Genomic DNA, 114,487 nt, shown 5'->3' on the forward strand with positions numbered 1-114,487 from the left:
TCGCGCAGGCCGATGGCCTGGTAGCCGCGGCTGGCAAACAGCGTGCTGGCCGCCTCCAGCAGGCGATCCCGGGCTTGCGGGGCAGGTACGGGCGAGAGGCTGGAGGCGGGCATGGCGGGACCTTTCGGCGAATTGATGTTTGACCAAATGTAAGACAACAGGCATCTTACGTAAAGACTCAATCGCGGAGGTGTTGTGTGGATAATCAAACGGTGGTGATCGTAGGTGGCGCCTCGGGTCTGGGCCTGGAAACAGCTCGGCTGATGGCCAAGCGTGGCGCCGGCAAGATCGGCCTGATCGACCGAAATGAGCAGTTGTTGGTACAAGCAGCCGAAGCGTTGCGCGGGCAGGGTGTAGAGGTGGCCATCGCGGTCGGCGACATCGCCCGCAAGGACACCGCCCATGCCGCCTTCGCCGAAATTGTCGAAGCCCTGGGCCGGGTCCATTGCCTGGTCAACAGCGCGGCGATCTACCCGCGCCAGGACATCTTCGAGATCAGCGACGAAGAGTGGGACCTGGAGAACGCCGTCAACATCAAAGGCACCTACCACATGATGGTCGCCGCGGTGCGCCACATGCAGCAGTACGTGGCAGCGCCCGCAGTAACCGGGCGTATCGTCAACGTCACCTCCGTGGATGCCTTCAAGGCTCACCCCCAGAATGCCCATTACGCGGCAACCAAGGCCGCGGTCGTCAGCCTGACCAAATCGTTCGCCCAGGCCTGTGCCAAGGACCAGATCCTGGTCAACTCGGTGGCCCCGGCCGGCTTTGCCACCGAACGCGCCAAGCAACTGGGCTTCCTGGGCGAGCTGGCAGCTGCCAACCCGCTGGGCCGCGCTGCGGAGCCGGCAGAAATCGCCGAATGGATCGTGATGATGGGCAGCAGCCGCAACAGCTACGCCACCGGCGAAAACGTGATCGTCAGCGGAGGCTACATCTATGCCTGAAGTCGCTTTCCCCGAGGGCTACCAGCGCGCGCTGGTGACCGGGGCCACCAGCGGTATCGGCAAGGCGATCGTGCTGGCGCTGCGCGATGCGGGCCTGCAGGTCATCGCTGTGGGGCGCAGCCCCGAAGCCTTGGCAGAACTTGCCCGTGAGCCGGGCGTGACAACCCTGCAGGCAGACGTGCGTGACTACCGTGCGTTGAGTACCGCGCTGGAGGGGCTGCCGGTGGACGTGCTGGTGAACAATGCTGGCATTCTCTCGACCCGTGCCGCCTTCCAGGACATCGACGAGGCCGAGATCGACAACATGCTCGACATCAACCTCAAGGCGCCGCTGCACCTGACGCGCCAGGTGTTGCCGGGTATGCTCGAGCGGGGCAGGGGGCATCTGTTTTTCATCGGCTCCAGCGCCGGCCGCGCGCCGCACCCAGGGGCCGCGGTGTATGGCGCTTCCAAGGCTGGCGTGAGCCTGTTCTGCGATGCCTTGCGCTGCGACCTGCTGGGCAGTGGCGTGCGGGTGACCGAGATTGCCCCGGGCCGAGTACAGACCCAGCTGTACAAGACGGCGATGGGCATGCAGGCGGCGGGCAGTGAGCTGTATGACGGTTATGAGTCGATCCAGCCGGAGGACATCGCCCAGTTGCTGCTGGCGGCATTGAAGATGCCACGGCAGGTGGATGTGTCGCGGCTTGAAGTGTTCCCTACCGCACAGGCGGTGGGGGGTGGGCGGATGGTCAAGACAGCGGGTTGACCTGGGTGGCCTCTTCGCAGGTGTGTGGGAGCGGGTTTACCCGCGAAGAGGCCCTCGAAATCATTACAGAATTCCAGCCACAGATGCTTGACCACCTGTAAGACAACATATAACTTACATGAAGACCGTTTCAGCAGGTCGAGACAACTACAAAGCATTGCAGGGGATATGACGATGACTGCGACATCATGCCGGGTCGGCGTGGACATAGGCGGGACCTTCACCGATATCGCGCTGGATGTGGACGGCGTGCTGCATTCGACCAAGATCCTGACCGACTACGAGCTGCCCGAGCGGGCCATCCTCACCGGCGTGCGCCAGGTGGTGGAGCAGGCTGGCCTGGCCCTTTCGGACATCGATCAGCTGATCCATGGCACCACCCTGGCCACCAACGCGCTGATCGAGCGCCGCGGTGCACGCACTGCCTTCATCACCACCGAAGGCTTGCGTGACACCCTGGAGATGCGCACCGAAAACCGCTTTGAGCAGTACGACATCAACATTGTCCTGCCGCCGCCACTGATCGACCGCGAACACCGCTATACCCTGCGTGAACGCCTGGACGTCAAAGGCCGGGTGCTGATCGCCCCCGAGCAGGCCGAGATCGACGCGCTGGTCGAGCGCATCGCCGAAGGTGATTACCAGAGCGTGGCCATCGGCTTCATCCACAGTTATGTCAACGGCGCCCACGAGCGTCAGCTGCGCGACGCGCTGCAGGCACGTCTGCCGCAGCTGTCAATCTCGATTTCCAGCGAAGTCTCACCGCAGATGCGCGAGTTCGAGCGCTTCAACACCGTGTGTGCCAACGCCTACGTCAAGCCGTTGATCAAGTCCTACCTCGACCGCCTGGTGGTGACCCTCAAGCAAGAGGGCGCCGATTGCCCGGTGTTCATGATCCACTCCGGTGGCGGCATCATCTCGGTGCAAAGCGCTGCCGAGTTCCCGGTGCGCCTGGTGGAGTCGGGGCCAGCCGGTGGTGCGATTTTCGCCGCTGATATCGCGCGCCGTTACCAATTGCAAAACGTGCTGTCGTTCGACATGGGCGGCACCACGGCGAAGATTTGCCTGATCGAGGAGCAGGTGCCGAAAACCGCCAAGACCTTCGAAGTGGCCCGCACCTATCGCTTCAAGAAGGGCAGTGGCATGCCGATCTCCATCCCGGTGGTGGAAATGGTCGAGATCGGCGCTGGCGGCGGTTCGATCGCCAGCATCGACAGCATGCGCCAGATTCGCGTCGGCCCGCACAGCGCCGCTTCCGAACCCGGCCCGGCCTGCTACGGCCGTGGTGGCCTGGAGCCGACCATTACCGACGCCAACCTGCTGCTCGGCCGCCTGGATGCCGACAACTTCGCAGGTGGCGCCCTGCGCCTGTCTAGCGACAGCGCCGCCAATGCCATGGCCCGGGTGATTGGCCAACCACTGGGCATCGCGGCTGACACGGCCGCCTTCGGCGTGTGTGAAGTGGTCGACGAAAACATGGCCAACGCCGGCCGCGTACACGCCGTGGAAAGCGGCAAAGACATTGCCGACTACACCATGATTACCTTCGGCGGCGGCGGCCCGCTGCATGCAGCGCGGCTGTGCGAGAAGATGGGCGTGTCACGCTTCATCGTCCCGGCCGGTGCGGGGGTGGGCTCGGCCATCGGCTTCCTGCGGGCACCGTTCGGCTACGAAGCTGTGCGCAGTGCGTTCGTGCGCTTGTCCGAATTCGATGCCGCGCGTGTCAACGATTTGATCGCAGAAATGAAAGCCGAGTCGCTGGGCTTCCTGCGCCAGGGCATGCCCGAGGGGGAGCCGGAGATGGATTGCACCGCGTTCATGCGTTATGTCGGCCAGGGTTGGGAAATCCCCGTTGCGCTCCCGTTCAAGCCCTTCAGCAATGCCGATACCGCGCAGTTCAAACGCCTCTTCGAAGACGCCTACACGCGCTTCTTCGGTCGCCCGATCGAGGGGCCAGACATCGAGATCGTCAGCTGGTCGGTCAAGGCCAGTTCGCCCCTGCCGCCGGTGCAGCAAGTGGAAGAGGTCAAGGCCTCCTACCGCGCCCAAGAGCAGGCCAAGCGCCCAGTGTTCGATGTGGCTGCCGGTGGTTTCGTCGAGGCCGGCATTCACCCGCGCGAAGCGCTGCAGGTGGGTGCCCGCGTCGACGGCCCGGCGATCATCGTCGAGCGCGAAACCTCGACCTTCGTCACCTCCAACTTCACCGCCACGGTCCAGCCAGACGGCTGCCTGCTGGTCGTGCGCCGCTAACGCCTGATTCGGAAGCCAGAACCATGAGCGATACGTTGATCGACATTCAAATGCAGGTGATGTGGAACCGCCTGGTCTCGGTGGTCGAAGAGCAGGCGCTGACGTTGATCCGCACCGCCTTCTCCACCAGTGTGCGCGAGGCGGGCGACCTGTCTGCCGGCGTCTTCGACCGCGCCGGCAACATGCTGGCCCAGGCGGTCACCGGTACGCCGGGCCACGTCAATACCATGGCCGAGGCAGTGGCGCACTTCATCAATGACATTGGTGAGGGCAACATCTTCGAAGGTGACGTCTATGTGACCAACGACCCGTGGAAGGGCACGGGCCACCTGCACGACATCACCATCGTTTCGCCGTCCTTCTACAAGGGCAGGCTGATCGGCTACTTCGCCAGCACTGCCCATGTGGTGGATATCGGTGGCCGAGGCTTCGGCCCGGATGCACGCGAGGTGTATGAAGAAGGCCTGTTCATCCCGATCATGAAGCTGTTCGAGCGTGGCAAGGTCAACCGCGACCTGATCAACATCCTGCGCAACAACGTGCGCGAGAACGACCGCGTCGTGGGTGACTTCTACGCCTTGTCGGCATGCAACGAAACCGGCCACAAGCGCCTGCTCGACATGCTCGACGAGTTCCAGCTGGATGACCTGGAGCACATTGGCGGTTTCATTCTGGAACACAGCCGCCGCGCCACGCTGGAATGCTTCAAATCGCTGCCCTACGGCACCTACAGCAACAGCATGACCTTGGACGGCTATGACGTGCCGGTGACCCTGGCGGTGACCCTCACCGTTGGCCCCGATGGCATCAAGAGCGACTTCACCGGCACCTCGGGCATGAGCCAGTTCGGCATCAACGTGCCCCTGGGCTACGCCAAGGCCTATGCCTGCTATGGGCTCAAATGCATCGTTGCGCCGGAGATCCCCAATAACACGGCCTCGCTGGCGCCGTTCGAGGTCACTGCGCCCGAGGGTTGCATCCTCAATGCCAAGCACCCGGCGCCGGTGTCGGTGCGTCACGTACTGGGCCACTTCGTACCAGACTTGGTGCTAGGGGCGCTGCACAAGTGCCTGCCGGGCAAGGTCCCGGCAGAAGGCGCCAGTGCGCTGTGGAACCTGCACTTGAGCGTGCGCCCGCTGGAGAGCAACCCAAGTGGGCGCAACGCCGAGATGCTGATGTTCAACAGCGGTGGCATGGGCGCGCGCTCGGCGATGGATGGGCTGAGCGCCACGGCATTCCCCAGCGGCGTGCACACCATGCCAGTGGAGGCCACCGAGCATGCTGGCCCCGTGGTGGTCTGGCGCAAAGAGCTGCGTGAGGGCTCGGGTGGCGCGGGTCAGCTGCGCGGCGGCCTGGGCCAGGAAATTGAAGTGTCGGCGGCTGAGGGTTACAGCTTCCGCTTCAGCGCCATGTTCGACCGCATTCAGCATGCTGCCCGCGGCCTTGAAGGTGGGCAGGCCGGTGCCGAAGGCTACGTCGGCCTGGATGACGGCACCCTGCTGCGCGGCAAGGGCCAGCAGTTCGTCCCCGCAGAGCGCCGCCTGGTGCTGCGCCTGCCCGGGGGCGGCGGCTATGGCGACCCGCGTCAGCGCGACCGCCAGCAGGTCGAGCGGGACGTGCGCTTTGGCTACATCAGCGCCGAACAGGCGCGTGACGACTACGGCTTCGATGCCGCACAGGAGCGCTAGACCATGGATGTGCAAAGCAGCCGCGTACGCGCGGTAAAAAGCTCGCCGAGCATGGCCGTGTCGGTATTGGCCAAACAGATGCTGGCCCAGGGCGAGCCGGTGATCAACCTGAGCCTCGGCGAGCCGGACTACAACGTCCCGGGCCATGTCATCGAGGCCGCGCACCAGGCGATGCTGGCCGGCAACAACCACTACACCGGGCCCAACGGCCTGGAGGTGCTGCGCCAGGCCATCGTCGACAAGTTCGCCCGGGAAAACGACCTGGCCTATGGCCTGGATGAGATCTGCGTCGGCAACGGCGCCAAACAGCTGCTGTTCAATGCCTTCCTGGCCACCCTTGAGCCGGGTGACGAAGTGATCACCCCGGCGCCGTACTGGGTGTCGTACACCGACATGGCGATGCTCAACGGCGGCGTACCCAAGGTCATCCCATGCGATGCGGCGCAGGGCTTCAAGCTCAAGCCTGAGCAGCTGGAGGCGGCCATCAGCCCGCGCACCCGCTGGCTGATGCTGAATTCGCCGAACAACCCGAGCGGGGCGATCTTTACCCGTGAGGAGTTCGCTGCGCTGGGCGAGGTACTGGACCGTCACCCCCATGTGCTGGTGATCTCCGATGAGATCTACGAGCACATCGTCCTCGGCGACCAGCCCTTCGTGTCCTTTGTCACGGCGTGCCCGCAACTGCGCGAGCGCACCTTGCTGATCAACGGGGTGTCCAAGGCCTATGCCATGACCGGCTACCGCCTGGGCTACGCGGCAGGCTCCAAAGACTTGGTCGTGGCGATGAACAAGACCCAGTCGCAGACTACAACCTGCCCGTCGAGTATTTCTCAGTTGGCAGCGGTGGCGGCCCTCAATGGCCCGCAGGACTTCGTCCGCGAGGCCAACCGCGAGTACCAGGCGCGGGGTGCGCTGGTGGTGCGCGGGCTGGCCGACATCAAGGGGCTTAGCCTGCAAATGCCGCAAGGGGCGTTCTATGCCTTTCCCAATGTCGCGGCGTTCATGGGCAAGCGCACGCCAGATGGTCAGGTGATCGCCAACGATGCCGACCTGTCGGCCTACTTGCTGCGGGTCGGCAAGGTGGCCACCGTGCCAGGCTCGGCCTTCGGCCTGGAACCCTACATACGCCTGTCGTTCGCCACGTCGCGGCAGGAACTGGAACAAGCCCTGGGGCAATTGCGCGACGCGTTCGCGGCCTTGTCCTGAGCCCTTGCAGACAAAGAGGTAATACATGAGCAAGCCATTCAAACGCCTGCTGATCACCGGCGCCGCCGGGCGCCTGGGCAGCGTGCTGCGCAAGCACCTGGCAGCCTTTGCCGATGAGTTGCGCCTGACCGATATCGCTGACCTGGGCCACGCGGCGCCGCACGAGCAACTGATCCGCTGCGACTTGGCCAACTTCAACGATGTGCTGCCGCTGACCGAAGGCGTCGATGCCATCGTGCATGCCGGTGGCGTGCCGCTCGAAGACACCTTCGACAAGATCCTCAACGGCAACATCGTCGGCACCTACAACATCTACGAAGCGGCCCGGCGCAATGGCGTGAGGCGGGTGGTATACACCAGCTCCAACCATGCCATCGGTTTCTACGACCGCACCGAGACCATCGACGCCACCGCCGCGCATCGCCCCGACAGCCTGTACGGCGTCAGCAAGTGCTTCGCCGAGGACCTGGGCCGCTATTACTGGGACAAGTTCGGCATCGAGTCGGTGAACCTGCGCATTGGCTCGTCGTTCCCCGAGCCTCTGGACCGACGCATGCTCGCCACCTGGCTGTCGTTCGACGACTTTGCCCAGCTTACCGAACGCTCGCTGCTGGCGCCGCGGGTCGGGCACATGATCGTCTACGGCATGTCGGCCAACCGCGAAAGCCTGTGGGACAACCGCCTGGCGTCGTCGCTTGGCTACGTGCCGAAGGACAGCGCCGACAGCTACCGCGACAAGGTGCTGGCCGAGCACCCGCCGCTCGACCCGAACGAGCCTGCAGCGCGCTACCACGGCGGCAACTTCGCTGGCGCCGGGCACTACGAAGACCCGAAATAACCTGTAGCGGCCTCATCGCCGGCAAGCCGGCTCCCACAGGGACGGCGCCGAGCCAGAACTGTGCGCTGTACTTGTGGGAGCCGGCTTGCCGGCGATGAGGCCAGTACAGGCAAACCTTCATGCCTTGATCTTCGCAACATCAGAAGAGAGCTTATTCCATGGCTTCTACCGCTAAACAACACAACTACGATGTGGTGATCGTCGGCGGCGCGGTCAACGGCAGTGCCACCGCCTACTTCCTGGCCAATAACCCGGACTTCAAGGGTTCGGTACTGGTTATCGAGCGCGACTGGACCTACAACAAGTCGGCCACCGCGCTGTCGAGCAGCTCGATCCGCCAGCAGTTTTCCAACCCGATCAACATCGAAATCTCCAAGTTCGGCGCCGAGTTCGTGCGCAACTTCCCCGAGGTGATGGCGGTGGATGGCGACCGTCCGGACCTCGCCTTCCACGAGAACGGCTACCTGTTCCTGGGCGACGACAAGGGCTATGAAGTGCTGCGCCGGTTGCACGACACCCAGGTCTCGCATGGCGCCGATGTGCATTTGCTCGACCCTGAGCAGCTCCAGCGCAAGTTCCCGTGGGTGAACATCGACAGCCTGGCCGGGGCCAGCTACGGCCAGAGTGGTGAAGGCTGGTTCGACAGCCTGGGCATGCTCAACGGCTTCCGGCGCAAGGCGCGCGCGATGGGCATCGAGTACATCGAGAACGAGGTGGTGGGCATCCAGCGCGAAGGCGATCGCATCACCGCGGTGCAACTGGCCAGTGGCGAGCGTATCGGTTGTGGCCTGCTGGTCAACTGCGCCGGCACCCGGGGCACCAAGGTGGCGCGCATGGCCGGCCTGGACATCCCGGTCGAGCCACGCCGTCGCTCGCTGTTCGTGTTCGACTGCCGCACCCCGCTGCAAGGCACCGTGCCGCTGACCATCGACCCGACCGGGGTGTTCTTCCGCCCCGAGGGCAAGTTCTACCTGGGCGGCACCTACCCGAAAAACGACCCGGAAGTGGACTTCGAAGACTTTGATGTACTGCACGAAGAGTTCGACGAAGAAGTCTGGCCGATCCTCGCCGAGCGCGTACCTGCCTTCGAGGGCATCAAGGTGGTCAACTTCTGGGCCGGTCACTACGACTTCTGCGTGCTCGACCATAACGCCATTGTCGGGCCGCACAACGAGGTCAGCAACTTCCTGTTCTGCAACGGCTTCAGTGGCCATGGCCTGCAACAGGCGCCGGCCATCGGCCGTGGGTTGTCCGAGCTGATCACCTATGGCAGCTACCGCTCGCTGGACCTGGGCGCGCTGTCCTACCAGCGGGTCATCGACAACAAGCCGTTTTTGGAAGACTCGGTCATCTGATTGCACTGCCTGAGGAGAACAACAATGAGTAACGCTGAAGTGAAGCGCAGTGGCGGTCAGGTACTGGTCGATGCCTTGCGGGTGAACGGCGTGGAGCGCGCCTTCTGTGTGCCGGGTGAAAGCTACCTGGCGGTGCTCGACGCCCTGCATGATGTGCAGGACGAAGTTGACCTGATCGTCTGCCGCCAGGAGGGTGGCGCGGCTTACATGGCCGAGGCCTACGGCAAGCTCACCGGCAAGCCGGGTATCTGCTTCGTTACCCGTGGCCCTGGTGCCACCAATGCCTCGGTCGGCGTGCACACCGCCTTCCAGGACTCTACGCCGATGCTGCTGTTCATTGGCCAGGTGGCCCGTGACCAGATTGAGCGCGAAGCCTTCCAGGAGGTGGATTACCGGCGCATGTTCGGCCAGATGGCCAAGTGGGTGGTGCAGATCGACGATGCGGCGCGCATCCCTGAACTGGTCAACCAGGCCTTCCAGCGCGCCATCAGCGGCCGCCCGGGGCCGGTGGTGATCGCGCTGCCGGAAGACATGCTCACCGATTTGGTGCAAGTTGCCGATGCACGCCCGGCGCAGCGTGTGGAGGCGGCCCCGGCGCCTGCTGCGCTGGATGAGCTGCAAGCCTTGTTGGCCAAGGCGAGTAAGCCTCTGGTCATCGCCGGCGGGGGCGGTTGGAACGATCAGGCCGTGGCTGACCTCAAGCGTTTCGTGCAGGCACAAAACCTGCCGCTGGCGGCGTCATTCCGCTGCCAGGACCTGTTCGACAACACCGACCCGCATTACGCCGGCGACCTCGGCCTGGCAGCCGGGCCGGTACTGGTCGATGCGGTGAAGCAATCGGACCTGCTGATCGTGGTCGGTGCACGGCTGGGTGAGATGACCACAGGTGGCTACGCCCTGGTCGATATCCCCACGCCCAAGCAGGCGTTGGTGCACGTGCATGCGAGCGCGGAGGAAATCGGCCGTGTCTATCAGCCGACCTTGGGGATCAATGCCGGCCCTGCCAGCTTCCTGAGCCAGGCTGCGGCGCTGCCAGCCGTGCAGCCGCACGCCTTCGGTGACTGGAGCGCCAGCCTCAACAGCGGCTATCGCGGCAACTTCGAGACGCCGCGCTCGCCCGGCGCTGTGCAGATGAGCGAAGTGGTTGCCTGGCTGAACAAGACCTTGCCAGCCGACAGCATCCTCACCTGCGGTGCTGGCAACTACACCGGTTGGGTGCACCGGGGCTACCAGCATCGGGTGTTCCGCACCTTGCTCGGGCCAACCAATGGCTCAATGGGCTATGGCGTGCCCGCAGCCGTGGCGGCCAAGCTGACCTACCCGCAGCGCACTGTGGTGGCGTTCGCGGGTGATGGTTGCTTCCTGATGAATGGCCAGGAGTTGGCCACGGCGGCGCATTACGATGCGCGGGTGATCACCGTGGTGGTCAACAACGGCATGTACGGCACCATCCGCATGCACCAGGAACGAACCTACCCCGGCCGCGTGAGTGGCACCGAGCTGCACAATCCGGACTTCGCTGCGTTGGCTCGCGCCTATGGCCTGCATGGCGAAACCGTCACCCGCACCGAAGATTTTGCGGGTGCCTTCGAGCGCTGCCAGGCATCGGGTAAACCGGCCCTGATCGAGGTGCAGGTCGACCCTGAAGCCTTGACCCCGCGCATGACCCTCAGCCAGATCCGCGACAAGGCCCTGCAGGCCAAGCGCTGATTTCGCCTCAGGTGGGGCGCCGTTCGGCCCCCACCTTTTTTCTTACTCGAACGAGCCAATCGACATGAAACTTGCCGATCACGATCTGCTGCGTGAAGTGTGCTACATCGACGGGAAATGGCAGGCGGCCGACAGCGGTCAGCGTATCGCCGTGACCAACCCGGCCAACGGCGAAGTGCTTGGCCATGTGCCGCGCATGGGCGTAGACGAAACTCGCCGCGCCATTGCCGCCGCTGAGCGTGCCTTGCCGGCCTGGCGGGCACTCACCGCCAAGGAGCGCGCTGCCCGGCTGCAGGCCTGGTTCCGCGAGATCCTCGCGCACCAAGAAGACCTGGCGCGCATCATGACCGCCGAGCAGGGCAAGCCGCTGGCCGAGTCCCGCGGCGAAATCGCATTTGCCGCCGCCTACGTCGAGTTCTATGCCGAGGAGGGCAAACGCATTTATGGCGATGTCATTCCGTCGCCCAGTGCTGATCGGCGGTTGATCGTGACCAAGGAGCCAATCGGTGTGTGCGCAGCGATCACACCGTGGAACTTCCCGGCCGCCATGATCACCCGCAAGGCGGCCCCGGCATTGGCGGCGGGTTGCACGCTGGTGCTCAAGCCGGCCTCGCAGACACCCTTCAGCGCCCTGGCGCTTTGCGTGCTGGCCGAGCGGGCGGGTATTCCCGCCGGTGTGTTCAGTGTGGTCACCGGCGACTCCGCCGCCATTGGTGGTGAGCTGACGGCCAGCCCGGTAGTGCGCAAGTTGTCGTTTACCGGTTCGACGCCGATTGGCATTCAGTTGCTGCAGCAGTCGGCAGCGACGGTGAAGAAAGTGACCCTGGAGCTGGGTGGCAACGCGCCTTTTATCGTGTTCGATGATGCTGACCTCGAAAAGGCGGTGGAGGGTGCGTTGATCGCCAAGTTTCGCAACAGCGGGCAGACCTGCGTGTGTGCCAACCGGTTCTACATCCAGGACGGGATTTACGCGCGTTTCGTCGAGCGCTTTGCCGAACGGGTGCGTGAGCTGGTGGTAGGGCAGGGTGATGCCCCAGGCACTCAGGTCGGGCCCATGATCGATGGGCGCGCCGCCCAGGGCGTCGAGCTACTGGTGGGCGATGCGGTGGAGGGCGGTGCGCGGGTGGTGACCGGTGGTCGGCGGCATGCGATGGGCGAGGCGTTCTTCGAGCCGACCTTGCTGGCGGATGTAACGCCCGACATGCGGGTGGCGCGTGAAGAGATTTTCGGGCCGGTGGCGCCGATTTTCCGCTTCAGCACTGAAGAGGAAGTGATCGCCCAGGCCAATGACACCGAGTTCGGCTTGGCTTGCTATGTGTATGCGCGGGATGTCGGGCGGGTGTGGCGGGTGTCCGAGGCGCTGGAGTATGGGATGGTTGGCGTGAACGTCGGGGTGGTGGCGACCGAAGTGGCGCCGTTTGGTGGGGTGAAGGCGTCGGGCTTGGGCAGGGAAGGTTCGCGGTACGGGATCGAGGATTACCTGGAGATCAAGTACGTGTGCCTGGGGCTTTGAGCTTTTAAATCACGGACAGGGTATCCCACTGTAGGAGCAGCCTTGTGCTGCGAAGAGGCCGGTAAAAGCAGCGAAGATCTGCTGTTTTGTCACGGGCCTCTTCGCAGCACAAGGCTGCTCCTACAGTGAAGCGTATTGCGTAAGGCAGGTCAGGCCTTGCTGTCGAGCAACCGCTGATACCGCGACAGGCTTTCTTCCAAGTGCTTGCGCAGCGCCGTGCGCGCACTGTTCACATCACCCATGCTGATCGCCGAAAGAATCGCGCCATGCTCGCGGCCGATCTTCTTGATATGCGCCTGGCGGTTCTTGCCGGTCACCTGGCCATGCTTGAGGTTGAGGTCAAGGATGATGTCTGGCCCCAGCGCTTCCAGCAGTTGGGTGAAGTGCGGGTTGTTGGTGGCGCGCGCGATGGCCAGGTGGAACTCGAAATCGGCCTTGGCTTCTTCCTCTTCCGTGGCCCCATCCAGCGAGTTGAAGCGGTCGAACGCTTCGGTGATCGCGGCCATGCTGGCCGGGCTGCGGCGTTCGGCAGCGCGGGCAACCGACTCGGTTTCAATCCCCAGGCGCAGCTCCAGAATCTGGGCGGCGGCGCGGACGTCATCGACCACGCTGTCGATGGCAAAGCCGATGCGCTTGACGTCTTGTTCGACCACGAACACGCCCACGCCCTGGCGCGCGATCAGGCGCCCGCCCAGGCGCAAGGAGGCCACGGCTTCGCGGACTACCGGGCGGCTGACGTTGAATTCCTTGCACAGCTCTTGCTCGGAGGGCAGCTTGGCCCCCGGGCCGTAGGTGCCATTGTCGATCCGGCTGGAAAGCTCCTGGATCACGGTTTCCGCCAGGTTGGCGCGACGCGTTCCTAACGACGCATTCATAAACAAGTTGCTCCTGAAACTGATTGGCTCATCACGGTGGTTCTCCGGCAGGTTGCGCGCAGCCCTCAAGCCTGTTGGGGCGGGATCCTTAGCCAACCCGCGGTGATGTTATGGGCATATGTTATCAAACATCTGACTAGGTAGCCTGAACGGGCGTTCCGGTCAGCTCGTATCGTTCGTCGTTGCGCAGCTTTTTTACCCGTTGCCGTAGCATACACCCATTGACAGTTGCCTGCTGACTGTTATCTTACAAGTGCGATGGCGTACCGGCCAAATCGCAAGCGGTAATCGATGTCGAGGTTCGTCCAATGACTACTGGGAGCTGAGCATGAATAACAACAAGGCAGGGCGTTCAACCCTTGCGACCGCGGTAACGTTGCTGATGGCCATGGGGACGGCAAACGCAGCAGACAGTGAAATTGTCAGGATCGGCTTCGCCGGCCCCCTGACCGGGCCATCGGCACACCAGGGACAGGACGTCGAACATGGTATCCAGATCGCGCTGGAAGAGGCCAACCAGCAGCAACTGAAGATCGGTGACAAGGTCGCGCAGTTCAAGCTGGTGTCCGAAGATGACGTGGCCGACCCACGCACCGGCACCGCAGTGGCCCAGCGCCTGGTGGACTCGAAGGTGGCAGTGGTGATCGGCCATTACAACTCTGGCACCAGCATCCCCGCCTCGAAGATTTACGCCGCCGCCGGCATCCCGCAGATCTCGCCCTCGGCCACCAACCCGGCACTGACCCGCCAAGGCATCCCTTCGGTGTTCCGTGTGGTCAACGATGATGCCACCCTGGGCCGCTATGCCGGCAACTACCTGGTGGGCAAGCTCGAGGCCAAGCGCATCGCCATCTTCGACGACCGCACGGCCTACGGCCAGGGCCTGGCCGACGAAGTGACCAAGGCGGTCAAGGCAGCAGGCGGCAACGTGGTGGTGCGTGAATACACCAACGACAAGTCCACCGATTTCAACGCCATCCTCACCACCGCCAAGGCGCAAAAAGCCGATGCGGTGTTTTTCGCGGCCCTCGACTACCAGGCCGCGCCCATGGCTAAGCAGATGAAAAACCTGGGCCTGAAGGCGCGCTTCATGAACATCGGCAACCTGCCCAACGATTCGTTCAAGCAGATGGCCGGCAGCGCCGCCGAAGGCACTTACGCCTGGAACTACGGCACGCCGCTGCTGGAAATGCCCAAGGGTGCGGCCTTCGAGCAAAAGCTTAAGGACAAGTTCGGGGTTGGCGTGGTGCAGTCCTCGCCAGCCGCCTACGACGCCACTTGGGCGGCCATCAGCGCGATGGTCAAGGCCGGCTCCGCCGACCCCAAAACCTACCTGCCGGTGCTCAAGCGCGAAAGCTATGACGGCGTGACCGGCACCATCGCCTTCGATGACCAGGGCAACCTCAAGAGCCCGGCAGCGACGGTGTTCCAGTTTGCCGACGGCGGCTGGAAGACCCTCTCGGTCGAGCGCGATTGACCGCCGCTGCGGTACACCCATAACAAGCAGGCCTGCGCCTGCGACATAACAAGAAGACTTTTCCCACCTGCCAGGCCAGTCGGTCGCGTGGCGCAGTATCGCTGCGCGCCGACGTCAACGCAGTTTCGAGGATTCAGCTCGTGGACGGTAATTTCGATATCTTGTTGCAACAGGTCCTCAACGGCCTGGTGCTGGGCAGCATCTACGCCCTGGTAGCCCTGGGCTACACCATGGTCTACGGCATCATCGGCCTGATCAACTTCGCCCACGGCGAAGTGGTGATGGTCGGTGCCATGGTGACCATTTCGGTACTGACGATGCTGGCGGGCGCAGGCTTCGCCCCCGGCATCATCACCTTGCTGCTGGCGATCATGGCCGCGGTGGTGGTGTGCATGCTGCTGGCCCAGGGCATGGAAAAGTACGCCTACCGACCCCTGCGCAAAGCGCCCCGGCTGACGCCGCTGATTCTCGCCATCGGCATTTCCATTGTCCTGCAGAACCTGGCGATGATGATCTGGGGGCGGGGTTACAAGACCTTCCCTGAGGTGGTTGAGACCCAGCCGATAGACGTGTTCGGCGCCACGGTCACCAACGTACAGCTGTCGATCATGCTGATTGCTGTGGTGATCATGCTCGGCCTCTGGCTGCTGGTGGACAAAACCCGCCTGGGCAAAGCCATGCGGGCCACCGCGCAAAACCAGGAAGTGGCTGGCCTGATGGGCATCAACATCAACCGGGTGATCAGTGCGACCTTCCTGATCGGTGCCAGCCTGGGTGCGATCGCCGGGGTCATGCGCGCAATCAACTACGGCCAGGCCGACGCCTACATGGGCTTGTTGCTGGGTCTCAAGGCCTTCTCGGCGGCGGTGCTTGGCGGTATTGGCAACCTGTTCGGCGCAATGGCCGGCGGCCTGTTGCTGGGGCTGATCGAGTCCCTGGCGGCAGGGTACACCGGGCAGATCACCGGCGGTTTCCTGGGGGCCAACTACCAGGACATCTTTGCCTTCGCGGTGCTGATCCTGGTGCTGTTGTTCCGCCCCAACGGGCTGCTTGGCGAACGCCAGGCCGACCGGGCGTAAGGAGGTGCACCCTATGAAAAACCTCAAGACGCAATACCTGCTGCTGATCCTCGGTTTCGTCGCCTTGCCGTTTTTGGTCGAAGCCATCCCGATGCTGGGCCCCACCTGGGTGCGCATCCTCGGCTTCGCCATGCTCTACGTGCTGCTGGCGCTGGGCCTGAACATCGTGATCGGCTATGCCGGCCTGCTCGACATGGGTTACATCGGCTTCTATGCCATCGGCGCCTACCTGTATGCCTTGCTGGCTTCACCGCACCTGCACATGGCCGGGCTCGTGGAGGGTGTGCTGGACTGGCCGCTGTGGATGATCATCCCGCTGGCGGCGGTTGCCGCTGCCATCTGCGGCGTGCTGATCGGCGCACCGGTGCTCAAGTTGCGCGGCGACTACCTGGCCATCGTTACCCTCGGCTTCGGCGAGATCATCCGCATCTTCATGAACAACCTGGATCAGCCGGTGAACCTCACCAACGGCCCCCAGGGCATCAGCAACATCGCACCGCTGCACGTGGACGGTGGCCCCTGGATGCATGCCGTGGGCGAGGCGCCGGCGCCCTTGCTGTCGCTGCAGCAGAGCTGGAGCCTGCTCGGCCTGAACGTCTCGCCGGTGGTCAGCTACTACCTGTTCTTCCTGTTCATCGTCATCCTTTGCATCGTGCTGTCCAAGCGCCTTGAAGTCTCGCGCATCGGCCGCGCCTGGATGGCCCTGCGCGAGGATGAAGTGGCGGCCGAAGCCATGGGCCTGAACAAGCGCAACCTGAAACTGTTGGCGTTCGCCATGGGGGCGACCTTTGGTGGTGTGTCCGGGGTGCTGTTCTCCAGTTACCAGGGCTTCGTCAGCCCTGAGTCGTTCACCCTGATGGAGTCGATCATGGTGCTGGCAATGGTGGTGCTGGGCGGCATGGGCTCGATTCGCGGCGTGGTGCTGGGGGCGTTGATCCTGTCGGTGATGCCTGAGCTGTTCCGCGATCTGGTCAACTGGGTTCAGCCCTGGGTCATGGACAACGTCACCTTCATCAGCCGCGACATCCTGCGCAACGTGCTGGATGCCTCGACCCTGCGCATGCTGGTATTTGGCTTGGCGCTGATCTTGGTGATGCGTTTTCGCCCCGAGGGCCTGTGGCCGTCTGACCGGCGCCGCGCCGAGCTGCACGATGACGACCCGGAGCCTGCGCCCGCGACTGACGTTTCCTTCGAACTCCCAGCCAAAGAGGTGGGCAAGGCATGAGCGACGTACTTCTCGAACTGCATCAGGTGAGCAAGTTCTTTGGCGGCCTGCAGGCGTTGCACGGCATCGACCTGAGCATCCGCCGGGGTGAGATCCGTGGTTTGTTAGGCCCCAATGGTGCCGGCAAGACCACGCTGTTCAACGTGCTCACCGGGCTGTACCGGGCCGAGCAGGGGCGGGTGATGTTCGATGGCAAGCCCTTGCGCATCAGCAAGCCGCATAAGGTGGTGGAGGCCGGTATCTCGCGGACGTTCCAGAACATCCGCCTGTTCCACAACATGACTGCCCTGGAGAACGTCATGATCGGCCGCCACGTGCGCACCCGCAGTGGGGTGTTCGGCGCCATCCTGCGGACCCCGGCCTGCGTGCGCGAAGAGCGTGAAATCCGCCAGGCTGCGCGGCACTGGTTGAATTACGTGGGCATTGCCCACCTGGCTGGTGAGCTGGCCAAGAGTTTGTCCTATGGTGACCAGCGCCGCCTGGAAATCGCCCGGGCCTTGGCCACTGAACCCAAGCTGATCGCCTTGGACGAACCGGCGGCGGGCATGAACGCGTCGGAAACCGAAGGCCTGCGCCAACTGATGTGCAAGATGCAGGCGGACGGCAAGACGGTGCTGTTGATCGAGCATGACGTGAAGTTAGTGATGGGCCTGTGCGATCACATCACCGTGCTGGAGTTCGGCCGCAAGATCGCCGATGGCCTGCCGGCCGATGTGCGCAAGGACCCACGGGTGATCGAGGCGTACCTCGGTGCGGAGGCAGTGGCATGAAGAACATCCTGCAAGTGAGCGACCTCAAGGTCAGCTATGGTGCGATACAGGCCATCAAGGGCATCGACCTGCGGGTGGGTGAGGGCGAGATGGTCGCCTTGATTGGCGCCAACGGTGCCGGCAAGACCACCACCCTGAAGACCCTGGCCGGCCTGTTGAAACCGACTGACGGCACGATCACTTTCGACGGTAAGGCCCATGCATCTATCAAAGGCCATGACCTGATCCGCGAAGGCCTTGCGCTGGTGCCGGAAGGGCGGGGTATTTTCCCCAAGCTGACCGTGCACGAAAACCTGGAGATGGGCGCCTTCACCCGACGCGACGGCAAGGACGCCATCGGTGCCGATATCGAGCGCATGTATGGGATTTTCCCGCGGCTGAAAGAGCGTGCGCACCAATTGGCTGGGACCATGTCGGGCGGCGAGCAGCAGATGCTGGCCATCTCCCGCGCGCTGATGGGGCGGCCCAAACTGTTGCTGCTGGACGAGCCGTCGATGGGGCTGGCGCCGATCATCGTGCAGAAGATCTTCGAGACCATCGTCGAGGTGGTCAAGGGGGGCGTTACGCTGTTGCTGGTGGAGCAGAATGCCCGGCTGGCGCTGCAGACCTGCCAGCGCGCCTATGTGATCGACGGCGGGCGCATCAGCCTTGAAGGCTGCGCCAAAGAGCTGCTGCATGACGACCAGGTGAAGAAGGCTTACCTAGGGGAATGATTGCCTGACGTTAGACGGGTTGCGAGTGCATGTCGGAGGGGGGAGGGCAGACAGGTGCCTGTCTTGGGGTATGCGGTGGGGCATCTATCGAGCGCCGCCCGCGCGGCGCATCGCGAGCAACGCTCGCTCCTACGTTTGTTTTTGGCCAGTAACGCCTGTGACAGGCGTGCGCGACCGCTTTGTTTGTTCGGCGCGATATTGAGCCATACGCCAAGGCGGTCGCGCGCGCTTGCCCCAGGAATAACTGGCCCGAAACAAACGTAGGAGCGAGCGTTGCTCGCGATGCGCCGCGCGGGCGGCGCTCGATCTCATAGGCGCTGCAAATCCCATGGCGAACCCCTAGCAACCCATCGCCACATCCACCCCTAACTGTGCGGCACTGCCTTGGTCGCCGCATTGCCCGCATATTCAGGCTTCAAGTGCCCCTGCTCATCCAGCAGGTACGCATCCATCACCTCGCGCACCACCGGCCCCGCCACACGCCCGCCCGCTTCGCCGTTCTCGATCATCACCGCCACCACCACGCTTGGGTGATCGGCCGGTGCGAAGCCGACGAACAGGGCGTTGTCGCGATGCCGTTCCAGGGTCTTGTTGCGGTTGTAACGCTCGCCTTGCTTGATCGCCACCACCTGCGCCGTACCGCTCTTGCCGGCGATGCGGTACTGGGCGCCGGCCGCTGAGGCGCGGGCGATGCCGCGGGGGTCGTGCATGACCATTTGCATGCCTTGGCTGACCTGGTCCCAGGCGCGTTTGTCATGCAGCACGATGTCGGGCATCGGGTTGGGGTCGACCGGGGTCTCGCCACCCACCGTCATGGCCAGGTGCGGACGGTGCCATACACCCTTGCTCGCCAGCAGACTGGTGGCCTGGGCCAATTGCAGCGGGGTGACCTGCATGTAGCCCTGGCCGATCCCCAGGATCAACGTCTCGCCCGGGAACCAGGCCTGGCGGCGCGTGGCGCGCTTCCATTCGGCGGAGGGCATCAGCCCGGACGCTTCCTCGAACATGTCCAGCGACACCTTCTGCCCCAGGCCGAATTCAGCCATGTAGTCGTGCAGGCGCTCGATCCCCAGCTTGTGCGCGAGGTCGTAGAAGTAGGTGTCGTTGGACCGCATGATGGCGGTGTACATGTCTACCCAGCCGTCACCGCTGCGGTTCCAGTTGCGGTATTTGTGTTCATAGTTGGGCAGCTCGTAGTAGCCCGGGTCGAACACCCGGCTGCCAGGGGTGATCACGCCACTGTCCAGGCCGGCGATGGCCACTTCCGGCTTGACCGTCGAGCCCGGCGCATACAAGCCGCGCAGCACGCGGTTAAACAGCGGCCGGTCAATGGAGTCGCGCAGGGCGGCGTACTGCTTGAAGCTGATGCCTTTGACGAACAGGTTGGGGTCGAAGCTTGGGTTGCTGACCATCGCCAGCACGTCGCCATTGGCTGGGTCCAGCACCACCACCGAACCACGGCGGTCGCCCAGGGCCTTTTCGGCCGCCAGTTGCAAGTGGCTGTCCAGGCTCAGGATGATGTCCTTGCCGGGGATCGGGGCCTTGTGGTTGAGCACGCGCATGACCCGGCCCTGGGCGTTGGTCTCAACTTCTTCGTAGCCCACCTGGCCGTGCAGTTGGCTTTCGTAGAAGTGCTCGATACCGGTCTTGCCGATCGATTGCGTGCCGCGATACTCGGTGCTGTCGAGGGTCTTGGCTTCTTTCTCGTTGATGCGCCCGACATAACCCACCGAATGGGCGAAATGCTCGGCCAGCGGGTATTCGCGGATGAACTGCGGCTCTACCTCAAGGCCGGGCAGGCGGAACTGGTTGACCGCAACCAGGGCGATCTGTTCTTCGTTGAGGCCGACCATCAGGGTGACCGGCTCGAAGGGTTTGCGGCCGCGGCGCAGGTCCTTGTCGAACTGCCGGCGGTCATCCTCCGAAAGGCTCAACACCTGCGCCAGGGTATCCAGCACCTTGGCCGAGTCGCCGGCCCGCTCACGGGTCATGGTCAGGTCGAAACTGGGCTTGTTGTCGGCCAGCACCACACCGTTGCGGTCGTAGATCAGCCCGCGCTCAGGGGCGATGGGCAGCACGTGCACGCGGTTGTTTTCCGACACGGCGCTCTGCTGGTCATGTTGCAGCACCTGCAGCACATAAAGGCGGCCCACGAGGACGGCGACCAGGGTGAAGACCAGGGTGGCGCAGGCGATCAGCCGGCGGTTGACCAGGTGCTTTTCCTTTTCGTGGTCCTTGAGGGGGATGGGTTGCGGCATGGGTGGCTCTGTGGGGTGGCGGTGTGGCCGGGCGGCGGCCCCGGGGCCGGCGATGCTACGCAACCCCTCCCTTTCGCTCAAGGCAGGCAGCCTTGGCCGGGGGCTGGCGATCAGCTGTTGGCCCCGGTATCAGGGTGTTGACGGCGAACATGAAGATTTGTTCATGCCTGCGCTCGGATGGCTGCGCAGAGGGGGCGTGGAAGGGTGTTTGTGGATCCACAAACAACTGCTGTGCGATAAGCGAACGAAATAATCATAAGGTAATAAATTAATAAGATATTGAAAAATAACGGATTATTGTATTAATTCGTTGTGCGATTACCGCATTGTGTCGTCGGATTGATGTTTAGCAAATCACACACGGTTGTCTGTGGATCCATTATCTGGTTGATTAGCGCCTGACGACGGCCAGCCCTCCGGCCGTGCGCGACGACAATTACAAGAAGGGTCCAGTCATGAATGGCTTATCTGGGGCACGGAACTGTCAACGTTCCTTCTGCTCTGCTTGCGTGTGCACGTCTGTCCTCCCGCCTGTGGCCCGCATCGGCCTGCAGGTGACCCTATGAACATCGATCTCAAGCAACGTCTGGACAATGACCCAATGGGCCGCTTCCAGTGCCTGGCCATCGGCATTTGCATCGTGCTGAACATGATCGATGGCTTTGACGTGCTGGTGATGGCCTTCACGGCCGCCTCGGTGTCTGCCGAGTGGGGCCTGAGTGGGGCGCAGGTGGGGCTGCTGCTCAGCGCCGGCCTGTTCGGTATGGCGGCAGGGTCACTGTTCATTGCGCCGTGGGCCGACCGCGTTGGCCGGCGCCCATTGATTCTGTTCTGTCTGGCGCTTTCCGGTGTCGGCATGTTGCTCTCGGCGTTGAGCCAGAGCCCGTTGCAACTGGCGCTGCTGCGCGGGCTGACCGGCCTTGGCATCGGCGGCATCCTGGCCAGCAGCAATGTGATCGCCAGTGAATATGCCAGCAAACGCTGGCGTGGCCTGGCGGTGAGCCTGCAGTCCACGGGGTATGCCCTGGGCGCGACCTTGGGCGGCTTGTTGGCGGTATGGCTGCTGGGCCACTGGGGCTGGCGTTCGGTGTTCCTGTTCGGCGGCATCGTCACGGTGCTGGTGATCCCGCTGGTACTGCTGTGGCTGCCGGAGTCGCTGGACTTTTTGTTGGCACGCCGCCCGGGGAATGCCTTGGCGCGGGTCAATCTGTTGGCCGACAAACTCGGGCAACCGGCACTGTCCCAGCTGCCGCCGCCCGCGCAAAGCGTGCCCGGTGCCGCCACAGGGTTCAGGCAGTTGCTGACCCCCGCCATGCGCCGCACCACGCTGGTGATCTGGTTGCTGTTCTTCCTGGTGATGTTCGGCTTCTACTTTGTCATGAGCTGGACCCCGAAGCTGCTGGTCGCCGCTGGCTTGTCGGCGCAGCAGGGCATTACCGGCGGGGTGCTGCTGAGCGTTGGCGGCATCCTTGGTGCGGCGCTGATTGGCGGTCTGTCGTCACGCTGGAAACTGAGCCGCGTGTTGGCGATGTTCATGCTGGTCACGGCCGGGCTGCTGGTGCTGTTCGTGGCCAGCGGGTCATCGGTCACCGCCGCGCTGGCGCTGGGCTTGCTGATCGGGCTGTTCGCCAACGGTTGCGTGGCTGGGCTGTATGCGCTGTCACCGGTGGTCTATGACGCGTCGGTGCGCGCCACCGGGGTGGGCTGGGGCATCGGTATTGGCCGGATCGGCGCAATCCTGTCGCCGACCGTGGCCGGCGTACTGCTCGACGGCGGCTGGCAACCGCTGCACCTGTATGGGGTGTTTGCCAGTGTCTTCGTGCTTGCTGCTGGTTGCCTGCTGTTGCTCAAGTCAGCGTCGCGGGCGGGGCAGGCAGTGATGGCCGATGCCTAGGGTCGGGCTTTTGGTACCGGGCCTGGGCGTAGATTCCAGCAAAATTTTGCCAAGAATGGGTGTGGCTGGCAGGTGTACGCCGCAGCAATTTTGCCGGCATTGAGATCGAGCGCCGCCCGCGCGGCGCTTCGCAGCACAAGGCTGCTCCTACATTTGTTTCGGGCCAGTGAGTCCTGTGATATTTGCGCGCGACCGCCTTGTTGGTCCGCCTCGATATTGAGGTGGGCGCTAAGGGGCCGCGCGCCCATGGAACAGGAATGACTGGCCCGAAACAGATGTAGGAGCAGCCTTGTGCTGCGAAGCGCCGCGCGGGCGGCGCTCGATCTCATGGCCACCCAATGCGTCGTGGCGAGCACTGCGATAAGATTACCGCTCATGTCTCTGGAAACTGCCTGGATGAGCAAGCCCGGTCAATTGGTGCTGGTTACGCTTCGCAAGATGATCGCCTCCGGCGAGTTGGCGGCTGGCGAGCGTCTGATGGAAATCCCCACCGCCGAACTGTTCGGTGTCTCGCGGATGCCGGTGCGCATGGCATTTCGCACCCTCGAGCAGGAGGGCCTGCTGGTGCGTTTTGGCGGGCGTGGGTTTCAGGTGCGTTCCGTCAGCGCAGACGACATCGCCGGTGCGGTCGAGGTGCGTGGCGTGCTGGAAGGCCTGGCTGCGCGCCAAGCGGCAGAGCGTGGGCTGTCCGCTGAAGCGCGCGCGGCGCTGCAGCGCTGCCTGGTCGAAGGCGACCAGCTGTTCGACAAGGGTTTTGTCACCGAGGAAGACCTACAGGCCTACCATGACCTCAACATGCGCTTCCACCAGGTGATCATCGCAGCCAGCCACAACCCGGCGATTGCCGATGCCCTGGCGCGCAATGACCACCTGCCGTTCGCCTCGGTCACTGCGCTGGCCGTGGACCGCCACGACCTGGCGCGAGAGTACCGGCGCTTCAACTATGCACACATGCAGCACCATTCGGTGTTCGATGCCTTGGTCAGCGGGCAGGGCGCCCGCGCCGAGGCCATCATGCGCGAGCACGCCAATGCCACCTTGCGCTACGCCGAGACGTTCGGCGCGGCCACGGCCGATGCGCGCATGAAGGTCATCCTGCCCTCGTCCTGAAGCGCTTCAGATATCCAGCACCAGCAGCGGCGTTTTCGAGCGCGAGCAGCAGGGCGTGAACTGATCGTTCTGCGCCTGCTCCTGCTCCGTGAGGAACAGGTCGCGATGCTCCGGTGTGCCTGCCAGCACGCGCGTCAGGCAGGTGCCGCAAATGCCTTGCTCGCACGACATGGCGATCGCGATGCCGTGCTGTTCAAGCACCTGCACCACACTCTGGTCGGCGGGCACCTCGAAGACCTGGCCGGTGCTGTTCACCTGCACCGAGAAGCTGCCGTCGTTCTGCGTATCAATCGGCGCGGCGGCAAAGTATTCGCGGTGCAGGCAGGCCTCTTGCCAGCCCTGCGCCTTGGCGCTTTCCAGCACATGCTGCATGAACCCGCTTGGGCCGCACACATACAGGTGCGTATCGTCTTGCGGGTTGGCCAATACCTGGGCGATGTCCAGTGCAGTCTCGGGTTGCTCATCGAAATGCACGAACAGGCGGTCAGCGAAGGCAGCACCGCGCATGCGTTCGACGAAGGCTGCGCGTTCGCTGGAACGGGCGCAGTAATGCAGTTCGAAGTCCTCGCCACTGTGAGCAAGCTGCTCGGCCATGCAGAGGATTGGCGTAATGCCGATACCACCCGCGAACAACAGGCTGCGACGGGCGCCCTGGGCCAGGGGGAACAAGTTGCGCGGTGCGCTGATACGCAGACGGGCACCGTTGTGCACCTGCTCGTGCAGGCTGCGCGAGCCGCCACGTGAGGCAGGGTCCTTGAGTACGCCGATCAGGTAACGGTGGCGTTCTTCGGGGTGATTGCACAGTGAATACTGGCGGACTTGCCCATCCGGCAGGTGCACGTCAATGTGCGCGCCTGCGCTAAAGGGCGGTAGCGGGCTGCCATCGATTGCGGCCAGCTCGAAGCTGCAGATGTCCTGCGCTTCGTCGTTACGGGAAACCACTACGGCATCGATCATGTCCGTTCCTCGTCAGGCTGGGCTTGCGCTGGTCGCGATCAGTTGGGCTTGGGCCGTGCGTTCGTTGGCGATCATGCGCTCCAGTATCTTGCGCGACTGGACCCCGCCGGCATCGATGTTGAGCTTGAGCAGGTTGCGCTCGGGGTAGGCGAGCAGGTTCTGTTGCTGGCGTTCGAGCATTTCCAGGTCTTCGCTGAAAATCTTGCCCTGGCCCTCGCGGATGTTGGCGGTCAGCGTTTCGTCGTGCGCTGCAAAGTTGCGCGCCATGCCCCAGAAGTACCAGATCGAGGTGTCGGTCTCTGGGGTGATGAAGTCGACCACGATGCTCGAGGCTTTGTGCTGCGCATCGGCGTGATAACCCCCTTTGCCTGCGTGGGCCACGCCAACTTCGATCAGCACATGGCTGGGTGGGGTGAAGCGGCAGATCTGCCAGCGGTCCACCGGCACATCGTCAGCCAGCCCGTTGCCGCGCAGCGCCATGCGCCAGAACGGCGGTGCCATGATGTTTTCCATGTGCCGGGCAGTCACCACTTCGTCACCGGTGACGGTGGTCACGGGCGGGGCTTCGTCGATTTCCTTCTGACCAATGCTGGAGGCATGCACGTAGGTTTCGTGGGTCAGGTCCATGAGGTTGTCGATCATCAGCCGGTAGTCGCAGCCAATGTGGAACAGCCCGCCGCCGTAGGCCCACGCGTCATTCACCGCCCACTCCAGGTGTGGGATCAGGCTTGGGTCCGCTTGCGCCTGGTCGCCGGGCCAGACCCAGATGAAGCCGTAGCGCTCGACCACCGCGAAGGTTTTGTTGCAAGGGAAGCCCCTGACCCGCTGCCCTGGCATCTCGACGGTCTTGCCGTCGCAGCCCATCACCAGGCCATGGTAGCCACACACCAGGTTGCCGTTTTCGACATAGCCCAACGACAGTGGGGCGCCGCGGTGCGGGCAAAAATCTTCCACCGCAGCTACCCGGTTTTCGTGGCCCCTATAGAACACGATCCGCTCCCCGCAGACCTGACGGCCCAGCGGTTTCTCGGCGATTTCATCGGGGGTGCAGGCGACATACCACGTGTTTTTGGGGTACATGGAGGCTCTCCGGGGTAGCGATTGTTTTTATTTAATGGATCCATTAAATAAGAAGGATGGCGGCTGGGTCAAACGTAAGCGCACAATTACCTGTGTATTTTGGGCGATTATCGAACTTCCTCTCGCTGGTTTGTTGTTTTGTGGATCCATTAAGTGGGTAGCTGACGGTCTAACGGCCTGCTTGTGCTATTCCTTATGAGGCGCTCAGTCACCTCGTGCGAGGTGGTGCCACGAGGAACCCCCGCAATGCTGGTCGTCGAGCAACTGCACAAGTCATTCATCACACCCCAAGGCCCGCTGCCGGTACTGCAGGGCATCGACCTGCGCCTGGCGCGCGGCAGCAGCCTGGCGCTGATGGGGGAGTCGGGGAGTGGCAAGAGCACCCTGCTACATTTGATTGCTGGCCTGGACCGGGCCGACAGTGGGCGCATCCTGATTGATGACGAACCCCTCGATGGCCGTTCGGAGTCGGCACTGGCGCGGTGGCGCCGGGACGGCATTGGCCTGGTGTTTCAGCAGTACAACCTGATCAGCAGCCTGGACGTGGCGGCCAACCTTGCGTTTCAAGCCCGGCTTGCCAACCGGCATGACCCGCACTGGCTGGCGTACTTGGCAGAGCGCCTGGGGCTGGCTGCGTTATTGACGCGCTACCCGGAACAGCTATCTGGCGGCCAGCAACAGCGGGTCGCCATTGGCCGCGCCCTGGCCGGTCGCCCCGCCTGGGTGTTGGCAGACGAGCCGACCGGCAGCCTTGACGAAGCCAGCAGCGATGAGGTGTTAGGCCTGTTTTTGCAACTGGTCGCCGAGGCCGGCAGCAGCGTGCTGATGGTGACCCACAGCCAGCGCCTGGCGGCGCGGTTAGCGCACAGTTGCTACCTGCAGGCGGGCCGCGTGCGCGCCGAGCACGGCCTATGAGCCCATTGCCGCTGACCCTGCAGGCGCTGTTGAGCCATTGGCGGCGCCATCGCGTGCAGTGCCTTAGCATCTTTACCGGGTTGTGGCTGGCCACTGCGTTATGGACCGGCGTCCAGGCACTCAACAGCCAGGCGCGCAGCGACTACGCCCGCGCCAGTGCGGTACTGGCGGCACCGATGCAGGCGCAACTGGTGCCGCGTGACGGCGAACGCTTCGAGCAGGCGCTGTATGTGCAATTGCGCCAGTTGGGCTGGCCGGTTGCCCCGGTACTGGAGGGGCGGTTGCGGTTTTCTGGCGAGCAGCCGGTGACTGTCCGGCTGATTGGCGTCGAGCCGTTGAGCTTGCCAGTTTCCACCGCCGTGGCCGGTGTGCGGGTGGCCGATTTCGACCTGCAGGCCTTTATCGGCACGCCGGGGCAGGCCTGGGTAGGGCCGGACACCTTGCGCCAACTGGGCAAAACCGTTAGCGACGTGGCCGTCAGCAGCGAAGGGCAGCGGCTGCCACCCTTTGTGCTCAAGCCGGAGTTGGCGCCCGGGGTGATCGTGGTCGACATCGGCCATGCGCAGGCCTTGCTGCAGGCACCCGGACAGCTGTCGCGGCTTCTACTGATAGGGCCTTCGGCGCCCTTGCCCGCAGCCATCTCTGCGCGGCTCGAACTGCAAACACCGAGTGACGACGGTGGCCTGCAACGCCTGACCGAGAGCTTTCACCTGAACCTCACCGCCCTCGGCTTGTTGGCCTTCGTGGTCGGGCTGTTCATCGCCCACGCTGCCATTGGCCTGGCACTGGAGCAGCGCCGTGGCTTGATCAGAAGCCTGCGGGCCTGTGGCGTCAGTTTGCACTGCCTGTTGCTCGGCCTGGCGCTGGAGCTGGGCCTGTTCGCGGTGCTGGGCGGGCTGGCCGGGGTGGCGGGCGGCTATGGGCTGGCCGCGTTGCTGTTGCCAGACGTTGCCGCGAGTTTGCGTGGGCTGTATGGCGCCCAGGTCGCCAGCGTGTTGCACCTGCCAGCAGGATGGTGGTTGGCTGGGGTGTTGGTGAGTGTGATCGGGGCCTTGTTGGCGGGGCTGAGCAGTGTCTTGCAGGCGGCGCGCCTGCCCCTGTTGGCGCTGGCTCAACCCCAGGCCTGGCGCTTGGCGCAAGGCCGTTGGTTGCGGCGCCAGACGTGGGTGGCACTGCTGTTGCTGCTGGTGGCGCTTGGCTGTTGGCAACTGGGCCAGGGGCTGGCCAGCGCCTTCGTCTTGCTGGCGGCGTTGCTGCTGGCCTCGGCGTTGCTGTTGCCGCCCTTGCTCGACGGCGTACTGGCCTGGGCTGCGCGTGGGCGCCGGCGGCCTTTGTCGCAGTGGTTCGTCGCCGACAGCCGCCAGCAACTGCCCGGGTTGAGCCTGGCGCTGATGGCCTTGCTCCTGGCATTGGCCGCCAGTGTTGGCGTGGGCAGCATGACCGAGGGCTTTCGCAAGACCTTCATCGGCTGGCTCGATGCGCGGTTGTCCGCCGACCTTTACGTGACGCCTCGGGACACCGCGCAGGGCCTGCAGATCAGTGAGTGGCTCAAGCAGCAACCTGCGGCCACGGCGGTGCTGCCGGGCTGGCGTGTGGAAACGCACCTTAAGGGTTGGCCAGTGCAGGTGCAGGGGGTTATCGACCACCCGGCCTACGGCGACCGCTGGCCGCTTCTGGACCAGCACGCGCAGGCCTGGCAGCAGTTGGCGGCGGGCAAGGCGGTGATGCTCAGTGAACAATTGGCCCGCCGCCTGCAACTGGCGGTGGGCGACACTTTGATGCTGGCGACCGACGCTGCGCCGCCCATGATGGTTGCGGGGGTGTATGCCGACTACGGCAACCCCAAGGGCCATGTGCTGGTCAATGCCGACTGGCTGCGCAGGCATTGGCCGCAGGCGACGTTGACCGGCCTGAGCGTGGATGTCGCGCCCACGCACCTGGCGCCCCTCAAGGCTGCGTTGCAGCAGCGCTTTGCCCTGGACGACAGCCGGGTGGTCGAGCAATCGCGCCTCAAGCGCTGGTCGACCGAAGTGTTCAACCGCACCTTTGCCGCCACCGCCGCCCTCAACAGCCTGACACTGGGTGTCGCCGGCGTGGCCATGTTCATCAACCTGCTGACCCTGAGCCAAAGCCGCCTGGGCCAGCTGGCGCCGCTCTGGGCATTGGGTGTGCGGCGCACGCAACTGGTTTGGCTGACCCTGGGCCAGACGCTCATGTTGAGCAGCCTCACCGTGCTGCTGGCGATCCCTGTCGGTGTCGTGTTGGCCTGGTGCCTGGTGGCGGTGGTGAACGTGCAGGCGTTTGGTTGGCGATTGCCGCTGTATGTGTTTCCTGGGCAATTGGTGCAACTGGCAGTGCTGGGCATCCTCACCAGCCTGCTGGCCAGTGCCTGGCCGCTGTGGCAACTGGCGCGGCGCCAGCCCAGCGACCTGTTGAGGCAGTTTGCCGATGAACGTTAAAGCCTGTGTCGTGCTGTGCGCGCTGCTGAGCGGCTGCGACCAGCCTGCGCCAGCGCCGCAGAGTTTTGCCGGGTTGGGCGATCAGGCCAGTGGGTTCAGCCAGGTAACCCGCGATCACCCCCTGGTGTTCCCGCGCGATCATGGTGCTCATGAGGGGTTTCGCATCGAATGGTGGTATGTCACCGCCAACCTTGAAGACGCCCAAGGGCGGGACTGGGGCGCGCAGTGGACGCTGTTCCGTTCGGCCTTGCGCCCAGGGGCGGAAACGGCCGACTGGAACAGCCCTAACCTGTGGATGGGGCACGCGGCGCTGACCGGGCCGGGTGGGCATCGCGCTGGCGAGACCCTGGCGCGTGGCGGTGTCGGGCAGGCAGGCGTCGAAGTCCAGCCGTTCCGGGCCTGGATCAATGACTGGTCACTGCAAGGTGATGAGGGCATTGCGGGGTTGCACATGAAGGCTTCCGGCCAAGGCTTTGGTTACAACCTGAGCCTGCGCAGTGACAGGCCGCTGGTGCTGCACGGCAGCCAGGGGTACAGCGAAAAGTCGGGCAAGGGGCAAGCGTCGTATTACTACAGCCAGCCGTTCTACCGCGTCAGCGGCGAGGTGGAGCGCGATGGCCTATGCATTGCGGTCACCGGGCAGGCCTGGCTGGACCGGGAGTGGAGCAGCCAGCCGCTGGCGGCCGGGCAAACGGGCTGGGACTGGTTTTCACTGCACCTGGACAGCGGCGCGAAGCTGATGCTGTTCCAGGTGCGCGAGGCCAAGGGATTGCCGTATCGGGCGGGGACCTGGGCCAGTGCCCAGGGCGAGGTGGTAGCGCTGCGAGGCGATCAGATTCAGCTTCAGCCGTTGGCCTGGACACGGCAGGAAAACGGCAAGGAGGTGCCGACACGTTGGCGAGTGCGGGTGCTGGCGTACGGCGTGGATGTGCAGGTTGATGCCGTCGAGCCGCGTGCCTGGATGAACACCCGGTTTCCTTACTGGGAGGGGCCGGTGAGGTTGCAGGGGAGTGCGGGCGGGCGGGGGTATCTGGAGATGACGGGGTATTAGGGCGTATGCAGGGGTGTGGGGCTGCCAGGTGTATGGCGATGGGGGTGTGGCGCCCGCGAGATCGAGCGCCGCCCGCGCGGCGCTTCGCAGCACAAGGCTGCTCCCACATTTGTTTCGGGCCAGTCACGCCTGTGAAGGCGGCGCGCGACCGCCTTGTTTGTTCGACTCGATAGCGCGCCATGCACCTGTAGGAGCAGCCTTGTGCTGCGAAGCGCCGCGCGGGCGGCGCTCAATCCTTGATCAACCCCCGTAACGCCGCCTTGGCCTCAGGCGTACGCAGGCATTCGATAAACAACTGGCTCTCCCGCTCCACAGTGGCCTCCAGCTCCGCGCGCCCCCCATCCTTGAGCAGACGCTTGCTGATGCGCAGCGCTTCTTGCGGGTAACTCTGCAGCCGCCGCGCCAGTTGCCGGGCGGCCGCCAAGCACTGTTCGCCATCTTCATGCAGCTCACTGGCCAAGCCCCACGCTACCGCCTGCTCACCCTCAAGCAACGCGTTGCCCATCAGCAAGCGGGCGGCGCGGGCGTGCCCGAGCATGCGCGGCAGCAGCAGGCTGGAGCCGAACTCCGGGCATACCCCCAGTGGCGCAAACGGCATGCGAAGCTTGGCCGTGCGGCTGACCAGCACCTGGTCGCAATGCAGCAGCAGGGTGGCGCCGATGCCGATCGCCGCGCCACTGACCGCAGCGATCAGGGGTTTATCCAGGCCCATCACAATGCGCATCAGGCGGAACACCGGGCTGTCCCTGTCGCTGGGCGGGTTGTCGAGGAAGTCGCGCAGGTCGTTGCCGGCGCTGAAACAGTGGGCGCCGCCCGTGATCAGCACCGCATCAACGTGCGGGTCTTCGCCCGCCGCCAGCAGCAGGTCGCCAAACTGGCGGTACATGGCGATGTTCAGGGCATTGAGCTTGTCGGGGCGGTTGAAGGTCAGGGTCAGCAGGCCTTGGTCCAGGTCGCGTGTGATCAGGTCGTTCATGGCAGCCGCTTTTGTTGTTGTGGTCAGGCCCGGCAACAGGGGGCACACCGGGTATTGGCCGCTAGGGTTTATCATGGCACTCGGCTTGCTGTACAGTCGTTCAGCCCAGTCTACTGCCCGAGAATCGCTGATGAGCCAGGAAGCCCGCTACCACCGCATGCTGCCGGAATTGCGCAAAGCCAACCTGGTCGAGGCGACCTTGGTGTGCCTCAAACGCCATGGTTTTCAGGGGGCTTCGATCCGCAAGATTTCCGCCGAGGCGGGGGTTTCGGTGGGGTTGATCAGCCACCATTACGCGGGCAAGGACGAGCTGGTGGCAGAAGCCTACATGGCGGTCACCGGGCGGGTCATGGGCCTGCTGCGCGAAGCCATGGCCCAGGCCGCGCCAACGGCCCGCGAACGGCTGTCGGCGTTTTTCCGTGCCTCGTTTTGCGCCGAACTGCTCGACCCGCAACTGCTCGATGCCTGGCTGGCGTTCTGGGGCGCGGTCAAGACCGCCGATGCGATCAACCAGGTGCACGACCATTCCTACGGTGAGTACCGCAACGAGTTGAGCCGGCTGCTCGCCACGCTGGCGGTGGAAGAGGGCTGGCAGGGCTTTGACGCCGACCTGGCGGCGATCAGCCTGAGCGCCTTGCTCGATGGCCTGTGGCTGGAGTCGGGCCTCAACCCGGGCACCTTTACGCCGGCCCAGGGCGTGCAGATCTGCGAGGCCTGGGTGGATGGCTTGCAGGCCGGTGGTCGGCAACGCTTCAGCCTGCCCAAGGGCTGTTGATCGCCTGTTCAGTAACGAGTAGGCTGCTGTCGCGAGTGTGTAGAACAAACCAATAAAAAAAGAGACTTCACGCAATGACGCCTCGGGTATTGATCGTCGATGACGATCCGCTTATTCGTGACTTGCTGCAGGCCTATCTGTCACAGGAAGGCTATGACGTGCACTGCGCCGACACTGCAGAAAAGGCCGAGGCATTGCTCGGCAGCCAGGACGTCGACTTGGTGCTGCTGGACATTCGCCTGCCTGGCAAGGACGGCCTGACCCTGACCCGCGAGCTGCGGGTGCGCTCGGAAGTCGGCATCATCCTCATCACCGGGCGCAATGACGACATCGACCGCATCGTCGGCCTGGAGTGCGGCGCCGACGACTACATCATGAAACCGCTCAACCCCCGCGAGCTGGTGTCCCGCGCCAAGAACCTGATTCGCCGCGTGCGCCATGCCCGCGAGGTGCACCCGGCGCCCGCTTGTGCGCAGTCGCTCAAGCAATTTGCCGACTGGGCACTGGACACTGACCGTCGACGCCTGATCGACCCGCGTGGCGGGCAAACGCTGCTGACCCATGGCGAGTTCCAACTGCTCAGCGTCTTCCTGCGCAACAGCGGCCACACCCTGAGCCGCGACCAGTTGATGGACCAGATCCGCAACCGTGAGTGGGTGCCCAACGACCGCTCCATTGACGTGCTGGTCGGCCGCTTGCGCCGCAAGCTGCATGACGACCCAGCGGAGCCGCAACTGATCATCACCATTCATGGTACCGGCTACCTATTCACTGCCAGCGTGGCCGCGTGAGCACCCTGCGCCGCCTGCTGGCGCTGGCGGTGCTGGTACCAGGCTTGCCAGCAGCGGCGGCTGAGCCGGTGCGCTACTGCGACTACCCGGTGTACCCACCGATTTCCTGGAGCGATGGCCACCAGGTGCGCGGCCTGGCGCCGACGGTGGTGCGGGAGCTGTTTGCGCGCATGGGCCGAGAGGTGCAAACCGTGGTGCTGGGCAACTGGAAGCGCTGCCTGATGGACGCTGCCGCCGGGCGTGTAGACGTGGTGCTGGCCTACGACAGCGACCAACGTGACCAGGGCATGCGTTTTTCGTCGGTACCGGTGATACGTGAGGAGGTGGCGGTGTTTTTCAATCGCCGCCGGCCCGTGCAGTTTCAGCACCTGGAAGACTTGGCCGGGTACCGTGGCGGCTTGCTCTACGGTGAAAGTTACGGCGCCGACTTCGACCGTTTTGTCGCGCGCCACCAGAACATCGAGCGGGTGTCGTCCAGCCAGCAGAACTTCGGCAAGCTGATCCGTGGGCGCATCGACTTCGTGATCCAGGAGCGGCGTACCGGCGAGCTGTTCATCGAGCACCTGCCCGGCGCCGAAGACATCCGCGCCTTGCCGGCCGCGCTGAGCGTGGACTACCTGCGCGTGGCGGTGTCGCGCCAGTCCCCCCTGAGCCAGCACATGGACGAGATCGACCACCAGTTGCGGCGCATGCACGAAGCTGGCGAGATCGACCGCTGGCTGGAGCAGAGCGAAGTGACCTACCGCGACATGATCAACCTGCCGGCGGATGCCCGATGATCCGCCTGCGCACCGACGGCCTGTTGCGCCGCCTGCTGCTGTTTATCCTGCTGTTCAGCCTGTGCTTCACGGTGCTGGCCAGTTCCGTGCAGCTGTATTTCGAATACCGCCGCGAGATGCGCGACATCGAGGCGCGCATGGCGTTGATCCGCGCCGGATACCTGGCCAGCCTGGAGCGCAGCTTGTGGGACCTTGACGAGGCGCAACTGGATGTTCAATTGCGTGGTTTGGTGGACTTTTCCGATGTGGCGCGGGTACGCCTGCTCAGCGATGATTTCACCCTGTTGCGCGGTGAAGCCGAGCCTAAGGGGCCACTGCGCATCGAGCGTTTCCCGATGGATTACCAGCCACCGTCGGGGCCGGCACGGCACCTTGGCGAGCTGGAGGTGAGCATCGACCTGGGCGCGGTGCACCGGCGGCTGTATGCCACGGGCCTGGCCAGCCTGTTGTGGATGGGGGTGTTTCTGTGTGGCCTGGCGGTCGCGTTGTCTGGCTTGTTCTACCGCTTGGTGACGCGCCATTTGCAAGTCATGGCCGAGTTTGCCCAGCGTATCGGGGCCGGTCACTGGCAGGAGCCGCTGCGCCTGGATCGCCGCCGTTCGGCGCATGCCGATGAGATCGACACCGTGGCGCATGCACTGGACGACATGCGCCGGGCCATCCTCAGCGACATCGAGCGCCGCGAGCTTGACCGCGTGGCCCTGCAGGACAAGCGTGACGAGCTACAGGCCATGGTCGAGCGGCGTACCGCGAGCCTGGCCCGGGCCAAGGACGAGGCCGAAGCCGCCAACCTGGCCAAGTCACGCTTTTTGGCGACCATGAGCCATGAGCTGCGCACGCCGCTCAATGGCATCCTCGGCATGGCCGAACTGCTACGTGGCGCCAGGCTCGATGCGCTCGACCGGCGACGCCTGGAGGCTTTGTACAAGGCGGGTGAAGGGCTGTTGGCCATTCTTAACGAGGTGCTTTGCTTTGCCCGTCTCGAAGAGGGCGAGAGCCAGGCCGAAATGCTCGGTTTCTCACTGCGCCAGTTGTGCAAGGAGGTGCTGGCATTGCTCGAACCGATGGCCTTGGAACGCGGCGACACCCTGCACGTGGAGGTCGATGAGCAACTGGCGGCGCATCAGCATGGCGCCGAGCAGTACCTGCGTCAGGTGCTGAGCAACCTGCTGGCCAACGCCATCAAGTTCACCGCGCACGGCCAAGTCGAACTCAGGGTGCAGGTGCTGGCCAGCGATCAGAACGGGCAGCGCCTGCGCGTGTCGGTCAGTGACAATGGTATTGGCATCGAACCGGCCATGCAGGCGAAGATTTTTGACCGCTTCGTGCAGGCTAGCGAAGCGGTGGCCCGGCGCTATGGCGGCACTGGCCTGGGCCTGGCGATCTGTAAGCACCTGGTGGAAAAACTTGGCGGCCGCATCGGCCTGGACAGCGTACCGGGGCAGGGCAGCTGCTTCTGGTTCGAGCTCGACATGGCGCGTGGGCAGCCCGCCGTTGCCCATGAGCCGGCCCGCTCGGCGTCGGCCAGCCTGGATATCCTGGTGGTCGAAGACGTAGCGTTGAACCGTGAGGTGGCGGGTGGGTTGCTGGTACGCGATGGCCACCAGGTGTGCTTTGCCGAGGATGCCGAGCAAGCCCTGCACGCCTGTGCCCAGCAGCGCTTCGACCTGATCCTGCTGGATGTGCACTTACCCGGCATGAGCGGGGTCGAGTTGTGCCGGCGCATCCGCGCCACCCCAGGGCCAAACCGTGGCAGCCGGATCCTGGCGCTGACCGCCGGGGTGCAACCGGCGCAAGTCCCCGATTACCTGGCCGCTGGCATGCAGGGGGTGCTGGCCAAACCGCTGCGCCTGGAGCACCTGCGCCAGGCCCTGGCCGAGGTTGCGCCTGCCCCGGTGGCTGCACCTGGCTCGGGCATGGACTGGTCACTGCTGCAAACCCACCGCAGCTTGCTGGGCGAGCAGAAGCTGCAGGCGCTGCTGGCAGTGCTGCGCCAATCGATCGAGCAGCACGCCACGGCGCTGGCCGAAGCCTTGCAGGCACGCGACCGCGCAGCAGTTTCGCACCTGGCGCACCGCCTGGCGGGCAGTTGCGATTCCCTCGGCTTTGCTGGCCTGGCTGGCGTGTTGCGCCGCCTCGAAGACGCCGCCCAAGGCCAAGATGAACAGGCGCTGCTGGCGCTTGGCGAGCCACTAACGGCACAGCTGGAACAGGCCCGCACCACCCTGAAACAGTTGATCCAGAGCTGACGTACAAAAAACTTACGACTTTTTACATCTTTGATCGGTTCGTACAACGGCACCTTACATCCGTTTCCAATAATCGATGGCAACCGTGTTCCACGCGGTCCATGAGGCTTATTGGAGATAACAATAATGACATGCCGTAGCGCTCAGCCCGTCCTTGAACGTTCGTTTTGCACCCCCTGCTACAGCGGGGTGAACCATGACTGACACACACGAAGGCAAAATCCAGCTGACCCGCGCGCTGAAAAGCCGGCACATCTTCATGCTGTCGCTGGGCGGCGTGATCGGCACCGGGCTGTTCATGGGCTCGGGCGTCACCATCAACCACGGCGGGCCGGTGGGGGCGATCCTAGCCTACCTGGTGGCGGGGCTGTTGATGTACCTGGTGATGGTGTGCCTGGGCGAGCTGTCGGTGCAGATGCCGGTTTCCGGTTCGTTCCAGGCCCATGCCACCAAGTTCATCGGCCCAGCCACGGGCTTCATGATTGGCTGGGTGTACTGGATGAGCTGGGCCACCACGGTGGGCCTGGAGTTCACCGCTGCGGGCATGCTGATGACCCGCTGGTTCCCCGAGGTGCCAATCTGGTATTGGTCGGCGTTGTTCGTGGTCGTGCTGTTCGGCCTCAATGCCCTGGCCACACGGGCCTTTGGCGAGGCGGAATACTGGTTCTCGGGGATCAAGGTGGCGACCATACTCGGCTTTATCGTGGTCGGCCTGCTGGTGATCTTCGGCGCCATCCCGCTGAACAACGGGGCGCCGGCACCGATGCTGAACAACTTGGTGGGCGAGTCGCTGTTCCCCCATGGCCTGTCGGCGGTGTTCGCGGTGATGATGACCGTGGTGTATGCCTTCCAGGGCTGCGAAATCATGGGCGTGGCGGCCGGTGAGACCGAGCACCCAGAAAAGAGCATCCCTAGGGCCGTGCGCAACGTGGTGTTCCGCGTGCTGATCTTCTACGTGCTGGCGATTGCCGTGCTGTCGGCCATTGTGCCGTTCGAGCAGGCCGGGTTGATGGAAAGCCCGTTCGTGCAGGTGTTCGACATGGTCGGCATCCCCTATGCGGCCGATCTGATGAACTTCGTCATCCTCACCGCCATCCTGTCGGTAGGTAACTCTGGGCTGTACGCCTCCACGCGCATCCTTTGGGCCATGTCCAAGAGCGGCATGGCACCCAAGAGCCTGTCGCCGCTGAGCAAGCGCGGCGTGCCACTGCGTGCCCTGAGCATCACCCTGTGCTTTGCGCTGGTGTCGCTGATGACCAGCTTCGTAGCTGCCGACACCTTGTTCATGGTGTTGATGGCCGTGAGCGGCATGTCGGGCACTGTGACCTGGATCGTCATCGCCCTGGCGCAGTACCGGTTCCGCAAGGCGTACCTGCGTGATGGCGGGCAATTGCAGGACCTCAAGTACAAGGCGCCGCTGTACCCCTTGGTGCCGCTGCTGTGCATCACCCTGTGCTGTTCGCTGTTCGTGTTTCTGGCCATCGATGAGACCCAGCGGCCATCGTTGTACTGGGGCTTTGGTTTCATTGCCCTGTGCTATGCGGCGTATTACGGGGTGAACCGCCGGCGGCAAGGGGCCTTTGCGCCGAGTGCGCCTGGGGTTTGAAGCCGCTTGTTGGGGGCAGTCTTGTGCTGCGAGAGGCCGGTGCAGGCATCAACATTGTTTTGAGCCTGCACTGGCCTCTTCGCAGCACAAGGCTGCTCCTACAAGGGAAGCGCAAGGGTTTTGATCCGAGTTGTGCAAAGTTGTAACAACCCATCCCGCCTTGTTGAACACTCGTTTAGTATCACCTTCATCACGTCCTCCACCCCAATAACAACAGCGAGGCCTCCCATGACCACCCCGTCATCGTCAGTGTTGAGCAAGGTCGAAGCCGGCGTTGCCTGGCTTACCCTCAACCGCCCCGAGCAGCGCAACGCACTGGACATTCCTACCCTCAAGCAACTGCATGCCCTGCTCGACACCTGCAACAGCGACCCCGCCGTCCGTGTGGTGGTGCTGACCGGCAGCGGGCGCAGCTTCTGTGCCGGCGCCGACCTGGCGGAATGGGCCGAGGCCGAGGCCCGTGGGGCACTGGAAAGCTACGGCTGGACCGAGACCGCCCACGCCCTGATGCTGCGCCTGCACAGCCTCGACAAACCGACCCTGGCCGCCATCAACGGCACCGCCGTCGGCGGCGGCATGGACCTGAGCCTGTGCTGTGACCTGCGCATCGCTGCTGCCTCGGCACGCTTCAAAGCCGGATACACCAGCATGGCCTACAGCCCCGATGCAGGCGCCAGCTGGCACCTGCCACGGCTGATTGGCAGCGAGCAAGCCAAACGGCTGTTGTTCCTCGACGAACTGTGGGGCGCCGAACGGGCCTTGGCGGCAGGGCTGGTGAGTGAGGTCTGCGCCGACGAGCAATTGCCTGCGGTGGCCGCTGAACTGGCGGGCCGCCTGGCCAACGGCCCGACCTTCGCCTACGCGCAGACCAAGCGGCTGATCCGCGAAGGCGCCCAGCGCACCCTGGCCGAGCAACTCGAAGCCGAGCGCCAGGCCGGTGTGCTGTGCGGGCGCAGCCAGGACGGCGCCGAGGCGCTCAAGGCCTCGGTAGAACGGCGCCCAGCGCACTTCGTCGGCCAATAACCCGTTACCTCTTCAGGACCTTCGCAGATGAATTTCCAACTGACCCAAGAACAAGAAATGTTGGTGGATGCGGTACGCAGCTTCGTGGCCAAGGAACTGCTGCCCCATGAAGAAGCGGTAGACCGTGCCGACGCGGTGTCGCCGGAACTGGCCGCGCAGATCCGCGGCAAGGCCATCGCCGCCGGGTTCTATGCCTTCAACATGCCTGAAGAAGTCGGCGGTGGGGGCCTCGATTACCTGTCCCAAGCGCTGATCGAGCGCGAATTGTCCAAAGTTTCCTGGGCACTGCACGTGTTTGTCGCGCGCCCGTCGAAGATCCTCATGGCCTGCAAGGACCAGCAGATCACCGACTACCTGCTGCCGTGCGTGCAGGGCGAAAAGACCGATTGCTTCGCCCTTACCGAGCCTGGTGCGGGCTCTGACGCCAACGCCATCAAGACCCGCGCCGTGCGCCAGGGCGATGACTTCGTGATCAACGGCAGCAAACACTTCATCAGCCACGCTGGGCATGCCGACTTCGCCATCGTCTTCGCGGTGACCGACACCTACGAGCACAACGGGCGCAAACGCAATGCCGTCACCGCCTTGCTGGTCGACCGGGACACTCCCGGCATGACCATACGCCGCGGGCCGAAATGCGTGAGTAACCGCGGCTACCACACCTACGAGCTGTTCTTCGACGACTGCCGGGTGCCGGCCAGCAACGTGCTGGGCGAAGTCGGCAAAGGCTGGGAAGTGGCCAACGCCTGGCTTACCGCTGGCCGGGTGATGGTCGCCGCCAACTGCGTCGGCCAGGCCCAGCGAGCATTGGACGCATCGCTGCAGTGGGCCGCCGACCGCAAGCAATTTGGCCAGCCTATCGGTAGCTATCAAGGGGTGTCGTTCAAGCTGGCAGACATGGCCACGCAGATCCGCGCTGCCGAACTGCTGACCCTGCACACCGCCTGGAAGATGGACCAGGGCAGCATGACCGATGGCGACGCGGGCATGGCCAAGCTGTTTGCCAGCGAAGTGCTGGGCAAGGTCGCTGACGAAGCCGTGCAGATTTTTGGCGGCATGGGCCTGATGGATGAGGGGCCGGTCGAGCGCATCTGGCGCAATGCCCGCATCGAGCGGATCTGGGAGGGCACGTCGGAAATCCAGCGGCACATCATTTCCCGTGAGCTGCTGCGCCCGTTGCTGCGCTGATCGACCTGGAGACTCAGCATGTCGCATTCCAATCGTGACAACCTCAAGCGCCTGCTGGCGCCACGGCACCTGGCCTTCGTGGGCGGGCGCAGCATGGCCCGTGCCCTCAAGCGCTGTGCCGAAGGTGGCTTTGCCGGCCCGCTGTGGCTGGTCAACCCGCAACACGCGAGCCTGGAGGGCATCCCCTGCGTGGCGCGGGTGGCAGACCTGCCATGCGCCCCAGACGCGGTGTTCATCGCCACCCACCGTGAGCTGACCCTGCAGTGTGTCGCGGAACTGGCCGCCATCGGTGCCGGTGGCGCCATCTGCTACGCCTCCGGCTTCGCCGAAAGCGGTGAACAAGGCCGCCTGTTGCAGCAGCGCCTGCTTGAGGCCGCTGGCAGCATGGCTTTGCTTGGCCCCAACTGCTATGGCCTGCTCGACTACTTGCACGGCGCGGCCCTGTGGCCGGTGGCCCATGGCGGCAAGCAGGTGGAGCAGGGCGTGGCGATCCTGACCCAGAGCGGTAACTTCGCCTACAACCTGTCCATGAGCGACCGCTCGCTGCCGGTGGCCTACATGGCATCGGTCGGCAACCAGGCGCAGTTGGGCGTGGCCGAGTTGATGGACGTGCTGCTCGACGACCCACGGGTGACCGCCATCGGCTTGCACCTCGAGGGCCTGAAAAACGTGCCGGGCTTTGCCCGCGCCGCCTACAAGGCACTGCAACAGGGCACCCCGATCATTGCCCTGAAAACCGGCGTGTCGCAGATCGGCGCTGAACTGGCGCTCAGCCACACCAGTTCGCTGTCAGGCTCCGATGCCCTGTACGACAGCCTGTTCCAGCGCCTGGGCGTGATCCGCGTGAGTGGCCCGGTAAGCTTCGTCGAGACCCTCAAGGCCGCCGCCTGTGGCCGTTTACCGGCCGGCGACCGGCTGATCGCCCTGGCCTGTTCGGGCGGCGATGCGGGCTTGATCGCCGACTACGCTGAGCGCAACCAGTTGCGCCTGCCCGCGCTGGCGCCAGGGCAGGTGAGGGCACTGGCCCAGGTACTTCCGGCCTACGCCAACCTGGTCAATCCGCTGGACTTCACAACAGCGATCTGGGGCGATGAAGTGGCCCTGCAACAGATGCTCGACAGCACACTGGGGGCTGACGCCGACGCTGCCATGCTGGTGCTCGACTACCCCGCAGCGTTCACCGGTGAGCGCAAGGAATGCGACCTGTTGCTGGCGCTTTACTGCGACGCCCTGGCGCGCCACGGCAAGATCGGCTTCGTCACCTCGGCGTTTCCCGAGCTGTTGCCAGCCTCGGCCCGTGAGCGCCTGCATGCCCATGGCATCGCGGCGCTGCAAGGCGTGGAAGATGGCCTGGCCGCGTGGGGGCGGATCGCGGCCTATCAGCGCAACCGCCAGCGACTGCTGGAACAAGGCGAGGCGGCGCAGGTGCCGCTGTGCCCACGGCCCCTCGCAGGTGAAAGCCGCCTGCTGGACGAATGGCAGTCCAAGCAGGCCCTGAGTGCGTTTGGCCTGCCGGTGCCGGGCGGGGTGCTGAGTACCCCGGAGCACGCGCTAAACGATGCCAACCGCGTTGGCTACCCGCTGGTGCTCAAGGCGGTCAGTGCGCAGTTGCCGCACAAGACCGAAGCCGGTGCGGTGGCGTTGAACCTGCGTGATGCCGCAGCGCTGCAGGCCGCCCTGGCGCAGATGCGCCAGCGCATCGACGCCTATGCGCCGGGGGTGGCGTTCGACCAGGTCTTGCTCGAACCCATGGCGCCGCCACCCTTGGCCGAGTTGATCGTCGGCATCAAGCGTGAAAACGACTTCGCCCTGGCCTTGGTGATCGGGGCGGGCGGTGTGCTGGTGGAGCTGCTCAAAGACAGCGTCAGCCTGTTGCTGCCCACCACCGACAGCGCCATTCGCGCAGCGCTGCTTGGCCTGCGCAGCGCCAGCCTGCTGCAGGGTTTTCGGGCGCGCCCGGCTGCCGACCTGGATGCCCTGGTGGCGGCGATCCGCGCGGTGGCCGACTACGCCTGCGAAAACGTCGGGCAGCTGCTGGAACTGGATGTGAACCCATTGATGGTCGGCGCCCACGGCACCACCGCGGTCGATGCGCTGATCCGCCTCGGCCAGTTGCAAGGAGATCAGCATGAATGAGCACTCGATGACCGCCGGCCAGGCGCTGGTACGGCTGCTGGCCAACTATGGGGTGGATACCGTGTTCGGCATCCCGGGGGTGCATACCCTGGAGCTGTACCGCGGCTTGCCCGGCAGTGGCATCCGCCATGTGCTGACGCGGCATGAGCAGGGCGCGGGCTTCATGGCCGATGGTTACGCCCGGGTCAGCGGCAGGCCGGGCGTGTGTTTTGTCATCACCGGCCCAGGCGTGACCAATGCCGCCACTGCCATCGGCCAGGCCTATGCCGACTCGATCCCGTTGCTGGTGATCTCCAGCGTCAACCACACCGCCAGCCTGGGCAAAGGTTGGGGCTGCCTGCACGAAACCCAGGACCAGCGCGCCATGACCGCGCCGATCACGGCGTTTTCCGCCGTGGCACTGAGCGCTGAAGACCTGCCCGAGCTGATTGCCCGTGCCTGGGCAGTGTTCGACAGCGAACGCCCGCGCCCGGTGCACATCTCGGTCCCGCTGGACGTGCTGGCCGCGCCGGTTGCCCGCGACTGGAGCAACGCGGTGGTACGCCGCCCCGGGCGCGGTCAGCCCCACCGGGGCACGCTGGCGCAGGCCGCGCTGAAACTGGCCGCAGCGAAACGGCCAATGATCATCGCCGGCGGTGGCGCACTGCAGGCCGCGGCGCAACTCGAACAGTTGAGTACCCGCTTGGCAGCGCCGCTGTTCACCAGCGTCGCTGGCAAGGGCTTGCTGCCGCCTGAGGCGTCATTGAATGCGGGTTCTAGCCTGTGCGTCGCGCCGGGCTGGCAGATGATCAGCGAAGCCGATGTGGTGTTGGCGGTGGGTACCGAAATGGCCGATACCGACTTCTGGCGCGAGCGCTTGCCGCTCACGGGTGAGTTGCTGCGGGTCGACATCGACCCACGCAAGTTCAATGATTTTTACCCGTGCGCGGTGGCCTTGCACGGTGATGCTCGACAGACCCTCGACGCTTTGCTGGCGCACCTGCCCGAGGTCGAGCGCGACCCTCGCCAGGCTATAGACGCGGTGGCCGGCCTACGCCAGGCCATTCGCACTGGGCACGCACCGTTGCAGGCCATCCACCAGGCCATTCTCGACCGCATCGACGCGGTGCTGCCAGACAACGCCTTCATCAGCAGCGACATGACCCAACTGGCCTACACCGGCAACTACGCCTTTGCCAGCCGGGCGCCGCGCAGCTGGTTGCACCCCACCGGTTACGGCACCCTCGGCTATGGCTTGCCGGCGGGTATCGGCGGCATGCTCGCCACTGACCATCGCCCCGGCCTGGTGCTGGTGGGCGACGGTGGCTTTCTCTACACCGCCCAGGAGCTGGCCACCGCCGTCGAGGAACTGGACCGGCCGTTGGTGGTATTGCTGTGGAACAATGACGCCCTTGGCCAGATCCGCGACGATATGCTCGGCCTGGATATCGAGCCGATCGGCGTACTGCCGCGCAACCCTGATTTCATCGGCCTGGCCCGTGCGTTTGGCTGCGCGGTGCGTCAGCCACGTGACCTGGATGCCTTGCAGGCTGACCTGGCCGACGGCTTCGCCACGCCAGGCGTGACCTTTATCGAACTCAAACATACCTGCGTCTGCTGACCGCAGCGCATCGTCCATAACAAGAGAAACCACCATGCAATTTCGCCGTACGCTCCTCGCTGCCTCCCTGGCCCTGCTGATCACTGGTCAAGCCCCGCTGTATGCTGCCCCTCCGCTGTCGATGGACAACGGCAGCAACGCGCTGACCGTGCAAAACAGCAACGCCTGGGTCGAGATCAGTGCCAGTGCCTTGCAACACAACATTCGCACCCTGCAAGCGGAGCTGGGTGGCAAGTCCAAGCTGTGCGCCGTGCTCAAGGCAGACGCCTACGGCCACGGTATTGGCCTGGTGATGCCGTCGGTGATCGCCCTTGGCGTGCCTTGCGTGGCGGTTGCCAGCAACGAGGAAGCCCGCGTGGTGCGGGCCAGCGGCTTCACCGGGCAACTGGTGCGGGTACGCCTGGCCAGCCTGAGCGAACTGGAAGATGCCCTGCAATACGACATGGAAGAGCTGGTCGGCAGCGCCGAGTTCGCCCGCCAGGCCGATGCCATCGCCGAGCGCCATGGCAAGACTTTGCGCATTCACCTGGCACTCAACTCCAGCGGCATGAGCCGTAACGGCGTGGAAATGGCCAGCTGGAGCGGGCGAGGTGAGGCACTGCAGATCACCGACCAGAAGCACCTCAAGCTGGTGGCGTTGATGACCCACTTCGCCGTGGAAGACAAGGATGACGTGCGCAAGGGCTTGGCAGCGTTCAACGAGCAGGCCGACTGGTTGATCAAGCATGCCAAGCTCGACCGCCGCCAACTGACCCTGCACGCCGCCAACTCGTTCGCCACCCTGGAGGTACCGGAAGCACGCCTGGACATGGTCCGCACCGGCGGTGCGCTGTTCGGCGACACCGTGCCCGAGCGTACCGAGTACAAGCGCGCCATGCAGTTCAAGTCGCGGGTGGCGGCGGTGCACAGCTACCCGGCTGGCAACACTGTCGGCTATGACCGCACCTTCACCCTGGCGCGCGACTCGCGCCTGGCCAATATCACCGTCGGCTATTCCGACGGCTACCGCCGGGTGTTCACCAACAAGGGCCATGTGCTGATCAACGGCCACCGCGTGCCGGTGGTGGGCAAGGTGTCGATGAACACCTTGATGGTCGATGTCACCGACTTCCCCGACGTCAAGAACGGCAACGAGGTGGTGCTGTTCGGCAAACAGGCCGGTGGCGAGATTACCCAAGGCGAGATGGAGGAAATCAACGGCGCATTGCTGGCCGACCTCTACACCGTGTGGGGCAGCTCGAACCCCAAGATTCTCGTCGATTGACCGCATTGGAAGGGAGACTGCCATGCGCTATGCCAAGCTGACCCAACGCATCGCCGGTGACGGTGTTGCCGCCTGGGACATCCACTACCGCGCCCTGGCGATGCAGGCCGAGGGCAAAGACGTTCTGCTGCTGTCGGTGGGCGACCCGGACTTCGACACCCCGGCCCCCATCGTCGAAGCGGCCATCGACAGCCTGCGTGCCGGCCACACTCATTACGCTGATGTACGCGGCAAGCTGGCGCTGCGCCAGGCCATTGCCGATCGCCACCGGCAGCGCAGCGGCCAGCCCGTCAGCGCTGACCAGGTCACGGTACTGGCGGGTGCCCAGTGCGCCTTGTTTTGCGTCGCCCAGTGCGTGCTCGACCCGGGTGATGAAGTGATCGTCGCCGAGCCGATGTACGTCACTTACGAGGCGGTGTTCGGTGCCTGTGGTGCCACGGTGGTGCCGGTGCCGGTCAAGCCGGAGAACGGCTTTCGGGTGTGCCCGCAGGACGTGGCCGCGCGCATTACCCCACGCACCCGCGCCCTGGCCCTGAACAGCCCGCACAACCCTTCGGGCGCGAGCTTGCCGCGCTCGACCTGGGAGGCGTTGGCCGAGCTGTGCGTCGCCCATGACCTGTGGCTGATCTCCGACGAGGTTTACAGCGAACTGTTGTACGAAGGCGAGCATGTCAGCCCGGGCAGCCTGCCCGGCATGGCCGAGCGCACCGCGACCCTCAACAGCCTGTCGAAATCCCATGCCATGACCGGGTGGCGGGTGGGCTGGGTGGTGGGCTCGCCTGAGCTGGCCACGCACCTGGAGAACCTGGCGCTGTGCATGCTCTATGGCTCGCCGGACTTTATCCAGGACGCCGCCGTGGTGGCCTTGAATCAGCCCTTGCCCGCCCTTGAGGCGATGCGCGACGCCTATCGCCAGCGCCGGGACCTGGTGTGCGAACAGCTGGCCGGTTGCCCGGGCGTCAAGGCGCTCAAACCCGACGGTGGCATGTTCGTGATGGTCGATATCCGTGAAACCGGCCTCAGTGCCCAGGCCTTCGCTGACCGCCTGCTGGACCGCGAAGGCGTGTCGGTATTGGCGGGAGAAGCCTTTGGCCCGAGCGCCGCCGGGCATATTCGCCTGGGGTTGGTAGTAGGCGCAGAGGCTTTGGCCGAGGCCTGCCAGCGCATTGCCCGGTGTGCGGGTGAACTGATGCAAGGAGAACTGTCGTGAACGTCCTGATCGTCCATGCTCACCCCGAGCCGCAATCCTTCACTGCCGCCCTGCGTGACCAGGCGGTGGCTACCTTTCGCGCCCAGGGCCACGCGGTCAAGGTCAGCGACCTGTATGCCATGGGTTGGAACCCGGTGGCCGGTGCGGACGATTTCGCCACGCGGGAAAACCCCGAGTACCTGGTGTATGCGCTGGAGCAGCGCCTGGGGGTGAAGAGTGGTTCCATTGCCGCGGATATCCAGCAAGAGCTGGACAAGCTGTTATGGGCCGACTTGCTGGTGTTGAACTTCCCAGTCTTCTGGTTCTCGGCGCCGGCCATGCTCAAGGGCTGGATCGACCGGGTGCTGGTGTCGGGCGTCTGTTATGGCGGCAAGCGCTTCTACGACCAGGGTGGGCTGGCCGGCAAGAAGGCACTGGTGACGGTGACCCTTGGCGGGCGTGAGCACATGTTTGGCGAAGGGGCTATCCATGGGCCGTTTGAGGACATGTTGCGGCCGATTCTGCGGGGGACGTTGGCGTACGTCGGCTTCGACGTGCTGCCGCCATTTGTGGCCTGGCATGTGCCGTATATCAGCGACGAAGCGCGCCAGGGTTTTCTGCAGCAGTACCAGCAGCGCCTGGAGCAGTTGGCGGATGATCAGCCGCTGGTGTTCCCGCGGTTGGCGCAGTTCGATGAGGCGTTGTACCCGTTGGCGTGAATCAACCCGAGTTTGAGTCGATTGATCCGGCCCTATCGCCGGCAAGCCGGCTCCCACAGTTACCGCACCGACTCTGGATTGTGTGCGATACCTGTGGGAGCCGGCTTGCCGGCGATAGGGCTATGAGTACCTACCAATGAGTATCTGCCCAAAAACGACCACCCACACATTCGGGGTATGTTGCCCTCAAGCAAATCCCCCGATAGTGAACCCATCGGCTCGATCCGGAGCAGTCACACGATGGAGTTGCTATGCGCAAGGCACTGAAGGTGATTGGCAGCCTGTTGCTGGCGTCGGCCGCGACGCAGGCACTGGCGGTAGAGGGGGACAGCGGTAACACGTTAAGGCTGTACAACTGGACCGACTACATCGGCGAAACCACCTTGGCCGACTTCGAGAAGGCCACCGGCATCAAGGTCATCTACGACACCTTCGATGGCTACGAAACCGTCCAGACCAAGCTGCTCACCGGCCGCTCCGGCTACGACCTGGTAATGCTCAACGCCTCCCTGGTACCCCCGTTGATTCAGGCCGGCGTGTTCCAGCCGCTGGACAAGCAGCAACTGCCCAGCTGGCACAACCTGGATGAGCAGGTGGTGAGCAACCTGCAAGGTTATGACCCCGGCCTCAAGTACTCGGCACCCTATACCTGGGGCAGCTCCGGGATCACTTACAACGTCGACAAGATCACCGCGCGCATGCCCGATGCTCCGATCGGCTCGTTGGCCATGCTGTTCGACCCCAAGATCGTTTCGCGCTTCGCCGACTGCGGTGTCACCCTGATGGACGCGCCGACCGAGGTGATTCCGCTGGCCCTGCAGTACCTGGGCAAGGACCCCCGCAGCGCAGCGCCCGCCGACCTCAAGGCTGCCGAGCAGTTGCTGATGGGCATTCGCCCGTACATTCGCAAGTTCGACTCGGTCAACTACCTCACCAGCCTGCCCAACGGCGATGTTTGCCTGGCCCTGACCTGGTCAGGTGACTACGCCACCGCCCAGGCCCGAGCCATGGAAGCGAAAAAGGCCATCAAGCTGGCGTTTTTCATCCCCAAGGAAGGCTCGCTGATCTGGTTCGACAACCTCTACATCCCCAAGGACGCGCCGCACGCGGCCAATGCTCACCGCTTCATCGAGTTTTTGCTGCAGCCGCAGACCATGGCCAAGGTCACCGACTTCATCCACTACGCCAACAGCAATGCGGCTGCCACGGCGCTGGTGCACGCCGACATCCGTCAGGACCCGGCGATCTACCCCGATGCCCAGACCCGCGAGCGCCTGTTCGCCCAGAAGACCCAGAGCCCCAAGGACATGCGCGCCATCACCCGGGTCTGGAGCACGGTCAAGACCGGTTTCTGAACACTGCCAACCGATTCCCGCCAAGGAGCTGCCCATGGCCACACCCAGCAAAGCATTCGCCATCGCCCATGACCCACTGGTGGACGCCGACAAGGCCCACTACATGCACGGCTACCATGTGTTCGACGAGCACCGCGAGCAAGGTGCGCTGAACATCGTCGCAGGTGAGGGCGCCTACATTCGCGATACCCACGGCAACCGTTTTCTCGATGCGGTCGGCGGCATGTGGTGCACCAACATCGGCCTGGGCCGTGAAGAGATGGCCCTGGCCATCGCCGACCAGGTGCGTAAGCTGGCCTACTCCAACCCGTTCTCCGACATGGCCAATGACGTTGCCATCGCGCTGTGCCAGAAGCTCGCGCAACTGGCGCCAGGTGACCTCGACCACGTGTTTCTCACCACCGGTGGCTCTACCGCCGTCGATACCGCCTACCGGCTGATTCAGTACTACCAGAACTGCCGGGGCAAGCCGGACAAGAAGCACGTGATCGCGCGCTACAACGCCTATCACGGCTCCACCACCCTGACCATGGCGATCGGCAACAAGGCTGCCGACCGCGTGCCAGAGTTCGACTACGCCCATGACTTGATCCACCATGTCTCCAACCCCAATCCATACCGCGCCCCGGACGACATGGACGAGGCCGAGTTCCTCGACTTCCTCGTGGCCGAGTTCGAGGACAAGATCCTCTCCCTGGGCGCCGACAACGTGGCGGCGTTCTTCGCCGAACCGATCATGGGCTCGGGCGGGGTGATCATCCCGCCCAAGGGCTACTTCGAGCGCATGTGGCAGGTGTGCCAGACCTACGACATCCTGTTCGTCGCCGACGAGGTGGTGACCTCGTTCGGGCGCCTGGGCACCTTCTTCGCCAGTGAGGAGCTGTTCGGCGTTACGCCAGACATCATCACCACCGCCAAGGGCCTGACCTCGGCCTACCTGCCGCTGGGCGCGTGCATCTTCTCCGAGCGGATCTGGCAGGTGATCGCCGAGCCGGGCAAGGGCCGCTGCTTCACCCATGGGTTCACCTACAGCGGGCACCCGGTGTGCTGCACGGCGGCATTGAAGAACATCGAAATCATCGAACGCGAGCAGCTGCTGACGCACGTCAAGGACGTCGGCAGCTACCTGGAACAACGGCTGCAAACCTTGCGCGACCTGCCTTTGGTGGGGGATGTGCGTTGCCTGAAACTGATGGCCTGTGTCGAGTTCGTTGCCGACAAAGCCAGCAAGGCGCTGTTCCCTGACGCGGTCAACATCGGTGAGCGCATCCACAGCAAAGCCCAGGCCAAGGGGCTGCTGGTACGGCCGATCATGCACCTGAACGTGATGTCGCCGCCGTTGATCATCACGCATGCGCAAGTCGACGAGATCGTCGAAACCCTGCGCCAGTGCATCATCGAAACGGCGCGCGAACTGACCGCGCAAGGGCTGTACCAAGGGCGATGAGCCTGGCGCAAAGGGCTGTGCGTGGGCGTGCCTGGCAGGCTAGACTGCCGGGCATGACCCAGGCCACTTCCGACACTCCGCTCACCCTCTCGCTGGGGGCGCTGCAGCACTGGCATGCAGCGCTGCAGCGTGCGCTCGCCCACAGTGAATCAGCCGATGCCCTGAGCTACGTCGCGGCTGCGATTAGCCAACTGGTGCAGGTCGAGTCGATGATGATCAGCCTCGAATGCCAGGGGCGCGCACCGCGCCTGCTGTACAAGCAGGGCATCCCCGAGGTGCATCGTGATGCGGTGCTTGAGCGTTACTTCAGCGCGGGCTACCTGCTCGACCCCTTTTGCCTGGCCGTGCAGAGTGGCCTGGCCGAAGGGTTCTATCACTTGCAGGAAATCGCCCCGGACAACTTCTTCGACAGCGACTACTACAAGGCCTACTACCTGGGCACCGGCTGCAGTGAAGACAGTTACTACATCGTCGACCTCAGCGAGGGCCGCAAGCTCTCGTTCAGCTTGTTTCAGGGGTGCAGTGGCACGCGTTTGAGCAGCGGGCAGATCGACCTGTTGCGGGCGGTCGAGCCAATGGTGCGCGAGCTGCTGGTGCGTTATGCCCGCTACAACCTTGAACCTGCCACGGCCTCGGCTGAACGGGGCAGCGTACAGGCAGCGTTCGAGAGTTTTGGCTGCCAGGTGCTTACGGATCGTGAGCGTGAAGTGGCGCACATGATTTTGCGCGGGCACTCGGTGAAGTCCACGGCGGTGGAGTTGGGGATCTCGCCGGAGACCGTGCGCATGCACCGCAAGAATTTGTACCTGAAGCTTGAGATCAATTCACAGTCGGAGCTGTTTGCGCGGTTTATCGACTGGTTGCGCCAGGGTGCCGACGAGCACACCCTGGCGTTGTAGGCGCGGCCCTGCGACGTCAGGCCTCGATCAGGGCAGTGATGGCCCGGCCGACTTCCTGGGTGGACTTTTGCCCGCCCATGTCGCGGGTGGTATCGCCTGCGGCGATGACCTGCTCGATGGCCTTGAGGATGTCGTCGTGAGCGGCGCGGTAGCGCGGGTTGGCACCGTCATTGCCGAGGAATTCGAGCATCAGCGCACCGGACCAGATCATCGCGATCGGGTTGGCGATGTTCTTGCCGAAGATGTCCGGCGCCGAGCCGTGTACCGGTTCGAACAGGGACGGGAACTTGCGTTCGGGGTTGAGGTTGGCCGAAGGGGCGATGCCGATGGTGCCTGCGCAGGCTGGGCCGAGGTCGGAAAGGATGTCGCCGAACAGGTTAGAGGCCACGACCACGTCGAAGCGGTCCGGTTGCAGCACGAAGCGGGCGCAGAGGATATCAATGTGCTGCTTGTCCCAGCTGATTTCCGGATAATTGGCAGCCATGGCTGCGGTGCGTTCGTCCCAGTACGGCATGCTCACGGCCATGCCGTTGGACTTGGTGGCCGAGGTGACGTGCTTGCGCGCGCGGGTTTGTGCTACGTCGAAGGCGTATTTGAGGATGCGGTCGACCCCACGGCGAGTGAACACTGATTCTTGCAGCACAATCTCGTTTTCGGTGCCTTCGAACATGCGCCCGCCCAGGGACGAGTACTCGCCTTCGGTGTTCTCGCGGACCACCACGAAGTCGATGTCGCCGGGTGCGCGGCCGGCCAGCGGGCAGGGCACGCCCGGGAACAGGCGCACCGGGCGAATGTTCACGTACTGGTCGAAGTCGCGGCGGAATTTGAGCAGCGAGCCCCACAGCGAGATGTGGTCCGGGACCTTGTCGGGCCAGCCGACTGCGCCGAAGTACAAGGCGTCGAAGCCTTTAAGCTGCTCGAACCAGTCGTCCGGCATCATCTTGCCGTGGGCCAGGTAGTAATCGCAGCTGGCCCACTCGAAGAACTCGAAGCTGATGGCCAGGCCGTGCTTGCGAGCGGCAGCCTCGACCACGCGAATGCCTTCGGGGAGCACTTCGGTGCCGATGCCGTCACCGGGGATGGCTGCGATTCTGAATGTCTTGGTCATGGGGCGCACTCGTTGGCTAGGGAACAGGTGCGAGCCATGCTATAAGGTATTCAATCGGAGATAATCCAGCCTTTCATGGATTCTTGGAACACGAAATGTGAATAATCTGCCCAACCTCGACGACCTTAATATCTTTCTGCAGGTGGCCAAGCGCGCCAGCTTTGCCGCCGTGGCCGACGAGTTGGGCATGTCGGCGGCGTACATCAGCAAACGCATTCGCGTGCTCGAGCAAAACCTGGAGGTGCGTTTGCTGCACCGCACCACGCGGCGGGTGACGATCAGCGAAGAGGGTGAGCGGGTGTACCAGTGGGCGCTGCAGATTTTCGATGCGGTGCAGCGCATGGGCGATGACATCAGTGCCCAGCACCGCGAACCGGCAGGGCAACTGCGCATCGCCAGCAGCTTGGGCCTGGGGCGCAGGTTCGTGGCCCCAGCCTTGTCGGAACTGGCCGAGCGCTACCCGCGTCTGGATATTCGGCTGGATGTGCATGATCGCCTGGTGGACATGATCGAGGAGGGGGTCGACCTGGACATCCGCGTGGGCGATACCATTGCGCCCAACCTGATCGCCAAGTTGCTGGCCAAGAACCGTCGGGTGCTCTGTGCTTCACCTGCGTACCTGGCGCGGCAAGGCACACCTAAAGTGCTGGCCGACCTGGGCAGCCATGACTGCCTGGTAATCAAGGAGCGCGACCACCCGTTTGGTATCTGGCAGCTCAAAGGCCCTCAGGGTCAAGAAAGCGTGCGGGTGACGGGGGGATTGTCCAGCAACCATGGCGAGGTGGCCCACCAGTGGTGCCTGGATGGGCGAGGAATATTGTTGCGCTCCTGGTGGGATGTGCACGACAGCCTGCTGGATGGGCGCCTGGTGCAGGTGTTGAGTGACTATCACCAGCCGGCGGATATCTGGGCCGTGTATACCTCGCCGCTGGCAAGTTCGGCCAAGGTGCGGGTGGCGGTGGATTTCTTCCGGCAGTATTTTGCCGAGCGGTATAGGTTGCCGGGGTAGCCGGGCTCTAGTGTTGTGGCGCCTATGAGATCGAGCGCCGCCCGCGCGGCGCTTCGCAGCACAAGGCTGCTCCTACATTTTTTCGGGCCAATTTTTCCTGAGGCGGTCGCGCGCGCTGGTACAGGCGTTGCGAAACAACTGTAGGAGCAGCCTTGTGCTGCGAATCGCCGCGCGTGCGGCGCCCGATCTCATAAACGCCCCAGAAACCAAGTCAGGCAACCAATGCCTACCTCACCGGTATCCGGCTAACCGCCTTGATTTCCCGCAGGGCCAAGCTCGACTGGATCGACGCTATGCCAGGTTGCCGCCGCAGCACGTCTTCGACGAAACGGCCATAGCTTTCCAGGTCGGTCGCCAGCACCGTCAGCACATAATCAGCCTCCCCCGTAACCTTGTGGCAGGACAATACCTGGGGCAATTTCAGAATCACCTGCTCGAAGTCGTCAGGTGCTTCGGCCGAATGGTTGCCGAAGCGCACCTGGGCGAAGGCCATGACGTCATAACCCAGTTTCTTGCGGTCCAGGTTGGCTTGGTAGTCCTTGATCAGGCCCAACTCCTCCAGGCGTTTGCGCCTGCGCCAGCAGGGGGTCACGGTCATCGACAGGCGCTCGCCCAGGGCGGCGCTGGACAAGGTGCCGTCCTCCTGCAGCAGGCGCAGCAGTTCGCGGTCTACTTCGTCCAGTTCTTCGTAAGCAAAGGCTTTGCTCATTATGGGGATACCGGGTGAGTGTTTCGCTCAAGCATCCGGTTTGGCTGAGCATAAAGCAAAGCATTTTCAGCGGTCTGTCGCGAAAATTGGTTATCCGATACCACCTTGAAAAAGGACATTCGCGTGCTGACAGTCTTTAGCAACAAACACCGCTTGCACCATGGCTCCGAGCTCAAGGACGGGGCCATCACGCCGTCATTCGAGAACCCTCAGCGTGCCGATACCGTGCTGGCGCGTGTGCAGTCCACAGGCCTGGGCGATGTCATCGCCGAGCAATCGTTCGACCGTGCCTGCTATGTCGCGGCGCACAGCGAGCGCTATGTAAGCTTTCTGGAAAATGCCTGGGCAGAATGGACCGCCACCGGCAAGACCCATGATGCGCTGCCGCTGGTATGGCCGGTGCGCGACCTGGCCATCGACCGGGAGCCGGGCTTCATCGATGGCAAACTGGGCTTCTACGCCATGGACGCCGGCGCGCCGATTACCGGCGGCACCTGGGAAGCCGTGCGCAGCAGTGCCAACGTGGCACTGACCGGCATGCAGCGTGTAATCGATGGCGCGCCCAGTGCCTTCGCCCTGTGCCGCCCCCCTGGGCACCATGCGGCCCGCGAGTACATGGGCGGCTATTGCTACCTCAACAATGCCGCCATTGCCGCCGAACGCTGCCTGAGCCAGGGTGCACGGCGCGTTGCCGTGCTGGACGTGGATTTCCACCACGGCAACGGCACGCAGAACATTTTCTATGACCGCCCCGATGTGTTTTTCGCCTCGATCCACGGTGATCCGCATGTCTCCTACCCGTACTTCTCCGGCTATGCCCACGAACAGGGCGCGGGGGCCGGGGAGGGCTTCAATGCCAACTATCCGCTGGGCAAAGGCACCCTCTGGGCGCAGTACCGGCTGGCGTTGCAGGACGCGCTCAAGCGCGTTGTCGCGCACCAGCCGGACTTTCTTGTCGTGTCGCTTGGCGTCGATACCTTCGAGGACGACCCGATCAGCCACTTCAAGCTCACCAGCGAAGACTTTCTGCGCCTGGGCGCCGAGATCGCACGCGTAGGCATCCCGACGCTGTTCGTGATGGAGGGCGGCTACATGGTCGATGAAATCGGCATCAATGCCGTCAACACGCTGCAAGGGTTCGAAGGCGCGGTTCGATAGCACACCGTGGCAAGGCCCTGCGCGGGCCTTGTTCGAAAGCCCTGATACCCACAATAAAAAGAGGTCGCTCATGCAAGACATGTCCGCAAGCCTTGATCAAAGCAAACCTACAGACTCAGCCCAAGATGGGCACCTCAAACGCACGCTGGAAAATCGCCATATCCAGCTGATCTCCATTGGTGGCGCCATCGGCACCGGCTTGTTCATGGGCTCGGGCAAGGTCATCGCGCTGTCCGGTACCTCTATTCTGCTGGTCTACGCGATCCTCGGTTTTTTCGTGTTCTTCGTCATGCGTGCCATGGGCGAACTGCTGCTTTCTGACCTGCGTTTCAAATCGTTCGCCGACATCGTCGCCCACTACCTGGGCCCGCGCGCCGGCTTCGTGCTGAGCTGGTCCTACTGGCTGAGCTGGAGCGTGGCGGTGGTCGGCGACGTGGTGGTCGTGGCGGGGTTCTTCCAGTACTGGTATGCGGATGTGCCTGCCTGGATACCGGCGTTCTTCACACTGTTCGTGCTGCTTGGGCTGAACATGCTGGCGGTGCGGATCTTCGGCGAAGTGGAGTTCTGGTTCGGGATCATCAAGATCGTGGCCATCGTCACGCTGATCATCACCGCAGCGGTGATGATCGCCACCGCCTATGTGTCACCCAATGGCGTGGTGGCCTCGCTGTCCAACGTGGTGGCGCCCGGCGCGGTGCTGCCCCATGGCATCAGTGGGTTTTTCGCAGGCTTCCAGATTGCCGTGTTTTCCTTCGCTGGCACCGAGCTGATCGGTACCACCGCCGCCGAGGCAAAGAACCCGCACCGTTCGCTGCCCAAGGCCATCAACACCATTCCTTTGCGCATCCTGCTGTTCTACATCCTGGCGCTGGTGTGCATCATTAGCGTGGTCTCGTGGGCAGAAGTGCCGGCCAACCGCAGCCCCTTCGTCGAGCTGTTCCTGTTGGCCGGCTTTCCCGCCGCTGCTGGCATGCTCAACTTCGTGGTGCTGACGTCGGCGGCATCCTCTGCCAACAGCGGCGTCTATTCCGGCTGTCGAATGCTGTTCGGCCTGGCTGAGCGTCGCAATGCACCCGCCATCTTTGCCAGGCTTTCGGCCCTCAGCGTGCCGGTGCACAGTTTGCTGTTTTCGGCGATGTGCATGCTGGCCGGGTTGGCCCTGTTGTTCATCATCCCCGAGGTGATGACGGTGTTCACGCTGATTTCGACCATCTCGGCGATCCTGGTGATCTTCACCTGGTCGATGATCCTTGCCGCGTACATCGCCTACCGCAAGCACAACCCGGCCGCGCACCAGGCGTCGAAGTTCAAACTGCCGGGTGGCGTGCCGATGGCCGTCACCTCGCTGGGCTTCCTCGGCTTCGTGCTGGTGCTTCTGGCCCTTGAGCCGGATACGCGGATGGCCCTGTGCGTGATGCCGTTGTGGTTTGTCTTTCTGCTTGTGGCTTATCGTCGGCGCAAGGCCTAACGCCCCTTGGCCAGGTAGGCGGCATATTCATCATCCGGCACCATGCTGCCACCGGTGCCCCACACCAAGTGGGTCGCGTTGGCCATGCGCTGCGCCGTCAGCCCCATGCGCGCCAGGTACTGCGTTGCTTGAAGTACCTGCACCATGCCAGGCATGCCGGCCAGCGCCGAGGGCTCGAGGCGTACCTGCTCCAAGTCATGGGCCAGCACCAGCAATTGGTACAGCCGCTCGTCCGTGACCGTGTAGTAGCCGTCGAGCAGGCGCTGCATGGCCTTGCCGACAAAGCCGGAAGGGCGGCCTACCGCCAGGCCATCGGCTGCGGTGACGTTGTCGATGCCGAAGTCCTGCACGCTGGTTTCGTCATGCAGCCCGGTGTACACGCCAAGGAACATGCAGGGCGAATGGGTGGGTTCGGCGAAGACGCAGTGCACGTGATCACCAAACAGCAACTTCAAGCCGAACGCCACCCCGCCAGGACCGCCACCCACGCCGCAGGGCAGGTAGACGAACAGCGGGTGCTCGGCATCGACCTTGATGCCGGCCGCCTTGAACTGGCCCTGCAAGCGTTCGGCAGCCACGGCATAACCGAGGAACAGGTGAGGCGAGTTTTCATCATCGACGAAGTAGCAAGTAGGGTCCGCTGCTGATTGCTGGCGGCCTTGTTCCACCGCAACGCTGTAGTCGGAGGGGTACTCGATCACGCTTACGCCGTTGGCGCGCAGTTTGTCCTTTTTCCACTGCCGCGCATCCGACGACATGTGCACCGTGGCCTGGAAACCCAGCCGTGCGCTCATGATACCGATCGACAGCCCGAGGTTGCCGGTCGAGCCGACCGCAACCTTGTACTGGCTGAAAAATTGCCGGGCGTCATCGCTGGCCAATACCCGGTAATCGCTGTCCAGGGTGATCAGCCCGGCCGCCAGCGCCAGGTCTTCGGCATGCTTGAGTACTTCGTGGATGCCGCCGCGGGCCTTGATTGAGCCGGAAATCGGCAGCTCGCTGTCGGCCTTGAGCCAGAGCACACCGCCTTGGGCAAGGCCGGCCTCTTGCAGCAAGGTGCGCTGCAGGGCAAGCAGCGGGCGAATCGGCGATTCGATGATGCCGCCAGACACGGCGGTGTCGGGGAACACCTCGGCCAGGTACGGGGCAAACCGCTGCAGCCGGGCACTGGCTGCGCTGACGTCGGCGGCAGTGAGGCCGACGTCGCCCAGGGCTTGCGCGGTGGGCACGATGCCTGGGTTGAACCAGCAGGTTTCGCGCAGCGCGACCAGGTCCTCGACCCGCGGGTGGGAGGCGTACCAAGCGTTTAGCGATTTGCCGTGAATCATTGCGTTGTTCCTGTGCTGGTGGGGATTGCCAGGGGGCTGCTGGCTCTTGTAGAAGTGGCCTTGCCGGGGCGCCGGACCGGTTGGAAAGGGCTGCAAAGCAGGCTGTTCCTCAAGCTTGGCCGGTTCATGTACATCACGGTGGTGTGGGTGCTCCCACAGGTCGTTCTCGAAGTGGCAGCGCTGCCCATCACGTCGCCTGTTGAGCTATCAACGCCAGGCACCGCTGCACGATCGGGCTCACATCGCCCTTGCGACGGCTGAGGATGATCGGGCTGACGGCGCTGGTGTCCAGCAAGCTGACATACTCGATATCGGTGCGGTGCTGCTGTTGCACCGACGCCGGCACCAGGGTCACGCCGAGCCCGACGGCCACCAGGCCGATGGCCGTTTGCAGTTCGTTGGCCCACTGGCTGATTTTCAGGGTCATGCCGTGGTGGGCGAACAGGGCCAGCACATGGTCGGCATAGCTGGGCCTGGGGTTGGCCGGGTACAGAATGAACGGCTCCTTGGCCAGTTGTGCGAGGGTCAGTGGGGTGCCTGCCAACGGGTGGCCCTTGGGCAATACCGCGACCAAGGGGTCTTCGCACAGCACCTGCTGGAGGATGGCCGAGTCATCGATACGAATACGGCCGAAGGCGATGTCGATGCGGCCGCTCTTGAGTGCCTCGACCTGCTGCAGCGTGGTCATCTCGCTCAACCCCAGCTCCAGTTCGCTGTCCTGGCGCAGCTCGCGGATCAGCGCTGGCAGCACGGTGTACAACGTCGAGGGAGCAAAACCGATGCCCAGCCACTGGCGTTGCCCGTGGCCGATGCGGCGGGTGTTGTCGCTGATGTTTTCCAGTTGCTGGAGCAGGGTGCAGGTCTGTTCATAGAAGAACCGCCCGGCTTCGGTCAGGCGCAGCGGGCGCTCACGCAGCACCAGCAGCGTGCCGAGCTGCTCCTCGAGCTGGCTGATCTGCCGGCTCAGCGGCGGCTGGGCGATATGCAGCAGCTCGGCGGCACGGGTGAAATTCAGCGTTTCGGCCAGCACCTTGAAGTAGCGAAGGTGGCGCAGTTCCATCAGACCTCCAGGGTATGGTGGGAGATTCATTTGATATTGGACGGGTATCAGGGTCTCGCGCAATGCTTGATCAATCAAGTAAGTGCAACTATCGGGTCTGCCATCTGCGGTCCGATCTGACGGGACCTGGCAACAATGACAAACACCCTGATTGAACGCATAGATGCAATTATCGTCGACCTGCCGACCATTCGCCCGCACAAGCTGGCCATGCACACCATGCAACAGCAAACCCTGGTGGTATTGCGCGTGCGTTGCAGCGACGGCGTCGAAGGTATCGGCGAGGCGACCACCATTGGTAGCCTGGCCTACGGCTATGAAAGCCCCGAGGGCATCAAGGCCAATATCGACGCACACCTGGCGCCGGCGCTGATCGGCCTGCCAGCAGATAACATCAACGCCGCCATGCTCAAGCTGGACAAGCTGGCCAAGGGCAACACCTTTGCCAAGTCGGGGCTCGAAAGCGCCTTGCTCGATGCCCAGGGCAAGCGCCTGGGCCTGCCGGTCAGCGAGCTGCTGGGCGGCCGAGTACGCGACAGCTTGGAAGTGGCCTGGACCCTCGCTAGCGGCGATACCGCCCGTGATATCGCCGAAGCACAGCACATGCTGGAAATCCGTCGCCACCGTGTGTTCAAGCTGAAGATCGGCGCCAACCCGGTGGAGCAGGACCTCAAGCACGTGGTGGCGATCAAGCGCGAGCTGGGTGACAGCGCCAGCGTGCGGGTCGACGTCAACCAGTACTGGGACGAGTCCCAGGCCCTGCGCGCCTGCCAGGTGCTCGGCGACAACGGTATCGACCTCATCGAACAGCCCATTTCGCGGATTAACCGTGGCGGCCAGGTGCGCCTCAATCAGCGCAGCCCAGCGCCGATCATGGCCGACGAATCGATCGAAAGCGTCGAGGACGCCTTCAGCCTGGCCGCCGACGGTGCCGCCAGCATCTTTGCCCTGAAAATCGCCAAGAACGGTGGCCCACGTGCAGTGCTGCGCACGGCGCAGATCGCCGAAGCAGCCGGTATCGCCCTGTACGGCGGAACCATGCTCGAAGGCTCGATCGGCACCCTGGCTTCGGCCCACGCGTTCCTCACCTTGCGCCAGCTGACCTGGGGCACCGAGCTGTTCGGGCCGCTGCTGCTGACCGAAGAGATCGTCAACGAGCCGCCGCAGTACCACGACTTCCAGCTGCACATTCCACGCACGCCAGGCCTTGGCCTGACCCTGGACGAGCAGCGCCTGGCGCGCTTTGCCCGCCGCTGAACTGTACATTCAACGCCTTAAGGAGAACCCGCATGCTGTTCCACGTGAAGATGACCGTGAAACTGCCGGTCGACATGGACCCGGCCAAGGCCGCCAAGCTCAAGGCCGATGAAAAGGAACTGGCCCAGCGCCTGCAACACGAAGGTACCTGGCGCCACTTGTGGCGCATTGCCGGGCACTACGCCAACTACAGCGTGTTCGATGTGGCAAGCGTTGAGGCCCTGCACGACACCCTGATGCAACTGCCGCTGTTCCCATACATGGAGATCGAGGTAGACGGCTTGTGCCGCCACCCGTCGTCGATCCACAGTGACGATCGCTGATTCGTCCCTGACTACCTGACAAGAACAAGATGAGGTAAGCAAAATGACCGTGAAAATTTCCCACACTGCCGAGATCCAGTCGTTTTTCGAAGAAGTCGCAGGCCTTGGGCACGCCGAGGGTAACCCGCGTTTCAAGCAGATCATCCTGCGCGTGCTGCAGGACACTGCCCGCCTGATCGAAGACCTGGAAGTGAGCGAGGACGAGTTTTGGCATGCCGTCGACTACCTCAACCGCCTGGGCGGCCGTAACGAGGCGGGCCTGCTGGCAGCGGGCCTGGGGATCGAGCACTTCATCGACCTGCTGCAAGACGCCAAGGATGCCGAAGCGGGCCTGACCGGCGGTACCCCGCGCACCATTGAAGGCCCGCTATACGTTGCAGGCGCGCCGCTTAGCCAAGGTGAAGCACGCATGGACGATGGCACCGACCCCGGCGTAGTGATGTTCCTTCAAGGCCAGGTATTCGGCGCCGACGGCAAGCCGCTGGCAGGCGCTACCGTCGACCTCTGGCACGCCAACACCCAGGGTACCTATTCGTACTTCGACTCGACCCAGTCCGAGTACAACCTGCGCCGACGCATCATCACTGACGCAGAGGGCCGCTACCGCGCCCGCTCCATCGTGCCGTCCGGTTATGGTTGCGACCCGCAGGGGCCAACTCAGGAGTGCCTGGACTTGCTTGGCCGCCACGGCCAGCGCCCGGCGCACGTGCACTTCTTCATCTCCGCGCCGGGGCATCGCCACCTGACCACGCAGATCAACTTCGCCGGTGACCAATACCTGTGGGATGACTTTGCCTATGCCACCCGTGATGGGCTGATCGGTGACCTGCGCTTTGTCGAGGATGCGGCGGCGGCGCATGATCGGGGCGTGCAAGGGGAGCGTTTCGCCGAGTTGGCCTTCGACTTCACATTGCAGGCTGCGCAGGCGCCTGAGGCCGAAACCCGCAGCCATCGCCCGCGTGCGTTGCAAGACGGCTAAAGCTCAACCCTTGTAGGAGCAGCCTTGCGCTGCGAAGAGGCCGGTGACAGCAGCGCAGATCTACTGTGTTTTCACCGGCCTCTTCGCAGCGCAAGGCTGCTCCTACACACGCCAGCCTCCACAGGATTCACCGTTTATGCCTGGGCCTTTCCGTGCGGGGAGGGTCTGGGCTTTTTTGTGTTCCACATGTGGTGTGGGAAAAGAAAGTGTTGTCTTGAGTTTGGAAGTGGCGCTCGGCTGACGCTCAACCCTTGTAGGAGCAGCCTTGTGCTGCGAAGAGGCCGGTGAAAACACAGTAAATCTGCGCTGCTGTCACCGGCCTCTTCGCAGCGCAAGGCTGCTCCTACACACGCCAGCCTCCACAGGATTCAACATTTTATGCCTGGGCCTTTCCGTGCGGGGAGGGTCTGGGCTTTTTTGCGTTTACACGGAATATTGGGGGAGTGGGCTGCTATGTACTTGTCGGCAGACAGGGTGAAGGCGGCCAGGTGCTTACCTTGGGCTTGGAGGTGGGGCGGATATCGAGCGCCGCCCGCGCGGCGCTCGATCTGATAGGCGCTGAAAATGCCAAGCCTGGCACCCAGTGCCTCCGACTACAATCGGGTCATGCTGGCCAACGCTTCAGGCCGCGACGGGGTGCTCACGCTGCATGCTGTGTCGGAAGCACTTGCAGCCTTTGGCCAGCAACACGATGGCCAGCAACGACGCGACGAAGCTGACGATCGACATCGAAGAACCGACCGCAGCCGGTACACCGAAGTAGCGGTCGGTGATCAGCGCCACCAGCGTGGTGCCCAAGCCCAGGCCCAGTAGGTTACTGATCAACAGGAACACCGCCGATACCTGCGCACGCACCTGGTTCGGCGAGAGGATCTGCATGGCCGCAGTTGACGCCGGCATGGGGAACGAGGCGAAGAACATGGCCGGTACCAGCAGGGTCACCGACAGCCACAGCTGATCCACCTGCGAATACAGCACGGCCGGCACGATCATGCCCAACGCGCCGATGACCCCGGTGCGCATGGCCGCATCGCTGCGGCCGCGCTTGGCCAGGTGGTCGGTCAGCCAACCGCCGAACACCACGCCTGTGGTGTTGGCCAGCAGCAGGATGGTGCCGAGCATGAAGCCGGCTTGCTCGGGGCTCATGCCGAACTTGCGGATGTACAGCGCCGGTGTCCAGCTCATCATGCAGAACAGCGCCATGGCGTAGAACGAGAAGCCCAGGTAGTGGCAGCTGAACGTGGCCCGGTGACGGCCGATGAAGCGCAGGCCGTCGGTGAGTTTCACCTTGCGCACGTTACCGTCGGCGTCCAGCTGCGCGCCTTTGCGCTCGGGGTTGCGCACGGTCAGCCAGATCAGCAGGCCCACGATCACCCCAGGCAGGCCGACGATGAAGAACGCCAGTTGCCAGGCCTTCATGGCGCCAAGGAAGGCTACCTCGATGGTCTGCGCGTCCTTGAGCAGGGTGATCACGTAGCCGCCGACCAGAAAGGCAATGCCGCCACCGACGAACGAGCCGATGGAGTAGATGCCCACTGCGCGGCCGAGCTTTTCCTTGGGAAACAGGTCGCTGAACATCGAGTAGGCCGAAGGCGACAGGGCCGCTTCGCCGACCCCCACGCCGATACGGGCAAGGAACATCTGCGTGAAGTTCTTGCTCAGGCCGCAGGCGGCGGTGGCGAAGCTCCAGAAAATCACCCCGACCGCGATGATGCGTGGCCGCGAAAAGCGGTCGGCCAGGTAGGCGATGGGCATGCCCATGAAGGCGTAGAACAGCGAAAACGCCAGACCATGCAGCAGGCTGAACTGTGTGTCGCTCAGCTGCAGGTCGGCTTTTATCGGCTCGATCATCAGGGCCAGAATCTGCCGGTCAACGAACGAGAAGATGTAGGCCACCATGCACAGGATGACCACATACCATTCGTACAGGTAACGTTTTTGGGTGTGCTTGAGGTGTTGCGCTTCGGTCAGGGTATTCATGCTTGCAAGTTCCTGAGGGGACAGCCCTGATTGGGACAGCCTGATGGCCCCTGCGCAGCCCAAGGCCGCTCCTGCGAAGGGGCTGAACACGCGGTCAGTTATTGTCTGCAGAGGCTTGTGGCTTGATGGAAATCACCGCCAGGGTGGTGATCGCGCCCATCACCACGAGCATCACCGACACTGGCCAGGCATCCTTGTAAATGCTGAACAGTGCCGTCGCCGCCAGTGGCGCCAGGCCGCCGGAGAAGATCGAGGCAATCTCGTGCCCCATGGCCAGCCCCGAATAGCGCACCTTGGCCGGGAACAGCTCACCCATCAGCGCCGGCTGGGTGCCGATCATCGCGCCGTGACAGAAGGCCATGCCCAGCAACGCTGCCAGGTACACCCACACCGGTGAGTGGGTATCGAGCATCCAGAAGAACGGGAACGCCAGCACCATCAAACCGACCGAGCCGATGGCATACACCACCCGCCGGCCAATGATGTCCGACAGCCAACCCCAGAACACGATGGTGCCGGCTTCGACGATCATCGCCACCATCACGCTGGCCAGCACCATTTGCGTATCCAGGCCGGTGAACTTGGCGTAGGCGATGGTGAAGGCGAGGAACAGGTAGGCGCTGCCGTTTTCGGCGATGCGGATCCCCATGGCCTGCAGCACGGCCTTGGGGTGGTTGCGCAGCACTTCCATGGCCGGCATGTGCTCGGGCTTGTCCTGCTGGGCCTGTTCCTCGACGAAGGCTTTGCTCTCTGGCAGGCGACGGCGGATGTACACCCCGACGCCAAAGATCAGGATGCTGGCCAAAAACGGCACCCGCCAGCCCCAGCTCATCATGTCTTCGACGGGCAGCATCTGCACCAGGTAGAACGCGGCGGCAGACAGTACGAACCCGCCGGAAACACCCAGCTGGCTCCAGGCCGCATAGAAGCCGACGCGGTCCTTGGGTGCGTTCTCGCTCAGCAGTAGCACGCCACCGCCCCATTCGCCGCCCGAGGCAACGCCTTGCAGCACGCGCAGGATCACCAGGCAAGCGGGGGCCAGGTAGCCGACCTGTTCGAAGGTTGGCAGCAGGCCCATGGCGAAGGTTGCCGCGCCCATGATCGCTAGGGTCATCACCAAGGCCTTCTTGCGCCCGGCCTTGTCGCCGATATGGCCAAAGATCAGGCCACCCAGCGGGCGCGCCAGAAAGCCCACGGCGAAGCCGGCAAACGAGGCCATGGTGCCAAGCACCGGGTCGGTGCCGGCGGGGAAGAACAGCGGGGCGAAAATCAGTGCTGCGGCCGTGCCGTAGAGGAAGAAGTCATACCATTCCAGGGCATTGCCCAGGACTGAGGCGATGACAATACGGCGCATGGTGCGCGGGTCGGTATCGCGGGTGATGCTGGTGTTCAGGTTACTCATGAGCCATCTCCATGCGGGCCGGTCACCAGAACTTCCAGGTGTAGGAAGTGATCAGGCGATACTCGTTGTAGTCGTTGCCGTACTGCTGTTGGGTACGCATGTTCTTCAGGTCGAAGGCCAGGTCTTTGAGCGGGCCGCTCTGTATCACGTAGCTGAGCATGATGTCGCGCTCGCTTTCCTGGTCCCTTGCAAGGCCCGGGCCGCGGTCGATGTCGGTGCCTTTGATGTAGCGGGTGAACAGCTTCAGCCCGGGCAGGCCCATGGCGGCGAAGTTGTAGCCATAACGCACCGACCAGCTGCGTTCATCCGGGCGAATGAACGGCAGGCCCGCCCAGTTCGGCAGCCACAGCTGCGGCACGTAGCCGTTCAATGTGGGGAACACGGTATCGCCGGTCATGCGCTGGTAGCTCAGGCCCAACATGTGCCCGCTTTTTTCCAGGGTGACCAGGCCGAAGTAGGCGCGGTTGTCCACGGCGCCGCTGCGTGCGGCGCCGTCTTCACGGTTGTTGAAGTACCCCACGTCGGTTTTCAACTGGTAGCCGTCGGCGAACTTCAGGGCGTGCTTGATGCCACCGTAGTCCTGCTTGTAGATGTCGTTGAGCACACCATGGAAGTAACTGGCTTGCAGGTCTGGGGTCAGGGCGTAGGTGGCGCCAGCGAAGTCCAGGCCATCACTGTCCAGGTCGTCGCGGGTGCCGTAGCGGTAGAGGCGTTCATGGTTGGACGACTCGCGGGTGACGATGGACCAGAAGCGCCCGCCAACGAGGGTCAGGTTGTCGATGTCGCGTGATTCGATCACCGCGCCCTGGTAAATCGTGTCGAGCTGCCGGCTGGGGTCGTTGGAGGCGACGGGGTAAAAAGGTTTCTGATCGCCGATCAGTACCTTGGTGTTGGCGTACTTGAGCTTCAGGGTGGCACCGCCGCGGCTGTAGTCGTCGGCGGCCTGCTGGCGGTGCTTGCTGAAGGGCAGCGAGCCATCGTTGCCGGTGGAGTCCAGGCGCACGGCATACTGGCCGTTGAGGTCGAGACCGACTGCCACGGGGGTATCGGTGTAACCGGACTCGAACTGCAGGTCGAAGCCCTGCGACCAGTTGCCGACCTTGGACACCGGCGCGCTGGGGTTGGTGAAGTTACGGTTCAGGTAGAGGTTTCTGAAATTGAGCGAGAGGTGGCTGTCATCCACCACATCGGCCAAGCACGTCAGGGGTAATACGGCGCCCACACACAAGCAAAACGGTTTCGCACGCAACGGCCATTTGAGTTCCATGGGGTAATCCTGGAAGTGTGATCAGTACAAGTCCTGGGCAGTCGAGCAACTGGGCAGAAGGGCTGCAGGTCTTGCGCCCGCTTGTCTGTCACGTATTGTTTTTGTTTTTGTTTCTCAGATATCCAGCACCAGGCGCTTGCCGCGCGCCCGGGAACAGCACAGTACGATCTGCTCGTTGGTGTGTTTCTCCTCTTCGGTCAGGTAGTGGTCACGGTGGTCGGGTTCGCCTTCGAGCACGTCGCACAGGCAGGTGCCGCACACACCTTGCTCGCAGGACACCTCGACCTTGATCCCGATACTGCGCAGGGCGGCGGTCAGGGGCTGGCCTTCCTGCACCTGCACGGTCTTGCCGCTGCGTGCGGCGACCACTTCGAAACTGCCGCCCGAGGTGTCGACCTCGGCCTGGAAGTATTCGTGGTGGATGTGTGGGTCGTCGTAGCCTTGCTGGCGCGCCCCCGCGATCACCCAATCCATGAAGCCCGCTGGGCCGCAGGTGTACAGGTGCACGCCAGGCATGGCGGGGCCCAGCACCTGGGCCAGGTCCAGGTGCTGCTCAGGGCCTTCATCGCTGAAGTGAGTGAACACGCTGGCGGCGAACGGTGCGCCGAGCAGTTCGTCGACGAACGCGCAGCGGCTGCGTGAGCGGCCGCGGTAATGCAGCTCGAACGGCTTACCTTGGGCATGCAGGGCATGGGCCATGGCGATCATCGGGGTGATGCCGATGCCACCGCCCAGCAAGATTGAGCGCGTGGCGTCGCTGGCCAGTGGGAACAGGTTGCGCGGCGCGCTGATGCGCATTGGCGTGCCGGGCTGCAGCTGCTCGTGCACCGCCACCGAGCCGCCACGGGACTGGCTGTCCTTGAGCACGCCCAGGCGGTAGACATTGGCGTGCGCGGGGTCGCCGCACAGCGAGTACTGCCGCACCAGGTCGGGCGCCAGGTGCAGGTCGACGTGGGCGCCTGCCGCAAAGCGCGGCAGGGCCTGGCCGTCGACCGCGGCCAGCTCCAGTACGACCACGTCGCCGCCTTGCACTTCGCGGGCTTGCACGATCACATCGAGCAGTTGTTCGCTCATGGTCGTGGCCCTAGAGGATGTAGCCGATACCGGCGAGGGTATCGTCACTGTTGATCAGGCTGATCACCTTGCGGTGGATCTTGAAGCTGCCTTGCGCCCGCACCAGGGTGTAGGTCAGGTCGGCGCTGTAATGCTTGAGGCTTTCCTTGCGGAACTCGCGCACGTTCTGTGCGCAACGCACGGTGACGTTGACGCCGTCGTCGCCCAGCACCCGGAAGCGCGAAATCGTGCGCACGGTGCGCGGCTGCGGGCTGGTGGAAATCGACTCGCCGCCGATCAACCGCTGCACGCGCAGGCCACGCATGTGGTGGTCGTCGTAGGCGTAGTTGAGGGTGTTTTCGTAGTCACTCTCGCGCGGGTCGATGGGGATGATGTACGTGCCTTTTTCGGTCCATTGGCCAAGCCAGGTGTCGTACTCGCCGTGGTCGAGCATGTCGCCTTCCTGCCAGATGAAGGCGGTGACTTCTTGCAGCAATTGCAGGTTCATAGGGTTCTCCACGCTCACGCCGACATCATCTTTTTCCACTGCTGGTACGCCGCACGCATACCGGTTTCGGCACTCACGTCGGACACCAGCCCGTCTGCGCTGGGCTTCTCGCCCGGCAGGCCGCGGTTGAGCATGATCCACAGGTCTTCACCGGCACGGGCGCCTTTCTGTACCCGCTCCCAGGCCTCGGAATCGTCCGGGGTACCGAAGCCCATCGGGCCCTGGAAGTGCTCGTGCAGGCGCAGGCGGTAGCGGTTGGCTGCGGCTGGGCCGCCGTCCATGGTGATCACCGAGTGGTGGATTTCGGTCTCGGTCACCGAGATCGGCTGCAGCACGCGGAAAAACGCCATCGAGCAGGCGACGTTGGGGAACAGGTTGAGGTTGAAGCCCGAGCCACCGACGGCGCGGACGATGCGGTGCACTTGCTGCTCGTCGATGCCTTCGTCGCGCAGTTCGGCGGCGAGGGACTCGAAGCGCTCGGGGATCGGCTTGTCGAGGTCGGCTTCCAGGTCGACCAGCTCGGGGATCATCACCATCACGCTGTGACCGTTGCCGAGGTCTTCGACGTAGCCGGGGCCTTTGACGAAGTCGAACAGCTCCAGGGTCTGCTCGTCGACCGAGGACAGGAAGCTTTTGTGCACCAACGGGAAATGGTAGGCGTCGGTGGTGTTTTCCAGCTGGATCTTCCAGTTGCCGGGGAAGCGGAAGCGGTGCTCGCCGGGGACCTTGATGCCGTAGCCGGCGCCTTGCTTCATGAACAGGTCCATCCACTTCTTCGCGGCGCCGAGGAAGTCTTCGAGCGGTTCGATGTCGTCCTTGAAGGTGGCGAAGACCATGCCGGCGTAGCTCTCGACGCGCAGGCTGACCAGTGGCAGCTCGGCCTTGTCCAGGCAGTCGCCGTAGCTTTCCGGGTGGGGAATGCCGCGCAGCGAGCCGTCGAGGGCGTAGCCCCAGCCGTGGTAGGGGCAGACGAAGCTGTTGGTCTTGCCCTTCTTGTGCTCGCAGACCGTGGCGCCCCGGTGGCGGCAGCGGTTGAGCAGCACGTTGATGGCCTTTTTGCGGTCACGCACGACGATCACCGGCTGCTTGCCGATGAAGGTGGTCTTGTAGCTGCCGGGCTCGGGGACTTCGCTCTCGTGGGCGACCCAGATCCAGGTGCTGTGGAAGATCTTCTGCAGTTCGGCGTCGAACAGAGTGGGGTCGGTGTAGAGGGAGGTGTGGACACGGTCGGGCTGGACCAGCTTGGCCGGGTCGACCGTCAGGTTGACGGCGGGGATCAGGTTGCTCACGGGGGTCACCTATGGGGCGTTTTCTTATGGGAGCAACGCTAAAGGGCAGGGGGGTGGGGCTCAATGACAGGGAGGATCAATGTTGTTGCGTTTTTTGCAATGGGGGGTGGCATTGCGTATGGCGTTGTTTTTTTGTGGGGGCGGACATCGAGCGCCGCCCGCGCGGCGCTTCGCAGCACAAGGCTGCTCCTACAGGTGAGACGGGCGCAAAGGGACCGCGCGCCCATGTCACAGGAATAATTGGCCCGAAACAGATGTAGGAGCAGCCTTGTGCTGCGAAGCGCCGCGCGGGCGGCGCGCGATCTCATAGGCGCTGCATCTCCCAAGACAAGCACCAAGATCACAACGCCATCCGCACCGCCTTGGCCATCTCCGTCGCCAATTCTCGGCTCATGCCATCCAAGGTTCGCCCACGGCGCGTGACAATCTGGATATCGGTCGCGTTCATCGCCTCGCAATCGATGGCCAGGGCCTTGAAGGTGCCGTTCTTGAGCTCGTCGATGATCGGCAGTTCGGCCAGCAAGGTGGCGCCCAGCCCCGACCGAACGAAGTCCAGAATCACCGCCAGTGAGTTGGAGGTGAGGGTGGGCACGATCGCGAACGGCTGGTCCTTGCAGGCGGCATCCGCCAGCTCCCGCACGCGGAAGTTGGCGCCGGGCAGCACCAGTGATTCGCGGGCCACTTCGGCCAGGCTGACCGTGGAGCGCTCGGCCATCCGGCTGTCACGGTGAACAATCATCCGCAAGGGCTGCGCCAGGCTGAACAGGCGCGTCAGGCGCGCCGAAGCGTTAGGCGCAAAGACCACGCCGAGGTGCGCCTCGTCGTTCATCACCATGCGCTGCACCTCCAATGACGGGGCGCTGATGATCTCGGCCTTATGCGCATTGTGCGCGTGCAAAAAGCCCTGCAACGAATTGATCGCCCGCGCACCCAGCAGGCCTTCGCCGATGGCGATCACCGTCGAGGCTTGCTGGCGGCTTCGCAATTCGTCCAGCCGGTCGACCAGCAGCGCGTGTTGGCGAAGGCGTTCGATGTAGTAGTCCACGGCAGCCTCGCCCGCAGCAGTCAGGCTGATGCGGTGGGTGCCGGGGCGCACCAGCTCGATGCCCAGTTCTTCTTCCAGCCGGGCGATCTGCCGGCTGACCGATGAGGTGGCGACGCCGAGGGCTTCGGCAGCGGCGCGCATGGAGCCCTTGTCATGGCTCAGGTGCAGGTAGCGCAGGCGGTGGTCCTGCAGATCGATATGGCGGGTGGGCATGACCTCGACCTCGGGGGTAATCACGGCAGGCATTGGCGTGTCCCCAATCATCCTGATGGGGCGTTGGCTTGTTTTTTTTGTGTGCTCGGCGTGGGTGGCCGGCATTGTCGCGCTCCATGCCAGGCCATCGTACACGCGTTTTTTTCTGTCCGAAATCATGTGAAAAAGGCGCTAAAAATTTTTCGTGATATCGGCGTTGGTCGTTAGTTTTTATAGGCGTGTTGAAACCGGTTTATGAGGTCGGATAAATCCATTTAAATCATGTAGATAGCCCATTTTTAGAGGGTTTATCCGTTAGTGATAGGCAAATTTTTCTCCTTTTTTAGCGTGAAAATTCAATTGACAATTCACGTAAATCACCGCAAATATTTGTCACCGGCACCTAAAACAAGAGAGACAGACCATGCCGCCCGAACCTGCCTTTGCCCCTCTGTATGGCCAGTGCTTGCCTTCCACGAGCCCAGCCAACGCCCCCCACAAGCATCAGTACAAAAAACGCGCCTGAGACGGAGAATGTCCATGGATTCGCTTTGCCTGCGTGCCGCGCCTGTGTCGGCGCTCGCCTCTGGCCCTGCTTTCGAGGCCTTGCTTGACGGTGTTCGTGATCGTGCTCGCCTCGGTGAGTTCGACCGCCAGCGCTACATATCCCGCGATGTGATTGACGCGTTCAAGGCCCATGGCGTGTACCGCGCCTTGGTGCCTAAGCGCTTTGGTGGGCTTGAGTGCTCGCCGGGGGCCTTCTGTGAAATGATCGAACGCATCTCCCATGCAGACGGCTCCGCCGGCTGGGTGGCCAGCTTCGGCATGAGCCCCGTGTACCTGGCGGCGCTGCCGCTGGAGACCATCGCCGAGATCTACGGCAACAGCCCCGACACGGTGTTTGCCGGAGGCATCTTCCCGCCACAACCGGCCGAGATCGTGCCTGGAGGCTTCAAGGTCAACGGCCGCTGGAAGTACTCCAGCGGGTCCATGGGCGCGGACATCGTGGGTGTCGGGATTGCCCCGCGCAATGGCGACAAGCTCGACCTGCCGCGCCTGGCCGTGATGCCGCGCCAGCAGGCGCGCATCGAAGAAACCTGGGACACCGTCGGCCTGCTCGGCACCGGCAGCCACGACCTGGTGGTCGAGGACGTGGTGGTGGGCGAGCAGTGGACCTTCGTGCGCGGCGGCAAGCCCAACCTGGACGAGCCGTTCTTCCGTTACCCATCGCTGTCGTTCGCCACCCAGGTGCTCTCGGTGGTCGGGCTGGGCATCGCCCGAGCTGCATTGGACGAACTGTCAGGCATGGCCAGTGGGCGCATCTCGGTGACCGGCGCCCCGGCACTGGCCGACCGGCCGCTGGCCCAGGTCGATGTGGCCAAGGCCGAGGCGGCGCTGCGCTCGGCGCGCGCGTTCTTCTACGAGTCCATCGAACGTGCCTGGGAGCACGTACTGGCGGGCGACCCAGTACCGGTCGACGTCACCAACCTGTTGCGCCTGTCCTCCACCCATGCCGCCCGCGTGGCCGCTGAAGTGGCGCGCAGTGCGCAGATGCTCTCGGGCATGACCGGCATCTACAACGAAAGCCCGCTGGCCCGCTGCGTCAACGATGCGCAGGTGGTGACCCAGCACGCCTTCATGGGCGACGTCACGTACCAGAACGCCGGTGCGATGTTCTTCGGTAAACAGCCCCTTCCGGGCTACCTGTAACTTTCGGGAATTTTGTCATGAGCGATAAGAAAGCGTTGCGTGTGCTGTTCTGCATGGGCATCAACCAGAACTTCTTCGATGCCCCCCGTGAGGAGCAGCTCCAGGTATGGGCCGCCTTCAGCGCGATGTGGAATGGCATTCACGACCTGACCGGGGTGAACGTGCTGGGCAACATGGACGATGACCAAGGCATGGTCGGCCCGTCCGACGGCTTCCCCTGGACCACCTACCTGCTGGCCGACGTACCGGACATCGAGACCGTGCACGCCGCCTGCAACCTGTTCCGCACCACGGCCGTGGGCGAGGGGCCGTACAAGCTGTGGCGCTACGCCAAGGTCGAGGCCCGTGTCGGCCGCGAACTGATCATCCAGCGCGCCTGAGTAGAGGACGATACCGTGAGCAACCTGATCCCCGCCGTCAACCTGACGGTCGACCCGGCCGAGCTGGTCCAGCCCGACCGTGTCCACACCTCCCTCTACACCGACCCCGCTCTGTTCGACGCCGAACTGCAGAAGATCTTCCACAGCACCTGGATCTGGGTCGCCCACGAGAGCGAAGTCCCCGAGCCCGGTAGCTACAAGACCACCTTCATCGGCAAGCAGCCGGTGATCGTCGTGCGTGACCGCAAAAAGGCCATCAACGTGCTGCTCAACCGCTGCCGCCACCGCGGCGCCACGGTCTGCGAGCACAAGAAGGGCAAGACCAACAGCTTCGTCTGCCCCTACCACGGCTGGGGCTACGCCCTCGACGGCTCGCTGCGCGGCATTCCCCACCCGGAAAGCTACGGCGACTGCCTGGACAAGGCCGAGCTGCCACTGGTCAGCCTGCGCGTCGAGAGCTACGCCGGCATGGTCTTCGCCACCTTCAAGGACGACATCGAACCGCTCGAAGACTTCCTTGGCGCCGCGAAGAAGTGGATGGACCTGTTCATGAAGCAAGGCGCCGGCTACGGCATCAAGGTCCCCGGCGAGCACCGCTTCCGCTTCCCCGGCAACTGGAAGATCCAGCTGGAAAACACCACCGACGCCTACCATTTCCCGTTGGTGCACAAAAGCTTCCTGTCCTCGGTCGACGAGCAGACCCTGGAGCTGTTCGACTTCGTCAAAGGCCCCGGCTACGTCGAAGACCTCGGCAACGGCCACAGCGTGATGGTGATGATCCCCGAGCTGGTCGACCTGGAAGCCGACCTCGACAAGCCGATCCCTGAGCGCTTCGAATCCCTCGCCGCCGAACTGCGCGACGAAGGCATCGACGAGCAGCAAGTGCGCCGCATCGTCCGCGCCGTTGGTGGCTCGGGCTTCAACCTCAACCTGTTCCCCAACGTCGCCTGCTCGATGGCGTTTTTCCGCGTGCTGCAGCCGATCTCGGTGACCGAGACCGAAATCCACCACTCGGTGATCACCATGGACGGCGGCCCAGCCGCAGCCAACCGCTACCGCCTGCGCCTGCACGAGCACTTCCAGGGCCCGATGGGCTTCGGTACCCCGGACGATTCCGAGGCCTGGGAGCGGGTACAGAAAGGCGCCCGTGCCGGTGAAGACCTGTGGATCATGCTCAACCGCGGCCTGCCGGGCGAGAAGCCCAGCGCAGACGGGCTGGTGTCCGACGTGAGTGCCGAAACCGGTATGCGTGCGGCGTACCAGCAGTGGAAAAAGATGATGTCGGCGTGAGCGTGGAGAACCCTATGAACCTGCAATTGCTGCAAGAAGTCACCGCCTTCATCTGGCAGGAAGGCGACATGCTCGACCACGGCGAGTACGACACCTGGCTCGGCCAATGGACCGAAAAAGGCACGTACATCATCCCCATCGACCCGCGCGAGAGTGACTACGGAAACACCCTCAACTACGCCTACGACGACCACCACATGCGCGGCCTGCGCGTGCAGCGGTTGATCGGCGGCGAGTCGATTTCCACCAGCCCGCAGCCGCGCACCGTACGCACGATTTCGCGCTTCCGGGTGCTGGGCGACGACGGCGTCAACGTCACCGTGCGTTGCGCACAGAACGTGCGCGAGTTTCGCAAAGAGAGCCTCAAGCACTACAGCGCCGACCTGACCTACACCCTGGTGCGGGCGCAAGGCAGCTTCAAGATCCACCGCAAGGTGATCAGCCTGATCAACAGTGACGATACCCTCGCCGGTATCGGCTACATCCTGTGAGGAACCGACCATGAACCAAGTCGCATTGGTAACCGGCGCCGGCCAGGGCTTGGGCCAGCGCTTCTGCGCGCAGTTGCTTGCCGCAGGCTTTGACGTGGTGGTCTCGGACCGAGACCTGGCACTCGCTCAGGCCAGCGCCGAACAACTGCAGCAAGCCCAGCAAGGGCAGGGCGGCCGTACCCTGGCGGTGAAGCTCGATGTCGCCAGCAAGGCCGATTTCGAGCAGGCGCTGGCCCAGGTGCTGGAGCACTTTGGCGCCCTGCACGTGGTGGTCAACAACGCTGCGGTGACCAAGACCACGCCGCTGATGCAGATCAGCCCGGAAGAGTTCGACGCCGTGGTTGGCTTGAACCTGCGCAGCGTGTTCCTCGGTTGCCAGGTGTTCGGCGCGTACCTGGCCGAGGCCGGTTACGGGCGGATCATCAACATGGCCTCGCTGGCCGGGCAGAACGGCGGCACCGCGACCGGCGCGCACTACGCGGCGAGCAAGGGCGCGATCGTCACCCTGACCAAGATCTTCGCCAAGGAGTTCGCTGCCCGTGGCGTCACGGTCAACGCCATCGCCCCCGGCCCGATCGATTCGCCGGCGGTGCATGCCGCAGTGCCTGCCGAGCGCCTGCCAGGGCTGCTGGCGAACATCCCGGTACAGCGCCTGGGGGACGCCGGTTTTCTGGGCGACCTGATCGTGCAACTGGCGCGGCCCGAAGCCTACTTCACCACCGGGGCGACCTGGGACGTGAACGGCGGCCTGTTCATGCGTTGATTTTTTTTGCGGGGCGCTGCGCGCCTCCTGTCGTTACACGGGACACCGGCCATGAATGAACAATTGTTGAACGTAGTCGTGCGCAAGCGCGAGATCCAAGGGGCCGACGTGGTCGTCCTCGACCTGGGGCGCGTTGATGGCGCGGCGTTGCCGGCCTTCGAGGCGGGCGCGCATGTCGATATCCACGTCGCGCCCGGCGTGGTGCGCCAGTATTCGCTGTGCAGTGACCCGGCCGATGCTTCGGTGTATCGCCTGGGCGTGCTGAAAGACCCCGCTTCACGCGGCGGCTCGGTGGGCGTGCACGAGACCTTGCTGGAAGGGCGCGAGCTGCAGATCAGCGCGCCGCGCAACCTGTTCCCACTGGCGCCGCAGGCCAGCCGTTCGATCCTGCTGGGCGGTGGTATCGGCATCACGCCGATGATCGCCATGGCCCACGCCCTGCACCAGCAGGGCGCGGATTTCGAACTGCATTATTGCGGGCGCTCGCGCAGCCGCAGTGCGTTTCTCGAGGCGCTGGCGGCGGCGCCGTTCGCCGCGCGGGTGGTCACTCACTTCGATGATGAAGACCCGGCACAGCGGCTGAACCTGGAGGCGGTGCTGGGCGCTGCCAGCCAGGGCACCCACCTGTACACCTGCGGCCCGTCCGGTTTCATGGACTGGGTGATCGAAGGCGCGCGTCGGCAGGGTTATGCCAAAGACCACATCCACAAGGAGTACTTCCAGGTCGAGGTCGACGCCAGTGGCCAAGGTTTTGAAGTGGTGGCGGCGCGCAGCAACAAGACCGTGCAGGTGGCCGAGGGGCAGACCATCCTCGAAGCGCTTGCCCAGGTTGGCATCAAGATCGACATTTCCTGCGAGCAGGGTGTCTGCGGGACATGCATGTGCGAAGTGCTCGAAGGCGAGCCAGACCACCGCGATGTGTACCTGACCGATGAAGAGAAAGCCGCGAACGACCAGATCCTGGTGTGCTGCTCGCGGGCCAAGTCCAACAAGCTGGTACTGGATATCTGAGGAGCATGACCATGGTAGATGTAAGCCAGTTTCGCAATGCAATGGCGCTGCTCGGCGGCGCCGTCTCGGTCATCACCACCGATGGCCCCGCAGGCCGTTTCGGTTTTACCGCGTCGGCGGTGTGCAGCGTGACCGACGCGCCGCCCACCTTGTTGGTGTGCATGAACCGCGCCTCGTATTCGAATGAGCAATTCAAGGCCAACGGCGCGCTGTGTGTGAACGTGCTGGCCGGTACCCATCAGGAGTTGTCGGGGGCGTTTGCCAACCGCAACCTGAGCACGGAAGAGCGCTTTGCGACCACGCACTGGACCGTGCTGGAGAGCGGCGCGCCGGTGATGCAGGAGGCGCTGGTCAACTTCGACTGCCGCATTGCCCAGGTGCATGAGGTGGGTTCGCACAGCATTTTCTACTGCGAAATCCAGGACATCCGCCATGGCGGGGCGGACGATGGGCTGGTGTATTTCAACCGCGCCTATCACCGAGTATGCGAGGCCTCGAAGGCGTGCTGAGCAGCTTGCGCTGACCCTGTGTAGGAGCAGCCTTGTGCTGCGAAGAGGCCGCTGAAAGTACCTAAGATGTGTGCTGCTTGCGCTGGCCTCTTCGCAGCACAAGGCTGCTCCTACACAGGGCGAATTGGGCGTTATGGTGTTTCGAGGTTATGGAATACCACTTCCAGCATCCGGTTCAGCCGCTGCACCTGCGCTTCGGTCAGCCCCTTGAAACTGCGCTGGAACAGTTCCCGCGTCACGTCCTGCATGCGCTCGATGTTCTGCAGGCCAACTTCGGTGATCCGCACCTGGGTCACGCGCCCATCCTCCGGGCTTGGCGCGGTATCGACCAGCCCGTCGTCCTTCATGCGGTAGACGATCTTGGTGATGGTCGACAGCTTGGCGATGGCGTGGGTGGAGATCTCGGAAATGCTCGATTCACCGTTCTCGTTGAGGATCCACAGCACGCGCCAGCGCGGCACGTCGAGGTCGATCTTCTTGAGCAGACGTTCCATGTTCTGGGTGTAGCGGCCATGCACGCGCGCCAGCCAGTAGAAGGGGAAATCTTCCTTGCGAAATTCATCGCTGGCCGGGTCGTGGTGGCTGTGGCCTGTGTTTTTCGAGTTGCTCATCGATTCACTACTTGTGCGGAAATAGTCGCGACATCATAGACGTTTCCGCGCATTTGGCTACCGTAAAGCGAGCGCATAATACTGGAATGTTCAGTTGACATTTCAAGTAATCGGCACGCATTTTATCGGCTGGGCCCAGGCCCGGCATCCATTCTTGAAGAGGGCTGCACAACAATGACAATCATAGTAGAAACCCTTGACCTGGGCGGCACCGGCCCCCGGGTCGTGGTCAAGGACACCATCGATGTCGCCGGCACCGCGACCCGCGCCAGCAGCCAGGCGTTAGAGGATGCGCCGCTGGCCGAGCGGCATGCCGACGTGGTCAGCCAGTTGCTGGCGGCCGGTGCCCGGCTGACCGGCAAGGTGAGCCTGCACGAACTGGCGTTCGGCACGACCGGCATCAACCGCTATACCGGCACGGCCGCCAACCCGCGCTTTCCTGGGCGCATACCCGGTGGCTCGTCCAGCGGCTCGGCTGCTGCGGTGGCCGCTGGCCTGGCGGATTTCAGCCTGGGCACCGACACCGGTGGCTCGGTGCGTGTCCCGGCCTGTTGCTGTGGCGTGTTCGGCCTCAAGCCGACGTTTGGCCGGGTAAGCCGTAAAGGCGTGATGCCGGCCCGCACCAGTCTCGACTGCGTTGGCCCGTTCGCCGCGAGCCTGCCGATGCTGGTACGCGCCATGAGCATGATCGACCCCAGTTTCGTCCCCGCCCAGGTACCGGCCAGGGCACGCATCGGCGTATTGCGGGTGACCGCCGAGGCCGCCATCCACAAGGTGGTGCACGGGGCCCTGAGCGCCAGTGGCTTGCCGTTGGGCAATGTCGAACTCAAACACTTTGGCGCCGCCTATGACGCCGGCATGGTCGTGATCAACCGCGAGACATTCGAAGGCTGTGGCCACCTTCTGCAAACCGGCAAGGTCGGCAGCGATATCGCCGGGCGCCTGGCGGCAGCGGGGCAGACCACTGACACGGCGCTGGCCGAGGCAGAGGAGGTGCGTCGACGCTTTACTGAAGAAGTCGACCAGGCCCTGGCCAACTTCGATGTCCTGGCCCTGCCGACCATGCCGGACTTCCCACTGCGCCTGGAGGACGCCGCCGATACCCGCGCGGTGCTGGGCATGACCTCGCTGGTGCGGCCGTTCAACCTGTCGGGGCACCCGGCATTGAGCATTCCGCTGGGCAGCGAGGCCGGTTTGCCGGTCGGCCTGCAACTGGTGGCGGCCAAAGGCGCCGACGAGAAATTGCTGGCAGTGGCCGAGCGCTTGCTGCTGAACCTGTACGCCGGCAACGATCATTGAGGCCACGATTGCGATGACCGATATCCTCGAACTCCAGGCCCGCCTGCGCAGCTTTGAACACCAGCAGGCCATCCGCGTCTGCATCAACCGCTACATGGCGTTGTGCGACCAACTGGACGCGCAATCCCCGCTCGATGAACTGGCGCAGCTGTTTTGCCGTGATGCGGTATGGGAGGGCAAGGGCGCCAAGTACGCCGAGAGCTTTGGCGGCTACCGCGGGCGCGAAGCGATCCGGGCGATGTTCGCCACCTACATGAAGACCCCGGCGCACTTCGCTTTGAATGTGCACTTTCTAACCAGTGAGGTTATCGAGGTGGCCGGCGAGGAAGGGCTGGGGCGCTGGGTGATGTTGCAGACCAGTACCTTTGCCGACGGTGCTTCGCACCTCAATGCTGCCCGGTTGACGGTGCGCTTTGCGCTGGAAGAGGGCCAGTGGCGCATGGCGCATTTCCAGACCGAGAACCTGTTCAGTCGACCAGTGACGGCGTGGAACAGCGACGCGCCCTTGCCGGTGCCAGAACGGTAGTCACGGATGCTGGGGCTGCAAAGCAGCCCCAGTGCCTGCAGCTCAGAAGGTACTGACGAACACCACCTGGCCATACAGGTTGTCGTGATTGTTGCCCAACTGCGCCCCCCCTTGCTCCACGCTGCGATCCGGCTGATACAACCCCACCAGCGGCACGATCATCAGGTGATCATTGAGGGTCCACTCGGCATAGATATCCAGCTCGCGTCCGTCCACATTGCCCAGGCTGCGATCGATGGTGTCGAAATGGAACCCCATCACCCCAAGGTTCAACGTGGGCGTCGGGCTGACCGTCAGGCCGACCTTCTGCACCCGCGCATTGCTGTTGAACGGCCCGGCATAGTTACCGGCCACCTCACCCTGGAACCAGGTACCCAACCCGCGCCCGAGGCCATAGAACAGCGTGTCGTACTGCTCGGAAAAGCGGCTGTAGCGGTAGCTCAGGTTCGGCTGCCAGGGCAGGTCGGCGAAGGTCCAGCCGGCTTCCAGGTACCAGGCGTCCTCGGTGGCGGTATGGGGCTTGTCCTGTTTGGCGTATTCCCCGGACAGAAACAGGTTTTCTACCCCGGCATTGCCCTGGCCACGCAGGCTGTAAGTCTTCATGCCATCGCGTTCCAGTTGCAGCGGGGAGGCGTACTGCTCGTCGACATGGGTAGTGCCGATATAGGTCAGGCCGACGGTGCCGGCGTCCGCCACGTGCTCAAGGGTGGCCACGTGCAGTTCGGTGTTGGCCTGGGCGCGGTTGTCTGACTGCAGCCACATCAGGTCGCCGCGCCAACCACTGCTGCCGCCCAGGCGCAGCACGGCGGTCTTGTCGAAGCTCTTGCGCGCTGCGAGGTAGTACGCGCCGCCCCGGTTGAACTGCCCATCGGCAAGGCCATGGCCGACGTTCAGCGAGTCACCCTGAAGCAGAAACCCATCGCCCACGGCGACCATCTGTTTGCCGAACGACAGGTCGATACCGTCCTCGCCCAGCATCGGCACCAGGTTGCCGGACTTCCAGCCCACGTAGGCATCCTCGATCTTGCTGGTGCGTTCGCTGCCATCGCTGAAGCCGGCAGCATCACCGTCGCCCCAAGTCGCCGAGCTGAGCATGGCGAAGGCGCCATACAGCGAACCGACGCTGCCCAGGGCCTGGTCGGCGCTCAAGCCATACTTGATGTAGCCTTCCCGCCACGAGGTGGAGCCGGGTTGGTCGCGGGCGATGGCGTAGCTGCGTTCGCTGTGGAATGCACCGAACACGGCTTCCACATTGGCGTTCAGATGGCGTTCGGCATCGCTGTACAGCTCGTGCGCGGACGCACTCAGCGAAGCCCCGGCCAGGAGTGCGGCCAAGGTTAGGCGGAACGGGCGGTGGTGCATGGTCTGGCTTCCTTTGTCATGGTTTTGGCAGAAGTTCCGAAGACGTGCCAATGATCATGAAGCAAGCCCAGCCCCGGGCTTTTGCCCTGGCTGCCAGTTGATTTTGGCGGTGTGCCAAGCTGATTGGGCGGGCATTAAAAACGCAGAAGGCCCCATTGCGGGGCCTTCGTGGGCAAACGTGGTTACTTGAGGCCGGCGAGGAAACACGTCACCGACTGGCGTTCGCCAGCGTCCGGCAACCCTGCGTAAGGCATGTAGGTGCCGGGTACTGCCGCCTGTGGCTGGGCAATGAAGGCGCCGATGCTTTGCGCCGTCCAGGCCGCCTGGCGGGTTTTCATAGCCTGAGAGTAATTGGCCCCTGGCACGGTACCGGGGGTACGGCCCACCACGTCGTGCAGGTTGGGGCCCATCATCACCGGGCCATCCTTTTGCGCCGAATGGCACGCCGCGCAGTCACGCGCGAACACCTGTTCGCCCTGTTGGCGCTGCGGGGCCGCGCAGTCTTCGGCCAGGGCCAGCGGGCTGGCCAGCGCGGCGAGCAGGAAGGGCATTACGAACTTGCTGGATACGACGGTCGACATCACGCACGGTTCCTGGGTTGGGCAGCGTGGGGCTGCTTCTTGTTGGTGTTCTGCTTGATTGTGTGCGAGTACAGGCGGACGGGTTTTGTTGTGCCTGCCAGGGTGTTTGCTGGGCTTGTCAGTTGGCGTGACGCTTGCGGTACTCGCCTGGGGTCATGCCAAACCGGCCTTTGAATGCGGTGCTGAAGTAACTCGAATCGGAAAACCCCCAGGCATACCCCAGCGACGACACCTTCTGATCCATCGACGGGTTGCGCAGGCTTTCGGCGCAGAAGTCGAGGCGGCGGTTGCGGATGTACTGGGCGATGACCAGGTCGTGCTTGGCGAAGATGCGGTACAGGCTGCGCATGGAGATGCCTACTTCGCGGGCAATGAACTCAGGTGTCAGGCTTTCACAGGTGATGCGCTGGTCAATCAGTGCCAGGGCCTTGCGGAACATGCGCTCGTGGCTGCCGGGCACCGAGTCCTGGGTGATGGCGGGGCGCAGCAAGGCGATCAGCGCCTCCAGTACCGCCTGGCTTTCGTTGTTGGCCATGTGCTGGGTGCGGCCGGCTTCGAGCATCATCTGGCGGGCCATGCTGGCCAATGGGGTTTGCGCTTCGATGCGTTTGGCGCAGGCCACGTTGACGCCGCGGGTACTGCTCTGGACCTGAGTGCGCGGCAAAATCAGCGACAACTGGCGCGAGCGCTGGTGAAAGTGCATGTCCAACGGGGCACTGGCGTCGATCAGGGTCAGGTCGCCGGGCCGCAGTTCGATGCGTGCATCCTGGTGCTCGATATGCGAGGTGCCGGCCATCTGCAAGACGGCGTAGTAGTTGTCGGCACCGCTGGCGCGTATTTCCCGCGGTCCGCGGAACAGGTTGACGTGGGTCATGTCGACGATGCTCATGGAGATCTGGCCTACCTGGCACTTTTCGAGCTGGCCGACGAAGCCTGCGTCGAGCTTGCGGGCGTTGAAGTGGCCGCAGGCATCGTTGACCTGGCTGAGCCAGGCCTGGAAGTGATCGTCGGTAACACGGGTTGCTGGTGTCATGGGAGGCCTCGCGTGGTAAGACGTGGAACGGTTCGCTTGGGCGAACTCTTGGAGGGGTGCCTTAAAGCATTACAATTCACTTGAATTTTCAAGCAAAAAACGGGCCTGAGAGGTGGGGGTGTAGTAGGTGATGTTTGTTAGTGCATTGTTTTAATTGGGATTAATTTTATTTTTGATGAGTGTGTTGGCAGTGGTGGTGGAGTGATTAGTGCGCTGGAATGCGCTGGGATGTAGCCAATTGATACAGGTTTGTTTCCAGATGTTGCACTTTGGCAGGTTGGGTGAGGGCTGAGGGCGACGAGGTGCCTGCCTCAGGTTGTGAGGTGGGGCGTAGATCGAGCGCCGCCCGCGCGGCGCTTCGCAGCACAAGGCTGCTCCTACATCTGTTTCGGGCCAGTCATTCCTGTTCCAGGGGCGCGCGGCCCCTTAGCGCCCACCTCAATACCGAGGTGGACCAACAAGGCGGTCGCGCGCAAATATCACAGGCCGCACTGGCCCGAAACAGATGTAGGAGCAGCCTTGTGCTGCGAAGCGCCGCGCGGGCGGCGCTCGATCTCACAGGCGCCGAAAATCCAGCGACGAACACCCCCACCCCCACCCCCAAACCCAACCCCAACCCCCACCCGACAACAAAAAAAAAGCCCGCTGACAGGGCGGGCTGAAGGCACAACGCTTGCGTGATTCAGTGGCCAAGCCCATCGCTGATGGCAATGCCCTTGGCCTGCATCGCTTCGATCAACCCGGCGCGCACATGCGGCAGGTTGAGCATGCTGTTCTGACGTACCCGATGCACTTCCTCGCCGCTGTACGGCGGCCATTGCTCGGGTGAACTGTTGCCGGCCATCCCATCCCGCGCCAGCAGCCAATTAAGCAAATCGGCAATCTGCTGATCATTAAGCGCCGACTGGGAAATCCCCGGCACCCGCACCAAAAACTCGCGCCCACCCGGCACCCGCAGGAAGTTGCCGACAAACCCCTGCATGCGCGGCGTGTCGTTGGCCGCTGAGCCTTCGCCGTGGTCGCGGTGGCAGCCGGCGCATTGCAACTGATAATTCACCGGCACCGAGTAGCCGGCCTGGGCAATCGGCACCGGTGGCACCTCGTTGCCCGGCGCCGGGCGCTGGTTGGGGTTGGGCAGGGTCCTGGCCTGGGCGACAGGCGCCAGCAGGCACAGGATCAACACCGCGGTCAGGGCCTTCACGGCGCTAGACCGCCACACCGCGGATGATGGTAACGGTGCAGTTGTAGATCTTCGACTCAGCCCCCAGGCACCAGTTGATGTCGTTGTTGTTGAACGGGCGATACAAGGGTTGTTCATCGTCGTTGCGCGAGCAGGCGCACTGGCCGCACGCGTGCTTACCGCAGCAGTCGTTGTACGAGATGATGTAGTTCTTGCCATCGGCCGGGTTGCGGCAGGTGCCGATCCAGGTCACCAGCGAGGCATCGGTGCCGGGCGGGCAGGAGGTAATCGAACCGCCGCAGCACGAGCACAGGAAACCGTCGATCGAGCAGTTGCGCCAGTAGTCACAGCTGGTCGGGTCGCCTGGGTCGCCCATTTTCGGCTGCTCGGCGGCCAGCGCCTTGGCGGTGCGGTCGATCGGCAGCAGCACCGGCAGGGCAGCGCCGGCGACGATCAGCGAGCCCAGGCGCGCCAGCACCTTGCGCCGTGAGGTGGTGTCGGCGACATGACGGCTGGAGCGTTCAAACAGTTTGTCGAGAAAACTCATGGTGTGCTCCGCGATCAGTGTTGCGCGCTGTGTGGGTGGGCATGGTCATGGTCGTGAGCATGGCCGTGCGCGTGGTTGCCGTGCAGGTACTGCTGCAGGCTGGCACTGCCCAGGTGCACGGTCTCGAACAGGCTGTCGAGGTGCTCGCGGGAGTTGACCAGGCCCTTGGCGCGCAAGGTGCCGGCCTGGTCGATCAACACGGCGTACGGCAGCTTGCCGATCTGGTAGGTCATGCCGATCTCGGGGCCGACCACGTAGGTGGCTTGCTGCAAGTCGTTGGCGTCGATCAGCGCCTGCTGTTCGGCAAAATCACCGTCGCTGACATAGATCACGTCCAGCTCGCCGCTGTTGTCCTTGGCAATCGACTTGATCGCTGGCAGCAGCGATTTGCACACCGGGCAGCCGGGCGCGAGGAAGAACAACAGTTGCGAGCGTTCGCCGCGGTAGCCGATGTTTACTGGGCGGCCATGGCGGTCGGCGGCGGTGACCTGTGGGGCGGGGTCGTTGACCGTCACGCCTTTGTCTACCATCAGCGCACCGGCAGGCGCGATGCGTCCATGCAGCACGCCGATCTGGCGTACCAGCGCCATGACCGTGAACGCCACCGCGATCAGCAGCAGCCAGAGCAGAATGTTCGATGCGATAAGCAGTTGCATGGGTTATCTCCCAGTCAATTTGGCAAGACGCGGCTGGTTGGCCAGCAGGCCATCCACCGCCACATGAATCAGCAGCGCCACGGCACTGGCCGCAATCACCACGAAAATATCCAGGGCACCGAGTGCACGCTCGGCCATGGGCAGCGCCGCCAGGCCGGCCAACAGGGCGATCACCAGGTTGCGCAGCAACAGCACTGGGCGCAGTGGCTGGGCAGCGCCGGGGCCTGAACAGCCGCAGTCGATGTCGCGGCGGCCACGCCACAGGTTGATGCCGATGGCGCTGGCATACAGCGCCATCAACAGCACCACCGCCAACGCCGCGCTGGCTCGCCCACCGGGTAGCAGCAAGGCCAGCGCCAGGGCCAGTTCGGCCAGCGCAAGGCTTGCCGTGGCTACGGATACCAAGGGCGCTGGCAGCAGTTGGTAGGCGCGCACGATGGCGCTGAACGCGCGCAGGTCACGTAGCTTGTGGCTGGCGGCACTGGCCAGCAGCGTCGCCAAAGCGGTACTGCTGGCAATCACGAGAACAGGGTCGAGCATGGTCGGGTCTCCTGTTTACCAAGGGGCCAAGGTGAGCACGGGCGTGTCGGCGATCTGGTCCATGGCACCGCTGTGCTTGCCGGTGGCCAGGTCGAAGAACTGCACGCCGCCTTCCAGGTCGGTGGCCACCAGGATGGGCGCCTTGTCATGGCTGGCCTGCAGGCTCCAGACCGGCTTGGGCGAGTCGAGCGTGCCGAGCTTCTTGCCCGTCTTCAGGTCGAACGCCCAGATGGTGGTGCTCGGGTCTTCCCATTTGCCATCGGTGTGCTGGTCATGCATCAGCGCATACAGCCGGTTCAGGCCTGGCGCCAAGGCCAGGGCTTGCCAGCCACCCGGCGCCCAGCCTTGCTTGCGTTCCTCGTCGCTGACCAGCGACCAGGTGGGCTGCGGCTTGGCCTTGCCCCCTTCGAAACTCACCGGGTACACCTCGCCATGGGTGGTGGTGAAATAGTAGGTGTCGCCGTTGGCGATGGCGCGCTCGTTGAGGCGGACCTTGTTCGGGTCGAAGAACGGCGTCTGGGTGCGCGAGACTTCCTTGCCGTCATCATCCAGTGTCACCACCAGCAGTTGGCCGTCACCGCACAGTGACGCGAAGCTGCGTTTGCCGACTGGGTAGTTGAGTACGCAGCCGCTGATGGCGACTTCGCTGGCGACCGTGTGCGTCTGAGTATTGACCACGGTCACCGATGTCGACGGCGTCAGGTTGAAGACATACGCCAGCTTGCTGTCGGCGCTGACGCCCATCGCGTACTTCTCGGTGAGCGTGGAGGCGCGCTTGGCGGGCAGTACCACTTCCCATTGCGGGCGCAGGGTCTGGGTGTCCCAGGCCACCAGCACGTCGGTGCGTTCGCCGTAGGTACCACGCGAGTAGAACAGGTTGGCCGAGTACAGGGTGCGGTTGTCCGGGCTCAGCGCCGTTGGGGCGACGAAGGCGTTAGTGGTCATGCCGAGCATGCGCTTGGCCTTGGGGTCGACCACCACCACCTTGCCGGCGATGGGGTTCTTGAAGTCCACATCGAGGATGTAGACACGGTGTGGGTCCGGCGGGAACGGCAGGTTGTTCTGGCCGATCTCTTCGGCGGGCAGGTCGGCCCGCACCGCGCTTGTGCTCGCAGCCAGGGCCAAGGCCAGGGCTGCCGAGATGCTAAGCCTGTCTACGCGACGCATTGGCTATCTCCGATGTTGTTATGGGTTATGCAGATATCGCAGTGATCGCAGTGTGCCGCCTGGGCCGGCGTGGTGATTTGGCCAGCGTGACATTCTCTTGAGGCTCCCTGACAAAACGCCGCTCGGGGCTGGCAGGCGGGTAGGCGGGGGCCTGAAGATCGGCCCGCACACACTTTTGCGCTGCCTTCCAGGAGTCATGTCATGAGCGATATCCAGCTGTTACCTGCCGTGGTCGAGTTCCTCGCCAGGCCCCATGGCCATTTCATCGATGGCCAATACCAGGCGGGTGAGGCGGGGCCGTCAGTCGATATCCACGACCCCTCCAGCGGCACAGTCATCAGCCGGGTTGCCGAGGCCAGCGAGGCGGAAGTAGCACGTGCGGTGCACAGTGCCCGGCAGGCCTTCAAGGGCAGTTGGGCTGAGGTTTCGCCTTATCAGAAAGGCGTGGTGCTCAACCGCTTGGCTGACCTGATCGAGGCCAATGCCGAGGAACTGGCACAGCTCGAGACCCTGTGTTCCGGCAAGTCGATCAACCTCTCGCGGGGGTTGGAGATCGCTCAAAGTGTAGTCTTCCTGCGTTATTTCGCGGGTTGGGCGACCAAGATCACTGGGCAGACCATGACCCCGTCGCTGCCTTCATTCGGTGGCGAGCGCTACACCGCCTTTACCCTGCGCGAGCCGGTGGGCGTGGTCGCGGGGATCGTGCCGTGGAATTTCTCGGTGATGATCGGTATCTGGAAGATCGCCTCTGCCTTGGTAACCGGTTGCACAATCGTGATCAAACCCAGCGAATTCACGCCGCTGACGCTGCTGCGCATCGCCGAACTGGCGGTCGAGGCAGGGGTGCCGGCGGGGGCGTTCAACGTGGTCAATGGGCGCGGGCAGGCCGGCCAGCGGTTGATCGAGCACCCGCTCGTGGCCAAGGTCGCGTTCACAGGCTCGGTGCCGACCGGTATCGCCGTCGGCAAGGCCGCGATGGCGGCGAACCTGACCCGCGCCACGCTGGAGCTGGGGGGTAAGAACCCGGCAGCGTTGTTGGCCGATGTGGACGTGGACGGCGCCGTGGCAGGCATCCTGCAGACGGCCTTCGTGCACCAGGGGCAAGTGTGCGCTTCGCCGGAGCGGGTGTATGTGCACCGCAGCAAGGTTCAGGAATTTACCCGCAAGCTGGGTGAAGCGCTGGGGCAGTTGAAGATTGGTTCGGCGCTCGACCCCGACGCCCAGTTCGGCCCTTTGGCCAATGCTGCGCACCTGCAGAAGATTCTCGGCTTCTTCGAGCGTGCCCGGGCCAGCAACACGGTGGTTTATGGGGCGAAGGCGCTCGACCGGCCGGGCTACTTCGTCGAGCCTACGGTGGTGCTGGCCAATGACGCCAGTGACCCGTTGCTGCACGAGGAAACGTTCGGCCCGATCGTCTGTGTGCTGCCGTTCGACGATGAAGAACAGTTGCTAGCATTGATGAACGATAGCCCCTATGGCCTGACCGCCAGCCTGTGGACCAACGACCTGTCCAAGGCGCTGCGGCTGATCCCGCAGATCGAAGCGGGCACGGTGTGGGTCAACATGCACACCTTCCTCGACCCGGCGGTGCCGTTTGGTGGGTCGAAGGCATCGGGGGTAGGGCGTGAGTTTGGCAGTGCGTTCATCGAGGATTACACCGAGCTCAAATCGGTGATGATCAGGTACTGAGCAAAGCTAGCAATCGTTTAATCGTGTAGGAGCAGCCTTGTGCTGCGAAGAGGCCGGTGACACCAGCAAATGCTCACTGTGTTATCACCGGCCTCTTCGCAGCACAAGGCTGCTCCTACAACGCGGGGGCTCTAGAATGGTCTTTTTACCCGAGCCCGCAACGCCATGTTGGCCATCGAACTGCTGCCGACTACCGCTGATCAGGCCCCTCTGATCCGCAACGGGCTACTGCGTTGCTATGCGCAAGACTCGCCCGCCTTCATTCGGCAAAGGACAGTGCAGCAAAATTTTGTGAACCACTTCACAAAATCCGAGTGACCGGCATAATGCCATCACCTCTGTACAAGACCCGGTCGCGTAGCGCCGGGGTCCTTTTCGTGCCCGTCGAAGGTTCAGGTTAATTTCATGTCGCTAGTCGCAAGCCCCGACATCATGTATCGGCTGTTGATCCAGAGCGTGGTGGACTATGCCATCTACCTGCTCACCCCCGAAGGCATTGTTGCCAACTGGAACCCCGGCGCCCAGCGGGCCAAGGGGTACCTTGCCGACGAGATCGTTGGCCGGCATTACTCGTTGTTCTACAGCGAGGCCGAACGGGCTGCCGGGCTGCCCGCGCATAACCTTGAGCAGGCGCGATGCACGGGGCGCTTCGAAGAGGTTGGCGTGCGGCTGCGCAAGGATGGCTCGGCCTTCCATGCGCATGTGGTGATCGACGCGGTGCATGACGATGACGGCCGTCTGGTGGGGTTCGCCAAGGTCACCCGCGACATCTCCGAACGCCACCAGCAGGAGCTGGAGCTGCTAAAAGCCAAGGAACTGGCCGAACAGTACAGCCAAGAGATGGCCAAGCTGTCGCAGTTTCTCGACTCGGTCATTGCCAACATCCCGGCCAGTGTCATGGTCCAGGACCTGGAGAGCCAGCGCATCCTGCTGGCCAACCAGCAGGCCGAACGCCTGTTTGGTGTGCCGGGTTCGAGCATGATTGGGCAACTGCCTGCTCAAAGCCTGGCGCCGGCCGCCGCCGATTACCTGGAGCAACAGCTCGCTCGCGGGGCACGCAGCACCAAGGGCTATGCCGCCGAAACCCGGGTCGACACCCAGTGCGGGCCACGCACCCTGCGCAGCCGTACGCTGCTCAGCCAGCACCGCGAGGGCCAGGCCGACTATGTGCTGTTCGTGGCCGAAGATGCCACTGAAGAGTTGGCGGCCCACGCGCAGATCCACCATATGGCGCACCACGATGCCCTCACCGGGCTGCCCAACCGCACGCTGTTCCATGAGCGTTTGCGCCAAGCCTTGGTACGCGGTGATGAGAACGCCAAGCTGACCGCTGCCCTGTGCCTGGACCTGGACAACTTCAAGAACATCAACGATTCGCTAGGCCATGCCTTCGGCGACAAGCTGCTGCGTGAACTAGGCAAGCGCTTGCGCCGCGAACTGCGCGAGCACGACACGTTGGCCCGCCTGGGCGGTGACGAGTTTGCCATCGTGCTCACGGGGCTGGATGGCCGTGATGCCGCGTGCAATACCGCGCAGCGCCTGATCAATGCCATTTGTCCGCCGTTTCAGATCGAGGGGCATCAGTTCACGGTGGGTGTGAGTATCGGCGTGGCGATCGCCCCGGACGACAATGACCAGGCCGAACAACTGCTGGGCTATGCCGACATGGCGTTGTACGAAGCCAAGCGCAATGGCCGCAACCGGTACGAGTGCTTCAATGTCGAGCTGGATGTCGCCGCCCGCCAGCGCCGCCTGGTGGAAACCGACCTGCGTACGGCGCTGCACCTCGGCCAGTTGCAGCTGCACTACCAGCCGGTGGTCGACCAGCAGACCAGCAGTGTGACGGGGTATGAGGCGTTGCTGCGCTGGGAGCACCCGACCCGCGGCATGGTCATGCCCATGGACTTCATCCCCATCGCCGAAGAGACCGGGCTGATTCACGAGCTCGGCATCCGCGCGCTGAACCTGGCGTGCCAGGAGGCGGCCAGCTGGGACAGCGAACAGACAGTGTCGGTCAACCTGTCCCCGGTGCAGTTCAAGAATGCCAACCTGGTTCACACCGTGGCTTTGGCCCTGTCTGATTCGGGCTTGCCGGCGCGGCGCCTGGAGCTGGAGATCACCGAGTCGGTGTTGTTGGGCAACAGTGAGGAGAACGTGCGCACCTTGCGGGCGCTGAAAGACCTGGGTGTGTCGATTTCGCTGGACGACTTCGGTACCGGGTATTCGTCGCTGGGGTATTTGCGTTCGTTCCCGTTCGACCGGATCAAGATCGACAAGTCGTTCGTGCATGACATGTGCGACAGCCGCGAAGCCATGTCGATCATCCGCGCCATTACCGACCTGTCCAACAGCCTGATGATCAAGACCACGGCCGAGGGTGTGGAGTCAGAAGAGCAGATGCGGCGCCTGGCGGCAGAGGGATGCTCGCACTTCCAGGGCTACCTGTATGGGCGGCCTGTGCCGGCGAGTGAGCGGTTGAAGCAGGTGGCGTTGTTGTGGGGCTAGGTGCGCCGGGGCCGCTGCGCGCCCCATCGCCGGCAAGCCGGCTCCCACAGGTACAGCGTTGATCGCGAGGTGCGCGCAGTTTGTGGGAGCCGGCTTGCCGGCGATGGGGCGCACAGCGGCCCCGGTCATGCTCAGCTATTCCAGTCAGGCGCAAAGTCGGGGCTGACCACGCGCTGATCCTTCGGCAAACCCGCAATCAATGCCCGGTCTTCATCATCCAGCCGCACGTCAAGCGCCGCCAAATTCGCCAACTGGTTCTCGCGGCTGCTGGCCTTGGGGATCACGGCGACGCCGTCCTGGTCGAGCAACCACTTCAGTGCCACCTGGCTCGGCAGGACGCCATGCTTGCGGGCAATCGCCTGGATTACCTCTTGTTGCGCCGCCTGCCCGCGTGCCAGCGGAGTGTAGGCCGTGAGCAGCAAGTCGTGGCGGCGCGCATAGTCGAGCAACGGCTGCTGGTCGAGCAGCACGTGGTACTCCACCTGAATGGCCGACAACGGCGCGCCCAGCGTCTCGACCACTTGGCGCAGCAGGCCAAGCGGGAAGTTGGCGACGCCAATGCTGCGCGCCTTGCCTTCGTCACGCAGGGCTACCAGGGTCTCGATGCTGCGGGCCAGGTCCCAGTCCTTGCCCGGCCAGTGGATGTGGAACAGGTCGACCTGCTCGGTGCCCAGCACGCGCAGGCTGTCTTCCAGCGACTGACGCATGGCCTTCGGGTCCAGGCGGTCCCACCAGACCTTGGTGGTCAGGTGGATCTGCTCGCGTGGCACGTCGCTCTCGCGCAGGGCTTGGCCCACGGCCGCTTCATTGTTGTAGGCGGTGGCGGTGTCGATGTGTCGGTAGCCCAGGTCCAGAGCTTGGCGCACGGCCTGGGTGCACTCGCTGCCGGTCATCGGCCAGGTGCCCAGGCCGATGCAGGGCAGGTCCAGGCCGTTAGGGGTGGTGAGCCTTCGCATGACAGTTCCTTGTAGTGGTTACAGAGTCCGTAGGGGATGGTCTTCGATCAGCCCGGCGCGGACCATGCGCGGCGGGGCGAAAGTGGTCGATCAGCGAACGGAAATTGCGTTTGGCCTGGACAAGCGCCAATTGAACTTCCTTATCCTCGTCTATCTCTTCTAGAATTCGAGCTGTTTCATCCGCCAGGCCAGCCCTGTGCGGCTTTCCCTGGGCGCAGCATCCGGCCGCGCCGCCGTCGAGAACGCCATGAGTTCCAGCACACCGCTGTCCGGAGTCAACCAACCGCTGCGTGGCATCGCCCTGGTGGTGGTGGCGACGTTCCTGTTCGCCAGCCACGATGCCCTGTCCAAGTTCCTCGGTGGCCTGTACCCGATCATCATGGTGGTGTGGGCGCGTTATGTGGTGCACACCCTGCTGATGGCAGGGATCTTCCTGCCCAAGTCTGGCCTCAATGTACTGCGCACCCGTCGCCCGTTGTTGCAGACCCTGCGCGCCCTGAGCCTGCTCAGCACCAGCCTGCTATTCACCACCGGCCTGCAGTACCTGCCACTGGCGGAGGCCACGGCAGTCAACTTCCTCGCGCCTGTGCTGGTCACGGCCTTGTCGGCACCCCTGCTCAAGGAGCGGGTGACGGTGGGGCAGTGGGTGGCGGTGGTAATGGGCTTTATCGGGGTACTGGTGGTGGTGCACCCCGGTGGTGCGATGTTCACGCCAGCGATCCTGTACCCCTTCGGCTCGGCGCTGGGCTTCTGCTTCTATCAGTTACTGACGCGGATTCTGGCTGCCCATGACAGCCCCACCACCAGCAACTTCTATGCAGGGCTGTGCAACACCCTGGCGATGAGTGCACTGGTGCCGTTTTTCTGGGAGGTGCCGCGATGGGACCACGCGCTGTTGATGCTGGCGCTGGGTGGTTTCGGCATGACGGCCCACCTGCTGTTGACCCAGGCGTTTCGCCATGCCGCACCGGCGCTGCTGGCACCGTTCAGCTACTGCCAGATCGTGTTTGCCGGGCTGCTCGGGCTGCTGTTCTACAGCCAGGTGCCAGACAGCCTGAGCCTGGTGGGGATCTCGATCATTTGTATCAGTGGCCTGGGCGCGGCGTGGATGCAGCGGAGCAAGTGACGCGGCCTGGGTTCATGGCGATGCCATGAACTGCAGGATCCGCTCACGCAACCAGCGCTCGGCCGGGTCGTTGTCCTGGGCGCCACTCCAGACCATCGACAATTCTGCCTCGGTGATTTCGAAGGGCGCTGGGTCGGCGCGCAAGCTGCCGTCATCGGCCAGGGCGCAAGCGGCGTAGTCCGGCACCGTGGCGATCAGTTCGGTGTTGCGCAGCAGCGCGCGCAGGCTGCCGAACTGCGGCACGGCCAGCACCACCTTGCGGCAACGGCCGATACGCGCTAAATCCAGGTCGATGTTGCCGCTCATATCGCCAGAAAACGACACCATCACATGCGGGCGGGCGCAGTACTCGTCGAGGGTCAGTGGCCCCGGTCGATCGTCGGCGCGCAGCACGCGCACGCCAATGTCGCGCAATTTGCGGCGCTTGGCGTTGGCCGGCAGGTCGGTGGTGTAGCTCACGCCCACCGAAATCTCGCCGCTGGAGAGCAGGCCTGGCATCAACAGGAAGTTGGCCCGCCGCACCACCACGCTGATTTCCGGTGCCTCTTCGCGCAAGGCTTGAAGCAGGGCAGGGAGCAGGCCGAACTCGGCGTCGTCCGAAAGCCCGAGGCGGAATACGTTGCAGCTGCTAGCGGGGTCGAACGCCCGCGCACGACTGATGGCGGAAGAAATCACATCCATGGCCGGCCCCAGCTCGGTGAAAATCTGCATCGCCCGTGGCGTGGGCTCCATGGCCCGACCGTTGCGGATCAGCAGCGGGTCGTCGAACAGCTCGCGCAGGCGGGCGAGGGCGGCGCTGACGGTGGACTGGGTGATGAACAGTTTTTCGCCGACGCGGGTCAGGTTGCGTTCGATCATCAGGGCTTCGAACAGCACCAGCAGGTTCATGTCGACGCGGCGCAGGTCGTTGCGGTTCATGGGGCTTGGCTCACGGGGTCTGAGGGGATTGGCGCTGTATTGAAACACGGCGCAGGCCCGATTGCCTTGTATGGATGTGCGGGCTTTTTCGCGGTGCAAGCCCGCGCCCACAGGTAGATCCAAGCCCCTTACCAAACCTGTGGGAGCGGGCTTGCCCCGCGAAGAGGCCGCCACGGCAAAACGCTGACAGAGCCAGCCTATTACCCCGTAATACTCGCTCTATTAGAAGTCTGCCCAAGCTCGGCTAGTCTTTCCCCTGGCCCTGTGAATTCCGCGGCCGGGGCGCGCCTGAGCACCTGTGTTCAAGACCGTAGCGCCCCGCCGTGACAGCTTCGCAAGCCCCGTGTCGGCAAGAGACCGACCAGACCTGATGAGGGGTAGGCACGAGCCCAAGCGCTCGGCTGATAGAACACCTGGCATAGACCGGAAATCTGGATAACCGACCCAAAGGTACCCACAGATGTCGAACGAATCGAAATGCCCGTTCCATCAAACCGCAGGTGGCGGCACCACCAACCGTGACTGGTGGCCTGACCAGCTCAACCTGAGAATCCTTCACCAACATACCGCCAAATCCGATCCGATGGACCCGGATTTCGACTACGCCAACGCCTTCAAGAGCCTCGACTTTCAGGCCCTGAAGCAAGACCTGACGGCCCTGATGACCGACTCCCAGGACTGGTGGCCCGCCGACTTCGGCCACTACGGCCCGCTGTTCATCCGTATGGCCTGGCACAGCGCCGGGACCTACCGTATTGGCGATGGCCGCGGTGGCGCCGGTTCCGGTCAGCAGCGGTTCGCCCCGCTCAACAGCTGGCCGGACAACGTCAGCCTGGACAAGGCCCGGCGCCTGCTGTGGCCGATCAAGCAGAAGTACGGCAACAAGATTTCCTGGGCTGACCTGATCGTCCTCACCGGCAACGTCGCGCTGGAGTCCATGGGCTTCAAGACCTTTGGTTTCTCTGGCGGGCGCGCCGATGTGTGGGAGCCCGATGAAGACGTGTACTGGGGTTCGGAAAAGGTCTGGCTGGGCGGCGACACGCGCTACGGCAAGGAGCAGGTCAAGGCACAGGAACCCGGCCAGGGTGACCTGGTGGCCGAGCCCGCCAAGCACGGCGAAGAACAGAGCCGCAACCTGCAGGCCGAGCGCAACCTGGAAAACCCGCTAGCTGCCGTGCAGATGGGCCTGATCTACGTAAACCCGGAGGGCCCAGAAGGCAACCCCGACCCGGTCGCTTCGGGCAAAGACATCCGCGAAACCTTCGGCCGCATGGCCATGAACGATGAAGAGACCGTGGCGCTGATCGCCGGTGGCCATGCGTTCGGCAAGACCCATGGCGCAGGCCCTGCCGACAATGTGGGGGCCGAGCCCGAGGCTGCGGGCCTGGAGATGCAGGGCCTGGGTTGGGCCAACAAATTCGGCTCCGGTAAAGGCCCCGACACCATCACCAGCGGCCTGGAAGTGACCTGGACCTCGACGCCGACGCGCTGGAGCAACGAGTACCTCAACAATTTGTTCAATTTCGAGTGGGAGCTGACCAAGAGCCCGGCCGGTGCGCACCAGTGGCGGCCGAAGGAAGGCAAAGGCGCAGGCACCGTGCCGGATGCCCATGACCCCAGTAAAACCCATGCGCCGTCCATGCTCACCTCCGACCTGGCGCTGCGCTTTGACCCGATCTACGAGCCGATTGCCCGCCGCTTCAAGGACAACCCCGACCAATTGGCGGATGCCTTTGCCCGTGCCTGGTACAAGCTGATCCACCGCGACATGGGCCCGCTGGCGCGCTATCTCGGGCCAGAAATGCCCAACGAGGAATTGCTGTGGCAAGACCCGCTGCCTAAAGCCGACCCGGCGTCGCTGGGCGAGCAGGATGTCGCTGCGCTCAAAGCCAAGATCTTGGCTTCAGGCTTGAGCGTGGGCGAGTTGGTATCGACCGCTTGGGCCTCCGCCTCGACCTTCCGTGGCTCCGACAAGCGCGGTGGTGCCAATGGTGCACGCTTGCGGTTGGCACCGCAGAAAGACTGGGCTGCGAACCAGGGCGTAGGCAAGGTCTTGGCAGCGCTGGAGAAGATCCAGAGCGAGTTCAACAACGGTGGCAAGAAGGTCTCCCTGGCCGACCTGATCGTGCTGGCAGGTACCGCCGCCGTGGAGAAGGCCGCCAAGGATGCGGGTTACAGTGGCAGCGTCGGCTTCCGCCCCGGCCGCGTCGATGCGTCTCAGGAGCAGACCGATGTCGAGTCGTTCGCCGTGCTGGAACCGTTGGCCGATGGCTTCCGCAACTTCACCAAGGACCGTTACAGCGTCAAAGCCGAGAAGCTGCTGTTGGACAAGGCCCAACTGCTGACCCTGACGGCGCCCGAGCTGACCGCGCTGATCGGCGGCCTGCGTGTGCTGGGCGCCAACCATGGCGGCAGCACGGACGGGGTGTTCACCGACAAGCCGGGTACGTTGAGCAACGACTTTTTCCGCAACCTGCTGGACATGGGCGTGGAATGGACGCCGACGTCAGCCGACAACGAGCGGTTTGAAGGCCGGGACCGTAAGACCGGGCAGGTTAAATGGACGGGCAGCCGTGTTGACCTGGTGTTCGGTTCGCATGCCCAGTTGCGGGCGTTGAGCGAGGTGTATGGCAGCAGCGATGGCAAGGACAGGTTTGTGAAGGCCTTCGTTGCGGCTTGGGTAAAAGTGATGGAGCTGGACCGCTTTGATCTGAAATAAAGCGTGCCTGAAACCTCACAACCCTTGTAGGAGCAGCCTTGTGCTGCGAAGAGGCCGGTACAGAGAGCCGCAATTCGGGCTGCCTGTACCGGCCTCTTCGCAGCACAAGGCTGCTCCTACAAGTCGGTGGCCATCCCGCCAATTCCAGGTCGGATAGATACAAAAGCGTCCTCGTTCGTTCTGTTGCAATGCTTCTCAGGCGGCCGGCCTGAAACAGCGTGCTCACAACGACAAGGAACCCGACCATGCACATGCCAAAAACCCTGAAGATCCGCAACGGCGACAAGGTCAAAGCGACCTTCTCCGCTCAGGAATACGCAGCCCGCCACGCCCGCCTGCGGGCCTACATGGCCGAGCAGGACATCGAAGCGGCGATCTTTACCTCGTACCACAACGTCAATTACTACAGTGATTTCCTCTACTGCTCGTTTGGCCGCCCCTATGCACTGGTGGTGACCCAGGACAGAGTCGTCTCGATCAGCGCCAACATCGATGGCGGCCAGCCTTGGCGGCGCACGGTCGGCACCGACAACATCGTCTACACCGACTGGCAACGCGACAACTTCTTCGTCGCCATTCAACAAGCGCTGCCGCTGGCCTCGCGCATCGGCGTGGAATACGACCACCTCAACCTGCAAAACCACGCCAAGCTCGCCGCCTGCTACCCCAAGGCCGAGTTGCTGGACATCGGCGCCCCGTGCATGCGCATGCGCATGATCAAGTCCGCAGAAGAGCAGGCGTTGATCCGGCACGGCGCGCGGGTGGCCGATATCGGCGGCGCGGCAGTGGTCGAGGCCCTGCGTGAGCATGTGCCCGAGTACGAAGTGGCGCTGCACGCCACCCAGGCGATGGTTCGCGAGATCGCCAAGTCTTTCCCCGACGGCGAGCTGATGGACACCTGGACCTGGTTCCAGTCCGGGCTCAACACCGACGGCGCGCACAACCCGGTCACCAGCCGCACGGTGGGCAAGGGCGAGATCCTCAGCCTCAATTGCTTCCCGATGATCGCCGGCTATTACACCGCCCTTGAGCGCACCTTGTTCCTCGACCATTGCCCAGATGATCACCTGCGCCTGTGGCAGGCCAACGTCGAGGTACATGAGGCTGGGCTGAAACTGGTGCGCCCGGGCATGCGCTGCAGTGACATAGCCCGTGAGCTGAACGAGATCTTCCTGCGCCACGACCTGCTGCAGTACCGCACGTTTGGCTATGGCCATTCGTTTGGGACGTTGAGCCACTATTACGGTCGCGAGGCGGGGCTTGAGCTGCGCGAAGACATCGACACCGTGCTGGAGCCGGGCATGGTGGTGTCGATCGAGCCGATGATCATGCTGCCCCAAGGGCGACCGGGTGCTGGCGGCTACCGCGAGCACGATATCCTCATCGTCAACGACAGCGGAGCCGAAAACATCACCAAGTTCCCGTACGGGCCGGAGCACAACATCATCCGCAAATGATGCTCGGTGCCGGCCCCTGTAACAGCGGGTTTACCCGCGAAGGGGCCGGCACTAACAACAATAAAATCACTGTATGGCCACCAGACCCTGCCTCCAATTAGAAGAACCAGAGGGTACCCGTCATGTCCAGCACCACCCTGAACGCCTCAACCCTCGGCAACGTCGCGCACAGCGCCGAACGCCAGGCCCTGCGCAAGGCCGCGCGCGCCAGTTTCATGGGCAACTTCGTCGAATGGTTCGACTACGCCGCCTACGGCTACCTCGCCACCATCATTGCCGCCACGTTCTTCCCGCAAACCGACAAGACCACCGGCCTGCTGGCGACCTTCGCAGTGTTCGCCCTGTCGTTTCTCGTTCGCCCGCTGGGCGGCGTGGTCTGGGGCCACTTTGGTGATCGCCATGGGCGACGCAACGCGCTGTCGTTGTCGATCCTGATCATGTCGATCTCGACCTTCTGCATCGGCCTGCTGCCTGGCTATGCGCAGATCGGCCTATGGGCACCGTGCCTGTTGCTGCTGATACGCCTGGTGCAAGGCTTTTCGGCGTCGGGCGAATACGCGGGGGCATCGGCCTTCCTGGCCGAATACGCGCCCCAGGGGCGGCGTGGCCTGTACACCAGTATCGTGCCGGCCAGCACGGCAGCGGGGTTGCTGTTCGGTGCGGCGTTTGTGGCGGTGCTGCATGAGCTACTCAGCACCGAGGACCTGCATAGCTGGGGCTGGCGCCTGCCGTTCCTGCTGGCTGCACCGTTCGGGCTGGTGGGCCGTTACATCCGCATGAGCCTGCAGGACACCCCCAAGTTTCTAGAGATGGAGCAGCGTCTCGAGAACAAGGCCTGCATGACCCCGGCACCGATTCGCGAATTGCTGACCCAGCATCGCCGCAGCCTAGGCATCGGTATCGGCGTGACGTGCCTGAATGCGGTGGCGTTCTACCTGCTGCTCAGCTATATGCCGACGTACCTGTCTACTGAGCTGGGCATGACCGAGCGAGATGCCTTCATTGCCTCGACGGTTTCATTGGCCACTTACATCGGCCTGATTTTCCTGATGGGGCGGCTGTCGGATCAGTTTGGCCGCAAGACCATGCTGGTGATCGCTTCGCTGTTGTTTTTGGGGCTCACCGTGCCCTTGTTCACGTTGCTCGATGGGCAACCGCTGCTGGTGATTCTGGCCATCCAGATTCTGTTTGGCGCGATGCTGGCGATGAACGATGGGACCTTGCCGTGCCTGTTGGCCGAGATCTTCCCGACGCGGGTGCGCTTCAGTGGTTTTGCCTTGAGTTTCAACGTGGCCAATGCCTTGTTTGGTGGGACGGCGCCGTTCATTGCCACCTGGTTGATACAGGTGACCGGCAGCAAGCTGGCGCCGGCGGGGTACCTGTTGGCCGCAGCACTGGTGGCGCTGGTGGCGATGCTGATGTGCCGGGAGACGGCGCATGCAGCCCTGAAGGATTGATTCAATTTGTGCCGGCCTTTTCGCGGGCAAGCACTGTTTGATATCAGTGCAACGAAGCCTGCCGCCGCTCCCCCAGCGGCGACAGCCCAAAAAACCGGCTGTAGCTCTTGGAAAAATGCGCCGGCGAGCTGAACCCACACGCCAGCGCCACCTCACGCACCTGCACATCGCTACGCAACAACAGCTCCCGCGCCCGCGACAGCCGCAGCTCCAGGTAATACTGGCTGGGCGTGCGCTGCAGGTATTTATGAAACAACCGCTCCAATTGGCGCACGGTCACTTCATTGAGGCTGGCCAGCTCCTCCAGCCCAAGTGGCTCCTCCAGGTTGGCTTCCATGATCGCCACCACCTGGCTCAACTTGGGCTGGGCGCTGCCAAGCAGGGTGCGCAGGGGCACCCGCTGGCGTTCGCGCTCGCCACGCACGCGGTCGCACAGCAGCAGTTCGGCGGCCTTGGCGGCGATGTCCTGGCCGCCTTCTTCGCGGGCCACCAGTTGCAGCATCATGTCCATGGCCGCCACACCGCCCGAGCAGGTGTAGCGGTCGCGGTCCAGTTCGAACAGCTGGCCAGAAATGACGATACCGGGGAACTGCTCCTGCAACGTCTGCATGTCTTCCCAGTGGATGGTGCAGCGGTAACCCTTGAGCAACTCGGCCTTGGCCAGCAGGTAACTGCCCGTGCAGATGCCGCCCAACGGCAGGTGTTGACGGGCCAGCTGGCGTAGCCAGTCGATCAAGGGCCGGTTGCCACGGCTGCGATCGATCGGGTTGGCCCCGACCACCAACAGGGCGTCCAGCGCCGGGGCGTTGCCGATACTGTAGTCAGGCAACACGCGCATGCCGTTGCTGGCCGCCACCGGTTCATCGCTGGCGGCGATCAGCACGCTGCGGTACATCGGCCGGCGGGCCGCCAGGTTGGCCATGCGCAGGGTCTCCACCGCCGACGCCAGGCCGATGGTGGTGAAGTTGGGCAAGATCAGAAAACCGAAGGTCTTGACGGGCGAAGGCGTTAGGATTGCAGAAACGGGGTGGACCATTGCGATCTTCCTGTGCAAGCTGAGGCGTGATTTGTCGGGGGCAGTGAGAAAAACAGGCCTCGCATGATTCTTGTTGTTATAGGTCGTTACCCGGTCGATCTTACACCCCGGGCTGGTGGCCAGGAATGGACCTGAATGCAGACAGAAGGTGAACCTACGTGAACCCCGAATCCATGCTGGCGGCGCTGCCAGGTTTTGCCCTCGCGCCTGAGGCGATCCAGGTATTGCCCGATGCCGCGGCGTACCGTCGCTGCCTGCTTGAGCGCATCGCGGCGGCGACCCGGCGCATCGTCATCGTCGCTCTGTACCTGCAGGAAGACGAGGCCGGGCAGGAAGTGCTCGATGCCCTGTACCAGGCCAAGGCCGCGCGGCCGGGCTTGGAAATCACCATTGTGGTTGACTGGTTCCGTGCCCGCCGTGGCCTGCTGGGGGGCGGTCGGCAGCCGGGTAATGCGGCCTGGTACCAGGCCCAGCGCCAATTGCGTGGGCTGGATGTGGTGATCCATGGCGTGCCGGTGCAAACCCGCGAGCTGTTTGGTGTGTTGCACTTGAAAGGCAGCATCATCGACGACTGTGTGATCTACACCGGTGCCAGCCTCAACAACGTGTACCTGCACCGTTTCGACCGCTACCGCCTGGATCGCTATCACCTGTTCCAGTCGCCTGCGCTGGCCGATGCCATGGTCGACCTGGTTCGGCGCTTGCTGCACCACACCGCCACACCGCGCCTTGACCTGCCGGCGCCACCCCCGACCCGAAGCTTGCGCGGTGACATCCGGCGTTTGCGCGCACGGCTGCGGCGCATGGTCTATGAGGTGCCCGATGGCGAAGCGGGGCAGGGCTTGCGGGTCATCCCGCTGCTTGGCGTCGGGCGGGGCAACCCGCTCAACAAAGCACTTTGCGCGCTGCTGGCCGCTGCACGCACGCAGATCATCATCAGCACGCCTTATTTCAACCCGCCTCGGGTATTGATGCGCGAAATCGACCACGCGCTGGACCGTGGCGTGCGCGTGGAGCTGATCGTCGGCGATCGCACGGCCAATGACTTTTATATCGCTCCGGGTGAGCCGTTCAGTGCTAGCGGTGCGTTGCCCTACTTGTACGAGGACAACCTGCGCGCCTTTGCCCGCCGTCGCCAGGCCGCGCTTGCCAATGGCCAGCTCGAAGTGCGGATTTGGAACGACCCGGGGCACACCTTCCATGCCAAGGGGCTGTGGATCGACCAGCGTTATTCGCTGCTGACCGGTAACAACCTCAACCCGCGTGGGTTCAACCTGGATCTTGAGAATGGCTTGCTTATCGATGACCCAGCAGGGCAGTGGTTGGTGCCTCGGGACGTGGAATTGACGGGGATACGCCGGCACGCACGGAAAATCGATTCAGCGGCCGAGCTCGGGGTCAAGGCTGAGCACCCCAAGGAAGTGCGCAAGCTCTTGCGACGTTTGCGCTATAGCCGCCTTGAACCGTTGATCAAACGGGTGCTTTAACGGTGTGGGAGGGGCTCTGAAAAAGTGTGGCAAGCGCATACAATCAGCCCATTTCCCACGTTAACCAGATAGGCCAAACCGTCTATGGCGCTTGATCCACCCACGATGCTGACGATTACGATCGCCCTGGCAGCCGCTGCTGCTTTGTACCTGGCGATCGAATGGCGCAGCGTTCGCGAGGCTTCACTCCTGTTTTGGAGCGCGGGCTTCGCCACTATTACCGTTGGCTCTACCCTGGCTCTGTTGCGTGGCATTGGCTTGCTGTTGATCGGCATCTGGTTCGCCAACGGGTTGTTGGTGGTGGCGCATGCGTTTTTCCTGATGGGGGTGTTGCGCTTTACCCAGAACCGCCTGTCGCCCGCCTGGCTGCTGATGGTGCCGGTGTGGTTCGCCTTGCTGCTGCTGCCCGCAGGGCCGGAGTGGTCGAAGGTGATGCTGATGGTCAACTCGTTGCTGGTGGCGCTGTTGACCCTCAAGGCCAGCTTTTTGTTGAAGCCCCACGGCAGGTCGCTGAGCGTGGGCGCGGTGCAATTGCGCTATGTGTTGCTGATCCATGGGTTGTTCTATGTGGCGAAGGCGATCATTGCGATCACGCCGGGCACCTTGATTGACCTGGCGACCTTTGGCGGGCTGATCATTCAGATTTCCCTGGTCGAGGGGGCGATGGCGATCATGTTGATCGCGCTGTCGATGACGGGGACGGTGCGTTATCGCCGTGAAGAACGTATCGCCCGGCTGGCGGCGCGCGATCCGTTGACGGCGCTGTACAACCGGCGGGCGCTGGAAGTGCGGGCGCCGCACTTTTTCAAAGAGGTCAGCCCGGCGCGGCCGGGGGCCTTGCTGTTGATCGATATCGACAACTTCAAGCTGGTCAACGATTTGCACGGGCACATTGCGGGGGATCGGCTGTTGATCGCCTTGAGCGAGATGATTCGTGCGGTGTTGCCGGAGCGGTCGCTGGCGGCGCGGCTTGGGGGGGATGAGTTTGTGATTCTGCTCAGTGAGGCGACGCGGGAGCGGGTGGTGGAGCTGGGTAGCCAGTTGCGTGAGCGGTTTCAGCTGTTTGCTGGGCAGACGGTGCCTACGCCGCAGGCGGTTACGTTGAGTATTGGGGCTAATGTGTTTGATCAGCCGCCGGTGAGTTTGGCGGCATTGATTGAGCAGGGGGATGTGGCGTTGTATGAGTCGAAGCGCGGGGGGCGTGACAGTATTCGGCTGGTTGAGCGGGAGGGTTTGGTTTCTTGATCGTTGGTGTGGGTGTTGGTGTTGGTTTTGAGGGGGTGGTTGATCCAGCATTGGGGCGACGCTTAGTCACCTTTCCGCCCTTACGGCGGGTCACTTTTTGGCAAACGCCCCAAAAAGTAACCAAAAAAGGCTGCGCTCCATCATACGGCCCCTACGCTGCGCTTCGGGGTCCCCTCGCTACGGCCTTGCTCCCGGGAGGACCGCGCTGCAGGGCCCATCCTGGGCCCCAGCGCTTGACGGGCATCCTTGCCCGTCACCTCCCTTCGCAAGGCCTGCGCTCGGCCTCCTGAGTCGCTGAAGGTCAAAAGCCAGATCAAGATCAAGATCAACAGCCAGATCAAGATCAAAAGCCAGCTCGAGAGCTGGCGCTAGATCATCGTTTTCAGGTCACTACCTGGTAGCACGGCACATAGGCGGCACCACCCGGCAACTTCATGCGGTGCTGGTCGACGAATGCTTGTAACAATCGCCCCAGTGGCTCCAATACTGCGCTGTCGCCGCGGATCTGGTAGGGGCCGTGTTCTTCGATCAGGCGGATGCCTTTGTCCTTGACGTTGCCGGCAACGATGCCGGAAAACGCTCGGCGCAGGTTGGCAGCCAGTTCATGGGGCGGTAGCTCGCGGCGCAGGGCGAGTTCGGCCATGTTGGCGTGGGTCGGGTCGAACGGGTGCTGGAAGCCCTCGTCGATCTTCAGCAGCCAGTTGAAGTGGAAGGCGTCGTTGCGTTCGCGGCGGAACTGTTTGACCTCCTTGAGGCCTTCGACCATGTGGCGCGCGACTTCGGCCGGGTCATCGATGATGATCTGGTAGTGGCTTTGCGCGGCTTCACCGAGGGTGGCGCCGACGAAGGCGTGCAGTTGCAGCAAGAACTGCTCGGCACTGCGGGGGCCAGTGAGCACGACCGGGAAGGGCAGGCCTTGGTTGTCCGGGTGCATGAGGATGCCGAGCAGGTAGAGGAACTCTTCGGCAGTACCGGCGCCGCCCGGGAAGATGATGATGCCGTGGCCGACACGGACGAAGGCCTCGAGGCGCTTCTCGATGTCCGGCAAGATCACCAGCTCGTTGACGATCGGGTTGGGCGCTTCGGCGGCGATGATGCCCGGTTCGGTCAGGCCCAGGTAACGGCTGCCGTGCATACGCTGCTTGGCGTGGGCGATGGTGGCGCCTTTCATCGGGCCTTTCATTACGCCAGGGCCGCAGCCGGTGCAGACGTCCAGCTTGCGCAGGCCCAGTTCGTGGCCGACCTTTTTGGTGTATTGGTATTCCTCGCTGCTGATCGAGTGGCCGCCCCAGCACACCACCATCTTCGGCTCCACGCCTGGACGCAGGGTGCGGGCGTTGCGCAGCAGGTGGAACACGTAATCGGTGATGCCCTGGGAGCTTTCCAGGTCGATGCGCTGGCTGGCCAGCTCGCTTTCGGTATAGACGATGTCGCGCAGGGCGCTGAACAGCATTTCACGGGTGCTGGCAATCATTTCGCCATCGACGAAGGCATCGGCGGGAGCATTCAGCAGCTCAAGGCGTACGCCCCGGTCTTGCTGGTGGATACGCACCTCGAAGTCCTTGTAGGCCTCGAGAATGGTTTTGGCATTGTCGACATGCGCGCCGGTGTTGAGGATGGCCAGCGCGCACTGGCGGAACAGGGTGTAGAGGCTACCGGTACCGACTTCGCTCAGTTGCTGGACTTCACGTTGCGACAGCGTCTCCAGGCTGCCTTTGGGGCTGACGGATGCATTTATGACATGGCGTTGGGGCATCTAAGTCTTTCCTGTGCAGGTAAAACATCCTTCTTAGACAACACCATAAGTCATGCGAAGAGCTTTTGCACACCCAGCGTAATCGCCAGCCCGCCCCCCACCAGCCAAAGGTTCAGTATCGCCCCGGTCAGCAGCGCCCGTGGCCCTGCCTGGCGGATCTGGCTGAAGCGTGTCTCCATCCCCAGCGCCGTCATGGCCATGGTCAGGGCAAAGGTGTCGAGGCTATTGATCGCCTGGGTCACACTGCCAGGCAGCACCTGCAGCGAGTTCACCAACACCAGCGCCAGGAAGCCGAAAGCGAACCAGGGCATGGCGATGCGGCCGTTGCCTTGCGCCTGGCCCGGCTGACGCGAGCGGCTGATCCACAGGCCCACCACCAGCAGCACCGGCACCAGTAGCATCACCCGGGTCATCTTGACGATGGTGGCGATGTGCGTCGCCTCGGGGCTGACGTTGCTGGCTGCACCTACCACCTGGGCCACTTCGTGGATTGTGCCGCCCAGGAATAGGCCGGCGCCCAGGGTATCCAGGTGCAGCCAGCCGGCATTGATCGCCAAGGGGTAAAGGAACATCGACAGGGTACCGAACAGCACTACGCTGCCAACGGCCATGGCACTCTTGTGCGGGGCGCTGCGCAGCGCCGACTCGAACGCAAGTACTGCAGCGGCGCCGCAAATGGCACTGCCGGCAGCGGTGAGCAGCGCGGTGTCGCGGTCCAGCTTGAGCAGCTTCATGCCGCACCAGAGCCCGATCAGCAGGGTGCTGACCACCACCAGCAGCGAAACCGTCAGGCCCGACCAGCCGACTTCGGCGATTTCCTGCAGGCTGACCCGCAGGCCGAAAAAGGCCACGGCGATGCGCAGCAGCCCACGCGCCGAGAAGTTGATGCCGGCCGCCCAGCTCGCCGGCACGCCATCGCGCAGCGCGTTGCCGTACAGGGCACCGGCAACGATACCGACGATCAGCGGGCTGATGCCCAGGTTGGCGATGGCGGGCAAGGCTGCCAGTTGGGTGACAGCAAGCGCGAAAAGCGCCACGAACAAAATGCCATTGAGCCGCCCTCGGGTAGAGAGGGTAGGCGCATAGGCGGGGTGGGATGGAACCGTGGCCATGTGAGTCCTCCGAGAAAGGTATTTCGACAAGGCCTACGTTAATCTGGTTATAAGCTTATAAAAAATCGTAATTTAGGATGTGAAGTATCCGTTTAGCTGATATTTTGAATTCATGACCCCAGAACAGCTGATAACATTCGCCACCGTCGCCGAGCATGGCAACATCAGCCACGCGGCCCAGGCGTTGCACCTGTCGCAGCCCGCCGTATCCGGGCAGCTCAAGTTGCTGCAGGAGGCTTTCGGTGAGCCCCTTTACCAACGCGCGGGGCGCGGGGTGCGCCTCACGGCTGCAGGTGAGCAGTTGCTGGCTCATGCCAAGCGCCTGCGCGATACCTTCCGCCAGGCCCAAGCCCTGCGCGAAGCCATGCGCGGCCTGGAGCGCGGCACCTTGCGCATCGGCGCCAGTACCACGCCGGCCAGCTACCTGCTGCCGTACCTGATCGCCGACTTCCACGCACGCTACCCGGAAGTGTCGGTGAGCACCTCCAATGGCAACACGGCTGAAATTGTCGCCGCGCTGGGCAGTGTCGATATTGCCTTGATCGAAGGGCCTCCCGGGCAGGAGTTGCCGTTGGGCACCGGGGTCACGCCGTGGCGTGAGGATGAGATCGTCGCGATCGTGCCCAGTACTCATCCGTTGGCCGGTGACGAGGCGCAGACCTTGGAATCCTTGGGGGCCTACCCACTGGTGCTGCGCGAGAGTGGCTCAGGGGTGAGGCAGATTGTCGAGCGGGCGTTTGCCCGCAGTGGCGTGGCAATGCGCGTCGCGATGGAAATCGCCGGTGTGGAAGGGGTAAAGGAAGCGGTGCGGGCAGGTATGGGGATTGGCTTTGTGTCGGCCATGTCGATTCGCCATGAGGATGGCGTGTTGCGGCGGCTGCGCATTACGCCGCAGCCGTTGGTCAGGCGCTTTTCCATCTTGATGCCCCATGCCGCCACGCCGTCGCGGGCGGCGGCGCGGTTCATGGAGTTGTGTGTGGGCCAGCCGAAAAAGGGTTAGCAGAGCTGGCCTCTCCCGGCGGTATCAACCCACCTTGAACACGTGCTTGAGATACGCCACGAAGTTCTCGTCCCGGCATTGGGTCTTGCCCGGGCTGTCGGAAATCTTCGCCACTGGCGCACCATTGCACGCCGTCATCTTGATCACGATGTTCATCGGCACCACTCCCGGGATATCGCAGGTGAGGTTGGTGCCGATGCCAAAGCTCACGTTAATCCGCTCGTGCAGGGCGCGGTACAGGCCAAGCGCCTTGGCGAAATCCAGCCCATCCGAGAAGATCAGCGTTTTGCTTCGCGGGTCGATCCCCAGTTTTTCATAGTGGGCAATGGCCTTTTCTGCCCATGCCAGCGGGTCGCCCGAGTCGTGGCGCAGGCCATCGAACAGCTTGGCGAAGTACAAGTCGAAATCCCCCATGAACGCATCCATGGTGATGCAATCGGTCAACGCGATGCCCAGTAGCCCGCGGTATTCCCGTACCCAGCACTCCAGCGCAGCGGCCTGGCTGTCGACCAGGCGCGGGCCCAGTTGCTGGTGGGCCATGAACCATTCGTGGGCCATGGTGCCAATGGGCTTGAGTTCCAATTCGCGGGCCAGGTGCACGTTGCTGGTGCCGACCAGGCGGCCAGGGAAGTCGCGCTTGAGGATGTGCACGACCTGCTCCTGGACCCGGTACGAGAAGCGCCGTCGGGTGCCGAAATCGGCCAGTTGAAAGCCTGCCAGCTCATCGGCACTCGCTTCGGCCTTGAGCCAGTCAAGCTTCTGGTACAGCCGCTCGCCCACGTGCTCCATCACCACTTCCCGATAGCGATAGCGGTTGCGCACTTCGCTGATGATTGCCAGCAGCGGGATCTCGTAGAGGATCACGTGCAGCCACGGCCCGCGCACGCGGATTGCCAGCTGCCCGGCGTCGTCCAGGCCGACCTGCACGTAGCGCAGGTTGAAACGGAACAGGCTCAGAAAGCGGATGAAGTCCGGTTTGATGAACGGGATTTTTTCGAGGTAGGCCAATTGGTCGTGGGTGACGGTGACATCGGCCAGTTGCTCGACCTGGTAGCGGATTTCTGCCAGGTAAGGGGAGAGGTCCTCACCGTTACGGCAGCGGAATTCCCATTCCACCTCGGCGTTGGGGTAGTTGTGCAGCACCGCCTGCATCATGGTGATCTTGTAGAAGTCGGTGTCCAGCAGGTTCTGGATGATGCGCGGGCCGAAAACGCTGTCACTCATGGGCGGTCTTCCTTGATCAGCGAGAGTTGGTAGTCGAGCGCGGCTTCGTCGCCGCAAAGAATGACACCCTCGGCGGCCAATGCGCCGCAGGCAGCGATGGCGCCGGCCTGGGTGAGGGCGCGGCAAGCCGGCAGGTACAGCAACACCTGGAACCCGGCCCGGCGCAGCTGGTGGGCGGTGGTCTTGACGCAGTAGTCCAGGGCCAGGCCGCCGACGATCACGGCGCCCACCTGCTGCACCTTGAGGTATTCGATCACCCCGGTGGAGCGGCGTTCGGCCAGGTCGTGGTAGCAGGCGCCATAGGGGTGCAGGTCAGGTTCGACGCCTTTCCACACGAAGTAGTCGTAATCGATGGGGGCGGGCAGGCCAGGCAGCAGTTCGAAGCCGGGTGTGCCTGGCACGCAGTGGCTGACCCAGGTCAGGTCGGCATTGGCCAGCGGCAGCGGTTGCAGCATCTGGGCCGGGTCGGCAACCACCCAGGCTGCATTGGCCGGGTGAGCGTCCTTGCTGCCCAGGCGCAGGTCTGCACGCAGGGCCATGGCGTTGAGGTCGGCGGCGATTTCATCACCCTCGGGCACGGGGAGCTCCTGCGGAGCGTTGGCGGTGAAGCCGTTTTGCGCGTCGACATCGAAACTGGCGATCTTCATGGTGCTCTCCTCGCTGGCATGGCCATATATTCCACCTGGTGCATTAAGTTTGTCAAGCACTAGGTAATGAAACAAAGCCACTTGTGCTACTTAACTGCTCTGGTGGATTATGGAGTTACTGAAGCGTGGAGCGTTCCCTTGAGTAGCACTGAAGTCTTGGCCAGCGTCGATATCGTCGCCCTGCGCATGGCCCCTGAAGCCCAGCATCTGCAAGTGTTGTTGCACCGCCGTGAGCGCGAACCGCACGCCGGCCAGTGGGCCTTGCCGGGTGTGATCGTCAACGGCCGTATCCCCGACACCAGCCTGGAAGGCGCGGCCGACCGCGCTTTGCGGGAGAAGGCCCGGGTGGTGCCATGCTACATGGAGCAGGTGGGTACCGAAGGCAATGCGTTCCGTGACCCGCGTGGCTGGTCGCTGAGCACCTACTACCTGGCCTTGCTCGCCCCTGGGCAGACCGTTGAAGGTGAGCAGCTGGCGTTTGTCGATATCGACAGCGTGCTGGGGCGTAAGGTGCTCTTACCCTTCGACCACCACTTGCTGGTGGAGCGCGCCCGCGAACGGCTGGCGGCGAAGACTGTGTATAGCAGCTTGCCGCTGTACCTGCTGGCCGAGAAGTTCACCGTGCTCGATGCCTTGGGGGCGGTGCAGGCGTGCCTGGGGCAGGCGGTGAACAACACCTCGCTGCGCAAACGCCTGGAGCGCTTGCGCGAGCTGGGGTGGGTGAGGGATACCGGGGAGAAGAACCAGCCTAAGCTGGGTAGGCCGCAGCAGTTGTTTCAGTACACGCCGCAGGGGGCGCGGCCGTTCATGTTTGACCGCAGTTTGTTGCCGGAAGGCGGGCTGTCTTAACTGCGGGCAGGCTACTGGCGCTGGAGCTAGTGCGCGCAGCGGCTGGTATCACCGTGCTCCGCCGGCGCCTTGCGCGCCGCAGCCAGCAGCGTCGCCAACACGATCAACGCCGCCCCCGCCGCCATGCGCACACTCGGCTGCTCGCCAAACAACCACCACGCCCCAAGAATCGCATACACCGGCTCCAGCGCGATGATCATCCCGGCGGTACGCGCTTCAAGACCTTCCAGGCTCTTGACGAACAGGAACTGCGACAGCCCGGTGCAGAACACGCCCAGCAGCGCCAGGTTGACCCAGTCGTGGCTACCCAGGCTGGTGCTCCCCAAGTGGGTGAAGGCGAACGGTGCCACCAGCGCGGCCACGACCACGTTCTGCCAGAACGCCACCTGCATCGCGTTCATGCTCGATGCGCGGCGGCGGTTGGCGACCGTCAGCAAGGCGAAGGCAAGGCCAGACCCCAAACCCCACAGCAGGCCGACAGTGCCTTTGTCGAGTAGGTCGAAGGTGGGCACGACCAGCACCAGGCCTGCCGTCACCATCAGCAATAACAAGGCTTGGGTGGCGCCAATGCGTTGGCCGAACACACCGCGCTCGATCATGGCGATAAAGGCGGGGAAGCTGGCAAAGCCCAGGGTCGCCACGGCCACACCACCGACCTTGACGGCAATGAAGAAGGTCACCCAGTGGGCAGCCAGCAGCGCGCCGGTCAGGCCGAGGATTGGCAGGTTGCGCAAGGTCAGGGCGTCGAGCAGGCGGGTGCCCTTGAGCCCGGCGACGAAGCCCAGGGCAATGAAGGCAAAGGTGGCGCGGCCGAAGGTGATGATGCTGGCGTCGGCTTCGATCAAGTGGCCCAGGATGCCGGTCAGGCCGAACAGGACGGCGGCGATGTGGGCAACGAGCAGCGCGTTGCGGTGGCCGGTGGAGGCACCGGCTACGGGAAGGGAGGTAGCGATCATGGCAGTCAAATTCTTCACAATGTGCGCGCGCAGGCACTCCCGGCCGACGCGTCGCGGGTCTTCAAAACTGGGAGTTTTATCGTTATGAGCCCGGACGAATTGCCCGGTGCAAAAAGGCGCCACAGCGTTGGAATTGTGAAGCGAGGCTGTTTACTCGCAATTACCGCGTCTGCCAGCCCACGGCGCGGGGCTGGCTGATGTGTGTATTATTTTTGTATACAGGGCTACGAGGCCGGTCGCGGGCGACGTCTGGTTGTCTGATCGCGACATCGATCGTTGTCGCGCCGCGCCGCCTTACTCTTCGCCGTAGTTCATGATCGACAGCAGGCGGATGGGCACCTGCACGAGCTGCTCCGGCCCGTGCGGGGTTTCGCCATCAAAGGTCAGGCTGTCACCCGCGTGCATGTGATAAAGCTGGTTGCCGTGGCGGTACACCAGTTCACCCTCCAGCAAATGCAGAAACTCCGTGCCTGGGTGGGCGAAGGTGGGGAACTCTTCGCTGGCGTCATCCATGCTCACCATGTAGGCCTCGAAGTGCTTCTTCGGGCCCCTGGCGTGATTGAGCAAATGATAGGTGTGGCCCTTTTCCGTGCCCCGGCGCACCACCTCCAGCCCTTCACCGGCCTTCACCAGCAGTGCATTGCCGTCAGGTTGGTCGTATTGGCTGAACAGCTTGGCCATCGGCATACCCAGCACATCGCACAGGCGGCTGAGGGTATCGAGGCTGGTGGACACCTGGGCGTTCTCGATCTTGCTCAGCATCCCTTGGCTGATACCGGCGATGCGCGCCACATCGGCGAGTTTGAGGGACTGGGCCTGGCGCTGGCGCTTGATCTGCAAGCCCAGGTACTGCTCCAGGCGAAGGCGCGGTTGGGTTTCGGTCGGCATCTAATGTCCTGCACGGTTTCAGTTCAAGAATAAAGATTTCGCACTGAGAAAGTGCGAAATGCTGCTGCGGTGGCAGCCGTTTTCCTCAGGTGAAAACAAGTTTCCCATATCTACAACGGAATTTCCTGGGTAATGGCGGCTGGCCTCTTCGCGCCGAACCGCCGCGAAAAGGCCGGTGGAGGCAAACCTGGCAAGCGCTTTGCATTCCTGTGATGAAAGTAAGTTTCCCGTGCGGAATTACATGCAGCCCCTTACCCAGGAGTGTTCAACCCATGTTGCCAGCAGAAACCCAGCGCACCCTCGATCAGCACGGCATCAAGTATGTGCTGGCGCAGTTTGTCGACATCCATGGCTCGGCAAAGACCAAATCGGTGCCGGTCTCGGGCCTCAAGATGGTGGCCGAGGAGGGCGCCGGTTTTGCCGGGTTCGCCATCTGCGGCATGGGCATGGAGCCACACGGCCCGGACTTCATGGCCCGCGGCGACCTGGCCACGTTGATCCCGGTCCCCTGGCAGCCCGGCTATGGCCGGGTGGTGTGCGTCGGCCATGTCAACGGCCAGCCCTGGCCTTATGACAGCCGCTACGTGCTGCAGCAACAGGTGCAGCGCCTGGCCGCCAAGGGCTGGACGCTGAACACCGGGCTTGAGCCCGAGTTCAGCCTGTTCCGCCGTGACGAAGGCGGCAAGCTGCAATTGGTGGATGCCTCCGACAACCTCGACAAGCCGTGCTACGACTACAAGGGCCTGTCGCGTTCGCGGCTGTTTCTGGAGCGCCTGACCGAAGCCTTGCAGCCAGTTGGCTTCGACATCTACCAGATCGACCATGAAGACGCCAACGGCCAGTTCGAGATCAACTACACCTACAGCGACGCCATGGAGTCGGCCGACCGCTTCACGTTCTTCCGCATGGCGGCGGGCGAAATCGCCAACGACCTGGGGATGATCTGCTCGTTCATGCCCAAGCCTGACCCCAAGCGCGCTGGCAATGGCATGCACTTTCACCTGTCGCTGGCCAGCAGCACCAACAAGAATCTGTTCCATGACGCCAGCGACAGCAGCGGCATGGGCCTGTCGAAGTTGGCTTACCACTTCGCCGCTGGCCTGATGGCCCACGGCCCGGCGCTGTGTGCCTTCGCGGCGCCAACCGTCAACTCCTACAAACGCCTGGTGGTTGGCCGCTCGTTGTCCGGCTCGACCTGGGCCCCAGCCTTCGTCGCCTGGGGCGCCAACAACCGTTCAGCGATGGTCCGCATCCCCTACGGGCGCCTTGAGTTCCGCCTGCCGGACGCAGGCTGCAACCCGTACCTGGTCACTGCCGCGATCATCGCGGCTGGCCTGGATGGTATCGACCGCCAGCTCGACCCAGGCGAGATGTGCAACGAGAACCTCTACACCCTGAGCCTCGAAGAAATCGCCACACGCGGTATCAAGACCCTGCCGCAATCGCTTAAGGAAGCCGCCGACGCGCTCGAGGCCGACCCCCTGTTCCGCGAGGTGCTCGGCGCCGAGATCGTCGACGAGTTCATCAAGCTCAAGCGCATGGAGTGGGTGGAGTACTGCCGCCACGTTTCCGACTGGGAAATCCAGCGCTACACCGAGTTTTTCTGACCGCCCCCATCCCTTGGGCGGCCCTCAAAACAGCGGTCGCTCACTGCCTAGTAAGGAGCATCACCATGTGTGGAATCGTAGGTCTGTACCTGAAGAAACCTGAGCTGGAAGCCCAGCTCGGCAAGCTCTTCGAACCCATGCTGCACGCCATGACCGACCGTGGCCCTGACAGCGCCGGCTTTGCCATTTACGGCGATGAAGTGGCCGACGGCTGGGTGAAACTGACGTTGCAGGCCCTTGATGGGGGCTATTCGTGGGCCAGCTTGATGGGGCAACTGGAAGGGCGCCTGGGCTGCTCGCTGGACTGGTTTCAGAACGCCAGCGCCGCCGTGCTCAAGGTGCACACCACGGAAGCCGCCGCCCGTGCAGCATTGGCCGAGCTGGCCCCTGAAGTGCGCATCATGAGCGCCGGGCAGAGCATCGAAATCCTCAAGGGCATGGGCCTGCCGGCCGAGATTTCCAGCCGCTTCGGCCTGGCCGGCATGAAGGGCAGCCACATCATCGGCCACACCCGCATGGCCACCGAAAGCGCGGTGACCCTGGAGGGCAGCCACCCGTTCTCCACCGGCGCCGACCTGTGCCTGGTGCACAACGGCTCGCTGTCCAACCACTTCCGCCTGCGCCAGGAACTCAAGCGTGAAGGCATCAGCTTCGAGACCGACAACGACACCGAAGTGGCTGCCGGCTACCTGACCTGGCGCCTGCAGCAGGGCGACACCCTGGCCAAGGCCTTGGACGGCGCTCTGCAAGACCTGGATGGGTTCTTCACCTTTGCCATTGGCACCCGCAACGGCTTCGCGGTGATCCGCGACCCGATCGCCTGCAAGCCAGCGGTGCTGGCCGAAACCGACGACTACGTCGCCATGGCCTCCGAATACCAGGCCCTGGCCAGCCTGCCCGGTATTGAAAACGCCAAGGTCTGGGAGCCGGCGCCGGCCACCCTGTACGTCTGGGAGCGCGAAAGCGCCTGACCTGCCACCGAACCTCTGGAGAACCTTATGAAGACGATCGACCTTTCCAGCACTTCGGTGCGTGTCCTTAACCAGTCCCTGCACGGTGAGGTGCAAGACCGTGAGTGGCGCGTGACGCGCCCCGACGGCAAACACAACCTGGCTGTCGGCATCAACGAAGACGTTTCGGTAGAGATCGACGGCCATGCCGGCTACTACTGCGCCGGCATGAACCAGAAAGCCAACATTACGGTGCACGGCAATGTGGGCGTGGGCGTGGCGGAAAACATGATGTCTGGCTCGGTGCGGGTCAAGGGTAGCGCCTCCCAGGCCGCGGGCGCCACTGCCCATGGCGGGCTGCTGGTGATCGAGGGCGACGCCGGTGCCCGTTGCGGTATTTCCATGAAGGGCGTCGACATCGTGGTCGGCGGCAGCATTGGCCACATGAGCTGCTTCATGGGCCAGGCCGGGCGTTTGGTGGTGTGCGGCGATGCCGGCGATGCGCTGGGCGACTCGCTGTACGAGGTGCGCATCTACGTCAAGGGCACGGTCCAGTCGCTGGGCTCGGACTGTATCGAGAAAGAGATGCGCGCCGAGCACCTGCAAGAGCTTCAAACGCTGCTGAACGACGCAGGCCTCGACCATAAGGCCGCCGATTTCAAACGGTATGGCTCGGCCCGTCAGCTGTACAACTTCAAAGTCGACAACGCCTCCGCGTACTGATCCAGGAGCAACCCCATGAGCGAGCAATTCCCCCCGGTACTGCGTGAGTCGGCCACCTTCGATCGCCTGACCATCCAGGAAATCCAGCGTGCCGCCGAAACCGGCATCTATGACATCCGCGGCGGTGGCACCAAGCGCCGCGTGCCGCACTTCGATGACCTGCTGCTGCTCGGCGCCAGCGTGTCGCGCTACCCGCTGGAAGGCTACCGCGAAAAATGCGGCACCGACGTGGTGCTGGGCACCCGCTTTGCCAAAAAGCCGATCCACCTGAAGATCCCGGTGACCATCGCCGGCATGAGCTTCGGCGCGCTGTCGGCCAACGCCAAGGAAGCGCTGGGCCGTGGTGCGACCATCGCCGGCACCAGCACCACCACCGGTGACGGCGGCATGACCCCGGAAGAGCGGGGCCAGTCGCAGCACCTGGTGTACCAGTACCTGCCGTCGCGTTATGGCATGAACCCGGACGACCTGCGCAAGGCCGACGCCATCGAGATCGTCCTCGGCCAGGGCGCCAAGCCGGGCGGTGGCGGCATGCTGCTGGGCATGAAAGTGACTGAGCGCGTGGCCGGCATGCGCACCTTGCCGATCGGCGTCGACCAGCGCAGCGCCTGCCGCCACCCGGACTGGACCGGCCCGGATGACCTGGCGATCAAGATTGCCGAGATCCGCGAGATCACCGATTGGGAAAAACCCATCTACGTGAAAATCGGTGCCAGCCGCCCGTACTACGACGTCAAGCTGGCGGTGAAAGCCGGCGCTGACGTAATCGTGCTCGACGGCATGCAAGGCGGTACTGCCGCGACCCAGGAAGTGTTCATCGAGCACGTCGGCATCCCGATCCTGCCGGCCATCCCGCAGGCCGTGCAGGCGCTGCAGGAGATGGGCATGCACCGCAAAGTGCAACTGATCGTCTCGGGTGGCATCCGCAACGGCGCCGACGTGGCCAAGGCCATGGCGTTGGGCGCTGACGCCGTGGCCATCGGCACGGCGGCGCTGATCGCCCTGGGCGACAACCACCCGCGGCTGGATGCGCAGCTCAAGGAAATCGGCTCGGCCGCCGGTTTCTACGATGACTGGCAGAACGGCCGCGACCCAGCCGGTATCACCACCCAGGACCCGGAACTGGCCAAGCGCCTGAACCCGGAAGAGGCCGGCCGGCGCCTGGCCAACTACCTGCGCGTGCTGGTGCTGGAGGCGCAGACCATGGCCCGTGCCTGCGGCAAGTCGCACCTGCACAACCTGGACCCTGAGGACCTGGTGGCGCTGACGGTCGAG

General features: G+C 63.6%; 98 protein-coding genes (2 of these 98 only partly in view). 63 read left to right on the forward strand and 35 right to left on the reverse strand.

The genetic code is table 11. The features are described 5' to 3' along the window. Nucleotides 1-113, reverse strand: the 5' portion of a protein-coding gene (locus LOY53_RS10240; protein ID WP_252823603.1) for a TetR/AcrR family transcriptional regulator. 472 nt of this gene lie to the left of the window's left edge; the window shows 113 of its 585 coding nt (coding positions 1-113); it begins with the start codon at nt 111-113; its stop codon lies off the left edge, out of view. Nucleotides 114-197: 84 nt separating this feature from the next. Between LOY53_RS10240 and LOY53_RS10245 the strand changes: the two genes are divergently transcribed. From LOY53_RS10245 to LOY53_RS10285, 9 genes are all read left to right on the forward strand, one after another. Further along, complete coding sequence (locus LOY53_RS10245) at nt 198-947, forward strand: SDR family NAD(P)-dependent oxidoreductase (protein WP_238217048.1); 750 nt, start codon at nt 198-200, stop codon at nt 945-947. After that, nucleotides 940-1,695 (forward strand): SDR family oxidoreductase, encoded by a 756-nt coding sequence (locus LOY53_RS10250; protein WP_252823605.1) that lies wholly within the window; start codon nt 940-942, stop codon nt 1,693-1,695. The genes LOY53_RS10245 and LOY53_RS10250 overlap by 8 nt, the downstream gene beginning before the upstream one ends. A 174-nt stretch (nt 1,696-1,869) precedes the next feature. Then, complete coding sequence (locus LOY53_RS10255; RefSeq protein WP_258703963.1) at nt 1,870-3,945, forward strand: hydantoinase/oxoprolinase family protein; 2,076 nt, start codon at nt 1,870-1,872, stop codon at nt 3,943-3,945. Between the two features lie 23 nt (nt 3,946-3,968). After that, complete coding sequence (locus LOY53_RS10260) at nt 3,969-5,633, forward strand: hydantoinase B/oxoprolinase family protein (protein WP_252823609.1); 1,665 nt, start codon at nt 3,969-3,971, stop codon at nt 5,631-5,633. Between the two features lie 3 nt (nt 5,634-5,636). Then, nucleotides 5,637-6,839, forward strand: coding sequence for a pyridoxal phosphate-dependent aminotransferase (locus LOY53_RS10265; protein ID WP_258703964.1), 1,203 nt, complete (start codon nt 5,637-5,639; stop codon nt 6,837-6,839). A 25-nt stretch (nt 6,840-6,864) separates the two neighbouring features. Further along, entirely contained in the window at nt 6,865-7,677 is an 813-nt protein-coding gene (locus LOY53_RS10270) for an NAD(P)-dependent oxidoreductase (protein WP_252823613.1), read from the forward strand. A 158-nt stretch (nt 7,678-7,835) separates the two neighbouring features. Continuing rightward, the gene (locus LOY53_RS10275) at nt 7,836-9,032 is read left to right on the forward strand and encodes an FAD-binding oxidoreductase (RefSeq protein WP_252823615.1); all 1,197 of its coding nucleotides are present in this window, start codon (nt 7,836-7,838) and stop codon (nt 9,030-9,032) included. Nucleotides 9,033-9,056: 24 nt separating this feature from the next. Continuing rightward, nucleotides 9,057-10,742, forward strand: coding sequence for a thiamine pyrophosphate-binding protein (locus tag LOY53_RS10280; protein WP_252823617.1), 1,686 nt, complete (start codon nt 9,057-9,059; stop codon nt 10,740-10,742). 64 nt (nt 10,743-10,806) lie between these two features. After that, nucleotides 10,807-12,255, forward strand: a complete 1,449-nt coding sequence (locus tag LOY53_RS10285) for an NAD-dependent succinate-semialdehyde dehydrogenase (RefSeq protein WP_258703965.1) — start codon at nt 10,807-10,809, stop codon at nt 12,253-12,255. Nucleotides 12,256-12,404: 149 nt separating this feature from the next. On the opposite strand, the gene LOY53_RS10290 is transcribed toward LOY53_RS10285, so the two are convergent. Next, nucleotides 12,405-13,130, reverse strand: a complete 726-nt coding sequence (locus LOY53_RS10290) for a FadR/GntR family transcriptional regulator (protein ID WP_238217066.1) — start codon at nt 13,128-13,130, stop codon at nt 12,405-12,407. Between the two features lie 328 nt (nt 13,131-13,458). Between LOY53_RS10290 and LOY53_RS10295 the strand changes: the two genes are divergently transcribed. From LOY53_RS10295 to LOY53_RS10315, 5 genes are all read left to right on the forward strand, one after another. Continuing rightward, on the forward strand, nt 13,459-14,607 hold the full coding sequence (locus LOY53_RS10295) for a branched-chain amino acid ABC transporter substrate-binding protein (RefSeq protein WP_252823620.1): 1,149 nt from the start codon (nt 13,459-13,461) through the stop codon (nt 14,605-14,607). Nucleotides 14,608-14,747: 140 nt separating this feature from the next. Next, complete coding sequence (locus LOY53_RS10300) at nt 14,748-15,686, forward strand: branched-chain amino acid ABC transporter permease (protein WP_238217070.1); 939 nt, start codon at nt 14,748-14,750, stop codon at nt 15,684-15,686. 13 nt (nt 15,687-15,699) lie between these two features. After that, entirely contained in the window at nt 15,700-16,911 is a 1,212-nt protein-coding gene (locus LOY53_RS10305; protein WP_258703966.1) for an ABC transporter permease subunit, read from the forward strand. Then, nucleotides 16,908-17,681 carry an ABC transporter ATP-binding protein gene (locus LOY53_RS10310; protein WP_238217074.1) on the forward strand — a complete coding sequence of 258 codons (774 nt, stop codon included), beginning with the start codon at nt 16,908-16,910 and terminating at the stop codon, nt 17,679-17,681. The genes LOY53_RS10305 and LOY53_RS10310 overlap by 4 nt, the downstream gene beginning before the upstream one ends. Further along, nucleotides 17,678-18,394 carry an ABC transporter ATP-binding protein gene (locus tag LOY53_RS10315; protein ID WP_238217077.1) on the forward strand — a complete coding sequence of 239 codons (717 nt, stop codon included), beginning with the start codon at nt 17,678-17,680 and terminating at the stop codon, nt 18,392-18,394. Before LOY53_RS10310 ends, LOY53_RS10315 begins: the two co-directional genes overlap by 4 nt. Nucleotides 18,395-18,759: 365 nt before the next feature. Here LOY53_RS10315 and mrdA read toward each other — a convergent pair whose 3' ends face one another. After that, on the reverse strand, nt 18,760-20,652 hold the full coding sequence (gene mrdA, locus LOY53_RS10320; RefSeq protein WP_238217079.1) for a penicillin-binding protein 2: 1,893 nt from the start codon (nt 20,650-20,652) through the stop codon (nt 18,760-18,762). Between the two features lie 562 nt (nt 20,653-21,214). Between mrdA and LOY53_RS10325 the strand changes: the two genes are divergently transcribed. Both LOY53_RS10325 and LOY53_RS10330 read left to right on the forward strand, forming a co-directional pair. Continuing rightward, a complete protein-coding gene (locus LOY53_RS10325; RefSeq protein WP_252823624.1) occupies nt 21,215-22,546 on the forward strand; it encodes an MFS transporter in 1,332 nt (443 codons plus the stop codon). Nucleotides 22,547-22,942: 396 nt separating this feature from the next. Beyond that, nucleotides 22,943-23,656: a GntR family transcriptional regulator gene (locus LOY53_RS10330; RefSeq protein WP_027593685.1), complete on the forward strand. Its 714-nt coding sequence runs from the start codon at nt 22,943-22,945 to the stop codon at nt 23,654-23,656. Nucleotides 23,657-23,662: 6 nt separating this feature from the next. Here LOY53_RS10330 and LOY53_RS10335 read toward each other — a convergent pair whose 3' ends face one another. Together LOY53_RS10335 and LOY53_RS10340 are read right to left on the reverse strand one after the other, a co-directional pair. Beyond that, nucleotides 23,663-24,613 carry a PDR/VanB family oxidoreductase gene (locus LOY53_RS10335; RefSeq protein WP_258703967.1) on the reverse strand — a complete coding sequence of 317 codons (951 nt, stop codon included), beginning with the start codon at nt 24,611-24,613 and terminating at the stop codon, nt 23,663-23,665. 12 nt (nt 24,614-24,625) lie between these two features. Beyond that, nucleotides 24,626-25,693: an aromatic ring-hydroxylating dioxygenase subunit alpha gene (locus LOY53_RS10340; RefSeq protein ID WP_252823627.1), complete on the reverse strand. Its 1,068-nt coding sequence runs from the start codon at nt 25,691-25,693 to the stop codon at nt 24,626-24,628. A 246-nt stretch (nt 25,694-25,939) separates the two neighbouring features. Between LOY53_RS10340 and LOY53_RS10345 the strand changes: the two genes are divergently transcribed. The 3 genes from LOY53_RS10345 to LOY53_RS10355 are packed head-to-tail and all read left to right on the forward strand — an operon-like array spanning nt 25,940 to nt 30,118. Beyond that, entirely contained in the window at nt 25,940-26,608 is a 669-nt protein-coding gene (locus LOY53_RS10345) for an ABC transporter ATP-binding protein (RefSeq protein WP_099428970.1), read from the forward strand. Then, nucleotides 26,605-29,067, forward strand: coding sequence for an FtsX-like permease family protein (locus tag LOY53_RS10350; RefSeq protein ID WP_258703968.1), 2,463 nt, complete (start codon nt 26,605-26,607; stop codon nt 29,065-29,067). The genes LOY53_RS10345 and LOY53_RS10350 overlap by 4 nt, the downstream gene beginning before the upstream one ends. Next, nucleotides 29,057-30,118, forward strand: a complete 1,062-nt coding sequence (locus LOY53_RS10355; RefSeq protein ID WP_258703969.1) for a lipocalin-like domain-containing protein — start codon at nt 29,057-29,059, stop codon at nt 30,116-30,118. Before LOY53_RS10350 ends, LOY53_RS10355 begins: the two co-directional genes overlap by 11 nt. A gap of 229 nt (nt 30,119-30,347) precedes the next feature. Here the strand turns inward: LOY53_RS10355 and LOY53_RS10360 are convergent, their stop codons facing one another. Beyond that, nucleotides 30,348-31,094 carry an enoyl-CoA hydratase gene (locus LOY53_RS10360; protein ID WP_258703970.1) on the reverse strand — a complete coding sequence of 249 codons (747 nt, stop codon included), beginning with the start codon at nt 31,092-31,094 and terminating at the stop codon, nt 30,348-30,350. A gap of 130 nt (nt 31,095-31,224) precedes the next feature. On the opposite strand from LOY53_RS10360, the gene LOY53_RS10365 reads away from it, so the two are divergent. From LOY53_RS10365 to LOY53_RS10435, 15 genes are all read left to right on the forward strand, one after another. After that, nucleotides 31,225-31,869: a TetR family transcriptional regulator C-terminal domain-containing protein gene (locus LOY53_RS10365; RefSeq protein WP_027593676.1), complete on the forward strand. Its 645-nt coding sequence runs from the start codon at nt 31,225-31,227 to the stop codon at nt 31,867-31,869. A gap of 74 nt (nt 31,870-31,943) precedes the next feature. Next, nucleotides 31,944-32,660: a response regulator gene (locus tag LOY53_RS10370; RefSeq protein WP_099428974.1), complete on the forward strand. Its 717-nt coding sequence runs from the start codon at nt 31,944-31,946 to the stop codon at nt 32,658-32,660. A 5-nt stretch (nt 32,661-32,665) separates the two neighbouring features. Further along, entirely contained in the window at nt 32,666-33,439 is a 774-nt protein-coding gene (locus LOY53_RS10375) for an ABC transporter substrate-binding protein (protein WP_099430887.1), read from the forward strand. Next, nucleotides 33,436-35,688 (forward strand): ATP-binding protein, encoded by a 2,253-nt coding sequence (locus tag LOY53_RS10380; RefSeq protein ID WP_258703971.1) that lies wholly within the window; start codon nt 33,436-33,438, stop codon nt 35,686-35,688. The genes LOY53_RS10375 and LOY53_RS10380 overlap by 4 nt, the downstream gene beginning before the upstream one ends. Before the next feature lie 196 nt (nt 35,689-35,884). Beyond that, nucleotides 35,885-37,294 (forward strand): amino acid permease, encoded by a 1,410-nt coding sequence (locus tag LOY53_RS10385; RefSeq protein ID WP_258703972.1) that lies wholly within the window; start codon nt 35,885-35,887, stop codon nt 37,292-37,294. Between the two features lie 228 nt (nt 37,295-37,522). After that, nucleotides 37,523-38,317, forward strand: coding sequence for an enoyl-CoA hydratase/isomerase family protein (locus LOY53_RS10390; protein ID WP_252823635.1), 795 nt, complete (start codon nt 37,523-37,525; stop codon nt 38,315-38,317). 27 nt (nt 38,318-38,344) lie between these two features. After that, nucleotides 38,345-39,505 (forward strand): acyl-CoA dehydrogenase family protein, encoded by a 1,161-nt coding sequence (locus LOY53_RS10395; protein WP_252823637.1) that lies wholly within the window; start codon nt 38,345-38,347, stop codon nt 39,503-39,505. A gap of 18 nt (nt 39,506-39,523) precedes the next feature. Then, the gene (locus tag LOY53_RS10400; protein WP_258703973.1) at nt 39,524-41,641 is read left to right on the forward strand and encodes an acetate--CoA ligase family protein; all 2,118 of its coding nucleotides are present in this window, start codon (nt 39,524-39,526) and stop codon (nt 41,639-41,641) included. Continuing rightward, entirely contained in the window at nt 41,634-43,241 is a 1,608-nt protein-coding gene (locus LOY53_RS10405) for a 5-guanidino-2-oxopentanoate decarboxylase (RefSeq protein ID WP_258703974.1), read from the forward strand. The genes LOY53_RS10400 and LOY53_RS10405 overlap by 8 nt, the downstream gene beginning before the upstream one ends. A gap of 34 nt (nt 43,242-43,275) precedes the next feature. Beyond that, on the forward strand, nt 43,276-44,505 hold the full coding sequence (gene alr / locus LOY53_RS10410; protein ID WP_027593667.1) for an alanine racemase: 1,230 nt from the start codon (nt 43,276-43,278) through the stop codon (nt 44,503-44,505). Between the two features lie 22 nt (nt 44,506-44,527). After that, complete coding sequence (locus LOY53_RS10415; RefSeq protein ID WP_258703975.1) at nt 44,528-45,715, forward strand: pyridoxal phosphate-dependent aminotransferase; 1,188 nt, start codon at nt 44,528-44,530, stop codon at nt 45,713-45,715. Further along, nucleotides 45,712-46,413 (forward strand): NAD(P)H-dependent oxidoreductase, encoded by a 702-nt coding sequence (locus LOY53_RS10420; RefSeq protein ID WP_258703976.1) that lies wholly within the window; start codon nt 45,712-45,714, stop codon nt 46,411-46,413. The genes LOY53_RS10415 and LOY53_RS10420 overlap by 4 nt, the downstream gene beginning before the upstream one ends. A 251-nt stretch (nt 46,414-46,664) precedes the next feature. Beyond that, nucleotides 46,665-47,768, forward strand: a complete 1,104-nt coding sequence (locus tag LOY53_RS10425) for a polyamine ABC transporter substrate-binding protein (RefSeq protein ID WP_252823643.1) — start codon at nt 46,665-46,667, stop codon at nt 47,766-47,768. Between the two features lie 34 nt (nt 47,769-47,802). Beyond that, entirely contained in the window at nt 47,803-49,215 is a 1,413-nt protein-coding gene (locus tag LOY53_RS10430; RefSeq protein WP_252823645.1) for an aminotransferase, read from the forward strand. Further along, nucleotides 49,212-50,114, forward strand: a complete 903-nt coding sequence (locus LOY53_RS10435) for a helix-turn-helix transcriptional regulator (protein ID WP_252823647.1) — start codon at nt 49,212-49,214, stop codon at nt 50,112-50,114. Before LOY53_RS10430 ends, LOY53_RS10435 begins: the two co-directional genes overlap by 4 nt. 16 nt (nt 50,115-50,130) lie before the next feature. Here the strand turns inward: LOY53_RS10435 and LOY53_RS10440 are convergent, their stop codons facing one another. Further along, entirely contained in the window at nt 50,131-51,222 is a 1,092-nt protein-coding gene (locus tag LOY53_RS10440) for a tartrate dehydrogenase (RefSeq protein ID WP_099453733.1), read from the reverse strand. A 97-nt stretch (nt 51,223-51,319) separates the two neighbouring features. On the opposite strand from LOY53_RS10440, the gene LOY53_RS10445 reads away from it, so the two are divergent. Next, a complete protein-coding gene (locus LOY53_RS10445) occupies nt 51,320-52,231 on the forward strand; it encodes a LysR substrate-binding domain-containing protein (protein ID WP_258703977.1) in 912 nt (303 codons plus the stop codon). Nucleotides 52,232-52,457: 226 nt separating this feature from the next. Here LOY53_RS10445 and LOY53_RS10450 read toward each other — a convergent pair whose 3' ends face one another. After that, nucleotides 52,458-52,940: an Lrp/AsnC family transcriptional regulator gene (locus LOY53_RS10450; RefSeq protein ID WP_027593659.1), complete on the reverse strand. Its 483-nt coding sequence runs from the start codon at nt 52,938-52,940 to the stop codon at nt 52,458-52,460. A gap of 123 nt (nt 52,941-53,063) precedes the next feature. On the opposite strand from LOY53_RS10450, the gene LOY53_RS10455 reads away from it, so the two are divergent. Next, a complete protein-coding gene (locus LOY53_RS10455) occupies nt 53,064-54,098 on the forward strand; it encodes a histone deacetylase family protein (RefSeq protein ID WP_027593658.1) in 1,035 nt (344 codons plus the stop codon). A gap of 70 nt (nt 54,099-54,168) precedes the next feature. Then, a complete protein-coding gene (locus LOY53_RS10460; RefSeq protein ID WP_252823650.1) occupies nt 54,169-55,566 on the forward strand; it encodes an amino acid permease in 1,398 nt (465 codons plus the stop codon). Here LOY53_RS10460 and LOY53_RS10465 read toward each other — a convergent pair. Together LOY53_RS10465 and LOY53_RS10470 are read right to left on the reverse strand one after the other, a co-directional pair. Next, a complete protein-coding gene (locus tag LOY53_RS10465) occupies nt 55,563-56,894 on the reverse strand; it encodes a D-serine ammonia-lyase (protein WP_252823652.1) in 1,332 nt (443 codons plus the stop codon). The two genes, LOY53_RS10460 and LOY53_RS10465, sit on opposite strands and share 4 nt — an antisense overlap. Before the next feature lie 187 nt (nt 56,895-57,081). Continuing rightward, nucleotides 57,082-57,954 (reverse strand): LysR family transcriptional regulator, encoded by an 873-nt coding sequence (locus tag LOY53_RS10470; protein ID WP_252823654.1) that lies wholly within the window; start codon nt 57,952-57,954, stop codon nt 57,082-57,084. 135 nt (nt 57,955-58,089) lie between these two features. Between LOY53_RS10470 and LOY53_RS10475 the strand changes: the two genes are divergently transcribed. The 3 genes from LOY53_RS10475 to catA are packed head-to-tail and all read left to right on the forward strand — an operon-like array spanning nt 58,090 to nt 60,513. Next, a complete protein-coding gene (locus LOY53_RS10475; protein WP_252823656.1) occupies nt 58,090-59,211 on the forward strand; it encodes a muconate cycloisomerase family protein in 1,122 nt (373 codons plus the stop codon). Between the two features lie 32 nt (nt 59,212-59,243). Next, on the forward strand, nt 59,244-59,534 hold the full coding sequence (gene catC, locus LOY53_RS10480; RefSeq protein ID WP_099453740.1) for a muconolactone Delta-isomerase: 291 nt from the start codon (nt 59,244-59,246) through the stop codon (nt 59,532-59,534). A 43-nt stretch (nt 59,535-59,577) separates the two neighbouring features. Further along, nucleotides 59,578-60,513, forward strand: coding sequence for a catechol 1,2-dioxygenase (gene catA / locus LOY53_RS10485; protein WP_099453741.1), 936 nt, complete (start codon nt 59,578-59,580; stop codon nt 60,511-60,513). 621 nt (nt 60,514-61,134) lie between these two features. Here the strand turns inward: catA and LOY53_RS10490 are convergent. The 7 genes from LOY53_RS10490 to LOY53_RS10520 form a co-directional block, all read right to left on the reverse strand. Beyond that, nucleotides 61,135-62,493, reverse strand: a complete 1,359-nt coding sequence (locus tag LOY53_RS10490; protein ID WP_099453742.1) for an MFS transporter — start codon at nt 62,491-62,493, stop codon at nt 61,135-61,137. 94 nt (nt 62,494-62,587) lie between these two features. Next, nucleotides 62,588-63,895: an MFS transporter gene (locus tag LOY53_RS10495; protein WP_258703978.1), complete on the reverse strand. Its 1,308-nt coding sequence runs from the start codon at nt 63,893-63,895 to the stop codon at nt 62,588-62,590. Between the two features lie 22 nt (nt 63,896-63,917). Next, on the reverse strand, nt 63,918-65,162 hold the full coding sequence (locus LOY53_RS10500; protein ID WP_258703979.1) for an OprD family porin: 1,245 nt from the start codon (nt 65,160-65,162) through the stop codon (nt 63,918-63,920). A gap of 114 nt (nt 65,163-65,276) precedes the next feature. Continuing rightward, entirely contained in the window at nt 65,277-66,236 is a 960-nt protein-coding gene (locus LOY53_RS10505) for a PDR/VanB family oxidoreductase (protein ID WP_258703980.1), read from the reverse strand. A gap of 10 nt (nt 66,237-66,246) precedes the next feature. Continuing rightward, a complete protein-coding gene (locus tag LOY53_RS10510) occupies nt 66,247-66,723 on the reverse strand; it encodes an aromatic-ring-hydroxylating dioxygenase subunit beta (protein WP_027593647.1) in 477 nt (158 codons plus the stop codon). Between the two features lie 14 nt (nt 66,724-66,737). Beyond that, entirely contained in the window at nt 66,738-68,012 is a 1,275-nt protein-coding gene (locus LOY53_RS10515) for an aromatic ring-hydroxylating dioxygenase subunit alpha (RefSeq protein WP_258703981.1), read from the reverse strand. 340 nt (nt 68,013-68,352) lie between these two features. Further along, nucleotides 68,353-69,303 (reverse strand): LysR family transcriptional regulator, encoded by a 951-nt coding sequence (locus LOY53_RS10520; protein WP_252823664.1) that lies wholly within the window; start codon nt 69,301-69,303, stop codon nt 68,353-68,355. A 486-nt stretch (nt 69,304-69,789) separates the two neighbouring features. On the opposite strand from LOY53_RS10520, the gene iacA reads away from it, so the two are divergent. From iacA to LOY53_RS10555, 7 genes are read left to right on the forward strand one after another with little or no spacing between them, the layout of a single operon-like run. Continuing rightward, nucleotides 69,790-70,959 carry an indole-3-acetate monooxygenase gene (gene iacA, locus LOY53_RS10525; RefSeq protein ID WP_085274412.1) on the forward strand — a complete coding sequence of 390 codons (1,170 nt, stop codon included), beginning with the start codon at nt 69,790-69,792 and terminating at the stop codon, nt 70,957-70,959. 17 nt (nt 70,960-70,976) lie between these two features. After that, nucleotides 70,977-71,339, forward strand: coding sequence for an IacB protein (locus LOY53_RS10530; RefSeq protein WP_186683363.1), 363 nt, complete (start codon nt 70,977-70,979; stop codon nt 71,337-71,339). A 15-nt stretch (nt 71,340-71,354) separates the two neighbouring features. Then, nucleotides 71,355-72,629 (forward strand): Rieske 2Fe-2S domain-containing protein, encoded by a 1,275-nt coding sequence (locus LOY53_RS10535; RefSeq protein WP_252823662.1) that lies wholly within the window; start codon nt 71,355-71,357, stop codon nt 72,627-72,629. 14 nt (nt 72,630-72,643) lie between these two features. After that, nucleotides 72,644-73,120, forward strand: a complete 477-nt coding sequence (locus LOY53_RS10540) for an aromatic-ring-hydroxylating dioxygenase subunit beta (RefSeq protein WP_258703982.1) — start codon at nt 72,644-72,646, stop codon at nt 73,118-73,120. A 10-nt stretch (nt 73,121-73,130) separates the two neighbouring features. Continuing rightward, nucleotides 73,131-73,883 carry an SDR family NAD(P)-dependent oxidoreductase gene (locus LOY53_RS10545; RefSeq protein ID WP_258703983.1) on the forward strand — a complete coding sequence of 251 codons (753 nt, stop codon included), beginning with the start codon at nt 73,131-73,133 and terminating at the stop codon, nt 73,881-73,883. 51 nt (nt 73,884-73,934) lie between these two features. After that, entirely contained in the window at nt 73,935-74,894 is a 960-nt protein-coding gene (locus tag LOY53_RS10550; RefSeq protein WP_258703984.1) for a PDR/VanB family oxidoreductase, read from the forward strand. 11 nt (nt 74,895-74,905) lie between these two features. Beyond that, on the forward strand, nt 74,906-75,403 hold the full coding sequence (locus LOY53_RS10555; RefSeq protein ID WP_027595331.1) for a flavin reductase: 498 nt from the start codon (nt 74,906-74,908) through the stop codon (nt 75,401-75,403). Nucleotides 75,404-75,534: 131 nt separating this feature from the next. Here the strand turns inward: LOY53_RS10555 and LOY53_RS10560 are convergent, their stop codons facing one another. Continuing rightward, entirely contained in the window at nt 75,535-76,014 is a 480-nt protein-coding gene (locus LOY53_RS10560) for a MarR family winged helix-turn-helix transcriptional regulator (protein WP_027595332.1), read from the reverse strand. A 174-nt stretch (nt 76,015-76,188) separates the two neighbouring features. On the opposite strand from LOY53_RS10560, the gene LOY53_RS10565 reads away from it, so the two are divergent. After that, nucleotides 76,189-77,313, forward strand: a complete 1,125-nt coding sequence (locus LOY53_RS10565) for an amidase (protein WP_099453750.1) — start codon at nt 76,189-76,191, stop codon at nt 77,311-77,313. A 13-nt stretch (nt 77,314-77,326) separates the two neighbouring features. After that, nucleotides 77,327-77,839, forward strand: coding sequence for a nuclear transport factor 2 family protein (locus LOY53_RS10570; protein ID WP_186682552.1), 513 nt, complete (start codon nt 77,327-77,329; stop codon nt 77,837-77,839). A gap of 42 nt (nt 77,840-77,881) precedes the next feature. On the opposite strand, the gene LOY53_RS10575 is transcribed toward LOY53_RS10570, so the two are convergent. The 8 genes from LOY53_RS10575 to LOY53_RS10610 form a co-directional block, all read right to left on the reverse strand. Continuing rightward, complete coding sequence (locus LOY53_RS10575) at nt 77,882-79,201, reverse strand: alginate export family protein (protein WP_258703985.1); 1,320 nt, start codon at nt 79,199-79,201, stop codon at nt 77,882-77,884. A gap of 182 nt (nt 79,202-79,383) precedes the next feature. Further along, complete coding sequence (locus LOY53_RS10580) at nt 79,384-79,782, reverse strand: cytochrome c family protein (protein ID WP_027595336.1); 399 nt, start codon at nt 79,780-79,782, stop codon at nt 79,384-79,386. 118 nt (nt 79,783-79,900) lie between these two features. Continuing rightward, nucleotides 79,901-80,815: a transcriptional regulator FeaR gene (gene feaR / locus LOY53_RS10585; protein ID WP_027595337.1), complete on the reverse strand. Its 915-nt coding sequence runs from the start codon at nt 80,813-80,815 to the stop codon at nt 79,901-79,903. Between the two features lie 682 nt (nt 80,816-81,497). Beyond that, the gene (locus tag LOY53_RS10590; RefSeq protein ID WP_252823673.1) at nt 81,498-82,016 is read right to left on the reverse strand and encodes a cytochrome c; all 519 of its coding nucleotides are present in this window, start codon (nt 82,014-82,016) and stop codon (nt 81,498-81,500) included. A gap of 4 nt (nt 82,017-82,020) precedes the next feature. Then, nucleotides 82,021-82,542: a methylamine dehydrogenase light chain gene (locus LOY53_RS10595; protein WP_027595339.1), complete on the reverse strand. Its 522-nt coding sequence runs from the start codon at nt 82,540-82,542 to the stop codon at nt 82,021-82,023. Nucleotides 82,543-82,556: 14 nt separating this feature from the next. Beyond that, entirely contained in the window at nt 82,557-83,198 is a 642-nt protein-coding gene (gene mauD, locus LOY53_RS10600) for a methylamine dehydrogenase accessory protein MauD (RefSeq protein WP_252823675.1), read from the reverse strand. A 3-nt stretch (nt 83,199-83,201) separates the two neighbouring features. After that, nucleotides 83,202-83,738: a MauE/DoxX family redox-associated membrane protein gene (locus LOY53_RS10605; protein ID WP_252823677.1), complete on the reverse strand. Its 537-nt coding sequence runs from the start codon at nt 83,736-83,738 to the stop codon at nt 83,202-83,204. A gap of 15 nt (nt 83,739-83,753) precedes the next feature. Then, nucleotides 83,754-84,905, reverse strand: a complete 1,152-nt coding sequence (locus tag LOY53_RS10610; protein ID WP_238216791.1) for an amine dehydrogenase large subunit — start codon at nt 84,903-84,905, stop codon at nt 83,754-83,756. 201 nt (nt 84,906-85,106) lie between these two features. On the opposite strand from LOY53_RS10610, the gene LOY53_RS10615 reads away from it, so the two are divergent. Together LOY53_RS10615 and LOY53_RS10620 are read left to right on the forward strand one after the other, a co-directional pair. After that, nucleotides 85,107-86,594, forward strand: a complete 1,488-nt coding sequence (locus LOY53_RS10615) for an aldehyde dehydrogenase family protein (RefSeq protein ID WP_258703986.1) — start codon at nt 85,107-85,109, stop codon at nt 86,592-86,594. 405 nt (nt 86,595-86,999) lie between these two features. After that, complete coding sequence (locus LOY53_RS10620) at nt 87,000-89,099, forward strand: bifunctional diguanylate cyclase/phosphodiesterase (protein WP_252823679.1); 2,100 nt, start codon at nt 87,000-87,002, stop codon at nt 89,097-89,099. 131 nt (nt 89,100-89,230) lie between these two features. Here LOY53_RS10620 and LOY53_RS10625 read toward each other — a convergent pair whose 3' ends face one another. Further along, nucleotides 89,231-90,055 carry an aldo/keto reductase gene (locus tag LOY53_RS10625; protein WP_099453760.1) on the reverse strand — a complete coding sequence of 275 codons (825 nt, stop codon included), beginning with the start codon at nt 90,053-90,055 and terminating at the stop codon, nt 89,231-89,233. Nucleotides 90,056-90,302: 247 nt separating this feature from the next. On the opposite strand from LOY53_RS10625, the gene LOY53_RS10630 reads away from it, so the two are divergent. Further along, nucleotides 90,303-91,181 carry a DMT family transporter gene (locus LOY53_RS10630; RefSeq protein WP_027595346.1) on the forward strand — a complete coding sequence of 293 codons (879 nt, stop codon included), beginning with the start codon at nt 90,303-90,305 and terminating at the stop codon, nt 91,179-91,181. Between the two features lie 12 nt (nt 91,182-91,193). Here LOY53_RS10630 and LOY53_RS10635 read toward each other — a convergent pair whose 3' ends face one another. After that, nucleotides 91,194-92,099: a LysR family transcriptional regulator gene (locus tag LOY53_RS10635; protein ID WP_252823681.1), complete on the reverse strand. Its 906-nt coding sequence runs from the start codon at nt 92,097-92,099 to the stop codon at nt 91,194-91,196. A 460-nt stretch (nt 92,100-92,559) separates the two neighbouring features. Between LOY53_RS10635 and katG the strand changes: the two genes are divergently transcribed. From katG to LOY53_RS10650, 3 genes are all read left to right on the forward strand, one after another. Further along, nucleotides 92,560-94,818 (forward strand): catalase/peroxidase HPI, encoded by a 2,259-nt coding sequence (gene katG, locus LOY53_RS10640; protein ID WP_258703987.1) that lies wholly within the window; start codon nt 92,560-92,562, stop codon nt 94,816-94,818. A 245-nt stretch (nt 94,819-95,063) separates the two neighbouring features. Next, entirely contained in the window at nt 95,064-96,275 is a 1,212-nt protein-coding gene (locus LOY53_RS10645; RefSeq protein WP_252823685.1) for a M24 family metallopeptidase, read from the forward strand. Nucleotides 96,276-96,397: 122 nt separating this feature from the next. Continuing rightward, a complete protein-coding gene (locus LOY53_RS10650) occupies nt 96,398-97,732 on the forward strand; it encodes an MFS transporter (RefSeq protein ID WP_099453764.1) in 1,335 nt (444 codons plus the stop codon). Nucleotides 97,733-97,775: 43 nt separating this feature from the next. On the opposite strand, the gene LOY53_RS10655 is transcribed toward LOY53_RS10650, so the two are convergent. Further along, complete coding sequence (locus LOY53_RS10655; protein WP_252823688.1) at nt 97,776-98,768, reverse strand: GlxA family transcriptional regulator; 993 nt, start codon at nt 98,766-98,768, stop codon at nt 97,776-97,778. Between the two features lie 173 nt (nt 98,769-98,941). On the opposite strand from LOY53_RS10655, the gene pssA reads away from it, so the two are divergent. Together pssA and LOY53_RS10665 are read left to right on the forward strand one after the other, a co-directional pair. Next, nucleotides 98,942-100,255: a CDP-diacylglycerol--serine O-phosphatidyltransferase gene (gene pssA / locus LOY53_RS10660; RefSeq protein WP_408981373.1), complete on the forward strand. Its 1,314-nt coding sequence runs from the start codon at nt 98,942-98,944 to the stop codon at nt 100,253-100,255. Between the two features lie 84 nt (nt 100,256-100,339). Next, nucleotides 100,340-101,500 carry a GGDEF domain-containing protein gene (locus tag LOY53_RS10665; protein WP_252823690.1) on the forward strand — a complete coding sequence of 387 codons (1,161 nt, stop codon included), beginning with the start codon at nt 100,340-100,342 and terminating at the stop codon, nt 101,498-101,500. A 382-nt stretch (nt 101,501-101,882) separates the two neighbouring features. Here the strand turns inward: LOY53_RS10665 and ppnN are convergent, their stop codons facing one another. Further along, on the reverse strand, nt 101,883-103,256 hold the full coding sequence (gene ppnN / locus LOY53_RS10670) for a nucleotide 5'-monophosphate nucleosidase PpnN (protein WP_085274328.1): 1,374 nt from the start codon (nt 103,254-103,256) through the stop codon (nt 101,883-101,885). Nucleotides 103,257-103,306: 50 nt separating this feature from the next. Then, on the reverse strand, nt 103,307-104,368 hold the full coding sequence (locus LOY53_RS10675) for a YeiH family protein (protein WP_027595355.1): 1,062 nt from the start codon (nt 104,366-104,368) through the stop codon (nt 103,307-103,309). A 112-nt stretch (nt 104,369-104,480) separates the two neighbouring features. Here LOY53_RS10675 and LOY53_RS10680 point away from each other — a divergent pair, with 112 nt between their 5' ends. Then, nucleotides 104,481-105,368: a LysR family transcriptional regulator gene (locus tag LOY53_RS10680; RefSeq protein ID WP_258703989.1), complete on the forward strand. Its 888-nt coding sequence runs from the start codon at nt 104,481-104,483 to the stop codon at nt 105,366-105,368. 24 nt (nt 105,369-105,392) lie between these two features. On the opposite strand, the gene pncB is transcribed toward LOY53_RS10680, so the two are convergent. Together pncB and LOY53_RS10690 are read right to left on the reverse strand one after the other, a co-directional pair. After that, nucleotides 105,393-106,592, reverse strand: a complete 1,200-nt coding sequence (gene pncB, locus LOY53_RS10685) for a nicotinate phosphoribosyltransferase (protein WP_252823696.1) — start codon at nt 106,590-106,592, stop codon at nt 105,393-105,395. Beyond that, nucleotides 106,589-107,239: an isochorismatase family protein gene (locus LOY53_RS10690; RefSeq protein ID WP_085274331.1), complete on the reverse strand. Its 651-nt coding sequence runs from the start codon at nt 107,237-107,239 to the stop codon at nt 106,589-106,591. Before LOY53_RS10690 ends, pncB begins: the two co-directional genes overlap by 4 nt. A 138-nt stretch (nt 107,240-107,377) precedes the next feature. Here LOY53_RS10690 and LOY53_RS10695 point away from each other — a divergent pair, with 138 nt between their 5' ends. Further along, the gene (locus LOY53_RS10695) at nt 107,378-108,088 is read left to right on the forward strand and encodes an NrtR DNA-binding winged helix domain-containing protein (RefSeq protein WP_252823698.1); all 711 of its coding nucleotides are present in this window, start codon (nt 107,378-107,380) and stop codon (nt 108,086-108,088) included. Between the two features lie 26 nt (nt 108,089-108,114). Here LOY53_RS10695 and LOY53_RS10700 read toward each other — a convergent pair whose 3' ends face one another. Together LOY53_RS10700 and LOY53_RS10705 are read right to left on the reverse strand one after the other, a co-directional pair. After that, entirely contained in the window at nt 108,115-109,044 is a 930-nt protein-coding gene (locus LOY53_RS10700) for a DMT family transporter (RefSeq protein ID WP_252823699.1), read from the reverse strand. Nucleotides 109,045-109,338: 294 nt separating this feature from the next. Beyond that, the gene (locus LOY53_RS10705) at nt 109,339-109,932 is read right to left on the reverse strand and encodes a cupin domain-containing protein (protein ID WP_027595361.1); all 594 of its coding nucleotides are present in this window, start codon (nt 109,930-109,932) and stop codon (nt 109,339-109,341) included. A 272-nt stretch (nt 109,933-110,204) separates the two neighbouring features. Between LOY53_RS10705 and glnT the strand changes: the two genes are divergently transcribed. From glnT to LOY53_RS10725, 4 genes are all read left to right on the forward strand, one after another. Continuing rightward, nucleotides 110,205-111,539 carry a type III glutamate--ammonia ligase gene (glnT, locus tag LOY53_RS10710; RefSeq protein WP_252823701.1) on the forward strand — a complete coding sequence of 445 codons (1,335 nt, stop codon included), beginning with the start codon at nt 110,205-110,207 and terminating at the stop codon, nt 111,537-111,539. A 65-nt stretch (nt 111,540-111,604) separates the two neighbouring features. Further along, a complete protein-coding gene (locus LOY53_RS10715; protein WP_027595363.1) occupies nt 111,605-112,510 on the forward strand; it encodes a glutamine amidotransferase family protein in 906 nt (301 codons plus the stop codon). A 27-nt stretch (nt 112,511-112,537) separates the two neighbouring features. Then, nucleotides 112,538-113,212 (forward strand): protein glxC, encoded by a 675-nt coding sequence (locus LOY53_RS10720; protein WP_099429051.1) that lies wholly within the window; start codon nt 112,538-112,540, stop codon nt 113,210-113,212. A 15-nt stretch (nt 113,213-113,227) separates the two neighbouring features. Then, a protein-coding gene (locus tag LOY53_RS10725) for an FMN-binding glutamate synthase family protein (RefSeq protein ID WP_252823705.1) crosses the window boundary here: on the forward strand, nt 113,228-114,487 show its 5' portion. The gene runs 66 nt beyond the window's last position; 1,260 of the gene's 1,326 nt are visible here — the first part of the coding sequence; the start codon lies at nt 113,228-113,230; the stop codon falls past the right edge of the window.

The organism is Pseudomonas sp. B21-031 (assembly GCF_024748985.1).
Taxonomy (GTDB): Bacteria; Pseudomonadota; Gammaproteobacteria; order Pseudomonadales; family Pseudomonadaceae; genus Aquipseudomonas; species Aquipseudomonas kermanshahensis.

What these genes read in the sequence shown, in the direction of transcription:
- LOY53_RS10690 (WP_085274331.1), bottom strand. Translation starts at nt 107,239, where the DNA reads ATGAAGATCGCCAGTTTCGATGTCGACGCGCAAAACGGCTTCACCGCC.
- LOY53_RS10350 (WP_258703968.1), top strand. Translation starts at nt 26,605, where the DNA reads ATGAGCCCATTGCCGCTGACCCTGCAGGCGCTGTTGAGCCATTGGCGG.
- LOY53_RS10565 (WP_099453750.1), top strand. Translation starts at nt 76,189, where the DNA reads ATGACAATCATAGTAGAAACCCTTGACCTGGGCGGCACCGGCCCCCGG.
- LOY53_RS10330 (WP_027593685.1), top strand. Translation starts at nt 22,943, where the DNA reads ATGAGCAAGCCCGGTCAATTGGTGCTGGTTACGCTTCGCAAGATGATC.
- LOY53_RS10360 (WP_258703970.1), bottom strand. Translation starts at nt 31,094, where the DNA reads ATGAACGACCTGATCACACGCGACCTGGACCAAGGCCTGCTGACCCTG.
- LOY53_RS10285 (WP_258703965.1), top strand. Translation starts at nt 10,807, where the DNA reads ATGAAACTTGCCGATCACGATCTGCTGCGTGAAGTGTGCTACATCGAC.
- LOY53_RS10345 (WP_099428970.1), top strand. Translation starts at nt 25,940, where the DNA reads ATGCTGGTCGTCGAGCAACTGCACAAGTCATTCATCACACCCCAAGGC.
- LOY53_RS10435 (WP_252823647.1), top strand. Translation starts at nt 49,212, where the DNA reads ATGAGCCTGGCGCAAAGGGCTGTGCGTGGGCGTGCCTGGCAGGCTAGA.
- LOY53_RS10560 (WP_027595332.1), bottom strand. Translation starts at nt 76,014, where the DNA reads ATGAGCAACTCGAAAAACACAGGCCACAGCCACCACGACCCGGCCAGC.
- LOY53_RS10655 (WP_252823688.1), bottom strand. Translation starts at nt 98,768, where the DNA reads ATGGTCCACCCCGTTTCTGCAATCCTAACGCCTTCGCCCGTCAAGACC.
- LOY53_RS10530 (WP_186683363.1), top strand. Translation starts at nt 70,977, where the DNA reads ATGAGCGATAAGAAAGCGTTGCGTGTGCTGTTCTGCATGGGCATCAAC.
- LOY53_RS10625 (WP_099453760.1), bottom strand. Translation starts at nt 90,055, where the DNA reads ATGCGAAGGCTCACCACCCCTAACGGCCTGGACCTGCCCTGCATCGGC.
- LOY53_RS10255 (WP_258703963.1), top strand. Translation starts at nt 1,870, where the DNA reads ATGACTGCGACATCATGCCGGGTCGGCGTGGACATAGGCGGGACCTTC.
- LOY53_RS10280 (WP_252823617.1), top strand. Translation starts at nt 9,057, where the DNA reads ATGAGTAACGCTGAAGTGAAGCGCAGTGGCGGTCAGGTACTGGTCGAT.
- LOY53_RS10540 (WP_258703982.1), top strand. Translation starts at nt 72,644, where the DNA reads ATGAACCTGCAATTGCTGCAAGAAGTCACCGCCTTCATCTGGCAGGAA.
- LOY53_RS10470 (WP_252823654.1), bottom strand. Translation starts at nt 57,954, where the DNA reads ATGGAACTGCGCCACCTTCGCTACTTCAAGGTGCTGGCCGAAACGCTG.
- LOY53_RS10630 (WP_027595346.1), top strand. Translation starts at nt 90,303, where the DNA reads ATGAGTTCCAGCACACCGCTGTCCGGAGTCAACCAACCGCTGCGTGGC.
- glnT (WP_252823701.1), top strand. Translation starts at nt 110,205, where the DNA reads ATGTTGCCAGCAGAAACCCAGCGCACCCTCGATCAGCACGGCATCAAG.
- LOY53_RS10380 (WP_258703971.1), top strand. Translation starts at nt 33,436, where the DNA reads ATGATCCGCCTGCGCACCGACGGCCTGTTGCGCCGCCTGCTGCTGTTT.
- LOY53_RS10545 (WP_258703983.1), top strand. Translation starts at nt 73,131, where the DNA reads ATGAACCAAGTCGCATTGGTAACCGGCGCCGGCCAGGGCTTGGGCCAG.
- mrdA (WP_238217079.1), bottom strand. Translation starts at nt 20,652, where the DNA reads ATGCCGCAACCCATCCCCCTCAAGGACCACGAAAAGGAAAAGCACCTG.
- katG (WP_258703987.1), top strand. Translation starts at nt 92,560, where the DNA reads ATGTCGAACGAATCGAAATGCCCGTTCCATCAAACCGCAGGTGGCGGC.
- LOY53_RS10395 (WP_252823637.1), top strand. Translation starts at nt 38,345, where the DNA reads ATGAATTTCCAACTGACCCAAGAACAAGAAATGTTGGTGGATGCGGTA.
- LOY53_RS10550 (WP_258703984.1), top strand. Translation starts at nt 73,935, where the DNA reads ATGAATGAACAATTGTTGAACGTAGTCGTGCGCAAGCGCGAGATCCAA.
- LOY53_RS10505 (WP_258703980.1), bottom strand. Translation starts at nt 66,236, where the DNA reads ATGAGCGAACAACTGCTCGATGTGATCGTGCAAGCCCGCGAAGTGCAA.
- LOY53_RS10400 (WP_258703973.1), top strand. Translation starts at nt 39,524, where the DNA reads ATGTCGCATTCCAATCGTGACAACCTCAAGCGCCTGCTGGCGCCACGG.
- LOY53_RS10580 (WP_027595336.1), bottom strand. Translation starts at nt 79,782, where the DNA reads ATGTCGACCGTCGTATCCAGCAAGTTCGTAATGCCCTTCCTGCTCGCC.
- LOY53_RS10265 (WP_258703964.1), top strand. Translation starts at nt 5,637, where the DNA reads ATGGATGTGCAAAGCAGCCGCGTACGCGCGGTAAAAAGCTCGCCGAGC.
- LOY53_RS10440 (WP_099453733.1), bottom strand. Translation starts at nt 51,222, where the DNA reads ATGACCAAGACATTCAGAATCGCAGCCATCCCCGGTGACGGCATCGGC.
- catC (WP_099453740.1), top strand. Translation starts at nt 59,244, where the DNA reads ATGCTGTTCCACGTGAAGATGACCGTGAAACTGCCGGTCGACATGGAC.
- LOY53_RS10370 (WP_099428974.1), top strand. Translation starts at nt 31,944, where the DNA reads ATGACGCCTCGGGTATTGATCGTCGATGACGATCCGCTTATTCGTGAC.
- LOY53_RS10520 (WP_252823664.1), bottom strand. Translation starts at nt 69,303, where the DNA reads ATGCCTGCCGTGATTACCCCCGAGGTCGAGGTCATGCCCACCCGCCAT.
- LOY53_RS10700 (WP_252823699.1), bottom strand. Translation starts at nt 109,044, where the DNA reads ATGATCGCTACCTCCCTTCCCGTAGCCGGTGCCTCCACCGGCCACCGC.
- LOY53_RS10365 (WP_027593676.1), top strand. Translation starts at nt 31,225, where the DNA reads ATGAGCCAGGAAGCCCGCTACCACCGCATGCTGCCGGAATTGCGCAAA.
- mauD (WP_252823675.1), bottom strand. Translation starts at nt 83,198, where the DNA reads ATGCAACTGCTTATCGCATCGAACATTCTGCTCTGGCTGCTGCTGATC.
- LOY53_RS10675 (WP_027595355.1), bottom strand. Translation starts at nt 104,368, where the DNA reads ATGGCCACGGTTCCATCCCACCCCGCCTATGCGCCTACCCTCTCTACC.
- LOY53_RS10465 (WP_252823652.1), bottom strand. Translation starts at nt 56,894, where the DNA reads ATGATTCACGGCAAATCGCTAAACGCTTGGTACGCCTCCCACCCGCGG.
- LOY53_RS10385 (WP_258703972.1), top strand. Translation starts at nt 35,885, where the DNA reads ATGACTGACACACACGAAGGCAAAATCCAGCTGACCCGCGCGCTGAAA.
- LOY53_RS10635 (WP_252823681.1), bottom strand. Translation starts at nt 92,099, where the DNA reads ATGAACCGCAACGACCTGCGCCGCGTCGACATGAACCTGCTGGTGCTG.
- LOY53_RS10390 (WP_252823635.1), top strand. Translation starts at nt 37,523, where the DNA reads ATGACCACCCCGTCATCGTCAGTGTTGAGCAAGGTCGAAGCCGGCGTT.
- LOY53_RS10325 (WP_252823624.1), top strand. Translation starts at nt 21,215, where the DNA reads ATGAACATCGATCTCAAGCAACGTCTGGACAATGACCCAATGGGCCGC.
- LOY53_RS10555 (WP_027595331.1), top strand. Translation starts at nt 74,906, where the DNA reads ATGGTAGATGTAAGCCAGTTTCGCAATGCAATGGCGCTGCTCGGCGGC.
- catA (WP_099453741.1), top strand. Translation starts at nt 59,578, where the DNA reads ATGACCGTGAAAATTTCCCACACTGCCGAGATCCAGTCGTTTTTCGAA.
- LOY53_RS10570 (WP_186682552.1), top strand. Translation starts at nt 77,327, where the DNA reads ATGACCGATATCCTCGAACTCCAGGCCCGCCTGCGCAGCTTTGAACAC.
- LOY53_RS10430 (WP_252823645.1), top strand. Translation starts at nt 47,803, where the DNA reads ATGGCCACACCCAGCAAAGCATTCGCCATCGCCCATGACCCACTGGTG.
- pncB (WP_252823696.1), bottom strand. Translation starts at nt 106,592, where the DNA reads ATGAGTGACAGCGTTTTCGGCCCGCGCATCATCCAGAACCTGCTGGAC.
- LOY53_RS10415 (WP_258703975.1), top strand. Translation starts at nt 44,528, where the DNA reads ATGCGCTATGCCAAGCTGACCCAACGCATCGCCGGTGACGGTGTTGCC.
- LOY53_RS10605 (WP_252823677.1), bottom strand. Translation starts at nt 83,738, where the DNA reads ATGCTCGACCCTGTTCTCGTGATTGCCAGCAGTACCGCTTTGGCGACG.
- LOY53_RS10720 (WP_099429051.1), top strand. Translation starts at nt 112,538, where the DNA reads ATGAAGACGATCGACCTTTCCAGCACTTCGGTGCGTGTCCTTAACCAG.
- LOY53_RS10335 (WP_258703967.1), bottom strand. Translation starts at nt 24,613, where the DNA reads ATGATCGATGCCGTAGTGGTTTCCCGTAACGACGAAGCGCAGGACATC.
- iacA (WP_085274412.1), top strand. Translation starts at nt 69,790, where the DNA reads ATGGATTCGCTTTGCCTGCGTGCCGCGCCTGTGTCGGCGCTCGCCTCT.
- LOY53_RS10450 (WP_027593659.1), bottom strand. Translation starts at nt 52,940, where the DNA reads ATGAGCAAAGCCTTTGCTTACGAAGAACTGGACGAAGTAGACCGCGAA.
- LOY53_RS10705 (WP_027595361.1), bottom strand. Translation starts at nt 109,932, where the DNA reads ATGCCGACCGAAACCCAACCGCGCCTTCGCCTGGAGCAGTACCTGGGC.
- LOY53_RS10495 (WP_258703978.1), bottom strand. Translation starts at nt 63,895, where the DNA reads ATGAGTAACCTGAACACCAGCATCACCCGCGATACCGACCCGCGCACC.
- LOY53_RS10715 (WP_027595363.1), top strand. Translation starts at nt 111,605, where the DNA reads ATGTGTGGAATCGTAGGTCTGTACCTGAAGAAACCTGAGCTGGAAGCC.
- LOY53_RS10500 (WP_258703979.1), bottom strand. Translation starts at nt 65,162, where the DNA reads ATGGAACTCAAATGGCCGTTGCGTGCGAAACCGTTTTGCTTGTGTGTG.
- pssA (WP_408981373.1), top strand. Translation starts at nt 98,942, where the DNA reads ATGCTGGCGGCGCTGCCAGGTTTTGCCCTCGCGCCTGAGGCGATCCAG.
- ppnN (WP_085274328.1), bottom strand. Translation starts at nt 103,256, where the DNA reads ATGCCCCAACGCCATGTCATAAATGCATCCGTCAGCCCCAAAGGCAGC.
- LOY53_RS10405 (WP_258703974.1), top strand. Translation starts at nt 41,634, where the DNA reads ATGAATGAGCACTCGATGACCGCCGGCCAGGCGCTGGTACGGCTGCTG.
- LOY53_RS10315 (WP_238217077.1), top strand. Translation starts at nt 17,678, where the DNA reads ATGAAGAACATCCTGCAAGTGAGCGACCTCAAGGTCAGCTATGGTGCG.
- LOY53_RS10425 (WP_252823643.1), top strand. Translation starts at nt 46,665, where the DNA reads ATGCGCAAGGCACTGAAGGTGATTGGCAGCCTGTTGCTGGCGTCGGCC.
- LOY53_RS10305 (WP_258703966.1), top strand. Translation starts at nt 15,700, where the DNA reads ATGAAAAACCTCAAGACGCAATACCTGCTGCTGATCCTCGGTTTCGTC.
- LOY53_RS10490 (WP_099453742.1), bottom strand. Translation starts at nt 62,493, where the DNA reads ATGAATACCCTGACCGAAGCGCAACACCTCAAGCACACCCAAAAACGT.
- LOY53_RS10615 (WP_258703986.1), top strand. Translation starts at nt 85,107, where the DNA reads ATGAGCGATATCCAGCTGTTACCTGCCGTGGTCGAGTTCCTCGCCAGG.
- LOY53_RS10595 (WP_027595339.1), bottom strand. Translation starts at nt 82,542, where the DNA reads ATGAGTTTTCTCGACAAACTGTTTGAACGCTCCAGCCGTCATGTCGCC.
- LOY53_RS10355 (WP_258703969.1), top strand. Translation starts at nt 29,057, where the DNA reads ATGAACGTTAAAGCCTGTGTCGTGCTGTGCGCGCTGCTGAGCGGCTGC.
- LOY53_RS10340 (WP_252823627.1), bottom strand. Translation starts at nt 25,693, where the DNA reads ATGTACCCCAAAAACACGTGGTATGTCGCCTGCACCCCCGATGAAATC.
- LOY53_RS10260 (WP_252823609.1), top strand. Translation starts at nt 3,969, where the DNA reads ATGAGCGATACGTTGATCGACATTCAAATGCAGGTGATGTGGAACCGC.
- alr (WP_027593667.1), top strand. Translation starts at nt 43,276, where the DNA reads ATGCAATTTCGCCGTACGCTCCTCGCTGCCTCCCTGGCCCTGCTGATC.
- LOY53_RS10460 (WP_252823650.1), top strand. Translation starts at nt 54,169, where the DNA reads ATGCAAGACATGTCCGCAAGCCTTGATCAAAGCAAACCTACAGACTCA.
- LOY53_RS10610 (WP_238216791.1), bottom strand. Translation starts at nt 84,905, where the DNA reads ATGCGTCGCGTAGACAGGCTTAGCATCTCGGCAGCCCTGGCCTTGGCC.
- LOY53_RS10665 (WP_252823690.1), top strand. Translation starts at nt 100,340, where the DNA reads ATGGCGCTTGATCCACCCACGATGCTGACGATTACGATCGCCCTGGCA.
- LOY53_RS10275 (WP_252823615.1), top strand. Translation starts at nt 7,836, where the DNA reads ATGGCTTCTACCGCTAAACAACACAACTACGATGTGGTGATCGTCGGC.
- LOY53_RS10650 (WP_099453764.1), top strand. Translation starts at nt 96,398, where the DNA reads ATGTCCAGCACCACCCTGAACGCCTCAACCCTCGGCAACGTCGCGCAC.
- LOY53_RS10290 (WP_238217066.1), bottom strand. Translation starts at nt 13,130, where the DNA reads ATGAATGCGTCGTTAGGAACGCGTCGCGCCAACCTGGCGGAAACCGTG.
- LOY53_RS10310 (WP_238217074.1), top strand. Translation starts at nt 16,908, where the DNA reads ATGAGCGACGTACTTCTCGAACTGCATCAGGTGAGCAAGTTCTTTGGC.
- LOY53_RS10645 (WP_252823685.1), top strand. Translation starts at nt 95,064, where the DNA reads ATGCACATGCCAAAAACCCTGAAGATCCGCAACGGCGACAAGGTCAAA.
- feaR (WP_027595337.1), bottom strand. Translation starts at nt 80,815, where the DNA reads ATGACACCAGCAACCCGTGTTACCGACGATCACTTCCAGGCCTGGCTC.
- LOY53_RS10575 (WP_258703985.1), bottom strand. Translation starts at nt 79,201, where the DNA reads ATGCACCACCGCCCGTTCCGCCTAACCTTGGCCGCACTCCTGGCCGGG.
- LOY53_RS10475 (WP_252823656.1), top strand. Translation starts at nt 58,090, where the DNA reads ATGACAAACACCCTGATTGAACGCATAGATGCAATTATCGTCGACCTG.
- LOY53_RS10620 (WP_252823679.1), top strand. Translation starts at nt 87,000, where the DNA reads ATGTCGCTAGTCGCAAGCCCCGACATCATGTATCGGCTGTTGATCCAG.
- LOY53_RS10680 (WP_258703989.1), top strand. Translation starts at nt 104,481, where the DNA reads ATGACCCCAGAACAGCTGATAACATTCGCCACCGTCGCCGAGCATGGC.
- LOY53_RS10270 (WP_252823613.1), top strand. Translation starts at nt 6,865, where the DNA reads ATGAGCAAGCCATTCAAACGCCTGCTGATCACCGGCGCCGCCGGGCGC.
- LOY53_RS10250 (WP_252823605.1), top strand. Translation starts at nt 940, where the DNA reads ATGCCTGAAGTCGCTTTCCCCGAGGGCTACCAGCGCGCGCTGGTGACC.
- LOY53_RS10295 (WP_252823620.1), top strand. Translation starts at nt 13,459, where the DNA reads ATGAATAACAACAAGGCAGGGCGTTCAACCCTTGCGACCGCGGTAACG.
- LOY53_RS10510 (WP_027593647.1), bottom strand. Translation starts at nt 66,723, where the DNA reads ATGAACCTGCAATTGCTGCAAGAAGTCACCGCCTTCATCTGGCAGGAA.